The following is a 115,343-nucleotide window of genomic DNA, read 5'->3' on the forward strand; positions in this document are numbered from 1 at the left end:
TATCCAACATTAAACCGTTTATAAATGACAGGATATACCTCGCAATAGAATGGGTAGATTGTAGAAGTCTAAATTCTCCCTTACGCATACCTTCATTTAATACTTCTTCTATAGCTTCAGTAGTTCGATTGTAGCGTTCAGAAATGTAAGGGAAATTATCTTTATTATTTGTGTATTTATATGATAAAAAGAACTCCGCCTTTGCATAGACCAATGTTTGGTCAATTGCCTCAATATAAATTTGCTGTTCTTCAATCCAGTTTTTTAATTGTGGCCAAAGTGGGCCTTCCTCACATGGCACAAAATATTGAATGTCTTTTTGGTCATCATGTTTTAAAACTTCGATAAAAACATGATTAATATTATTGAAATAACTATATAATGCACCTCTGGATATTCCAGCTTTGTCCATAATATCTTGCATAGATGTACGAACAAAACCCTTCTCGATAAACACCTTCTTGGCTGCTTCTATCAGCTCCCTTTCTCTCTCTTTTTTATATTCTTCACTAACTTTTGGTACCATAAGCCACCTCCTTAATGAGTGACAAAATGCAAATAAAAAAATATACACTATCGTCGTTTATATTTCATATTATACCGACATCAGTGTATAGTTTCAACCTTTTATATTAAAATAACATGTTCAACAGTCATAAAATTTACATTGTTCTGTAAAAGAATGTGGTTAATCAGCACATTTTGGATGGATGTTATGGTTATAGAGGGTCTAATTGTTGTGATTATTTTAGTGCCTCATTATTATTAAGCAGGCAATTTTCAAATATATTCCCATTCACTAATGTATGAAAATATTCATCTAGTTGCTCTACGCTTACTCGATTCGGATTTTTACGCACCCATTCGCTTAAAGCAACCATTGTAGCCACATGAAATTCAGCTAACAAATCATGCGGAATATCAATGGTTTTAGAATTTTGTATAAATTTTAATGAGTCCTTTTTCAGTAATCGCATAGAGTAAGTTGTCATACAGTCAAAGAAAAGCTCATCACCTCGTTGCGCATGAACTAGCTTATCGGATTTGGAGTCTTCAAAGAATTCACTGGACCAAAAAAATGGCTGTAATATTCTTTTTTCCAATGGAATATCCCAATAGCCCTCCATAATTTCATTTAATCCGTACTCTAACAATCTAAATTTGTCATCGAAATGTTTATAAAACGTAGAACGATGAACCATTGCCTTTTCGCAGATTTGATCGACTGTCAATTTAGAAAACAATATCTTCTTTTCTGTCATGAGGTCAAACATTGCTTTCCATAGCAATTGCATGGAGCGACGTTTTCTTAAATCCATCCGCATTCACCTTCCTTTTAATCAATTTCTCCAACATTTATTCAATTTTGTCTCCTAACTACCCAAAGTAGAAAAATTGACTATATTTCACTATGAAATATACTTCTATAATTGAAAACGCAACAACAACATTTGTATGAGAGGAAGGAACACTACATGAACTTACATTTGCAAAATGTAAAACGAACACCCATCATGGTTGCTCTAATGACGGGAGCATTCGTAGCAACATTAAACGAAACATTACTAGGAAATGCCTTGCCTGTGCTAATGAATGAATTCCAGGTCGGGGCAACTACAATACAATGGCTAACTGCAGCTTACCTGCTCGTTGTTGGCGCACTTATTCCTGTAACAGCTTTAATTCAACAATGGTTTACTACGAGACAACTTTTTTTTATGTCAATGATTACCTTTTTAATCGGTACAATTATCGCTGCATTGGCACCTACTTTTATCCTGCTTCTAGTTGGCCGTATAGTTCAAGCCATTGGTACGGGATTAATCATCCCGCTACTGATGAATACGTTGTTAATGATTTACCCTGCTGAAAAACGAGGTTCCATTATGGGTGTGCTATTTTTAATATTTACATTTGCCCCTGCTATCGGACCTACCCTTTCAGGCGTTATTGTTGAGGCATTGGATTGGCGCTGGCTATTCTATATCGTTATTCCAATTACGCTGCTCTCCATTATTATTGGGTATTATTATCTTGTCAATGTAACAGAACTCACAAAACCCAAAGTTGATCTTCTTTCCATTATTTTATCAACATTAGGTTTTGGCGGTGTAGTGTATGGTTTTAGTGCTTCAGGTGATGGTGGTTGGTCTGACCCGCAAGTTTATTGGCCAATTATTATTGGAAGTCTGGCACTGATTATATTCGTAGTTCGCCAACTACGTATTTCAAACCCAATTTTGGAATTACGTACATTCAAATTTCCGATGTTCTCACTCTCGATTATGCTTTTAATTGTTGTAATGATGTCGATGTTCGCAACGACTACCTTACTACCAATGTTTATGCAGAGTGTGTTACTTGTGACAGCTTTTCAGTCGGGTCTCACTATGTTGCCTGGAAGTGTCGTCAACGGTTTAATGTCACCTATTACAGGAAAACTATTTGATAGATTTGGCGCTAGAATCATTATTATTCCTGGTCTACTAATTGTCAGTATTGCGATGTATCTCTTTACAAAATTCACACTTGAATCGACAACCTTGCAAATAACCTTAACTCATTGCTTGTTAATGCTGGGAGTGGCGCTCGTTCTTGTTCCCGTCCAAACATATGGTCTGAATCAAATTACGTCGGAATACTATCCGCATGGATCTGCCATTTTTAGTACGTTACAGCAAGTTGCTGGAGCGATTGGTACATCCTTGTTTATCGCTACGATGTCTGCACGCTCCCGTAGTCATCTAGAGCAGTCTGCTGATCAAAATGATGTAGCCCAACAATTAATAGCATCTGTTGCAGGGTATAGCGACACGTTCATGTTAGGCTTTGTAATTTCTATGATTGCCGTAGTATTATCTCTATTCCTTAGAAAAAATAAAAAAGTAAAACAAGTGAATTGAACTCTAAATTTCAAGGACTGCTTTGATAAATTATCAAAGCAGTCTTTAAAAATAGAGGTTAAGCTCTGTCCCCTAAAAAACCATACTATTTTACTATGTCAAATCTTGTCGTAGTAAAAAATAGTGTTTTTAAATGTAAAAGGACAACTTCACTCACAGGCAAAGTTGTCCTAATTAGTGTTGTAATACGAAAAGCTTGGTTTAAGGAATCTATTGCACAACCAAATATGCTATTTCTTGTCCTGCTTCACTTTATAATGCATCTGTACGAACTGACCATACCGTTTAGTATCAATTAAAATTAAATCGATTTGGGGATTTTTTTCTTTAAACAACGGAATACCAGAGCCAAGTATATGAGGTGTAACAGTAATAATATACTCGTCAATTAAATTTTCCTTTATAAAAGCATCAAGTATACCCGCTCCACCAACCATCCATATTTTAGAACCCTGTTGTTCCTTTAACTTTCTCGTAAACTCTACAACATCTTCCTTGACAAATTCCACATATTCATTTGAACCTTTTTCAGAATTACTGAAGACATAGCATTTTTTTTCAGGATACGGAAATGATTCTGAGTTTTTCATCACATAATCATATGTCTTTTTCCCCATGATTGTTGTATCAATTGATTGATACATATCTTCATATCCTGCATCACCCTCTCCTTCTGTCTCAGTTAACCATTGTAAGTCATTGTCTTCCTTTGCAATAAATCCATCTAAGCTTGTAGCAATGTATAAAACTACTTCACGTGACATATGATAATCTCTCCTTTTATATTATATACTTTCCTTATTATCAAGGAACAAAACTATATTAACTATAAAACATGACAAGTAATGGCATGTTTAAATAAAAAAGAGGAAATTTTTTATAAGATTACATTATCATTTTAATTTTTTAGTACTTCTATTTCATAAGTAAGAATAGCTTCAATATAATCAGATATGATTTCTTTCACAAAATTCCACCACTGTATCTTTAGTAATTCTTCTATTTTCTCTTTAGAAAATCGTTTTTATATTTCTTTAGAAGGGTTTCCCCAACAATATGAAGGGCTCATCTTTTGCTACAAGAGAATTTGCTGCAAAAATTGCTCCGCCCCCAATAGTTACATCAGGCATAATGGTTACATCTTTTCCTATCCACACATCATTCCCAATAATTGTATCGCCCTTGAGTGGGAGCATATCCAATGCTGGAGTATGTTTTTCGCAACCATTCCCGAAACCAGCATATTTAGATAAAGAAAATCGTTATAGATATTATGCAACCTCTCAATTAGAAGATGTTCTATTTATCCAAAGACTTAAAGAATATGATTTCTCATTAAATGAGATTAAAGCAATTATCGCTGATAGCCAGTTCCTTAAACCATTGATTGAGATGGAAATTTATGAAACTACCCAATTAATGCAAAAATACTCCTATTTGCTAACTCGGATGAAGACAGATGTAAATAACTTAACTAAGGGAGGAAATTTAATGTTGAATGCAAGGAATTTTGTCGTAGAGATTGTAGATAATCAGAAAATGAATATTTTTTATATCAGAAAGAAAATGAATGTTAAGGATTATGGGAATGTTCTTGGTGAGTTATTCATACAAATTAGAGCAAAAAAACTTACTCCAGTGGGCCCACCAATGACATTTTTTCATAGCGAAGACTATATCCCAGAAAATTATGATATGGAAATTGCAGTTCCTGTTTTAGAAAGCAACGAGGGTTCCAGAATTTGCGAACCCCATAAATGTGCAAAAGTAAATTATATTGGCTTATATGATGAAGTGCCAAAAGTATATGTACAACTACAAAATGGATTGATGAACATAATTTTAAATTAGCGGGTGTTCCATTCGATATATACATGACAGATCCGAATACCACTTCACCAGAAAAAAACGAAGTTGCAGTATTTTTCCCAATAGAGAGCAAATAGTACAGATAAAACTTATTCTAAACAGATAACTAACACAGTCGTCTGTTTTTTTTTACAAAAAAGCCCACTATCTATGAAGATAACAGGCTTACACTTATTTATACCTTATTTTGTTAATACAAATTTCTTCTCTTTGCCGTATACATACTTTTCAATATTCGACTGTTCAAAACCTAGGTTCTTTAATACTTCTTCAAATTTACTATCAAAACAAAGACACTCAGAAAATGAGTGTTAGAATTAAAACATTGTTTGGATTAAAGTTTTATAAAATTTTTCATTAATTTCAACTAAGGATTTTTTCCCGTCAGTAAACTCAATTACTATAACATGTAAACCCTTAATTTTCGCTAAAGCTTGCACAATTTGGAATGGGTTATCTATATCTCATTTAACAGTAAAAGGAATGTAGTTGGTCTTTCAATCACTCAATATCGTTAAGTCAAGTTGCTCAAGGCGAGTAGCGTTTGAGATCAAGTCTACCTCGGCAATTTTCTCATCTTTTATTGTGAATTGAATCACGTAAATTAACTTCCCGTTTGGAGCTGCAATCGCCCCGATACATCCATCCACAAGGGCCACCTGCGCAGCTTTAGCGCGCCCTGCTACCTTCTTGGCTAGGGTCATGGCTCCTCGCGTTTCAGTTCGAGTGCCTGTTTCACGATCATCTCGAAGCACTACATCCGGATCTAGCACCGCTACCAGCGAATCGAAATCTCCAGCGTATGCCGCAGCAAGGAAAGCATCAACAAGTATACGCTGACGATCCAAATCGGCCTGTGAACTCATCTCTTTTCCTCTTACCTTTTGACGCGCACGGCTCGCAAGCTTTCTAGTTGCAAGTTCAGATTTCCCCACAACGGGTGCAATTTCGTTGAATGGCATGGCAAAGATATCATGTAGCACGAAGGCAATTCGTTCCGCTGGATTTAGTTTGTCAATTACAACAAGTAGTGCAAGTCCAACTGATTCAGCCAACAGTGCTTCTTGTTCTGGATTGTATCGGTCTTCAGAGTTAGCAAAAACTTTGGGCAAAGCTTCGTTCATGAATTCCTCATGCTTGGCTTTTCTTGAACGTAACATGTCGAGACAAATCCGCGATAAGACTGTGGTCAACCATCCTCCTAAATTCTCAATCTCACTTCTTTCTGAACGATGAAGACGTAACCAAGTTTCTTGCACCGCATCCTCCGCTTCTGTCAAAGACCCAAGCATTCGGTAAGCCAATGCCTGCAAATGATTTCGGTACGATTCGAATTGTTCTTCCATAAGACTGAATTCTCCTTCATTATCTTTTATCATTAATAATATTTTACATCATATTGACGATTGAAGTTCAGCCAATGTGACAAAAAGCCAATCATCTGTGTCGGTCACACTCTCTCCATTTGACACGTCATTATAGTGAGAGGCCAATTTAAGGGTTTCTATTATATCTACAAAGGAGTGTTTACTATGCAATCAAGAATGAGAAATCCAGTTATGCTTTTGCCTGAAGTGGGCCAATCCTTGCAAGCGTTGGGCAATGCTTTATTTGCGTCAGCCGAGAAAAACGGTGTGCCAGTTGGTACCCTTTACCTTACCTATCTTCGTACCAGTCAAATCAACGGTGATAGTGTCTGTGTGGATCTTCATTCCCGTATCGCAATGGCTGCTGGCGAATCAGTCGAGCGACTTCTAGCCGTATCTGCTTGGCATCAAACATCAAATTTCACAGACGCGGAACGTGCTGCTCTAGCGCTCAGTGAATCGATAACTCGACTATATAACCAGACCGATTCGATACCAGACAAAGTGTATATGGAAGCATCTCTTCACTATGATGAAGCTGCACTGGCTACGCTCATTACTGGTATCTCCACAGCTAATCTTTACAACAGGCTTAACGTCTCAACACGCCAAATAGTGGACGTTTTGTCCCGCAAATAAATCGGCAGTCACTACTTGTAGAAACAGGAGGTTTTTTTATTATGTCAACAGTACTTTATATCACAGCTCATCCACGCGATGAGCAATCTTATTCCATGGCGGTAGGCAAAGAATTTATGCAAGCTTACCGTTCAGCTCATCCGCAAGATGAGGTGATCCATCTCGATTTGTATAAAATGAATATCCCCCATCTGGACTCTGATGTTTTAAACGGGTGGGACAAGCTTAAAAGTGGAATTCTTTTCGAGGAATTAACGCATGCGGAGCAAACGAAAATCGGTCGTATTAATGAGCTTGCCAATCAATTTGTGGCCGCAGATAAATATATCTTTGTAACTCCTATATGGAATTATTCCTATCCTCCAGTGATGAAAGCATATATTGACTCTTTCTGTATTGTAGGTAAGACATTCAAATATCTTCCTGATGTTGGTAGGGTTGGTTTGCTCGGTGATAAAAAAGCGCTCCTTATTCAAGCTAGCGGAAGTGTTTTATCACCTGGCTCAAATATGCCCGCCGAAAGTTTTGAAATGGGGCACCGTCACCTAAAAGTCATTATGGAGTTTGTTGGAATAACTAACTTTAAAGGCATCTTTGTTGAAGGGATGGCCGAGTATCCTGAACAAGCCTCACAGTTAAAAGAAAAGGCCATCCGACAAGCCCACAAAATAGCGGAAAACTTCTAAGCGAAGGAATTCTTAAGATTTGGGAAGCTGAAAGGCTTCCTTTTTCTTTTTTATCGTCTTTTTTACCCACACCATACCACCTTCATTACTTCATTTATTAAATATTTTGCAAGAAATATAATCTAAGAAAAAATACCTTAATTAGTATAATTCGAATTACATACTTTAATAGATTGTGGAAGGCTCTCGCACTCAATCTTTAGAATTAAATAGTAAAACATACACTAAGACTAGTAGTACAAACCAAGGCCATGATTTGTACTACTAGTCTTAGTATGTTTAATCATCCATATTCTGTTCTTTCTTTTTTTGAATCTCATCTACGAAAAGTCATTGAAACTATCTCCTAACATTTAACTATCTTTCACAAGCCCATCCATCTTTATCACGATCATGCTTCGAATCATAAGCTGGATGACCAGGCACTCATTTAAAATAGGTCCTGGTCATTTCATTATTTCGTTTAATAAAACTCATGCTACTAGTACTCGAGACAATTACTTTGCTTATGTATCAATGCTTCAAACGTACTTCCCAACTGTATTTAGCATACCACACAATGTAACACCATAAAAAATTAAGACCACACAGGAATGGTTTTTTTGAGATATTTAGCTAGAGAAAATACAAAATTCTATTGGTTTTCGTCTTTTTAATTATTTTGATTATCATTTTGATTTTGATCTTCTTGTTGTTCAGAAGGCTCTTCAGTTGGATCTGGCTCTTGTTCATCATTAGGTGTACCACATCCAAACAATATCCAAATTATTTCTCGCATACGATATTTTTTAAGTAACAGAAAAGTTACATTTACACCCTTAAACTTCTATTCAAAAGTGTCATTGTAAACATGGAGTATTTTGTGAGTCTAAATAAGACTTACAATGTAAATACTTAATTATGTATTTCCAATCGTTATGAAATTCCCTAATCGAACTTTCACAAGTCTCCCGTACGATTGGTCCTTTTTAATTTATGTAATAACCTATAGACCAAAACAATATTTGTTCAGGTCTATAGAAGAAGAATTGGACTTATACCTTATTGTTTTGATGAATTACCAGTTAAATTATTTGCTACAGCTTGTAATGGTTGAGTCATTTGTTGTGACGATTGATTTGTTTGATGTTGTGGTTGCTTCGTCTGTTGTGAAGATTGGTTAATCTGTTGCAAAGGCTGAGTTATTTGCTGCAATGGTTGTGCCATTTGTTGTAATGGCTGCATCATTTGTTGAGCATTCTGCAGATTTAATTTATTCGAAATATTTTTTGTGAACTGTTGAAGATTACCATTTTGCAATCCTCTAGCTACACCTAAAATAACAGCTCCAATTACACCCCATGTAAGAAATCTCATTAACAAAAGCCTCCTTATGCTAAATATTTTTGAAACAAGTTTAGTATTTGGAATCAGGCTAATACTATACTGAACATTTTTTGGGTTATTATTGTGGATCTCGATACTATAACCAATTATAGAAAGGCACTGGACATTTTTTATTAGGGGTTTCTTCTATATGTGATGATTTACTAGGCTTCATATTTAAACCCTCTACAGCCTTGCTATTTGCCCCTACAAATACAACTCTTTTGATATTTCTAGCAAATTTAATTTTGGAGATAGTACAAAGTTGATAATGATACTCCTATATATTAGTTTTAAAACAATAAAAAACTTGACCTTCACACTGTGTGAAGCTTTATAATACTACTAAGTTAGTCCTAGTTTTTTAAGTTAAATTCCCTAAAAAAATGCTAAAGCAAAAAGATTTAAGGAATAGGGGTAATAATAGAGTAATAAACTAGAATTCAGCCATGGGGCATAAGTGGTAATAATTAATAAATCGTTATAAAGGATAATAATGTAAATTGAAAGGGGATTAATATGGAATATCAAGTTGAAGTCTTACTAGAAAATCACGATAACTTTACTACATTTTTAAATACCAAGATAAAAGAGTACAATAATGAACATTCATCATATCATAAAGAAAGTAGACAAAAAGGTTCTATTCGTCCGTTAAACCTAATTGTCACAGATTCTCATCAACAATGGATTGGTGGCATCACAGCTGATGTTTATTGGGGATGGGTAGAAATCAACAAGTTTTGGTTTAGTAAAGAATACCGTGGAAAAGGTATCGGTGGACAACTATTGACGAAAGCTGAAGAAACAGCCAAGCAGATGGGGGCTACGAAGGTATTGTTAACTACATATGACTTCCAAGCACGTACATTTTATGAAGCAAAGGGCTATCAAGTTGTTGGGGAAATAAAAGATTATCCTCCTGGAAGCAGCTATTACACAATGGTAAAACATCTAGTTTAAATTTAGTGGGGCTGTCGCAATATTTCTTTTCGACAGCCTTTTGTCATAAATTAATTTATATATTTGAATAACACTAATACAAGGCTTGAAGTAATTAAATAGACAAGCTCTACAAATTATTATATTACTTCTACGTTGCTGAATCGTAATATCCAACCCCATCAAGCGATTAGTCGTCATTTTTCCATTCTGTAAATCCTTTAAGTGTGGAGTATTAAGTTGTCCATCAATAATGTTGAAACATTATGTAGAATGATTTGGTAAGAAAAAAGCTCAAGCTCAAAATTAAATTACCTGGGCTCTTCTGGTATAATATTAAATTGTTTTAGCCATTGTTATATTCGTAATTTCATAACCCATTTTTTCATATAAGCCACGTGCAATTTTGTTATGACCAAAAACGTTTAAACCAATTTTATTTATACCTAACTCTTTAGCAATAGTTTCAATTTCTTTCATTGCTTTCTTAGCATAACCCTGTCCTTGATATTGTTCAAAAATCAGAAAATCATAAATAAAACCTTCATTAGGTTTTGTAGGACCTTTTTGTGCAATCCAAATCATTCCAACTAAAATATCATTGTTAAAGATAGAGAATAAATGATTATTCTCGGTTTTCTCATCTTTTGGTAGCAGTTGATCAAATGATTTCTTCGACAAATCAATTGCTTCATCTTCACTCCAGTTTCCAGAAGCGATTTTGTCTTTTGCATAATCTTCTACTGCGAAACTGATATATTGTTTGAACTCTTCTTGGTTCATATTTTTTAATGTAATCAATTTATTTTCCTCCCACTCTATTTTTCAATCTTAGCATTTTTTAAAATTTCTTAATAATAATTGCTCTCACTTCATTTATTTACTACTTCATTGTTGAATTGTAATATACAGACCAATTAAACGATCAGTGGTCATTGTACCATTCTGTAAATCTTTTAAATGTTATTCCTGAATAATGCCGTCTTTAACATACTCCTCTATATGTGGTTGATACATTCCAGTTGGCATCCATAAAAATAGACGCTGTTGTTTTACAGCAGTTAAAGAGTTATCGAACAGCTGTTAAAGCACTGTTACTGTCGCATGGTCGGAAATTACAAGACGATATTTCGAAAGATAGTTCTTTTATTTTTATATCGCCAAACACTGCAGAACCTTTTGTTTCTACAGGATGAAATGCCATTTTCAACCGTATTGTAGCAGCAGCTGGATTGCCAGCTACCACTATACACGGATTAAGGCACACACACGCTACAATTTTGATGAATAATGATATTCCTGTGAAAGCCATTGCCGAACGATTAGGGAATACACCTGAAATAATCCATACAACATACGGGCATGTATTGAGAGAAAAGGAAGATAAAATTATCGATATATTTGACCGTGTGATTGAAAATGGGGCTAAAAGTGGGGCTAGTTCATAACTAACCCCTACTTAAACCGCTATATATAGGCATTATCAAAGACATTATTATTCGAATGGTTCTAGAATAGCTTCAATTTCTGCGCGTTTTTCTTCTAAAAATGGTGGAAGATCAAGCTCCTTGCCAAGATCCTCTACTGCTGAATCAACTGTAAATCCTGGACCGTCTGTAGCCATTTCAAATAAAATACCATTGCGATCTCTAAAGTAAAGACTTTGGAAATAATAACGATCCACAACACCCGTACTATCAAAGCCTCGCTCCTTAATTTTGACATCCCATTCCTGTAATTCTTCGACTGTCTCCACACGTAATGCAAGGTGATGAATGCTACCTCGTCCTGGTTTTTCACTTGGTCCTTCTAATTCCTTGACAATAATTTCGCCTAGTACTTCACCTGCAATGGATTGCAGCACTACCTCTTTTTCATCTTCTGTAATAACTGTATAACCAAATAAATTCTTTAATAAATCCACCGTTCTTTGTAAGTAACGAACTGTTATTTCCACTGTGCCCATTCCTAGAATACGATGCTCTTCAGGAATTTCAGTGCCATCCCAAGTCTGCCAATGGGCTGGTGTTTCGTGACCATGATGGTTTAAAAGCACCATCCGTAAGCCTTCATGATCTTCAAAAAACAATGCATCTTTTCCTGCATAGGTTGCAATATCACTGTGTTTGACCTCTAACTGTTGAAAACGTTCTTGCCAATATTGCAAACTAGCATAGCTTGGCACAAGTAGGCCAATGCGAGTAATGGCATTTGTGCCTCGAACTGTACGTCCTGCGACAGGCATCTCAAAAAATGTTAATTCAGTACCTGCTGCTCCTGTTAAATCTCCATAAAATAAGTGATACATCGATGGCGAATCCTGATTCACTGTCTTTTTCACTCGACGTAAACCTAGAATTTTTGTATAGAAATTATTATTGCTTTTGCCATTTTTCGTTAGCATGGATATATGGTGGTGTCCACTTAATTTGTTCATGATTCATTTCCTCCTCGTTTTCACTTGACTAAGCAAGTGATAATCTAAAAAAAATCACAGCGGCGGTAATTTTTTTTCACGACTATACTTTTCAAGCTTAGACATAAGTGTATATAAAGATTTCATTTCTTCTTCTGTTAATACCTCTTCAAAAAATGAGGATTGAAAGTGTAGCTGACTTGGTGTCGCAGCATCAATCAATTGCTCGCCTTTTGCAGTTAATGAAATTGTTTTCGTTTTCCAATTTTGCTTGCGTTCAATAAGTCCTTCTTTTTCAAGTCTCGCAAGCATTCGAGACATCCCGCCTTGCGTGACGGTTACTTTCTCTGCCAATTGTGATTGTGTAATCGGTGCATAAGTCTTGATTTGAATAAGAACATCGAACTGAGCAGTTGTTAAATCAAATCTCTTTAAAAATTCATTAGATAGCTGATTACTTTGTGTTGTAAAGCGCATCATTCTAATCCAAGTCAGTGACCCAAGTGTATGTTTTCGCATCGCTTCATCCTCCTTTCAATCATCACTTTACCACGCAAGTGATAAACAAGCAAGAAAAATATCTCGAATTCAAGATAAAATTCAGTGTGAAGCTCACACTATATAATGCCATGTGTGGTAATCGGATATAAATTACCTTTAAAAGCAAATGAAATCCTTCCCGTTTCTTCAGATACCACCATAATTAATGCATCACTTACTTCACTTAATCCTAATGCTGCTCGATGCCTTGTTCCTAATTTCTTCTCCCCCATATAACGTTCTGATAGTGGTAAGACATTTGCCGCCGATTCAATTAGATTTTGGTTTACTAAAACAGCGCCATCATGTAGAGGGTTTCCTGGAAAGAAAATAGTTTCTAATAAAGAATGGGTTAACTCGGCCCCTATATGAACCCCGGGCTGTATAAGTGATTTTAAGGAGTCTTCTCGTTCAATAACAATTAATCCTCCATGTCTTCGCATAGACATATTCTGAACACAATGTGAAAGCTCCGGATATTTTTCAGTAAACGGAGAAAGATAGCAATTTAAATAAAACGTTGCTGCTTTCATTTCAATCGTAATAAATTTCTCTTTAATCTTTTCAAAATTCCCAAGCAGACAATTTGTATCTATATCCATGGCTTCTACACTTTGCTGTAATGTAACGATGACCTGCAAAAGCTCATCTTTTAACGTTTGTTTCATTGGTGAAAGATCACAATTTATTGGATTCATATAAACATACCTCACTTTCAAATATCTTTTTTAGTTTCTCTAGATAGGTTGTTTTTATTCGCTAATAACAAAGAAAAGGCAGTTTCTTGTTAAACAAAAAACTACCTTGATTCAGCTTAAAAAGCTATCAGTCGATCACTAGTATTTGCTAGTAATCCATAGCCTGGTGCAAAAAACTGGTCAAAGGATGTTTCAACTACATTTTCAAACATTCCTTCTGGGGTCGTGAGCGAGTAATGAATGGCACGTACATATCCTTGATCTTGAGCCGTTCCGCTTAAGCGAGTAATGATTGCCCCTTCCTTTAAAGGCTTTGTAAAAGAGTATTTGACACCATCCATTTCAAAATTAAAGGCTTGGTCAGTTTCCTGGTACGTAATGTAGTAATAATCCTCAGCCTTAAAGTAATAATCGGCTGTTCTTTTGTAGACTCTTTTTCCTGCAATATTCTGATATTCTAGCTTTTGTAGCCTATCATTTGGTAAAAAGGACGTAATCACTGGAGATTCATTTGGCATTTTTATAGCTAGCACATTTTTAGGAACGGTATACATTTTTCCATTAACCGCGATTAATGCGATATATTCATTTTCTGTATAGAACGATACTTCATCAAATCGTTTCAGCTCTACCTGTTGAGAATGATCTATACCTTTAGCAATAACACCGTAGCGGATATAACGTTTGCCTTGATTATTCACAGGCTTCAATAGATTTGCTGGCATATAGCCTCTTTCCCCTGTCATGAATTGTACCCTAAGGTAACCGTTGACCTCTATCCCTAAAGATTGAATAGCAGAACCCTTTGGATAAGCAAACATTTTATTCAGGGAATTAACATCATTTAATGTAGACGGTGGATTCCATTCGATTGTTCTAGCTCCATTCATTGGACCCATTAGCAATTGTGTATCTGTTGTTACTGCATAATAGCCTTTATCTCTTGTCGTTGTTTCTACAATTCTAATATCAGTACCATCAACATTACCACTAACTATATTTCCTTCTTCCAAACTATAAACATAATTTAATTTCCCCTTGTCAAAATAAACCTCTGCAGAATAATTTCCTGGTACATGCTCGCTCAATAAATGCTGCCCATATGCTAAATCTATCATTGGGTATTTTTCTTCAAAATAGGCTTTTGTTCCTTGACGATTACTCACAATATAAGCGGGATTGTTATAAAAGGAAGAGCGAATTTCTGTAGGCACTTCCTTAAAAATGACTAAATCTGTAGCTTGTACGCGGTAGCCTGAGCTCATCCAATAAAACGTTTTTTGGTCATATTTCTCTATATTATAGACGCGGAAAAAATTATTTCGTTTAACTGTCATAGAGGTGTATGTACCATTAGAATTTTTCTTATAGACTTTAACATCCTTTGAAAATGTCATTTTTCCTGTTTGTCCCTTTACGATTTCTGCTCCATCCCAGTTAACTTGCGCATTGGATTTGGGTGGGATAATAAAGAAGACAACAAGAATGAGCAGCGCTAGACTATATTTTTTCATTTGACCTCCACCAATAATATTCTAAGTTTTTTCATTTACTAGTATAGCAAATGAAAAATCACGTGTCGTTCGCCAATTAAACGATGACACGTGATTGCATTTACATATGTCCAGCACGAATTTTCTTTACAATACTAAAGGTTGTGTAGGCTGCAGCAGGTGCAAGTACTACAATAAAAATAAGCCAAACTGTTAAATTATCCGTAGTTTTTAATGTTTCATAATTTGTAATAACAAAAATGATAAGGCCAATTAGTAATAAATAGCTCAGCACATTTGGAAAAATAACGATTAATCGTAAAAGTGCTGGTGGCATTTTTTGCTGATTCATATAAACCACTCCCCTTTCACTCCATTATACGAAAATCATCTATTAACTTCACTATATTTCTTATTTAAACCAATTGTTTGTCAGCTATTTTAAACCTTATATCTTCCTGCTGAATGTTGTAGATTCTCTGCTGTTGTATTTAGCATATCAATAATTGTTGTCATTTCATTCATGCTCGTAGTTTGAACTTTTGCCTTTTGAGCAACTGCATCAACACTTTCAGAAGTCTGTTTTGCAAGTAATGAAACATCTTCCATCGTAGCCGTCACTTCCTCTGTACTTGCTGCAATTTCCTCAGTAGAACTAGACACTAAATCTACCTGTTCCGCTAATACTTGTACATCATTCGTAATGCCCTCAAAAGAATGCTGTACTTCATGGACAATGTCACGACCAGCCTGTAAAACCTCTGCAGTTGAATGGATAACAGATACAATATTTGCTGTCTCCCTTTGAACATTTATCACGACTTCAGATATTCGATCAGCCGCTACTTTTGAATCCTCAGCCAATTTGCGTACCTCTTCTGCCACTACCGCAAATCCTTTACCTGCATCTCCAGCACGTGCCGCCTCAATAGATGCATTTAGTGCCAATAAGTTTGTTTGGTCTGAAATGCCAGTAATAACATTTGTAAATTCACCAATCATGCCTGATAATTTTTCTAATTCATGCGTACTCTCAACGGAAAGATTTGTTTTATCATGAATTTGAACTAATTGATTTTGGAGATTATTCATTATTTGCAAGCCGTTACTCGCATTTTCTTCCGTATTACGGGAAATCGTAGATATTTCAGTGATTGATTCTGAAATATGCTGAATACTACGTGCCAATTCCTCCATAGAGTGGGCACTATCTTCCGTATTTTTTTGCTGATGAAACGAGGCTTGAGCAACCTGACTAGATTCTTCCTGTATCGTTTCAGATGAATTAAGTGTCTGATAAGCATTCTCTTGAATTATGTATGTAGCCTCTTTAATTTGGCTAGCCTCCTGCTTTAAGTCACTCATAATCAGTTGGAAATTTTCCATCATACCGTTACACGATGCTACTAACTGACCTATCTCATCTTTAGCTTTGACGTTGATACGTTTGGTTAAATCGGCCTCACCCTTGCTAATTTCTTCTAATGAGTTACGAACACTTAAAATTCGAGTAACCTGCCTTGAAATTGATATACCTGTTGTTAAGAAAATAACACATACAACGATAAGTGAAGCAACAATTGTCCCCATTAAAATATGTGAAAGTACTACATTAGAAACAACAACAGCTAGATAAGTGCCATTTGAAAGAGGCTTCACATATTGTGTAACACGAGTACCATCATATTTGCCTGAAAATTCAGCTGCATCTGATGATGAAAATTGTGCGGGTGAAAAGCCAATGGATTCAAGATTTTTATCTGCCGTGGCTGTTATTGTCTCACCTTTGTCATTCACGATAGCTGCAAATAGAACAGTTGAGGATAAATATTTATTTAGCTGGTTTATATAATACTCACTTCCAATACTAGCCTCTAAATCTAATAATTGCTGTCCATGCCGTGCAACTTGCACAATCTGTGGAGTTGCTGGATTCCAACTACTTACACCAACAAATTTAAAAAATTCATCGTCCACATCACGAACTTGCGCCTTTTGTACAATTTCATTTGCACGACCATCTAAAAGCTGCATGTATTCTGCTGCCTGTCCGTTTGGATCAGAGCCGAAGTTAAAGTCAACTGTTGGTGCTACAGAAGTAACAGTTGTGTTTCCTTTATCATCCGTACTCCATATTTCATCAATACCTCCACGCTCAGCAATAGCCTTTAAATCCTCATATGTAGCGCCCTGATCAATAATATAAGAGGCCATGACTGACTCAGCAATCATTTCCTTTTCCATGATTTCTTCTGCCTTTTCTCTTGATTGAATAGCACCCTCAATTCCCATAACGATAGAGCTTGCAAGCGCCTCCCCATTGTTTTTTACACTTTTGTATGTTGCCTGATAAATATAAATAGAAAAAGCACCAATTATTACTACAACAATACCCATAATTTCTAGTAGCATTTTCCATTTCATAGATTTCCGCATATCCATAAATCCCCCCAAAAACATACGATTATTTCCATTTCATCATACAATATCAATTCAAGCGGTTTCATTAATTTTTTATTAAATCTAGAATAATAATTTTCTAGGGAAAATAAATTGTCACAATTTTGTAATAAATAGTCCAATTTTTCAGCCATGAAAAAATCTAAATAGTTTGGGCTATTTTATAAACAAAGCTAAGTAATATTAAAGTGATAAATTCTATCAGATTGTTATTTCTGAGCTTTTGGAAGTAATTTAACAAAGATATTAGGTATGAATTTTTACCTATATTTGAAACTATGTATATTAAAAAGCACCTTTAAATGAAACTTCATTCAAAAGGTGCTTGTCATTTTTATATTATATTAAAATAATTTATTGTTATACCAGGTAAACACTTCCTGATCAGATGTAAGAGCAGTTTGAGGAAAAATTTCCTGTGCTTCTGCTAAAAAAATTGGTAAATCATGCAGCATAAAACGTGCACTTAAATGGTTTAATAGTAAAAATTTTGCAGTTGCCTGTTGTGCGACCATTGCTGCCTCAACATTTGTAGAATGTCCATAGCTGGCTGCTAGACCCGATGTAGTGCCATCAAACGTAGCTTCATGAATAATAATATCGGCTTTATTTGCTAATAACACTGACTCCTGACAGTATTTTGTATCGCCTAAAATAGTCAGTGTAAAGCCTTTTTTGGGTGGTGAAACAACATCCTTCGCATGAATAATTGTGCCATCGTCAAGCTCTACATCTTTTCCACCTTTTAATTGTCCTAGTAAAGGACCTTTGGGAACACCAAAAGCCTGCACTTTATCCATTAACAGTTCACCCGGCAAATCTTTTTGCTCAATCCGATAGCCAAAGCATGGAACAACATGTTGAAGTTCTCCTGCAATTACCTTAAAATGTGCATCCTCATAAATTACACCCTCATGAACTTCAATAAACTGTATGGCATACGTTAAATGAGTTTTTGATAAGGCAAAGGTTTGCTCAACCCATTGCTGTAAACCTTTTGGTCCAAATATTGTTAATGGCTCATCCCCGCCCTGAAATGATCGAGAGCTTAGAAAACCTGGTAAACCGAAAATATGATCACCATGTAAATGTGTAATAAAAATTTTCGTAACTTTACGTGGTTTTAGAGGAGTATGCAAAATTTGATGCTGGGTCGCCTCCCCACAATCAAACAGCCACATTTCTCCTATCTCATCCAAAAGTTTAACCATCAGGGCGCTTGTATTTCGTTCCTTTGAAGGCATTCCTGCGCCTGTTCCTAAAAAATGTAGTTGCACATATGCCACCTCACTTCTATGTCTATCACTTTATTGTACATTATTGTGAACAATAAGAAAAACCTTTGGTAACAAGCTTTCCAAAGGTTTGATAATTATTTCGGCTCCCATGATACAAGTGCCGCATGAAAATCATGGCGATAATAATAACGTCCGTTCTTCTCCTCAATAAAGGGCTTGAGCGATTCCTCAACATGTGCTCTATTAAACGTAGTATTTAATATTTTTTTACTTTGAGTTGTGACAAGCTGCTCATAGCTTTCATATTCATAAACACGCTCTAATGGGATGATGTTACACTCAGCATATATATCCATTTCATAAAGTAAATTTAAAAATTCTATATAATCTCTTCGTGGAAACTTAATTTCATAGCCAAATTTTTCATGCAAAATATCATAATGCGGTTGAATTGGCCCTGTTGTCATTCCAATAATTGCTCTCTTTTTAGCGAGACGATTCATATGATGAAGTGCCGATTTAATTTCATACATTCGATAAAAACAATTGACGCCAATCACAATATCGTGAGCCTCTACCTCATCTTCCGCAAGACTTTCCCATTTTGTATGGATATAAGAAACGTGCTGTTTGTCCTGCATACAATTCTGAAGATAGCGAAGAATACTGGCTGAGCTATCAACACACGTTACCCTTTGCACATAATCAGCAATTGGAAATGTATAATTGCCCCAGCCGGGACCAATTTCTAATACAGAGTTCTCTGGTTGAATACGCTTTTTTATTTCTTGAAAAATCTTTGCAGCATAGGGATCTGTCTTTCCTATTTTTTTACGTGCAATGGACTGTACCCAGAATTGCTCTTCCAGCTGATCATCGACCATTCTTTCAGGCATTTGTCCATGCCAATCCTTCATACCTTCCTGCCATAATGCCTCATAATCAATGGCTAACGGTCCTTTTCTTGTCATACAGATACCTCTATATTCATGATTTCGTATATTTTATTTATATCGAGATTCGCACGAACATGCTTAGCGAGCATATTATAGGCATCTTCCCGACGCTCTGCATCACTTTTAACATCACTTGCTAAAGCAGGTAGCCCTTTTTTTATACGCAAATCATTGATAAGCTGTCGTGTAAAGTGACGGTTATGGAATAGGCCGTGAAAATACGTACCTATTACTTGCTCATCAGCACTTACTGCACCATCTACCCGCCCATCAGCTAATTGTAAAAATGGTGACACTTCATCACGTAAAATCCTTGTTCGTCCAAGATGAATCTCATAGCCAGAAAATGTATCCTGACCTCTTGTTCCGGTCATTTGCACCGTTTTTTTATCTCCAACGAAAACTGTTTCCATTGGCAATAATGCTAGCCCCAGCGCTGAATCTCCGCTTCCTTCTACAGCCTCTGGATCTAATAATGTTTCGCCAAGCATTTGAAAGCCACCACATATGCCAATAATTTTTGTTCCTTGCTGGCGTAAGTTAGCGATTGCTTGGTCGAAGCCCTGTTCCTTTAACCAAACTAAATCATCCATCGTATTTTTTGTTCCAGGTAGTATCAGTAAATCAGGCGTACCTAGCTCTTGAACGTTACCAATTAAACGAACACCGACCTCTGGCTCATCAAAAAATGGATCTACATCTGTAAAATTTGAAATACGCGGCAAACGAATCATGGCTACATCAATGGCGAACTCTCCAGGTTTAGGCTTTTTAAAGCGCAGAGCAGATAATGCGAGTGAATCCTCCGCTTCAATATTGACATCGACATATGGCACAACACCCAATACAGGAATGCCTGTTTCACGTTCTACCCATTCAATACCATCATCGAGTAATTCTCGCAAGCCTCTAAATTTATTAATGATGAGCCCCTTCACACGTGCGCGCTCTGACTCATCAAGCAATGCGAGTGTCCCTACAATAGAGGCAAAGACGCCACCTCGATCAATATCTGCAACTAGCACAACTGCTGCATCTGCTAAATGGGCCATTCGCATATTTGCAATATCACGATCTTTTAAATTGATTTCTGCAGGACTGCCCGCTCCTTCAAGTACAATGACATCATATGTATTTTGCAAAGTTCGTACAGATTTTTCTACAATGGGCATTGCTTCCTGAACAAATTGATTGCGGTAGCTTTTGGCGTCCATATTTAAAAAATGCTTACCATGCACAATGACTTCAGATACCATATCCTGCTTCGGTTTTAGCAGTATAGGATTCATATCAGTCGTAGCCACAACACGTGCAGCCTCCGCCTGTACTCCTTGTGCACGACCAATTTCGCCGCCCTCTTGCGTCACAAATGAATTAAGCGCCATATTTTGTGATTTAAACGGTACTACCTTTAGACCATCATCTGAGAAAATACGGCATAGCGCAGTACAAATCATACTTTTTCCTACATCTGAAGCTGTTCCTTGAATCATGATTGATTTTGCTGGCATCATCTTTTCCTCCATCTTAATAATTGAAGCTGGTTTTTACACAGATTTCTGCTGCTTTCTATATGCTTAAAATTCAAGACCTTTGACAGCTGGAATTCCCTCATCATAATAATGTTTTGTCGCCTCAATTGTTGACACCAAATCTGCCATGGCAATAAGTGCTGGATTTGCACTGCGTCCTGTTACGACTAAATGCATGGTAGAAGGACGCTGTTGTATGGCTTCAATAACTTCTGCTAAGGGTAGCACATCATCAATTGGAAACTTTGTGATTGCCAGCGCATTGTTCAGTTCATCTAAAACGAGTAAATCAATCATGTCGTCTTGCAGAGCTGCTTTTGTTTTTTTCCAAGCCTTTGCTAATGCAGCGCGATGCTCTTCTGGCGTTTTGGTCCAAGTAAAGCCAATTCCCATCTGCTCCATTTCCACGCCAAGCTTTCTTAGTGCAATTTGCTCTCCATATGTACGCTCTGGTGATTTAATAAATTGCATATAACGAACATTCAGGCCTCTTCCAACTGCGCGTAATGTGACGCCAAGTGAGGCAGTTGTTTTGCCCTTCCCCTCACCTGTATAAACTAAAAACAAGCCTTTTCTAGCCATTTTTTAAGCCTCCCTTAAAGCCATGTTGTTTTTTCTTCAAACGGGGTACGCTTCTTGTCTTTAAGCTCCTGCTCCTCTGGATAGCCTATAAAAATAGTACCTACTACTTTTTGCGATTGACTTGCTCCAATAAAGGTATGCATTCTTTCATCATGAACTAGCCCTACGCCACGTGTACGCCATACAAAGCCAAGCCCTAGCTCCTCTGCTGCAAGCCACATGGACATAATCGCACTACAAACAGCAAAGACGTTATCTTCTGTTGCATCAGCATCATCTTCCACAATATCTGCTGTTACCACAATGGCTACAGGTGTCGTTTGCACAACTTTCAATGAACTTTCTACCAAATTAGGCTTAGTTGGAAAACGTTCCTGTAAATAAGCATTTGCCATTTCCTCATAACGTTTCATTGCCTCATCTTGGATGATATAAAAATGCCAGGGCTCACGCATACGGTCATTTGGTGCATAAGTAGCCGCTTGTAAAATTTGCTCAATTTTCTCTTTCTCAACAGGCTCTGTTGTATAATTACGAATCGCTCGGCGATTTTTTAATGCCTCTATTACAGTCATGCTGTTCCCTCCATTTGAATCTTTTACGAAAAAGCAAGTCCCTGCTCTTCAAACCATTGAATTTTTTCTCGAACATTGACGACATCACCAACAATAATCATAGAAGGGTTATGATAGCCCTCTCGTTCAATAATGCTAGCAATTTCATCTAGCTTGCCTGTAATGGTACGCTGCTGATCTGTTGTGCCCCATTCAATCACAGCAACTGGGGTAGATGCCTTACGACCATGCTCAATTAACTTTCTAGAAATATAGGCAATATGGCCAACACTCATATAAAAGGCAACTGTATCAATGCCTGTTGCCAGTGCAGACCAGTTTAAAAAGTCTTGCCCCTTTTCTTCACGACCATGACCTGTTACGAGCGCAAAGCTTGTTGCAAAGTCTCGATGTGTAACAGGAATACCTGCATATGCTGGAGCAGCAATTCCAGCAGTTATTCCAGGTACGATTTCATAGGCAATCCCATGATTTTTTAATATCTCGGCTTCCTCAGCACCACGACCAAAAACAAATGGATCTCCTCCCTTTAATCGTGTGACAATTTTGCCCTCCTGCGCTTTTTCAACTAGTAATGCATGAATCTCGTCTTGAATAAGGTGATGCTTGCCAGGTAATTTACCACAGTACACAAGCTCTACATCCTTTTTTGCAAATTCTAGCAATTTAGGATTCACAAGACGATCATAGGCAATAACATCTGCCTTCTGAATACATTCAAGCCCATACACTGTAATAAGCTTGGGGTCTCCTGGTCCAGCTCCCACTAAATAAACCATTCCATCCTTCATTGCACTTCTCCCATCAATAATTGTTGTAAGTAGGCTTCACGTCTATCAATCTCACCTCGACGTGTCCATTCAAGTAAGTTTGGTTCTAGTAATGCTTGTAACGCGGCACGTCTTTGCTGACCTTTTTCAAACTTTGCAGCAATCATCAATCGTGCCTGTTGTAAAAAGCATACGTAGTCATCATATATCTCATCAAATTGTTCTTCGAGATCGGCTTTGATTTTTCTTGCTAATGCTGGACTAGCACCTGACGTTGATACTGTAAGCACTAAGGGACCACGACGTACAGTTGCCGGTGTGATAAAATCACTCTCAGCTTGCGCATCCGCACGATTGATAAGCTGCCAATGCTGAGCAGCTTCTTGTACGGCCTCATTTACTGATGTATCATTTGTCGCAGCAATAATCAGTGATGCATTATCTAAATCACGAGGTTCAAATTCTTTTTCACGCCATGTAATTTGCCCTGCTTCCACCAGTGGCAGCAATGAGTCGTCTAGAGTTGGACTAACTACAACGATATTTGCTTTAGCTGGAAGCAATGATGCTACCTTCTGCGTTGCCACATGCCCGCCTCCAACAATCACTACAGTTTTGTATTCAATATTAATATGGATTGGAAAATAATTAGTCATGATTTTTCACCTTCTTACAAGCTGATAGCCAGTTGTCAACAAGCTTTGGGTTTGATACAAAATGAAAATGTGTATAGCCAGCTACTAGATTTCCTTCTTGATAGCCCTCTTGCTTTTTCCCAAAACGCCCTTTTGTTTGATAGGCAGGCGTATTATGTGAGCCGCTATACGTTGAATAGTGGAATTCATGTCCTTTAGCCTCTTCATCTGTACCTATTAAGAAATTATTTTGAGTGCCAAAAATTTCACGGTAGCCAAGAGCTGCTAGCTTTGTTTGCATCGCAACTTCACCAGGAATAACACCTGCCATATCAAAACGCATACCATCTTTATTTGAAATGGCCTCTGTCAGATACATAAAGCCCCCACACTCCGCTAATGTTGGTAAGCCTTTGGCAATTGCTTCACGAATAGAATTTTTGGCCTCTACATTGTTAGCTAGTGCTTCCGCAAATTCCTCTGGGAAGCCCCCACCAATATAAAGCCCGTCAGCCTCAGCAGGCACAGCTTCATTGGCAAGCGGTGAGAAAAATTGTAGTGTTGCTCCCTTTGCACGTAGTAGCGCTAAGTTTTCTTCATAATAAAAGTTAAATGCTGCATCCTTTGCAACAGCAATACAAATATTTTGCGATGGTTCTTCCGCAAATAGCTGCCCTGCTTCTTGTAAAACAGGAGCCTTTGTTAAGTTCATTAATTGGTCTAGATCTATTGTCTCTGCCATTAATGAACCTAGCTTCTCATAAAATGAATCCAGTTCTCCACGCTCAATTGCAGGCACTAGTCCTAAATGGCGACTAGGGATATCAATTCCTTTCTCACGCTTTAAGTATCCAATAACAGGGATACCACATTCCTGTTCAATCGCAGCCTTCGCAATTTCATAATGACCGACACTGCCAACCTGATTCGCAATCACACCAACTATATTCGGCTTATCAGATAGCAATTGGAAGCCCTTTACAACTGCTGCAACACTTCGAGCCATGCTTGCACAATTAACAATTAAAATGACAGGACTTTCTGTGACAACACTGATGTCTGCAGCAGAGCCTTCATCAGATAAAGGACTTTTACCATCATAGAAGCCCATAACGCCTTCAATAATGGCAACATCTGCATCCATGCTTGCACGCGCAACAATATCTCGTACAGCCTCCTGTGAAAACATCCAGCTATCAATATTTCGTGATACTCTCCCCGTTACAGCTGTGTGGTAGGTTGGATCTATATAATCAGGACCACATTTAAAGCCCTGCACAACTTTTCCCTTATTTTGTAGAGCCTTCATCAGTCCAATAGTGAAAGTTGTTTTACCTACGCCACTGCCTGTACCAGCCAGTACAAAACGATTTGTTTGCATGGACTTCCTCCTTAAAATAGTAATCTAGCAACAGAAATTGTAGCATTGCCTGATTTTTTCTTTTCTAAAATAAGCGAATCTACCTTAGCATAACGCATAGCAGCTGGTTCACTGACACCATAAGCTCCTGTATATTTAAAAACTGTTTCTGAGGGTGATGGGAAATCTATTTCATTTAATTCAGCTGGTGAATAGGTTATAAATTCCCAATCATATTTCTTGGTAATGTCCAAAAAGCATAGCTCATCTTTCTTTAAATCGATTGTGCATAATGCCTTCACACTTTTTTTCGAAAGCTTTAGCTCCGCCAGCGTTTCATCAATGACTTGCTCAATTTCTTCTAGAGATGTCCCGCGATTACAGCCCATACCTAGCACTACCGATTGTGGTCGATAAATCACACCATTTTCAAGCAGTACTTCTTCTTCAGGCTCTATCATACGATCTGTAATTAACAAAGTCGCATGTGGCTTAGCCTTTATTGCTGCCTGTGTGGATGGATAAATTTTAATTTGCTCTGGCATTGGTGTATCACGCATCCACCAATCACGTTCACCCGCTTCCTGAACAATAGCGACATGCTCCTCATTCACAACGGAAGCACTAACAGGTGTCAATTTATCTGCACTATCCCATACCCAGCCAAAACGGGCACCAAATAAATCAACAGGAATCGTTTTTTGTACATCGGAAGCTGTTGTAATTATTGGATTGGCGCCCAGTGCTGCAGCTACTTCATGTGTCAGTTCATTGGCACCACCTAAATGTCCAGATAACACACTAATCACATTTTCACCACGATCATCAATGACAACAACACCTGGGTCCGTTTTTTTATCTTTTAATATTGGGGCAATCATGCGTACAACTGCACCAAGTGAAATGATTAAAATTAAACCTTTATATTGCTTAAAAAGAGTTGGCAATAGTAAGCGCACAGTACCTGTAAACAGTTGAATATGCTTTTCTGCTTCATCACCTTGCTCAAATTTACTCATATAATATAAATCACTTGCCGCGAAAGTATGCTGCAAACGGCGTCCGATTTGAACACCATGCTTTGTGATGGCTACAACAGCATAAGGATTGCGTTGATCAACCTCTGGTAAAACGCCCTCTTGTAATTCAATCACTTGTCTTCACACCTTTTCTAAAACCATGCGTAAAGGTAGCATCATATAATTTCGAACGATATTGATCCTTATCATGAATAGTTGGGTCTAAAGCCCAGCCAGCTAAAATCATCGCATGTTTACGAATACCATTTACACGCATCGCTTCATCTAATTCAACTAATGTTGTACGGACAATTTTTTGGTCTGGCCAAGATGCACGTTGAATAACAGCTACTGGCGTATCATCTGCCCAGCCTGCACTTTGGAGCTCTTTGACAATCTTTTTCGTTAATGTTGCACTAAGGAAGAGAGCAATTGTACAATGATGACTCGCTAAATCACGTAGCTTTTCAAATTCTGGTACAGGTGTACGCCCTTCAGCACGTGTTAAAATAAGTGTTTGCGTTAAATCTGGAATTGTTAATTCTGCACCAATTGCTGCCGCAGAAGCAAAGACAGAGCTCACACCAGGAATCACCTCATAGCCAATGCCTTCCTTCTTTAATAGAGCTACCTGCTCCATAATAGCACCGTACATTGCAGGATCTCCTGTATGCATACGAGCTACTACCTTCCCCGCATTAACACGATCCACCATGACCGCTACCATTTCCTCTAAATGCATACCAGCCGTACGAATTACCTCGGCATCTGGCTTAGCTTTTGCAATTAGCTCCTCATTGACTAATGAATCTGTATACATCACCACGTCTGCTGTTTGTAGCATATGTAAGCCCTTCACTGTAATTAAATCTGGATCACCAGGCCCAGCACCGACAATATAGATTTTCTTCATTATTTACGCACCACCATTAATGTTAAATATTCTAACTCGACACCGTCTAGCTCACGCACATCCCAAATAACTTCCTCGTCAGATGTTACCTTTGTTACAACTGATGCCTTATCAAGTAAATCTAAATCTCGTAGCACCTGTAGCATTAGATCAATAACCTTCGCCACTTTAATAAACACAACTGCATCATGACTTTCAATGGCCTCACGCATTGCATTATAGTCATCATGGGCAGGTATAATGGCAACTTTGTCATCTCCATCCGCTAGTGCAATTCCTAAGCGTGATGCAGAACCATTAAATGAAGAAATACCTGGAACTGTACGAATTTCAACCTCTGGGTGCTTGTCCTGCATCAGCTTCATCATATGAATAAACGTACTATATAATAGAGGATCTCCCTCTGTAACAAATGCGACGTCTTTGCCTTCTTTCAATTTTTCATAAACAAGCTCAACAGATTTTGTCCATTCATGCTCTAATACAGCCTCATCCTTCGTCATTGGAAATACTAGGCCAAGCATATCCTTTTCTTCTGGATTAATATAAACATCCACGATTCGATGTGCATAGCTTTTACTGCCTCTTAACTTTTTTGGATAGGCAATGACTGGTGATTCCTGAATAACACGAAATGCCTTCACTGTAATTAATTCTGGGTCGCCAGGACCTACGCCCAAGCCATATAAAATTCCAAGATTACTCATGATTTTCTTCCTTTCGATATGCAGAAATAATGTAAATAGGATTTAATGGAACAAAGCGTGTCATATCTAAGATTGGTTTACTGCGTGCAAGCTGTGCCTGTAAAATGTCTACAGCATAACCACATGCCTTAAATGCTTCCACTGCCTTATATAAATTTTCGATGGTTGCAGCATTCAGGACAATACGTCCATTTTGCTTTAAGCGTGTGCAGCACAATTGTAAAAGCTCCACCATTTCTCCTCCTGTACCGCCGATAAAAATGGCATCCGGATCAGGAAAGTCTTCAAGTCCTGCTGGCGCTTTACTATGAATAGCTGTAATATCAACACGGAACTTTTGCTGATTTTGCAGGCAATTTTCTAAATCTGGAGCATTTTTCTCCACCGCAAACACTTGACCTTCTGGCGCAAGCTTGCCAGCCTCAATCGCCATTGAACCTGTACAAGTTCCAACATCCCAGATGATACTATCCTTTTGAAGCTGCATTGCCTGCAAGCTTAATACTCTAATTTCCTTTTTTGTAATTAGCCCTTTATCTGGCTTACGCTGTGAGAATTCTTCATCATCAATGCCAAGTGCATAACGCTTTGGCTCTGAAATTTGCTGAAGAATAACGACATTTAAAGGAGAAAAATCAGCTTCTTCTAATTCATCAAGCGAATACCAGCCGAATCTTTCATTTGTACCTTGTAAATTTTCGGCAACAAATGCTCGGTATTCTGTCATGCCAAAATGCTTTAAATAACTTGCTAGTACATTCGGATTGTTTTCCGCATCTGTTAGAAGTGCAACTTTCTTTTTGCCATCAATACGCTGTGCTAAGCCCTTCATGGAGCGCCCATGAATACTTGTGACATAGGCATCCTGCCAGCTTTCCCCCATCTTTGCAAAGGCAAGCTGTACTGAGCTCATATACGGATAAACCTCAATATCTAGCTTTTTAGCTAAGTAACTGCCGATTCCATAAAATAATGGATCACCAGATGCTAGGATTATCGTATTTCTTGTTTCTTCAGATAATTTAGTAACAAGTGCAGAAAGGCCGCCTTTAATCATTATTTTTTCGCCTTTAAAGGTCGGGAAAAATTCCAGAACACGCTCTCCGCCAATAAGTACCTCACAGTTTTCAATCCACTGTAGATATTGCGGCAACAAGCTTTCTTGTCCGTTATCCCCGATCCCAATCAATTTCATTGATTGATGCAATGTCATCAGCCCTTCCTAATAATTGTCCCTGCATCGAATAAATCGATGTGGAAAGCGTTAAACCGCCTTTAATATGGTGTAGTGAGGAATAGCAGCAGGCCTCACATAAATGATGAAAAAATGCATCATAGCCCTTTTCTGCCATAATTTCGCCTACCTGTGAAGCAGTATTGGCCTCCTGTACCGCAGCTATTGTTTCCTCGTCTGCCCCAATATCCTTAGCCAATTGTGCTAAAAAATTAAAATCTATCGGAGCACTTTTGGAATGCACCATCATCACACCTTGCGCGACCTTCGAAAATTTCCCCATCATGCCAACAAGAGAAACTTGCTTAATGCCAAGGCGTTTACAGTGCTTTAAGGTAAAACCAACAAAATCGCCCATTTCAATAAATGCTTCCTCCGATAAATCAGGGTACTGCGCCATTCCGTACTTTTCACTGCGTCCCCCTGTTGTGATGACTAAATGTTCACAGCCAGCTGCCTTAGCAACGCTGATTGCTTGCACTATACTTGCCATATAAGCGGAACTCGAAAAAGGCACGACAGTTCCCCTTGTGCCTAAAATGGAAATACCACCTATAATCCCCAGACGACCATTCAAGGTCTTTTTCGCAATTTCTTCACCTTCTGGGACAGAAATAATAACGTTGACGCCGCGTTTTATTTGAAAATCGTCAAGAACACCCTGTACGGTACTATGAATCATTTTACGAGGTACGGGATTAATAGCTGCTTCTCCAACTGGTACTGGTAAGCCGGGCTTCGTTACGCGCCCGACACCAATTCCTCCATCAAGATGAATGCCGGGTGTATCTGCCCAGCTCACTGTGCCAATAATAAGTGCTTTATGTGTAGCATCTGGATCATCCCCAGCATCCTTAATGGTTTCACAGCTTACCGCATTGTTTTCAAACATACAATTTTCGATTGTAAAGGTTGCATCTCGCCCAATTGGCAAATGAATTGTACTTGTTTCCTGCTCTTCATTTGTAATTAGGGCAAGCAATGCTGCCTTTGCCACTGCAGTTGCACAGGCTCCCGTTGTATAACCGTGACGCATGTCTTTGGGATCCTTTTTTGGCTTCCGCTCCATTATTTTTTCGCCTGTTCATCCGCTAAAAGTGAGATTGCATTCAAAGCGGCAACCGTCACTGTACTACCGCCTTTACGGCCAACATTCGTAATATACGGAATACCTTCTAGTTTTAATAATTCCTCTTTTGACTCAGCTGCAGATACAAAGCCAACTGGCATACCGATAATTAGATCTGGCTTTGCTAAGCCCTCTTTAATTAAACGGATTAACTCTAGCAATGCCGTTGGTGCATTACCAATGGCATAAATACCACCTTCATGTAATTTAGAAGCTTTTTGCATGGAGATAATAGCACGTGTTGTGTTTTGTTTTTTGGCTTCTACTGATACGTCTTCATCTGCGATATAGCAGTGTAGATCCCCACCATGCTTTTGAAAGCGTTTTTTGCCTGAGCCACTTTCAATCATTTGCACATCAGCTATCACATGGCGACCTGCAAGAATTGACTTGATACCTGCCTCAATTGCCTCTGGAGTAATAATAACGCTACGACCAAGCTCAAAATCAGCAGATGCATGAATGATACGACGAACGACCTTCCACTCATCCTCTGAGAAATCATGCTCTCCCATTTCTTCTGCAATAATTGAAAAACTGTAATCGTAAATTTTATCTGGGTCTACTGTTAATGGTTTGAAATCTGTTTTAAAATCCATCTGAATTGCCTCCTAAAGTGTGAGTTGTACAGCCTGTAGTACTTCCGTAAATGTAGAATACTGCTGGCCATACTTTATATTTGGTCTTGCAATTAATATTGTTTCAATGCCACATGCAAGTGCTGCCTCTAGCTTTTCATCCACTGAGCCAACCTTGCCACTCTCCTTCGTAATCATCAATGTCACATCATATTGACGAAAAAGCGCTTCGTTTAATTCCTTTGAAAAAGGTCCCTGTATAGCGACTATATCTCTTTGCGCCACACCAAGTGCCTCACATTTTTCCATGTTATCGAGTCTAGGTAGCATACGTGCAATCACCCTTGTATTCTCTAAGCCTTGTAAAATCTTAGTAAATGTCGCAAGCGTTTTACTGCCTGTCGTTAGCATAATGACACCACGTTTTTCTGCCGCTAAGTGAGCAGCCTCCTCATAATCTTTTACTATTGTAATAAGGGGATGAGAATAATGTTCATGTGCTCGTTCATAGCGAATATATGGTATATTTGCTTGCTCCGCTGCTGCCATGGCATTTTTGGAAGCTTCCTCAGCAAATGGGTGAGAGGCATCTACAACTAAACGATACCCTTGTTCTGTCAAAATTGTCGTCATTTCCTCAGCTGTTAATCGTCCAACTAAATGAGGTAGACCCACCTCAGCAAGGCTAGAGGCTGCTGATTCAGTAACGACTGTTGCCGTTACATCATATCCTGCTGACTGTATTTCAAGAGCTAAGTTTCTGGCATCACTCGTTCCTGCTAACATGAAAATCATTTCACAGACTCCTCTTCATGGTGGTGGTCATGTTCGTGATGGTCGTGATCATGATCGTGGTCATGATGGTGATGATGATGCGCATGACCATGTACCGCCGCATAAGCTCGATAATTTTCTAAATCCTGCATACCTGTTGATGTCCCATTTACAGCCTGCTCAATACGCTCTAGTAGCACATTTTGCAAACGTTCATGATACCCAAAATAGTCAGCAATTTGAATATCACAATCTGGATATTTGTCGTTAAATTGTTTACACATACCATTCATGCGCTCCATCAGGATGCCCGTGAATAAAAAGTATGGAAGCATAATGATTTTTTTAGCACCTAGCTTAACACAGCGCTCAATTCCCTCTTCGACACGAGGGTCCGTTACTCCCATAAAGGCACTTTCAACATATTTGACAGGCAATTTTTCCCATAACAGACGTGTGATTTTATAAAAATCACCATTTGCAGCTGGATCACTGCCGCCTCGTGCAATTAATAAAATAGCTGTATCCTGTTGTTCCTCTGTAGCATTGAAGCCGATTTCAGCTAAACGATCCTCTAAAATAGCAAATATCTCTTCATGGACACCTATCGTTTGACCATATGTGAATGTAATATGTGGATAATGCTCACGCGCATGTTCGATTTCTGCTGGAATATGTAGCTTTGAATGCCCAGCATGAAGAAGAATAATTGGAATCACATGCACCTCTGTTGCACCCTTCTTCACACAGTTTGTTATACCCTCTTCAATGTTTGGAGAAGCAAACTCCAAGAAACACGTTTCTACTAAGAAGCTATCATCAATACGAGGTGTCATTTGCTCGATAAATGTACGCACCTCATCATTTCCTGCTGCTAAACGGCTCCCATGGCCGACAAATAAAATTGCTTTCATCTCATAACTCCTCACTAGTCACCGCATGGAGCGGGCTCTACTTTTATTTTTGAAGACATATCCTGATACGTGAAGTGCAGAATCTTTTTCACACGCTTAAAATACTTAAACAGACGTTCATTTGGATGGGCATTTGCTTTATACTCCTCAATGATGTCCGTAATGAGCGGAATAAGTTGTTCAGGCTCTAGGCCCTCTACAACTGGCTGTGCAGCATGTGCTGTACGACCTACTGGCTTTGCCCCAATAAAAACATCGAACTTGCTTTTACGATAAACAATACCAATATCATCAAATACTGCTCGATAGCACGCCATACCGCAGCCATTAAAGCCAATATTCAAGGTTTTTGGTAAAGACATTCCACCAAGCTTCTCCTGAATCTCCTCCGCATATGGAATCGAATCAACCTTTTCTCCGTAACAGAAGTCACAAGCCTTTAATGATAGTACATCTCCAATCGGCGCCAGTAAAAAACCAACCTCACGAAGCTTTGCTGTAATTTCTTCTGGGTCCGTTGTTGGGATTTTTAAATGGATTTGATGGTCAGGTGTGTATTCCATCGTTCCATCCTCTCCAACAACCTCTGCTAGCGTCATCATCTGTTGCGGAGTGAAAAATTTATTGGCTACTCCTGGGCTTACAGCTAATTCAAAGATAGATTCGATTTTTTGTTGCACAAGCTTTGGTGTTATCTTTACCTCACTTGTTCCCTTGACCATAGCTAACGCTGCTGTCGCCATCTCAAGTGAAGTTTTTTTTTGCTTAGTATTAGGTGTGATGGCTAAACTGGGCTCAATACGATTGGCGTTGGGATCTGCTGCAAAGTCATTGCGTGCCTCTCCAGTTTCTTGATTCATTGCCCATGGTTCATTTTCTTCCCTTAAACGTTGATGTGGACGTAATGGCTGCTTTTCCTCACCAAGTGTGTATTTGCGCTGATAGCCGCGTGGTGTAATCATTTTATTATCATAGAAAAACGTCGATGAATTTCCGATAATAACTGTTGTCAGCATTCCAATATCATGCTCTAGCATTTCTGCTAAAGTTGTCATTGTAACTTCCTGACGATCACGATAAGCGCTTTTGACAAGTCCCACTGGTGTATCAGGTGAACGATATTCTAATAAAATGCGTTGGGCCTCCACAATTTGTCTTGTACGTCGACCACTTTTTGGGTTATACAGAGCAATCACAAAATCCGCCATTGCTGCTGCCTCCACACGCTTCGCAATTAAATTCCAAGGTGTTAGGTGATCACTTAAACTGATCGTACAAGCGTCATGCATAATTGGCGCACCTAGTAAACTTGCACATGAATTGATAGCAGAAATACCTGGAACAATTTCTACCTCTACACCAGTTGCTTCCGTCCAACCAAGCTCGATTAATACCTCATACACTAATCCTGCCATGCCATAAACACCAGAATCACCGCTGGAAATAACAGATACGATATTCCCTGCCTCCGCTTGGCGTACCGCTTCCTGTGCACGAGATACTTCCTCCGTCATACCTGTACTAACAATGGATTTTGCATTAACTAAGTCTTGAATAAGCTCTACATATGTTTTATAGCCTATGATCATATCACTCTGTTGCAATGCCTCCACTGCCCGATGCGTAATATGATTAAAATCACCAGGCCCAAAGCCAACTACGAAAATCTTCCCTTTTTGCGCCATTTTGTTACCCCTCTTTCACCTTTTCGATGCCTTTAATGGCTGTTGTTTGTGCTGTCCGCTGCAATGTACCCTCCCGAAGTGTAAAAACATGTTCATGATGCAGTGACTCATGATGTAAATCCTGCACAAGTGCCCTCGCATGCTCAGTTGTTGGCACACGGTACCAATTTCCTTGCGGATAAGCAATGACAACACAGGCATCCTTACATCTGCCGTTACAGCGTGTCCGTGTTGTATGTATTTTTTTATCAAGTGCCTGCAACTGTATTTCATCACGAATTGCTTGTGTAATTTCCTCCGCTTCTTTTTTCATACAGCTGCTGCCATTGCAAATAAAAAGATGGGTTTGCATCCCTTCTAAATTCCAAGTAGTCATCGTTGTTCTCCCCCTCAATACTTTTAGGAACAAAGAAAAACCTTTACTCTAATCGAAGAGTAAAGGTTTAGTAGAAGCCAAATAAAGTCGAATAAATTACAGGTACTCGCCTTTGCTTCAACTTCTCCCTCCGAAAAGTTTGCATGCATTATTACATAAGCAGGTTTCCTGACTTAAGCTTCCATTTACTTTCGCGCCTTCCCAAGTTTGCACTAGTGGCATTTGCGATTTCATCAGCTATTACAGTAGCGGGGGCTGTATCGGATTTTCACCAATTTCCCTATTATCTTGAAAATATTCAAGCACTTATGTATGTTTATATATCAAATTTGTATGTTTTACATGAATTGAAAACTGTCTCTATCATATCTTATAATTTTAAAATTTCAATATTTCTCACTAAAATCATGACAATTTTATTAAAATTTCATCAAAAATTTCATAGAATAAAGAAAAATTCTCTTTTATTTTATCAGAATTTTCTACATTGCACCTCAATTAAAAAAATTTTTTTCTTAAAAAAGATAGCCTCATGATGGAAAATCATGTTACACTTTGTCGTGAAATCTCACAACTTCATCTTTTTTCGGTGCGAAGTGCTTATCATTTTGCTTAAAAGGGAAGCCGGTTCAAGTCCGGCGCGGTCCCGCCACTGTACTAGGGAGTTTTATAGAGAATGCCACTGTCCAACGGATGGGAAGGCCTATAAAACGAGGAACTAAAGCCAGGAGACCTGCCGAAAAGAATGTGAACGTTTCAACCTACGAGGATAGGTGTGCGGCTTAGTAGAATCGAATTCTATTTGTTTTTTAGCTATGCACTTTTCCAATATGGAGAAGTGTTTTTTTATTTTCGCACGCTTTTTCAAAAACTATAAGTGAGGAGGAGAAATTTTGAAATTCTCAGGCTGGAAACTTAGTTATTTCTTATTGGCATTTTTATTTGTGCCAAATCGTGCATTTGCCATGCATATAATGGAGGGCTTTTTGCCAATTGAATGGGCCATTTTTTGGTGGGTTGTATCCATTCCATTTATTATTTTAGGATTACGTTCAATTCGCAAAACCATTGATGCAAACCCTGAAACAAAAATGATATTAGGGCTATCAGGCGCTTTTGCTTTTGTGCTATCAGCATTAAAGATACCGTCTGTAACAGGAAGCTGCTCGCATCCAACAGGTGTTGGGCTTGGTACAGTTCTGTTTGGACCATTAGCAATGAGCGTAATTGGAACAATTGTATTACTATTCCAAGCTTTACTTTTAGCACATGGAGGACTTACAACTTTAGGAGCAAACGCTTTTTCCATGGCAGTTGTTGGTCCAATTATTGCTTATTATGTATTTAAAGGCTCGCAAAAAATGGGTCTATCATTTTCTTTAGCTGTGTTCTTAGCTGCTATGCTTGGTGACTTAGGTACATATATTGTCACTTCAGTACAACTAGCTCTTGCTTTCCCTTCTGAGGTTGGTGGCTTTATGGCATCATTCTCAAAATTCGCGGGTATTTTTGCATTAACACAAATCCCTCTAGCTGTTAGTGAAGGAATTTTAACAGTAGTCGTGATGAATTTCTTGAAAAAATACAATGTAAGCGAATTAAAAGCTTTACGTGTTTTCTCAACAAAGGAGGCACATTAGAATGAAAAAAAACTTATTACTGCTTGCAATTGTTGTATTATTAGCCATTGTCCCATTATTCATACAAAAAGGTGCTGAATTCGAAGGAGCAGATGGTGAGGCGGAGGCGGCAATTGGTGAAATAAATGCTGAATACGAACCATGGTTTGAAAGCTTATGGGAACCACCAAGTGGAGAAATTGAAAGCTTATTATTCGCACTACAAGCTGCTATAGGTGCTGGATTTATCGGATACTTTATCGGCTTAATGCGCGGCAAACATAAAGAAGGTTAAGTATGTTGCTCATTGATAAGTATGCATATATGAATAAGCTAGCGTCTGTTCATCCGCTAGAAAAAATGATGTTTTCTTTTGGACTATTATTATTGTCGCTTATCATGAGAGATGAACGAATTTCACTCATTACATTTATTGTAATGAGTGCTTTTATCATTATAAGCGCAAAAATTCCTGTTAAATATTATTTTAAACTATTATTGTTACCTGGATTTTTTTTACTATCTAGCTTATTATCTATTTTAATATCTATAGCCCCGGCGACAAGCATGCTACCTGAACATATCTGGTCATTTTCTATTAATAATTGGACAATTTTTGTAGGCAACGCAAGCATAGTGACAGCACAGCAACTTTTTTTCATCGTTCTTGGAAGTGTCAGTTGTTTATATTTTTTAATCCTAACAACATCTGTACAGTCTATTTGTCATGTGTTGAGACAATGTAGAATTCCTGCTTTGTTTGTTGAGCTGGTAGAATTAACATATCGATTTATTTTTATTTTTTTAGACAGTATGCAAAAAATTCACCTTGCTCAGCAGGCTCGACTTGGTTATCACTCACCTGCCCAGTGGCTACGCTCTGTATCTATGCTTATCGCCGCTTTATTTGCTGAAATGTTCCAACGAAGCCGTGAGCTTAATAATGCCATGCAAGCACGTGGTGGCGAAGCGGTCTATTGGCAGGAGAATGCAACCTATAGCATGAAAAACTGGCTGGGTATTGCCGCTATCTTACTATTCCTCATCGTGTATGGAGGTTTTTTCTAATGACAACAGACTTATACTTTGAACTAAATCAGCTTTCTTACGCCTATGCAGATGGAACGCACGCCCTAACAAATATTAGCCTCCAAATTCCGAAGGGCAAAAAAATCGCCCTACTAGGTCATAACGGAGCAGGAAAATCGACTTTATTTCAGCATCTCAATGGCATTCTCAAGCCAACTTCTGGAAATATAGCCTTTTGTGGCAAGGCTCTTAATTATAGTAGAAAAGCATTAAAAGAATTACGTCAACAGGTTGGCATAGTTTTTCAGGATGCAGACAATCAGTTGTTTTCTGGTACAGTGAAGCAGGATATTGCATTTGGACCTTTGAACCTCGGCTGGACCACTGAAAAAATTGAAGAGAAAATTGCTTGGGCAGTAGCACAAACTGAGGTGGAAGCACTACTCGATAAACCAATACATTTTTTAAGTGTAGGTCAAAAAAAGCGGGTAGCTATGGCAGGCGTACTAGCGATGGAGCCAACTGTTTTATTATTAGACGAGCCTACCGCAGGACTCGATAATTATTATGCTGCACAAGTTTTACAGTATTTAGCTAAATTAGAAAATGGGAATCGTACCATTTTAATGGCGACCCATGACATCCCATTGGCCTATGAATGGGCAGATCAAATAATTGTTATGGAGGGTGGAAAAATCATCTATAACGGGGACCCTGTTGAGATGTTTTATCAAGAGGAGTTACTTCAACGAGCCCATCTGGAACGTCCCTGGGTCTTTGAAATGGCGCTTGCTTTACAGCGAAAAAAATTATTGAATGAAAACATTAAGCTGCCTCGTTCAAAAGATGATTTACAGAAACTGATTGAGCAGATTTGAGTATTTGTATCTGAGCTGTTTTTGAGAGAATCGGAGCTTTTTACTTTCGCACCTGAGCGTTTCTTGAAGGGTACCGAGCTTTTTGTTTTTGAACCCGAGCGTTTCTTGAGGAGACCCGAGCTCTTTGCTTTCATACCCGAGCGTTTCTTGGGGAAACCGAGCTTTTTGCTTTCATACCCGAGCGTTTCTTGAGGAGACCCGAGCTCTTTGCTTTCATACCTGAGCGTTTCTTGAGGAGACCCGAGCTCTTTGCTTTCATACCCGAGCTTTTTGTTTTCTGACCTGAGCGTTTCTTGGGGGAAACCGAGCGTTTCTTGAGGGGACCCGAGCTTTTTGCTTTCGTACCTGAGTGTTTTTTCTTGCACCATATAGGAAATGACCAATTTAACAAGAAAAGCATCTTCGCCCCTATCGACGAGATGCTTTTTTCTTAATCAAAATACTTTACGTAATTACAATATTGATCTTGTTTCATATGAAGATTTTCGTATAGCTTCCGCGCATTAATATTATCGGTGGCAGTTTGAAGTGTGACATAACGAGCAGACTGCTGCTCACAATATTGAAATACCTTTTGCATTAATGCCGTGCCTACCCCTAAGCCCCTCGCATCTTCATTCACATATATATCATTTAAAATATATGCACGCTGTAAAGCAATGGAAGAAAAGGTAGGATATAATTGTGTAAATCCCACTGGCTTGTCATTTTCTACAGCTATAAAAATAATAGATTCCTTCAAAGCCATTCGTAATTGTAAAAATGCCTTTGCACTGCTTCGATCTGATTCAATCCCATAGAATTGGCGGTATTCATCAAAAAGCACTGCTACCTCTTCTAATTCATTCATTGTTGCTTGAAATATGTTCATGCTGCTCTCCCCTTATGTCTACCCATGATTGTCAAAAAATATGAATCTAGCTCTCATTATAAAGGAAATAATCGGATAAAGAAAAGAATTCCCCACAAATTCGAGCAAGTATCACATTAGAGTGGCTTTTCCTGTAAATATTAAGCAACTTTTTTCAATATATGCTTCCAATTTAATTCTGTTCTTGCAAATGCTTGGAGCTGCTCACATGTATCTGCTAATAATTGCTCCTGCTTTGTTACTTGCTGTAATGTTTGCGCTACGCTTTCCCAATCATGCGTTAGGTGAATCGTGCCGAATCATTGATGATACATGTACATAGCACTCCACCAGGAAGGTTAAACTAAATATTTCTGGACGGGAGTTACTACTCTCACACTAGCAAAGGCGAAAGAGCGTGCCACATTTGAAGGTATTACAGGCCTATATCACCTTGTTAACAATCAGAGTAATTCAAAGAACGATCTTTTGCAGCTATTCAATAAACACTTTAAGGACAATCAAGTAACCATCCATCCTTGTCAACTTCCAAACGTCGATAAAACGCTTATCAATACTGGAAACGATTTTTCATTTGTTGTCCCCGACTATAGGGAGATGATCATTGAAATGAAGCATTGGGTAATAGTTCATAAAGATTTACACCCTCACTATTTTAAATAAAGAAAAACTTTGCTAAATCTACTAGCTTTAACAGTTATGTAGATTCTTTTTGTAGAGGCTAATGAATAATTTTTCCTTGCGGTAATCGCTCATCCTTCATCCAATTCTCAACAAAATGATTAAAGAACGCAGGATTTGCCAAAGATACTCCATGCCCCATATTAGATAGCACCACACCTTTACAATTGGGATTACGATTAACTAGCAGTCTAGCAGATTTTTTCATGATCCCCTTTTCCTTTTCACCAACTGTTACCAAAATCTTGCAGCTAGCTTGAGAAAAGTTTTCAGGGATTGCAAAGGACATATTTTCTTGCAGAATATTCGTAAGTGTTTCTACTTTCATTTTTAAACTCTCTTGATAATATTGGTGAAAATATTCTTGATCTATATACAATGCCTTAGCTTGAAGTTTTGCGAACGATTTATTTTTTATTAGAGGAAAAGATAATGTAATGAATGGTCCCATCAGCTTTTTTGTAATTAGAGAAGGTATTACTAAAGCACTATTAACAATTGCATTATCTATCAATTGAGCATTTAAGCTTAGCATTTTTACGATAATTTGAGCACCTAAAGAAAAACCGATTACTGTGACATGTTTACCTTGTGCTTTTTCTTCTATTATTTTTAGGAGCTTCCTTGCACACTCTTCAATTGAAAAATCAATATCATCATCTATTAATTCTGGCACAATACAGTGAAAGTTAGAAAAATGTCGGACTTGTTTATCCCACATCCATCCTCCAACGCCACCACCATGAATAAACATCATAAAAGTATTATGTTCACTACCATATTCTTGATAATCCATGACCCAATCACCCCATTATAAGTACTATTCATGATCATCTAAAAAATCTTTACTAAAGCTCGTTTGTGATTGATAGGTGGAGCGCTTGCCCATATCAACCCCTCGCTTTATAATGCCTTTCCCAAAGCGTGCTTCAATTTCGTCAACAACTTTAATAACAGGCTCATCCTTGACATGCTCTTCATAATTAAAAATAGAAAGCTGCTGCGAAAAATCTTTACGATCCACAACATTTGACACTGTCACTCCTAATAATCTAACAGGAGTCTCATCCCAATGCTTATCAAAAAGTTCACAGGCAACTTGGTAAATTTCTTCAAAACGATAAATAGCATTGGATACCGTTTTTGAGCGTGTATGATTATGCCAATCTGCATTACGAATTTGTATGCTTACTGTTGAACCTGCCAGACGTTTGGCTTCTAATCGTTCTGCAACCTTTTGACAAAGTCCATCAATTGTTTTATGAAGAATTCGAATGTCTACTACATCCTCTGGTAAGGTTGTGGAGTTGCCAACACTTTTTGTATCAAAAATAGCATCTGGATCTACCATTCTTGAATCCTCCCCATTTGCTCTCACTCGGAGACGTACACCATTCTTTCCTAAAATCTGCTTTATTGCATATTCTTCAACTTTAGCCAAATCACCAATTGTAAAAATACTATGTGCATTTAATTTTTTGGCTGTACTAGCACCAATGCCATGCATAGTAACAACCTCACGAGACCAAAGAATTTGCTCAATATCACGAATTCGTAAAACGGTAATGCCCATTGGTTTTTTCATATCAGAGGCTGTTTTCGCCAAAAATTTATTTGGCGCAATACCAATAGAGCAAGGTAAATCAAGCTCTGCCTGTATTCTCTCTTGTATTTCCTGGGCAATATTAAGGGCATGTTGCTCTTTACTTAATTCAGTTACATCCATATACCCTTCATCAATGGAAACGGGTTCCACTAAATCAGTATAACTACGTAGTATGGTAAACATCTGCTTGGATGCTTCACGATACTTTTGAAAATCTGGTGGTAATAACAATAATTCAGGACATTTTCGCATTGCCTCATGAACAGTCATTGTTGTGTAAATCCCCAGAGCCCTTGCCTCATACGAACAGGTTACTAAAATGCCACGACGTTCTTTTGGGTTTCCAGCAATCGCTATTGGCTTGCCCTTCAAGCTTGGATCATGTGCCTGCTCCACTGAAGCATAAAAACTATTCATATCTACATGAAAAATAATACGCCCTTTATGCGTCATCCTATCACCACTTTTCCTTACATAGCCTTATTATAAGTCTTCTTTCCTTTAATCAACAAATGTATAATCTCCATTGCTTTCAAGTAAATCCTTCAAAATAAGTAGTGCCTGTTCAAGTTGATTCTCTGGTGCAGTAATGGCTAATCGAACTGCATTAACTGGCTTTGCATTGCCCACTGCAAAACGCTCCGCAGCATACACCTGAACACCAGCCTTTGCTGCAAGCAATTCAAACTGTACACCTGTAAATTGATCAGGAAGTATAAGCCATCTGAAAATACATGCTTCATCACCTAAAATATTGTAATCACCTAAGTATTGATTAACCAATGCATTTTGTTGCTTTGCATACAGTTTGTGTTTTTCTAATATCGTTTCTGCTACTCCATCATGAATCAATCTTGTGGCAAGCTCTAGCATCATTGGCGATATTGAAATATTAATATTATAAAGCGTCTCCATTATTCTTTTTCGCAGTGCTGGAGGTGTAACAATATAAGATAATCGTAATCCAGGTGAAATGGTTTTAGACAAGCTGGCAATATAAATAACCTTTTCTGGTGCATAGGAAGCTATTGGTGCAAGAGGCTGCTCCTTCAAAAAGCTATAGATGGCATCCTCAATAATAACTAAATTTCTGTCCCTCGCCACTTCGGCAATCATTTTTCTTGTTACTAAAGACATCGTATGGGTAGTAGGATTGTGAAAATCAGGAATCACATAGAGACCTTTAATATGCTCATTTTTACAGGCATATAATAGCCCCTCGTTTGTCATTTCTCCGTTCCTTTGCTGAATTGCTACTAATTGAATACCTAACATATTGGCGGCTGTTTTTATTCCAGCATATGTGATAGGATCTGTGCCAATTCTATCTCCTGCTTGGAACAATGCAGCTAATGTTCCAACAATCGCATTTTGTCCTCCTGCCCCAAGCAAAATTGGCTGATCCGTTTGAAAATTGACTTTTTCTAAAAGCTTCAATGCTGCCTCATTTTGCCAGGCATTTCCTTCAGGTCGTCCGTATTGAAATAATTTATTAAAATTAGAATCACTCATCATCTTTTTCATATAACGAGTAATGTCTTCATTTACATAGTTATCTGGCAGAACAGAGCCCATTTCGATCATATGAGGGGAATGACTAGTGGGCAATAAAATTTTATTGGTTGCAGCATCGGATGACACAAATGTTCCGCTTCCAATCGAAGCATAGATGAGCCCCTTTTGACCACAAAGTTTAAACGCTCTTGTGATTGTACTTAAATTAACATCTAAAAAGTCAGCTAATTCCCGTTGTGGGGGCAGCTTTGTCCCTGGTAAGAGCTTCCCATCCTTTATATCTTGTTCAAGCTGTTCAGCTATGGCTATATATAATGGAGCCGAAATATTGCTGATATTTGGTCTCCAGCTCATTGGATACTCTTCAAATGAATTTACTGGCATTCTCTATGCTCCTTTTCTCGTCACTTTTGCATACAATATTTTAATTGTCTTGCATACAATGATAATATTGTATGCATATGATTTCAATGCTATAATTTTTAAAAAATCAGAAAAAAGGAACGATTAATTATGCAATATTCAGAAAGAATCTTAAAAACACCATCTTCATTCATCCGAAATATCTTGAAAGTAACAGACGCAGAGGACGTTATTTCCTTTGCAGGGGGGCTACCTAACCCAATCTCTTTCCCAATTGATGCGTTAAGAGCATCTGTCGATCATGCCATTACAGAAAATGGTAGCCGACTATTCCAATATTCTTCTACGCAGGGATATGCACCATTACGTGAGTACATTGCTGCGAAATACCAACGTTTACATGGATTAGACGTTCACGCTGATGATGTCTTTATTACAACAGGTTCACAGCAAGCTCTAGAATTAATTGGAAAAGTACTGATTAACAAAGGAGACGGCATCGTTATTGAAGAGCCTGGTTACTTAGGTGCCATTCAAGCCTTTACATTAAGTGAGCCAACATTCCACGGTGTAACACTTGAAAATGATGGTTTGAATTTAGAAGAGTTAGAGAAAGCTCTGCAACAGCCAAATGTAAAATTTATTTATACAGTTCCAAATTTCCAAAATCCAACAGGGCTAACGTATTCTAAAGAAAAGCGTCAGCAGATTTGTGACATCATTGCAAAATATGATGTGGCATTAATTGAGGATGATCCATATGGAGAATTACGCTTCCAAGGCGAGCCACTTCCATACATCGGTGCTGGCAAATTAGAGAACAGCATTTTACTTGGTTCTTTCTCTAAAACGATTACGCCAGGAATGCGTCTAGGCTTCATTATTACGAAGAATAAAGAACTAATGCAGCACATTGAAACAGCAAAGCAAGCGACTGATCTACACACAAATATTTTTGCTCAATATGTAATTTATGACTATCTAGCAAACAATGATTATACTGAGCATGTTCAGAAAATTATAACATTATATAAAAATCAAGCTGAAGCAATGCTTGATGCGATGCAGGAGTTCTTCCCAGCACATGTGGAGTATACCAGACCTGAGGGTGGTATGTTTATTTGGGCTACGATGAACAATGGTGCATCAGCTATAGATGTCTTCCATAAAGCAATGGAACAAAAAGTAGCATTCGTCCCTGGCGACCCATTCTATACAGCAAAAACGGGAGTAAGTACAATGCGTCTTAATTATACAAATGCAACCCCTGAAATTATTCGTGAAGGTATTAAACGATTAGGTAGCATTTTATAATCCACAGACAAAGCAAAACCTTATGAGCTATTTAGTTTCGCTCATAAGGTTTTGTTTATTCAGGATAATAGATTGTCATACTTAACCGTGTTAAAGACTGACCTGCATTGTAATAGGTGTGCGGCCGATCTGCTTTAAATCGAATAGAGTCACCAGCTTTTAAGGTGTATAGCTTGTCATTGATAGTCAACGCTAGTTCACCATCAAAAACAGTGATAATTTCTTCCGTCCCATCTCTATGTGCCTCTGCACTTAACTTTCCTTCCTGGTCAATCTCCACAGTATAAATCTCAAAGCGGCTATCCTCTTGAAAAGGAAAATAAGGATATACCCTATATCGTCCGTTATCCTCCGTTAAAACTTGAACATCCTCTTGTAAAATTACTTCCGTCTCAGATTGAGGTTGATTAATAAGCATAGTAAATGAAACCTTTAGACCATTTGCAATCTTCCAAATGGTTGTAAGCGTTGGACTAGATTCCCCTCGTTCAATTTGCCCTATCATTGTTTTACTCACTCCACAAAGCTGTGAAACTTTCTCTAAGCTTAGTTTTTCCTTCTCTCGAATAGCTTTTAAATTTTTTGCAAACACAAGATGAATTTCTTCCATTCTAATCACCTCAACGTTATGTACAATATAACGTACATTTTGTATAATAAAAAGCACATACGTTATATTGTTTATTTCGAACATTATAACATACCATCAAAAGGAGGAACTACAGTGCCATTATTTTCTTTTTTAACTTTCGTTGTCATTACAAGTTTTACCCCTGGTCCTAATAACTTTATGGCCATGCTATTTGCCAATAAACAAGGTTTTACAAAAACGATTCCCTTTTCTCTAGGTGTCGGGGCAGGCTTTTTTATGCTGATTGGCTTATGTAGCTTTTTTAATATTGCCCTGACTAATATTATGCCCATTATAAAGTTACCCTTGACCCTATTTGGGGTTGGCTATATGTTGTATTTAGCCTTTAAAATAGTAACAAGCAAAGCCATTGATCATAACAAAGAAGGAGACAACAACAGCAATTTATTTTTAACAGGAGTTTTATTACAATTTATAAATCCTAAAGGGATATTGTTTGGTATTACTGTAGTAGCAACCTATATCCTCCCTTATTACTCTTCTTATTTTAGCTATTTTCTTTTTGCTGTGTTGTTGGGAATCGTCGGCATTCTAAGTACAAGTAGCTGGGCTTTGTTTGGTTCAGCTTTTCAAAAAATTCTTCATCAATACCGCCAACCTTTTAATATCATTATGGCTCTTTTATTGGTATACAGTGCGATTTCTATTCTTATTCAATCGTAAACAAAAAACAACCCTTCTCGTACGCTATAGCGTCGAAAAGGGTTGCCACCTTAAATTTATTTTGTATATGTTAATACGGCATTTTTTTTGAATTTAGCCATTGCCTGCGTTGCCTCATTTTTGTTTGTGTATTCAAAAATTCGAACATCCTTTTTATCAAATACTGTAATTACCCACATAGAAAATTCTCCCTTCAAACTTGTTTTTTTGTACTATAACAATCACCGAACTATGTGATGCTTCTTATCAATTTCGCCTTGGCGTAATTGCGTCCGGATTTTGAATTGCCGCTGGAGGCTTTGGGCCAACAGATGTTTTTTGTGCGAAAGCGTAGTGCTAACGCAGCGGCAGCAACATGATGTTGGTCACTCAGTCGTTGCCACAGGACGTGGCGTTCTTAGACTGAGTTCCGCTATTTCAGTAAGTGTTTGGACACTCATTGAAAAGGAACCAAAACCGCATACATCTCACCACCTGTAGAGGTGGGAGTCTCCTACTGAATGTAGATAAACTGTAATATAACATTGCCTTACCTGATTCTTATTTTACGCTGATTTTTGTAAAAATAAAGCCTTATGTGAAGCCCTTCACAAACTGTTCAATTTCAAAACGCTTTCATTGAACATTTTGTGAAAAGCCACGTTTTTTAGGCATAAAGTGTAACTTCAATGTGTAGAAATCTCTTACGTTTCTTCCTCTATTCAACAGTTCCTACTGCCATTTCGTCTCAAATAGAAAAACCATCTGGACGCCTTTTCTATGACAAGATATGAAAACAGAATAAATTACACTCATCACAGAGTGGTCTTCTATGTATTATTCAACTAAAGTTTTGGATGGCTCAATGAATAATTAGCAGTTCTTAAACTCATGTTTGTAGCAATTTTTAATGTATTATTGTCATTATTTTTTTAGATTTGATTCTTCATAGTTAATAACTTCCTTTATCTTATCGTTTCCAATTGCTCCAATATGGAATGTATTAGAATCGCTCCAATAAAGTTGCCTAAATGAAACGCCATTATTAAGTTCAATTTCTAAAAATATACGTGTACCTTCTAGCTTACCTACATCAATTAATGACTGTACATCTTCTAATTTTAATTCATAAAATGTGGCTAGGAACTGATCCTTTGAAGACTGTGAGAAAGTGTGTATTCTTTTTCCATCTTCAGTGCTTTCAATATAGATATTTTTCACCAACTTATCCATTAAATAAAGCTCTCCTACCGTTTTTGCCTTTTTATTTGTGTTGGCAACATATACAGCATCATTTGCAGCAACAATCAAGGAAGTTGGATATCCTTTTATTTCATAAATGATTGTTCCTTCTCTTAAATATGCCGCATCACCATTTTGCATCTTGTGATTACTACATGCACTGTCAGCCATCTTATATGTCACTTTACCAAGTTCTTTACCTTTATCAATCGATATAGGAAAATTTTCATTCGCTGGCTCTGGAAAATGATGCTCATATTTTATATCATCAATCATCAGCATATCCACCCATTCTATTTCTGCATCAGGACACCCTTTAAGAGAACTGAAGTTACTACAAGAAGATAACAACAAAGCAAATACAGAAATAAATATTATATTTTCGAAAGATTTCAACATAACACCTCCTAGTTATTAGACTCCTATCATAAATATAAGTTACATGATTAGAGTGAATATTCTGTATTTTTCACTTATACCTTCTTACATAAATTTATTCCTTTAGCCACTCATGAAGTGCAACAAATCAGTACTTCACCACAGAAAATGAAAGATATTAAGTTCTTTCATGGTAGCTTAATAATACTCATTAAAAATTTATTCGACAAAAATCCTTTCCGAATATCAACCATCCATAAAAAATAGCCCACTTATCAAATAAATAAGAGGGCTAATTTAATTCAAAGTCTATCACTTATCTCCAACTGGCTTTAATAAATTCATCGGAAGCCAATCAGCATTATCTTGTCTTCCTTCTAATTTATCGACTACATATATATAACCATTAATTTCATCATACCATGAATAAACAATACTTCCCTTTTTCATAATTCTTTCAGTTTTAGATTCTTTTAATGGAACACCTTTCCCCTCAGCATCTCCTGTTAGTTCATATCGTACACCTCTTTCTCTCGAAATTGTCTCAGCGATTTTAAGATCTGTACCAGGATACGTATAATTCAGTTGGAAACTACCATCACCGCTATCGCCAAAAGTAATTAGTTGTCCATTTTTTGTATCCGAGAAAGAAATATCCCATTCACCGCTACGGAGGTAAAATCCGTAACTTCCCATACCATAATTACCATCACGATTAATAATAATATATGTTGGATTGTTATAGAAAGATGTACGAATTTCTATTGGTACTTCTTTGAAAACTATCAAATCCGTTGCTTGCACGCGATATTGCCCCATCTGGTAAAATATTTTGCCATCATATTTTTCAATATCATACGTTTTAAAAAAGTTATTTCGCTTTACCACTAACGAATCAAACGTACCATCTGAATTTTTCTTGTATACCTTGATGTCTTTTTTAAAGGTCATTTTTCCTGTTTGCCCTTTTACAACTTCAGCTCCATCATACATCACTTTTGCTTCTGAATTTGTTGTATTTACTACAGTAAATACAAATGCTGCTAGTAACATAATAATAAACTTTTTAATTTTCCTCACCCTACATAGTATTATTTTAGACAATATAATATCTTGACATTATATACTAGTAATCAAACATTTTACCAATAAAAGTATAATAATAAAATAACTCCTACACTTTTCTAGCAAATTTTTTAAAATTACCAGGGCTTTTATAATTTGATTGTGAAAGGCTACCACATTCTTCTAACAAATTGTAAAATGGCAATAGCAGCTCTCTATGAGCTTTGTCAATGGCCTAGTTTCAAACTTATGTTGAACCTAGGCTTCTCCTACCCTCTTAAACAGAACGTTCGTACTATTTTTTTGAACAATCAATAGTTTTTTATCAAGTATAATTTGTTGTAATAAAAAAACAGTTTAAAGTTAAATGTGTACCTAGGAGATAGACTCAACTAAATGCTGTTTTCTTATGCAAACGAACAAACTAACAATTATCCCCGTGACACTTGATCTTATGTTTGCCCAAAATATAAAAAAGCTAACATTTTGTAATCCAAAATGCAGCTTTATCTTAAACATTATCACTTCATATAGGTTTTCAATACATTTTCGATATCCGCATTAAGCCTGTGAATATCGACCGCCGTCACTTTGTTATTTTCAAGCTTAAATTTGCGTTTTAGCTGGATGATTCTGCGGACACTGTCATTAATTCTGTCCTCTGTTATTTCACCATGTTGTACAGCGGACTTCAATGCCTCTATTGCTGATTGTACATTGCTGAAATCATGAGCAATCAAAATGATATCACTGCCTGCCTTCACAGAATCAACAGTGGCTTGCCCGATCGCAAAATGATTCGTGATGGCCTTCATCGTCATATCGTCTGTCATGACAACACCGTCAAATGCTAGCTGATTTCTTAAAATACCCGTAATGATTGCCTTCGACATGGATGAAGGATACTGTGGATCTATCCTTGGCAATAAAATATGGGCGACCATGACCACATCCGCACCGTTTTCAATTGCTGTTTTAAATGGAATGATTTCCAGCTTATTTAATTCGTCTAGACTTTTCGTCACTTTTGGTAGCTCTAAATGTGAATCCACTGATGTATCACCATGCCCAGGAAAATGCTTGATGACAGGAATAACCTGTTTTGACTCTAGCCCTTTCATTGTCTGAATCCCTAATTTACTGACTATGTCGGGATTATTGGAAAACGAGCGATCCCCAATAATAGGATTATTAGGATTGCTGTTCACATCCAAAACAGGTGCAAAGTCAAGGTTGAAGCCAAATGCCTTTAATTCTTCTCCCAGTAATCTGCCCACTTCAAATGAAAACTTTGATTGGTTGATGTCCCCAATTCTTTTGTTTGTTGGGAAACTTTTTAAAGGTCCTGGCAATCTGACTACATTTCCACCCTCTTGATCAGTACCTATAAAAAGTGAAAGTCGATTATTCTTATTTTCAGCCACCAAATCGTTGATGAGTGTTGTCGTTTGCTGAGGTGTTTCAAGATTATTAGCATAAAGAATTAGTCCACCAACCTTAAAATTATGGATTAAATCCTTCGTTTCTTGCTGTAGCGTCGTTCCTGAGACGCCTGCAAACATCATTTGGCCAATTTTTTCATCCAAAGTCATTTGCTCAATCATTTCTGTCACTTGTTGTTCCACCTCCGTATATACCGAAATATGATGAACAACAGGATTTGAATCGTTGTCAGTTGGTTTTGGCAAAACCCACTTTAGCTGATATGTGGAATTAACTTGATAGACAAGAATGATTTGATTTGTCGTTTCATCCTGAAAATAGCGGGCTTCATCAGGTTCCCCCATGATTTTTTTAATATCAGTTAAATGAATATTTTTCAAATTCGCTTTAAAAGAACGGATATCGAAAGCCAGTGAATCCTTAAAGCCCAGTGTCACAGCATGGTCTACATAATCTTCATATTCTCCATTAGCTACCTCAGACACTTGCTGTGGACGCCCCCATTGTTGATGAACCATTTTTTTATCTGTCTTTCCTGCAGTAAATGGCACATCTGTCACTTTTCCATCTTGAGCTAAATTTATAATGTCCTGTATAAACAGCTCAGGATCTTCCTTTTCAATTGTATCATCATGAACAGGGGCTACGGGTGTTCCTGACCTGATTTTCATACCGTAAAAAAAGAGTAGACCCGTGATAATCACCACTAAAATTAGGAGTAATCCAAGTCTTTTTTTATGCATGATAAAAACCTCCTTATTGAACATTCCTCTCAATCTTAGGAAATGAAGATGGTAATCAGATACTTGTTATTGATGAATATGAAGCCGAAAAAGTGCGTCAAATCTTTGAATTGTACGAACAGTATCATTCAATTACCAAAAGGCAAGAAGTTTTAAAAATGGAAGGTTATCAATCTAGGAGATATGGTACTATACGACAAATAAAAGTGCAAGAAAGAGAAAAGAAATCTTATTTAGCAGTTTAATTACTTGTGGATGGAGTGGAGAAAATTACAAGACATATAGTTATTGAGTAAAAGGCAATTATTATGTTAGGACATATTATGACAAGTAGATGAGTTGCTCGAAAAAAACCTAACAAAAACTATTAGTGTAAAAAAGACGTACAAAATTTTAATGTAGCATAAAAAAGATTGACGAAAAAATTCACCGTCTAATTGGCTTATAGAAAAAGAGCTTTGGTAGAAAAGGTGCTAAAAACTATTATTGTAAGGCAATCAGAAATTCTTTTTGAATGGAACCCTTGAGCCATAGTTTTTAGCACCGTCCACGACGTACATGCCCATTAAATTGTAGTAGTAGATATTTATTTCATAAGCATGTACTTAGCAGAATACTTCTTCCTGTTTTTCTGTTAATTCAATTTCAAAGCCTAAATCCTCAAGTATACGATAATCGCTATTTGCCTCTTGACCTGCTGTCGTTAAATAATCTCCGACAAAAATGCTGTTTGCCGCATACATCCCAAGTGGCTGAAGCGACCCAAGATTGACTTCACGACCACCAGAAATACGGATTTCCTTTGTTGGATTAATATAACGGAACAATGCTAAAACCTTTAAACAATACCGTGGATTTAATTCCTTTGTCCCTTCCAGCTTCGTGCCGTCTATAGCATTTAAAAAATTGACTGGGATCGAATCAGCATCTAATTGATGTAGCGCACGCGCAATGTTGACAACATCCTCTTTTGTTTCCCTCATCCCAATTATTGCTCCTGAGCACGGTGAAATCCCATGCTTTTTTGCAATCTCTACTGTATTCACACGATCCTCATAGGTATGTGATGTTGTAATGAATGAGTGATGGCGCTCTGAAGTATTTAAGTTATGATTGTAGCGATCTACCCCCGCCTCTTTTAATTGCTGTGCCTGATCTTCTTTTAATAAGCCAAGACAGGCACATACTTTTAAACCATACTTCTCTTTAATTTCAGTGACCGCTTCACTAACAACATTTACATCCTTCCGCGTTGGTCCGCGTCCGCTGGCCACGATGCAATAGGTACCAATTTTATTGTCAAATGCTCGTTTGGCACCCTCTAAAATTTCCTCCTTCGTAATGAATGGATATTTTTCAATCGGAGCAGATGATTTAGATGACTGTGAACAATAGCCACAATCCTCAGGACAATAACCACTTTTCGCATTCATAATCATATTTAATTTTACTTTTTTTCCATAATAATGCTTACGAATGGCGAATGCACCATCCATTATTTTTAAAAGCTCATCATCATCACTATTTAAAATGGCAAGAGCCTCGTCATTACTAATCACCTTTCCTGCAATAACGCCCTCTGCTAACTGTAACCAATCCACTAAACATTCTCCCTTTCTACTTGCATAATTTTCACTGCTCTAACTGACTGAAATACCTTATATAAGCGTTCGGCTAACAGTGCAGAAGCAACGGCTAAGCAAAAATCGGCAACAATACTATTTAAAAAGCCGACTACAAATATATGAGACCAGCTCGTTTTCATGTGGAGCCAGAAATTCAATGATAAATATAAATAAGGCACTGCAACCGCATATATAATAATAAGCCCCACAATATTTGCACCAATAAAATGTTTTTTCGTTGGCGAATCTACTCTTTCAATAAAGAAACCTATTACGAATGCTGCTAGTGCAAAGCCTATGAGATAGCCAAATGTCGGCTGCAATACATAGGTAATACCTCCACCCTGTGTAAAAACAGGTAATCCAACTAAACCAATCCCTATGTAAACGAGCTGACTTTGAAATCCATTACGACTACCAAGTAAGCTTCCAGCTAAAAAAACAAAGACAATTTGTAGGGTAAAGGGCACTACAGGTAATGGTATTTTAATAAATGCACCAATTGCCGTTAAAGCTGCAAACATTGCAATCATGACCAGTGACAGTGTTGATTGTCGTTTAAACAATTTTTTCCCTCCCACTTCTCAAAAAATTGTACAATCGTTTCTTTTGCTGTATGAATCATAAAGCGCATTTCATCATCAGAAATAATGTAAGGCGGCATAAAATATAATATATTGCCAAGTGGGCGAATCAGTAGGCCCTTTGCTAAAGCACGTTGATAAATTTGATAGCCAATACGCTCCTCACTTGGGAATGGCTCCTTTGTTCGATGATTAGCGACTAGCTCAATCGCACCTACTAATCCTATCTGTCGATACTCTCCAACATTGGGTAATCGCTCAAATGCCTCCAGTGCTAATGCACGCATTCGTTCTCCCTTGTTTCGTATCATATCGATCACCTGCTCCTCTTCAAACATTGTCAATACCTCAAGTGCTACTCGACAAGCAAGTGGATTTCCAGAATAGCTGTGAGAATGTAAAAATGCTTTCATTGTTCCGTAATCATCGTAAAAGGCATTAAAAATATCATCAGTGGTTAATACAACCGACAGCGGTAAATAGCCACCTGTTAAACCTTTTGATAAGCACATAAAATCTGGAGCAATCCCCGCTTGCTCACAGGCAAATATTGTTCCTGTTCGTCCAAATCCAACAGCAATTTCGTCTGCAATTAGGTGAACATCGTATGCTGTACAAAGCTCTCGCAGTCGCTTTAAATAAATCGGTGGATACATTTTCATACCAGCTGCTGCTTGAATTAGCGGCTCAATAATCACAGCTGTAATTTCTTCATGATGCGTGTTAAGCTCTTCTTCAACAAATTGAATACATTGAGCATGACAGCTTTCTGACTTGTCTTGAAAAGGACATCTAAAGCAATCTGGCCCCTGTGCACGTATGGTATCTAATAACAGTGGTTGGTATACTTCGTTATAAAGCCCTACTCCACCAACAGATAAAGCGCCAAGTGTCTCACCATGGTAGGCATCTGTTAAAGCTAAATAGCGTTTTTTTGTCGTTTTTCCTGTTTGCATATGATATTGAAAACTCATCTTTAATGCGACTTCTATTGCGGACGAACCATTGTCTGCAAAAAATACTTTATTCAGACCGTCTGGCGTTAAAGCTGCTAATTTTTCAGCTACTTTAATCGCTGGTTCATGTGTAAAATTTGCAAAGATTGTATGCTCTAATGTAAACGCTTGATCACTCAATACCTGACTTATCCGAGGATTGGCATGTCCAAATAAATTAACCCACCAGGAAGAGACAGCGTCTAAATAGCGTTGATTATTTTCATCATAGAGCCATACACCTAGTCCTTTTTTTATGACGATAGGTGGAAATTGCTCATAATCCTTCATTTGTGAACAAGGATGCCAAACATGCCGTAAATCTCTTGCCTGCAAATCAGTTAACACTTGTTTCATAATTGACCAACCTTTCAAACAATGAAGTGTGTGAAATGGAATAATCAATAAGCTGCGAAATCTCTTGAAATTGCGGAATACTTGCATATGGCAAATCATGAAACTGTAATATGGTTTTCATATTATCTTGTTCAATCAAACTCCCTGAATCTCCATTAAATACAATGCCAAGAATGTCAATATTACGAGTATGTAAAGCCTCAATTGTTAGTAATGTGTGGTTAATTGTTCCAAGTGTTGTTCGAGTAACAAGAACAATTGGAAGCTTACTTTGAACAATGACATCAAGAAGCGTTATTTCACTTTTTAAATCTAAAGGCACAAAAAGTCCGCCAGCTCCCTCACAAATTACCACGTCATTTGATTGCTGTAACAACTGTATTTGCTGTAATAAATAATGCACATTAATTTTCCGCGCCTCCAGTTGAGCAGCAAAATGTGGTGAAGCAGCCTCTTTAAACGAATAACCATTCAACTTTTCTTGCTTCAGCACCTGTAATGAATACTTTTCATATATTGCTGTATCGTAGTAATAGCTATGATCATTTTCATGCACTTCACCAGTTTGTACTGGCTTATAAGGCATGACGCGCAGATTCTGCCGCTGTAATTGACGCATCAGCAGTGTGGTGACCACCGTTTTACCAACATCGGTATCTGTACCAACAACCCAAAAATGTTGCATCGTTAACCTCCCCCTTTTTAAGTTAACCTTTAATATAATTTAAGTTAACACATATGATTTTATTTTGTAAATGCTATTTCAATATTTCTTCCAAAACACTTTATTTTTATGCAGAAAATAGGAACAAAGAAACACTAAAATTTTACCTTTATACGGTAAAAATCTAACGCTCCCCGTATTATTGCCAAATTTTATTAACACAGTTTAATTATTTACGAATACTATTAAAAATTTAGAGGATTTCATTGCTTGTATGTTGTATTAAACTAAACGGGGGTGGCTGTATGTTTGGTCTTTTTAAAGAATCAGAAAAATTGATAGATACATATGAACAAGTAGCTTTTATTTTAAAGTCCTTGCTTACCTATGAACTAAGAGACTTACCTAGCCGGTACGAATTTTGGTATCGTGTGGCGTTACGTTTGGAAGAATATCGAACGTTAAATGCTGAGCATCGTGCAAAGAGATCCATGACTACAGCTGTGGGACGCTTTCACCAAACTCAATATGATGTAACGAAACAAAAACTGGCAAAGCTGGAACGTTTAACAGATATCTATAAATCTTTTTGTCTAGAAGAAGAGCGGGAGATATTAAATCACCGACTTCAATTCCAAAAAGAAGTGATTGCTGAACTTTTTAATCATCTCCAAAATAAAGAGCTATATATGTATTGTAGTACTGTACAGCAGCAATTTTGGGAAGCTGTCAGTGAAGATATACTTCTTGCAATTGCCCATCTTGATTAAAGAGGTGGGCAGTTGCATGCTTCCACCATCAACTGAATCTATTCTTAGTTTGTTTCTATCGCCTATGGCAAAACTATGATTATTTTGGCAGATGAGCAATTTTAGTGTTGGTTTTTAAATATCGGAGACAAGAAAGTACGGCTTACAGGAGCTGCAAAAGGTAAACATGAGATAAAAATGCTTATTCGACATATTATAGCTTTTATCATTGGAACTAGACTTTTGTCTATAATGGCTCTTTATACCGTACCTCTTTCTGATACATATTCCCTACTTCAAACAATGAAAATTTAGGGCATCGTATTAACTATTGATACCATTATAAGTATTTCATATGCGATTTTTCCTAGTCAAAAATAACGATTGTCCTAGAAGTTTTCTTTCCCTTTCTATCAAAAATTGATATATTAGAAGATAGAGAAAGGAGATTCATAGGTGTGGTAAATGAGAAAATCTTAATCGTAGAAGATGATATTGACATAATGGAGGTTCTATCTCTTACTATTGCTAATGCAAATTATTTAGTTTTTAAGGCATCAACCATTTACGAAGGCTGGGAAGCAGCAGTAAAGCAAAAACCTGATTTAATTTTATTGGATGTCAATTTACCTGATGGCAATGGCTTTGAATTAGCGAGAAGAATTCGTGAAGTGTCGGACGCCATTATTATTTTTGTGACTGTCAATCACTTAATTGACCATAAACTGGAAGGCTTTGAAGTAGGCGCAGATGATTATATAACAAAGCCGTTTATTCCAAAAGAATTGCTTGCTCGTATACAAGCAAACTTAAAAAGAAAGACAACGTCCATAAGAAATCCTATATTACATATTGATAACTTAGTCATTCATTTTGATGAAAAAAATGTTTATAAAAACGGTAAACGTTTGAATCTTTTTACGAAAGAAAAGCTATTATTATTTTTTCTGATCGAACATGCTAATAAGGTAATTAGTGTAGACCAACTGATAGATAACGTTTGGGGACAGGATGGTGTGACTGATTCAAAAACGGTATCTGTCCATATTAGTACACTCCGACGAAAAATCGAGGACGTTCCAGCTAAGCCGAAGTGGATTCAAACTGTTCGGGGCTTCGGCTACCAATTTGTTTATAAAAAATAAAGTGCTGAGCAACGTAAAAGCTCAACACTTTATTTTTAAACAGTAATCTTTTCTGTTACCAATGGCAATGTAAAGCTAAATATCGACCCTTCATCCTCTATACTTTCCACATATATTTCCCCGTTATGTTGTTCCACAATTTGCTTACAAATAGCTAGACCAATTCCGTGTGAATCTACTTTATCAACATTGGATGCTCGATAATAACTATCAAATATAAAGGGAATATCGCTCTGTGGGATACCTATACCGCTATCTGAAATTGAACAGATTAAATGTGTGTCCTCCACATACATTAAAAATTGAATACTGCCACTTGAAGTATATTTCATGGCATTTGTCATTAAATTTTCCATCACCTGATTTATTCGAGCACGATCCATTAGCAACCGTGCCTCCTGATGACCATAAAAATCGGCATAATAGTCTAAGCCTAATTGCTTTATCTCCTGTTCAAAGCGAAATCGAAATTGTTGAAATAAATTAATAGCCCTTACTTCTGTAAAGGTGTATTCTGCTCTTCCTGCTTCTAGATTAGCTAAATCAAATAAATCTTGAATTAATAAATTTAACGATAGCAGCCTTTCCTTACTTCGAATTAAATATTTCTCTTGTTCTGATTCCTCTTTAATAACTCCGTCTAATATTAATTCGATATAGCCTAACGTTGAAGTGATAGGTGAGCGTAGTTCGTGTGAAATACTATGCAGTAATTTTTTCCGTTCTAATTCATTCTTCTCTAATCGCTCATTGACCTTTTTCAAATGACTATTTGTCTCATCTAATTCCTTTGTCCGTGAAAGAACACGTTTTTCTAATTCACCATATATTTTTGCATTTTCAATCGATACGGCAATTTGTCCAGAGATCATTTTTAACAAATTCACATGGGTTGGATGAAAGGCATTAGTAATTAATGTGTTTTCCAAATATAAAATGGCTATTATCTCGTCTTTAAGATGAATCGGGACACATAAGATAGACTTAGCCGCTGAGAAAGCACTGAGGTAAACACTCTGTGCTTGTGTATTTTGAATAATCAGTTGTTCTCCGTTTTGTAAAACAAAATAGACTATGGATTGCATGGTTTCACTGAATTCTTCAATCTTTTGATCATGAAACATCGTAAATTTGGTTTCATTGGCCTCAGCTTGTGCTAACACTTGTAATTGCTCATGATGTCTATAGATAAAATACCCGACATCTGCACCAGCATGTTTTAATAAGGAAAATAATATTTTACGAAGCAAATCCTCCATCCGGATTTCTGTTGCTAAGGACTGAGTCGTCTCGAAAACAGTCATCATATCAAATGATACAGTTCCACTACTTTGGCCTTTCGGTATGTGATTGGCATGATATGCCTTTTCCCAATACCTAGCGACCCTATTGGCTCCCCACTCCTGTATTAGCTGTATACCACATAAAATATAATGTCTCGCCGTTTTTTTATTATGGATAGAATGATAGTAGCTAGCAGCTCGCTCATAAGCAATGGCTGCATCTTGAAGAAAATTATTCATTTGTGCAAGCTGGATTGCCCGATCGTAATAAAGTATGGCATTCTCACCCTGTTTTTTCATTCGGTAATTTTCCGCTACTAATAAACAATAGAGATGTTCATAGTTTTCAGGTGAATATTGAGCCCATTTTTTAAACTCACGAATACTTTTACTAATCTCCACCCTATACGCTCTTAATTCTGTTTTCGAGGAATATAGCTTTTGATGAATAAAATGAAACTGCCATAGAGCACGATAAAAATAATAAATAGGCGTGATCGGCAAAGTATACATTTCTTTCTCTATCATCTTCAATATTTCCATAAATTCTTTTCCTTGCTGTTCATCCCCCAATAAAAATGACATTTGCAATCGAACAGAATAATGCATCATTTTAATAACGGGCTGATCTAATATAGCAAAAGGATATGACCAGTCAATAGGATAGTCAGAGTTTTGAAGCACATTCATCCATAACCCCATTTCAGCTAAAAAGTCTATTGATAATGCACTTGCATGAATGGAAAATTCCTGCTGTTGGCGCTGAATTTCCTGCTGTAAATCCTGAATAGGCGTTCCATTAATGAATTGGATAGCTACGATAAAACAAGAGGCGGCAGAGACCAAATGATGCAAGCCAATCTCCTGACTATTTTGTTGAGCTTTTTGAATATATTGAAGACTGGATTCATATGGATTTGTCCAATGATTAATAAATATGCCATAGACAAAATAAATACGGCCCTTGATGTAAATATTATTTTGATTCTCAGCAAAGGCGATGGCCATCTTTCCAAAGCGTGCAGATTCTTGAATATTATTAAAGCCAGCATTTAAAAGCATGGCATAGTTAATATAGACAACACCACTTTTTGTTCCGTTCCCGTATTTAAGCTGTAATCGCAGCCCCCTCATTAATAAAATACCTGTTAAATTAGGATTGAGCAAAAATGTACTTGCCGTCATATTGATAATCAAATGGATTAACGTATCCATTTCTTTATCTTGAATTGGTGGAAGCTTTAAAAGATCTACATCAGTCTTATTGTGCAAAGCTTTTCTTAATAATAGGTATTCCTTAAAAAGCTGAATTTTTGAGGGATGTTCTGCAATATTCATATTCGTAATTTGCAGACCTTCTATGCCAGCCTCAACCCCTACTGAGGGATTATCTGATTCGATATATAGCAAGGTTTTTAAATTATAAATTAATAGCTTTTCTAAAACTGTTTTTGAATGCTGTAATGCTTCCGATAAATGAATTTCTGATACATCATAACGTCCAACTAAATATGCGCACTCTCCTAAGTTAGCATATATTTTTACAGATATTTCACGAAAAGACTTCCAATGATTATCTGGAAGCAGCTCTATACTCGTAGTTAAAAAGTATATGGCACTGTCAAATAGTCCAATTCTTTTCGCCTCAATACCAAGCTTATAATTCCATATTGCTAAATTTTGTTTTTCGTCAGCATTCAATAATTGCTGACCATAGTTAAAATGTTTCACCACTTCACTTAAATGATAGCTATCTACTACATTCGGGATATTTTTCGTTAGTAATTTCCCAATTTGATAATGAAGCTTAGTCCGTTCTTTTTCAGATAAATCTTGATAAGCTACCTGCTGAATACGATCATGTACAAATTGAAACTTCATATGAAATGTATGTAAAATACCTTCATGTTCAAACTTACTAGCCCATTTAAAATGGGCATCCATTGGCACAATAAAGCCATGCTCTACAAGTACACCCAAAAGCTTCAGTAAATCTCGGGCTGAAATGGAAACTAGCTTTAATAGGGAACTAAACTCAAAGCTTTGACCAAAACAAGAGACAATTCTCAAAACCCCTTGGGCGTCTTTATCTAGTGTCGCCATTCTATTTTCGATAAAAGCCAGTAATTCGTTATTAAAAAAGGACTGATTGTATTTATGAATACTAAATTGCCACTCTTTTGTTTCTGTATTGAAAAAGATGGTATTGTTTTGCTGTAAGGAGCGAAAAGCTTCTTTCACAAATAACGGATTCCCTTTTGTTAAACGAAATAATTGTGTAGAAATCAGTTTAATCGTATTTGGCTTAGCATGTAATGATTCCTCAAGCCATAACCGTACATCTTCTTCCTCAAGAAAATCTATCTCAATATGCTGATTTGATGGAAAATTATTCAGAAACTTGTAATTCTTCTTTAAATCTCCCTCCTCATTCGATCGTAATGTAGCTATCCACATTAAATAACCTGCTCGATGTTGCTCATACAGCTGGGTCATCATCTCGATTGTACTAACATTTGCCCATTGTAAATCATCCATTAACCATACGATCGGTTTCTTTTGCATAGCAAAGGCCAATAAAATTTTTTGCAAAGAACTAAATATATACGTATGCAGCTGCATGGCATTTTCACGTACATCTGTCTGAAAACCTGCTTCTTCTTTAAAAAACCATCGAAGCTCCGGTAGTAAATAAACGAGTCGATCTGTCACCATTAACTTTACATCATGAAATAGTTTGCGTAATGCCTGTACAGATTTTTCGCCTTCTACATAAACGAGCTTTAATAAATTTCTTAAAGGTTGTACAACAGGTGTAAAGTCATTTTCTAGTTGTAATTGCTCATACTTCATTTCTACAAAATACCCTTTAGCAGCAGCAATGTCTCCCTTTAATGTATAAACAAGCTTAGATTTTCCAGACCCAGCCTTGCCAGAAATCATTACTATTTTTTTATCACCATTTGCCACTTGATGAAACATAGAGGCAAGTTCTGTGATTTGTTGCTTTCTACCATAAAACTTTGTAGAAAGCACCGCATTTAAATGAATGTCATATTCACCTAACTGGAAGTCATGAAATGGTTCATCTGTTAACAGTTTGTGTTGAATTTGTAATAAATCCTCTCTTAATCCAACAGCACTTTGATAGCGTAATTCTGGATTTTTTGCTAATAATTTTTCTACTATACTCCAAATAATAGGATGGGAATAAGGCTGAAGATTTACCAATGAATACGGCACCTTTGTCAGAATTTCATAGATAAGATCAACAGAATCATTTTTTTGGAAAGGTAATTGACCACTGAGTATTTCGTAAAAAATAATACCGAGCGCATATAGATCAGAACGATGGTCAATTTCTAGATTAACTCTTCCGGTTTGTTCTGGTGCATAGTATGGCAGCTGTTCAAGTCGTTCATAGGGATTTTCAATAATGGCGGGAGATTCTGCACCATATTTTAAACTGAATTCAGAACTCAGTAATTTTACTTTTAATGAATTTGGATTAATTAAAATTTGGCTAGGATTCAAATCTAAATAGAGTAAATCACTTTGCTGCATTTTAATACTGGCATTCACAAGCTCAAGCGCAATTTGTAAAAATTGATGCAAAGAAATATGATTATTTTTAAACTCATGTAAGGGTACTCCATTAAAGTTTTCATAAATGATTGCGTATTGATTGTCAATATAATCTATGGCTATTGGCTTTAACAACCATGGATTTTGTTCATTCGCAAACAATGAAAATTCATATTGCAGCCTAGCTCTCTTTTCAGCTGAATTATGATGAATACTTTTTACTAGTACTAAATTTTTGAATGTATCGATATACATTCTTTGCAAATTCCAATCTTTTTTTGTTTGTAAAAGTATGCAATCATTCACCAGTATGCCTCCCTTATTCATTTATGTAGCGATTAATTTTGTAACCGCTTTATATTTTTGTAATTTATCTTTTAAATTTATATCTTTGTGTGACTCCCCAGCAAAGCTGAAGACAAAGCTCTCTAGCCTCTTTGGGGTGATATGATACTGCACTAATTTCCTAGTAGTCCCATGAAGGTCAAGACATTCATTACTAAATACACAAATTGCAGATGCCTCACAATAATCTGCGATGTTCAACAGCTCCTCCTTACTAGTTGAGATATCTAGTAGAAATGGATAAATTTCTTTTGCGTAAAATAATCCTTCTAATAACAAAATAAAAATATTTGTTCGTAAATCTTGATCAACTATAAAAAGTATAGCATCATTTTTTCTTGTTTCACTTCGTAATTGAAGCAGCATATTATTCAGCAGTTCCTTTAGAGTTTCACGCATATCTTTTAAGCGCATATCCTCCATCACTAGTTGATGTTCAATCACATCAAAAATTTGGTAGATTGGGATATAAATTTTTGTAAAGCACTCATATAACGTATACTGATCCATCAACTGATGATAGTACTTTTCCATCTGATTAATTTCACCATTCATTAAATACTCTGAGAATTTCTGAAATAACTTTTCTGGCGTTTCAACATAATAGGAAATTAACTTGACTACTTTAAGCTGGAAATCAAATGGTAGCCTAAAGACTGTATTAGTATCTAATCTTCTTACAATAGGAAGTAGTGGATACATATTATTGACATTGTCTACTAGAGCATGAGTACCATCTGATAGTAATACAATTGAATTTTCTGGATAAATGCCAATAAAATCGACAAATCTGGCGAGAAGCTTTTCATCAAGAAGATGCTTTTCTTTATAGATAATTGCCATTGCTTCTGCGGCTCCAACCTCGCATTTATATGGTCGATTTAAGGTAATAGCTGAGTATATATCGATTAGCTGTAATATTAATACTTCCCTAGGTATATCAGATTTCTCTAACCCCTCTGGATATCCCGAGCCATCGATTCGCTCATGATGTGACTTAGCAAGATAAGCAATGGATTCAAGCCCTATATCGCACAATAGTTCATAACCAAACTGTGTATGCTTCTGCATGACTTCAAACTCACTTGGTGAAAGTCTCCCCTCTTTTTTTAAAATAGCAAGTGGTATTTTCAGCTTCCCAATATCGTGAAATAAAAATCCAAGGGCATAATGTTCTACATTTTGTATGCCTTCTTTTTTGGCAAATAGAGTACATAATGTAAATACATCAATAGCATGCATATATGTGTATGTGTCATAATTTTTTAACGCTGTAAGCAGTTTTCGATTATGGCTATTTTCCATATAGCGTTGAAATAAATTACGTATAAACAGTATATCGTTCATATTTTTTAATACATGACCATACCGAATCTCCGTGCTCAATTCTCCTAATGCCTGAAGAAAAAGAGAATTATCTGGTTTACTTACAAATGTGCTCTCACGCTGTTTATCGTGAGCTTCCCCTAACAATCCATCCTGTTCAGCTGGTTGATCTGTTTCTACAATGGGTGTCTGAATATAAACATCGTGAACATGGCGATTTTTCAATAATGTTATTATTCTCGCTGTTAATACACTTCCCCTTTTCATCAACAGACGATTTTCGACATGTAAATCTTGCCCAAGAACCAAACCTTCCTGTAAATCAACAATGTTTGTTTTAACTAACTTCAAAAATAACACTCCTCTACTTTTATACATAAATCACTATAAAAGATGAAGGTTAAAATCTGGTTAAATAGTATGTAAATTTTCTAAAAGACATGAGAATATATCCATATAAGGTAAAATACGATGTATATCAATTGAACGTCATAAAAGCATTCATTATGTATAAAGATATTTAGAAAAGGCTGAACGATTTATTATCGTTCAGCCTAGAAACAAAAATTAATTTTTGTAGAACTATGAATTTACACCCATTCCTTGTACAAGAATTGTTTTAAATTCTTGTTTTTGATCTACTTTAATAGCTATTTTGTGATATTTCTTTTTAATACCTAGCAAAAACGTAACCTCTATTGGCTCCTTCAGCTTTAGGATAAACTGAGGATACGCCTCTCCGAAATCACGGGCCACAAAATCAATAGTATCTTTCGATAATTTCCCTTCTAACTCTTGTTTATCTTCAATAAGTTCTTCTATATTATCAAAGCAAATTTCTGCACGTTTCATTAGACCTAATGATAAATATAACTTATCAGATGTAACGTGCACAGGATTTAAACGAACAGCCTGCATATCCGCCAGAAAAAATATAACAGAGTAGATATTTAAAATAAGCAAAAGAATAGAGAGTACTATCGACTTCTCGTGCAGCCACCAATGGATGCCAATTGTTTCAATAACAATTCCATGAATAAGCATAATTTGAAAGGCGATATAACTAGAGCTCTTATGCAAGGTTAAACCTGAGGGCTCTTTTCTCTTCCAGCTTGCGAAAGCATAGTAAAGCATCAAAAAGTCTGTGCACAGCATTTGGATAATCGGATGCTTTGGTGCATATTTCTCAACTGCTTTTGAAAAGGAGAACAAATCTGGTAGATTACTCAATCTTACATCCGCTAGAATTTTAGGCATATAGCGGACAAGTGTTACGACGAGCAAAATTTCTAATAGAATAATCGAACCTTCAATCGCAAACCCAGCCCAAGTAATGGCTACAAATGGCTGAAGGTGATCAATTGGAATCATAAAACGTGCTACGATACAACCAGCAGCGGCTAAAAGAACTGCTTGTTTTACAGAATACTTACCTTTATAGAGCATAAATAAAATTGGCATAACAACGACGAAATCAATTAATGAGCCGATGACTACCCCTTTTGTTTCTGCTGGTAAAATGGATAAACCTAATCCCGTATTATAAAGTGTGTAATTACTGGCAAGAACAACTAATAAAAAAGCTAACCATACATTTTGCTTTTTCTTTAAAGCAATCATACTTTATCACTCCTTTTTTTAGTTACCTGAAATTCATCAATTAATCCTTCCTCTAACACAATTTTACTTAACTTCTGAATAATCTCCTTTAGCTGCACTATTTCATTCAGTTCAAGCTTTGAATAATATTTAGAAATAATAAACCGTTTGATTTCTTCTTCCCTTTCAACATACTCCACACCTGTTGTATCCAATTGTACAATGATTTCTCGGCGATTTTCAGGATTAATGCTTCGAAAAACATAGTGCTGCTCTTCCAATTTACTAACCAATTGCCCCACTGCACTAGAAGTGATATTCATATAGCTAGCAATTTGTCCAATTGTCACAGGGCTATTTTTATTAACAAAATCAATTAAAATCATTTGCTTAGGCGTTAGATCATCGGTCAATAATTCTTGATGTATCTTAATAAAATGACTATCCATTGAATAGACCGCTTCATCTATCTCCTGAACAAGGCGATACAGATGCTCTTCATCTTTTATCATTTTCATTCAATCCTTAAAGTAATATTAATAGTAAAGTCATCTTCACTATTAATATTACCTTATTATTCGTGGTTATAATTGTCAATAGCACCAGCGAAAATGGATGTTTTTACTCTAATATTTTGTCAAAAATTTTTCATATTAATGTATAACTCTTATTTTTTACAAAATCTTTTGCGATAGACATATGGAGAAAACCCTGTATAATCCTTAAATCTCTCAATATAATAACTAACTGTACTAAAACCGGTTGTTGCTGCAATAGTAGTGATGGATTGCTCACTATCTCGTAATAACTGCAAACTTTTACGAAGACGATACTGTAATAAATAGCCAAATGGTGACATACCCACCATTTTTTTAAACAAACGACTGCACTCTGCCCTGCTTAAATAAACATGTGCAGCTAATTGATCCAATACTATTTTCTCTGCATAATTCACATGTAAATAATCTAGCATTTCCTTCACTCGTTCATGCTGGACAATTTTCGCAGGTTCTAGCATTTCCACTGTCAGCATGGATTGGGTTAGCATTGCTTCCCAAATAGTTACAAGCTCTCTCCAAACTTTTAACTCATAAAAATCATCTTGCTTTTGTAATATGGTTGCTATCTTTTTTACCTTTTGCGCTAACTCCCCTGAAAGTCTTACATAAGGGAAGCGATTACTTGTAATATATGGCTTTATATATTTCTCAGCAAATATACTCCCCTCATGCCCTCCAAGCAATATTGGGTCCACATTCACACAGTAAATCCTTGCCAGATCTATTTCATATGGCTTCGCCTCGTGCAGCCCTAAAGCATTGATAAATAGTCCATCTCCCTCCTCAAGTATAAAAACGTCTGCCCCTACTCGATATTCTACACTCCCCTCTTTCACATAAACGAATTGAATTTCTTTATGCCAATGCAATGGCAAAAAATCCAAGCTTTCTAGTCGCATAGTCGTCTCATACAAAGCAACTGGAAATGCCTTCGTTCCATGTGAGGTTAGTTCTTGTAAATCCTTTGCAATTTTTATATGTGTTAAGGCCATTTTTCTGTTCACCTCAATATTTTGATACTTTTAACCATTAAATCGATATTTATTACATTTATAAATCCTTATAATTACTTTATATTGATAGTTTAGGAGATGTCAAAGTGAATCAAACAAAACTTAACAAACGTACTTTTGGTTATATTCTCGTCATTCTGGGGGCAAGCTTTTGGGGTATCGGCGGAACTGTTGCACAAAAGCTTTTTCAGCAGGAAAATATCGAGGTAGGATGGCTCGTTTCAAGTCGCCTTCTTATAGCAGGTCTATTATTAATCGGTATCTATAAAATAACACATTGGAAAAATTCAATTTTTGTTATGTTTCGTACGAAGCACAATGCCTTTAGACAAATATTATTTAGTTTACTTGGCATGCTTGCGGTTCAATATACGTATATGATGTCGATTTCAATCGGTAACTCAGCTGTCGCGACATTACTTCAATACCTAGCACCTCTTTTTATTATGGGCTATTATTTAGTAACGAAGCATAGTCAATTAACAAGACAGGATGGTATCGCTGTCACATTGACGCTGGTCGGTACTTTCTTATTACTTACAAATGGCTCCTTTTCAACTCTCTCTGTTCCAAGCATGGCAGTGTTTTGGGGTATTTTATCTGGTCTTTCTGCAGCTTTTTATACGTTATATGCTGTACCGCTTTTACAGCAGTTTCATTCATTGTTAGTGGTAGGGTGGTCGATGGTTATTGGCGGGATCGTGATGAGCCTTTTTCACCAGCCATGGCAAATTAACATATCTGATTGGGCATTGACAACCATTGTGTATTTTTTGTTTATAGTTATTTTTGGAACGATGCTGGCCTTTTGGTTTTATATTGCTAGCCTGCATTATTTAACGCCAAAAGAAACAAGCCTACTGGGAAGTTTAGAACCTTTAACAGCTGTTATTACGAGTGTATTATGGCTCAAAATTGACTTTGGAGGTTTTCAACTGCTTGGAACAATGCTGATTCTTTGTATGATCCTATATCTCACAGTCTTCCCGAAAAAGCAACAACCATTACAAACTAATGCGGATTTATAGCGATTTCAAGGAACACAAGCTGCATATTGCTTCACTTAGCATGATAGGAGCGTGTTAATGTGGGATAAAATTTAAATTAATACATAAAATTTACATATTTTATATATCTTTTATCCCTATCAGTCAATTATACTGAAACTATCATCATACTAAGGAGGTATTTAAATGGATAAAAAAGTTATATTTTTCGAGGTACGCGGTGGTTCGGATAAGGGGCCTGATGGCTATAGGAAAGATACAATGCCAATGGTGGATGCGTTAAAGCAACGTGGTCAGGATGCGGAGGTTATTTTCTTTGATGTGACAAGAAAAGAAGAAATTTTTAATTACGTTAAAGAAAATGGAATCGCTTATGTATCACGTATCAATCCTGGAAATTTACAGCATGAGGAAGAATATTTTGCGATGTTACGAGACTTATGTAATACGGGTGTCATCGGTATGCCACATCCTGATGCAATGATTGGTTATGGCTCAAAAGATGTCTTATCAAAGTTGGTCTCTACCAATTTAGTGCCTGATGATACATTTGCCTATTATACGATTGAAGCATTTAAAGCCCAATTCCCTACCTCTCTTGCCATTACAGAGCGCGTTTTAAAGCAAAATCGTGGTTCAACAGGAGAAGGTATTTGGCGAGTAAAATTGGTGGAACCTCTTGCAGAAGGAGTCACGGAAGTACCACTTGATGCTCAAATTAAATGTACGGAAGCCAAGGATAATCATGTGGAATATTGGAAGCTTGGTGAATTTATGACGTTTTGTGAGCAGTACATTACAGGTGCAAATGGTATGCTCATAGATATGCGCTTCCTGCCACGTATTACAGAGGGAGAGATTCGCTTATTTATGCTACGTGATAAACCCGTACACGTTGTACATAAAAAACCTGCTGATTCTGAGGATGCCTTTAGCGCTACATTATTTTCTGGTGCGAAGTACCGCTATGATTCTCCAGAGGACTGGGAAGAGCTGGTACAAAACTTCTTAACACAGTTACCTCTTGTAACTAACCTGCTTGGTGGCTATGATTTGCCACTAATATGGACGGCAGATTTTATGTTAGATACAGATGCAGCAGGAGAAGATTGCTATATTTTAGGTGAGATGAATTGCTCTTGTGTAGGCTTTACTTCTGAGCTTACGTTAGCACACCAAGTAGCTGAGGAAATTATCGCTTGTATCAAGGAGCGTACAGAGGTTTCCGCGTAACCCATATTAATTTCTATATAAAAAGTGCGACCCTTGTGAATCGCACTTTTTTTTCATATATAGACCTTAATCGCTTGAATAAATTCATAGATAAAATATCCTGCAAAGCCAATTAGTAAGACACCTGCTGCCATTGTAAGGGTCTTAATGACCTTACGACTCATCGCTTTACGAGTCACTGAAACAATGGCCATTAAGCCAATATCATGCAATAATATACCGCTCAGAACACCCGCTGCAATGACTAAAAAGCTAGTTGACTCACCTTGACCATATGATTTGGCTAGAACCACACCGAAAACATTCACCCAAAATACGAGATTTCCAGGCGAAATGGCTACTAGTAGTCCATTACGATAAGAAGTAAAAAACGATTTCGTTACTTTTTCTCCTGCTAGCGTAATATCATGATCCGCATTTTTTATTGAATCCAGTCCCAAGAAGAATAAAAAGCCTGCGCCTATTATCCACATTGGAATTTGAATAATCGGCATTGCTAAAATCGAGGCTAAACCCATATACAATGCAAATACTAATACTACATCAATCGTCATGCCACCGAGTCCAACTGCCCAGCCATGGATAAAGCCATTCTTTAAACCCTGCTTCGTCATTTCGACGGTGATGGCTCCGACTGGCATGGCAATCGCAAGTCCTACCAATACATATGCTACATATAAACTCAAACAAACACTTCTTTCATGCTATAAAATAAGCTTCTTACGTCCGTTTGTTTGATTATAGCATAAAAATACGACATTGTAAGGGATTATTAATAATTATTCAGCTTTATAGAATAATATTGAAAATGCAAACTATATTTCATATCATTCCCAATAAAGTAATATTTTTATCAATAAAGGTTCCCTCTTCCACCATTAACTAAAACCAATTATTATTGTCCTAAACTAATACAGATAGGTTACTTTTGAAAAGAATGACTAATCACTTACTTAAGAAAAAATTTCGTAAAGAGGAATTCAAGCTAATTTCCTCAGAAAAACTATATGTATGTAGGAGGTAGATTTGAATTGAAAAGAATGCTATTGTTAATGGCCCTAATAGGCTTGAGCAGTTGTTCTCACCCTGAAAAATCTATAAAAGAAGAATATTCATCTGCATCCATTTCTGGCTATGTAACAGCTTTACAGGAAGGAAGATTTTTAGTCGTAGATCATGAGCCACGGTATCAAGAAGACGGTGATGAATATTTCGATGCCATTTGGTTTTCTTCAGAGGAAAGTGAAGGTGTAGAAATTGGAGATTATATGTATGTTTGGTATGGAGCTTCTTTTTTATCGTATCCGGGACGTGCAGGTGCTACTAGGTTTGTTGTAGAAGAACAAGAAAAACCAGAGACGATTTTAACGGAAAAAGAAGTTATTCAGCAAGCTGTAAATGAGCTTGACACAATCACTGGAGAGCATTACTATTCCCCAATTCTAACAAAAATGGAGTATAAAAAACAAACAAATAGCTGGGATGTGAGCTTTGAAAATATGAATTTAAACAAGCCTGAAATATCTATACATATAAAGGATGCTAAGAAGTAATCTGTTTTGGTGTAAAAAAAAGGCATCTCTCCTAGTAAGAGATGCCCATTCCCTTAAAGCATTTGCTTTTTCCATTGAGCCAGAACGTCAGTGGATTTTGCAATGTCCATCTTTAACATTACCTGCTTAGCAGAGCAACGCTTCTTAGCCTTTTCCCATGCCTCCTCTAAAGCAGGTAAATAGCTTAAATTTTTTGTAGTTGCAACAAGCTGGAAAAAAATATTCCCTTGAATATAATGCCAGCGTGGGTTCATGCTATCTAGCTGAATCGCGTCTTCAATGAGACGGAGTGCTAAATATGGACTGCCCTCACTGCGATTCAGAAATTGCGCGAAAGCTCCCCAGTAAAGTGCCTTATTTGGTTGTAGCTTGATTGCTTCGGCATATTGAATCATTGCCTTATCATGCTCTTTCGCCAAAACAAAATATTCAGCCATTGTATAGTAAGCATTTGCCTGTGCCTCGATAGACCCAGCCAGCAATTCATCCACCACTTTACCAAACTGCTCATCATCCTGAGTTCCCGTATAAGCCGAAAGGACATCACGCTCTGGATAGGAGCCATCTGCACGCTCTATACTTTGCTTCACCTTTTCATCAGCAAGAGTTGGCATATTCGCATAGCCATTCGCCTCCAATAACGCAACATGCTGCTGAATCATGGCAAATGCGGCATGCTCTGCAAATGCACTATCAGCTACAACGTTTTTGGCTAATTGATAGCTTTCCTTCACGCTCCCATTCATAAATAGTTCATTAATCTGTTGGACTTGCTCATCAAACTGTTTAATCACTATTAAAATCCTCACCTTCACCAAAAGAAAAGTCTTATTGGTAGTTTACCATCTTTCAAGGGAAAAGGAGCGCTTAAAACTTTTAACATTCTTTTAATTTAAATGACTTTACATGTTGTTCAAGTGTATGTGCCATTTGATTCGTTTCATTTGAGCTATGGGCTACCTCATCAATACTTGCTGTTGTTTGCTGGGCTGCCGCTGTAATCGTATTTAATGTTTCCTCAATCTCTTGAATGGACTGTGTTAATTGTTGAATCATCTGAACAACATGATCTGATTTCTCTGTTTCCAATGTCATAGCATGTGATATTTCAATAATTTCTTCCACAGTATGTGAAACAGCTGTTGAAATATTTCCTAATGATTGAGCAGTTAAACGAACTGTTTTTGTTCCCTTTTCGATATATTTAGTATTATCCTGTGTTGAAGAAGTAACCTGCTGAATATGTCCCATAATTTCTTGAATAAGCTGGTCAACCTTTAATACTTCTTGATTCGATTGCTCAGCAAGTTTTCGAACTTCCTCTGCTACGACTGCAAAGCCCTTGCCATGTTCGCCTGCTCTTGCTGCTTCAATGGAGGCATTCAAAGCCAGTAAGTTGGTTTGTTCAGCAATACCAGCAATGGATGTCGTAATAGCCTGAACGCGCGTTGCTGATGTGACTAAATTGCTAACAGTGTTACTAACCATATCAGAGCCATTACGGATTAAAGTCATATCATTATTTATATCCTTAGCAAGCTGCTCTCCTTCCGCGGCAATTTTCATTGTCCCTCGGGAGGTTTCAACACTTGTGTCTGCTTTCGCTTTTATAGTTTGTAAATCCTCTGCTAGAGATGTAAGTACACCTGTTGCATTCTCCGCATGATGCAGACCTTCAGTTACTGTCGCCGTAACCTCATAGATATTGTGCGCCACGCCTTGAATTGTATTCGACATATCATTTAATGTGTTAGCGGTTTCATCAGCATTCGTGGCTAATGTAATAGAAGTAGCGTGCATCGTCATAATCATATTTTGTAAGTTTACAGTCATACGATCTAATGTGCTTGCTAAATCCCCTACCTCATCATTCCTTTTTACCTTCATTTCTTCTACTGCTAAATTACCATTTGCAATCTGCTTGGCCTGATGAATTAGTAAGGTAATAGGCTTAACCTTACGACGAATTAAAAAGCCTGTAATAATTGAAGCAATTAACATTGGAAAAATACTAATTAAAATACCACTACGCACAACATCCCACGTTCGCTCCTTCACAATAGTAGCATCGAAATCAATGACACTAATCGCGATAATTTCCTTGCTAGTATCATGATCCTTAAAAATAGGTGCATAGCCTGATAATCGCTCCATTCCACCATATGTATAAGGTTCAGAGTAAGTTGGATGCTTTTTCTCAAGTAATAATTGGATTGCCTCTGTGTCCATGTAAAACGTATCTCCAGGTGCAAAGCCTTTCTCTGCCAAATGATCATCTAAGGCTAATAATGTACCATCTAGCGTTAAAATATATTGAGTTTGAAAGATATCTTTGTGTCCTGTTGTCCAGTTTAAATCCTTGCCAATACGCTCTTTTGCCGCTTGCTCCCCACTCAATGCTTGTTCCATATCTTCTGGGCGGATCAAGCCTGTTGTTATATTGGCACATCCATATGCCTCGATTCCCGCAGCATCATATAATTTATTATAAGCAGTTATGTATGTAGCGAACGATGTAATTCCTAGCATCACCACTAAGATACCAGCAATGATCGTTCCAAGTTGAAAAGTTAATGAATTTCGTAATCTCACGATTCATCATCTCTCCTTTCTAGTAAAAATCTAAGAATATTCATCTTTATTTCTTATCATACTATAAAAAGATGTATTTAAAAAGCATCTTTTACTAAATAATAGAATGGAAAAGTGTTGGATAAAGTTCTGAATTATGAGATAATTGATGTACTATATCTTCATCTGTTGAGCATAAAATCTTCATTTAGGAGGGCTTGCTATGAATAGACGTTTTCATGTTGTATCGCTTATTATTGGAAATTTGTTAATACTCGGAGCTATTTTCATTTATGCTATGCAGAGTCATGTGGATGTGGCCCTCAGTACCTATGCCCTCGTAATGGGGTTTTTAAGTACACTGTTATTGATCTTTTTTTATTTATGGGGGGATGAAAAGTCGCAAGTATCAAACCGTTTTTCTAAATAAAATATATTAGCTAAGGGTTGTAGTGAGTTCAAATGCTACCCCCTTTTTTTGATTCTTTGTGACAAAAAATAGTTAAATTTTCTAAAAAAATAGATTAATCTGTAAATTCCACCTTCTTTTTAGTATAATATTGTTTAATGATTTAATGCGGTGAATCATTAAAATTCATTTAATTTTAGATAAAAGGAGCAGAATATGACATCTATTAAATTTTATTCAGGAGAAAGTATTCCACTAGAAATGCATAAGGTTCGTATTGTTCAAAAATTAAATTTACCACCAGTTGAACGTCGTATCGTAGCAATAAAAGAAGCAGGCTACAATACATTTTTGTTGAAAAATGAAGATATTTTTATGGATATGCTAACAGATAGCGGTGTGAATGCGATGAGTGATCGCCAACAAGCAGCTATGTTAGAGGCTGATGATAGTTATGCTGGTTCGGCTACATTTACTAAGCTTGAAAATAAAATCGAAGAAATTTTCGGGACAAAGTATTTTCTGCCAACTCATCAAGGTCGTGCATGTGAGAATATTCTTGCCCAGGTTTATGTAACTCCAGATTCAATTGTACCGATGAACTATCACTTCACTACAACGAAAGCTCATATTTCATTGAATGGTGGACGTGTTGAGGAGATTTTTTTAGAAGAAGCTCTTAATTTAACCAGTGACGTATCTTTTAAAGGGAATGTTGATATTGATAAATTAAAGACATTAATCGCTGAAAATGGAGCAGAGAAAATAGCCTTTGTGCGCATGGAAGCGGGTACGAACTTAATTGGGGGACAACCATTCTCCGTTGCTAACATGCGTGAAGTCCGTGCCGTATGCGACGAACACAATATATTACTAGTTCTTGATGCAAGTCTTTTAGCCGATAACCTATATTTTATTAAGGAACGAGAAGAACAGTATAAATACGCTACTATCCGTGATATTACGCGTGAAATAGCTGATCTGTCAGATATAATTTACTTCTCCGCGCGTAAACTTGGTTTTGCTCGAGGCGGTGGTATTTGTACAAACAATGAAGAAGCATACCTAAAAATGCGCGAATACATTACATTATACGAAGGCTTTTTAACTTATGGGGGAATGTCTGTACGTGAAATGGAAGCCATCACAGTAGGACTCGAAGAAACAATGGATGAACAAATGATTAATCAAGGCCCGCAGTTTATCGCATATATGACAGATGAATTAATCAAACGTGGCGTCCCTGTAGTTACACCAGCTGGCGGCTTAGGATGTCATGTCAATGCAATGGATTTCGTACCACATATTGAACAAAGTGCCTACCCTGCTGGTGCCTTAGCAGCTGCGATCTATATTGTAAGTGGTGTTCGTGGGATGGAGCGTGGTACATTATCTGAACAACGTGACGAAAATGGTATAGAAACACTATCTGCTATGGAACTTGTCCGTCTTGCACTCCCTCGCCGTGTGTTTACGTTATCACAGGTGAAATATGCTGTAGACCGTATCGCATGGTTGTATGATAATCGTGAGTTAATCGATGGCTTAGAATTCGTAGACGAGCCTAAAGTATTACGTTTCTTCTTTGGTAAGCTTGAAACAACATCAGCTTGGCCAGAAAAACTGGCCGCTAAATTCCGTGAAGACTTTGGTGATAGTCTATAAGTTTTATATGATTCCCTATGTGTTTTATAGACACATAGGGAATCATTTTTTATGCAATTTCCTTCTTTTTTAGAGGTATTCACCGCTGAATATGAATGATGATTGTCGAAAAATAAATATTTTTGTAGGAATTTTTAAAACAATGATTGAGTATTAAAACGATTTTCTGTATAATCGGCTTGTTTGACAATACTTTATATGAACTTGGGGGTAGACAATTGGGTAAAGCATTGATTATCGGAGCTGGCGGAGTTGCCAGTGTTGTGGTACACAAGTGTGTTCAAAATTCGGACGTATTTGAGGAAATTTGTATCGCAAGTAGAACTGTTTCAAAATGTGACGCTCTAAAAGAAAAACTAGACGGCGGAAAAACAAAAATTCATACTGCACAGGTAGACGCAGACAATACAGAAGAGGTTATTGAGCTTATTAAAGCTTTCGGACCAGATGTAGTCATTAACGTTGCACTACCTTATCAGGACTTAACGATTATGGATGCTTGCTTAGCGACAGGTGTGCACTATGTGGATACTGCAAACTACGAGCCACCTGAAACGGCAAAATTTGAATATAAATGGCAATGGGCTTATAAAGAGAAGTTTGAAAAAGCTGGCTTAACTGCATTACTTGGTAGCGGTTTTGATCCAGGTGTAACAGGCGTTTTCACAGCTCATGCGCAAAAACATGAGTTTGATGAAATCCACTATATCGATATCGTGGATGCAAATGCGGGAGATCATGGTTATCATTTCGCAACAAACTTCAATCCAGAAATTAACATTCGCGAAATTACAGCGAATGGTCGTTACTGGAAAGAAGGCAAGTGGGTTGAAACAGCACCGCTTGAGAAAAAAGAAGTTTATAACTTACCAGAAATCGGACCAAAAGATATTTACCTTCTATACCATGAAGAGCTTGAATCACTTGCGAAAAATATCAAAGGTTTAAAACAAATCCGCTTCTGGATGACGTTCTCTGAAAAATACTTAACACACTTAAAAGTATTAGAAAACGTTGGCATGACATCAATCGAACCTATCGAATTTGAGGGTCAAATGATTCAACCAATCCACTTCCTTAAAGCGGTATTACCAGATCCAGCTTCTCTTGGACCACGTACAAAAGGTAAAACAAATATCGGTTGTATCATTCGCGGTCTAAAAGATGGCAAAGAAAAAACGTATTATGTATACAACGTATGCGACCACGAAGAATGCTATAACGAAGTTGGTTCACAAGCGATTTCTTACACAACTGGCGTACCAGCTATGATTGGTGCAATGCTTGTGATGAACGGTGAATGGCGCAAACCAGGTGTTTGGAATGTAGAAGATTTCAATCCAGATCCGTTCATGGATGCATTAAATAAATGGGGTCTACCATGGCAAGAAAGCCATAACCCAGAGTTACTTGACCTTGATTTAGATGCAAAGGAATTAAGCCGATGAAACCAATTGATTTTTCAAAAGTTCCATCCCCTTCTTATGTAGTGGATGAGCGATTATTAACAAAAAATCTTGAGCTTTTAAAATCAATTCAAGATCGCACAGGCTGCCGCATTTTACTAGCCCTTAAAGGTTTCTCTATGCATTCAACATTCCCTTTAGTAGGGGAATATTTAGCTGGCATAACAGCCAGCTCACTGCATGAAGCACGTCTTGGCTATGAAAAAATGGGCAAAGAAGTTCATGTTTATGCTCCTGCTTATATTGAGCATGAAATGGACGAGCTGCTTGGCTATGTAGATCACGTCGTGTTTAACTCATTAAACCAATGGGCTCAGTTCAAGGATAAAGTGAAATCTGCTGGTAAAACAATTGAATGTGGTATTCGTGTGAATCCTGAGTACTCGGAAATTGAAACAGCACTTTACGATCCTTGCTATACGAATTCCCGTCTTGGAACAACTTTGGCTAACTTTGATAAATCCCAGCTTGAAGGTATTGATGGCTTACATTTCCATGCGATGTGTGAACAAAATTCAGATACGTTAGAGCGTATTATTGAAGTAGTAGAAGAAAAATTTGGTGATGTTTTACACCAAATGAAATGGTTGAACTTTGGTGGAGGACACCATATTACACGTGAAGATTATGATGTAGAGAAGCTTGTGAACATCATTAATTATGTGCAAGAAAAATATAACCTGCTTGTGTATTTAGAGCCAGGTGAAGCAGTAGCCCTTAATACTGGTTATTTAGTAGCTACCGTGCTTGATATCCAAGAAAATGGGATGGATCTTGCTATTTTAGATACATCAGCAACATGTCATATGCCTGACGTACTTGAAATGCCATACCGTCCAATGATTATTGGTTCTGGTCAAGCTAATGAATTAGCCCACACATATCGCCTAGGTGGACTTACATGTCTTGCTGGTGATGTAATTGGCGATTATTCATTTGAGCAGCCATTAAAACCTGGTGATCGTCTTGTATTTACGGATATGGCCCATTATTCAATGGTGAAAAATCATATGTTTAACGGTGTCAACTTACCTTCAATCGTTTCTTACAATGATGAAGAAGGCATTAAAGTCATTCGTGAATTTACATTTGAAGACTATAGCGGTCGACTTTCTTAATCAAATGGCAAACACCTCCAACTAAGCTGAATGCTTGGGTTGGAGGTGTTTTGTTGTTAACTACTTTGGGTTATAAAAGACTACTTTCCTCCTAACTCAAGAAAAATAGTCTTAGTGTTTTACATCATTCAACTTCGAATAGGTTTTAAGTGTACTTTGCTTTTATTATGGCTGCATATTCATCCAACTATCAACATGATGAATAGCAACCCCTTGATAGCTTGTTTTTTTGGCATAGTGACGTTGAACAAGTGCTAGTTGTTTATTCATATAAGCTTCACCATCATCATAAAAAGTAATATTTTGACCATCATCTAATGCCCCTGTTTCAACACTAATAACAATGGATTTGTTAACTTTCTTAGCATAGGCTACTTCATGTTGCACAACTTTAATAATTTCTTTTGCAGCATTTCGATAAGCCATAATAGAAACATTCTCTACTTGGTTTATCACCCATTCTGCTAGTAATCCTTTTCCAAATTGATTGTTGAATTTAATTTCATCAAACCAAAATGGCATATCGGCCTCCAAAGGTAAATGTAACTGCTTGGTTTCCCTTTTGGCTTTTGTAAGAAGTGCTTGATAGGATTCAATTGTTTGTGTCCGATTGTGACTCCATCCACTATTTAAGTATGGCTCTACATCAAGATGAACACCTGAAAATTGCTCTGTTACTTCAGCATTTCTATTGTATGTATGTAACCAATCAAACAGCTGTTCCTGCATTTTATAGCCTTCTTTGGATACCCAATCTGGCGCTCCATCCAATGCATATATTTTGATGCCCTTTGCTGTTGCGTGACCAATAAAGCGCTTATAATCGGCATTTGCTATATCCATATCAATCTGTAAATAAAGTTTGTTTACTTGTTTATTCTCTAAAAATAAGAGTACTCCTGCCTCATCCTCAATAATTTTTGATGTATCCCATAACCAAGTAGCCTTATCTTCCACAGTCACTGCATCTACCTTCCCAAATGATAGTCCAAACGCACTGGCAATGGTAACAAAAATAACAATAGTTATTGTTAATAGTGAATAACGTTTCATATCTTACAGCTCCATTCTATTCGCCAAGGCTCCTATAACAGATCCTGGCAACATGAAATCATGCACTAGAATAGTGGTTAGACTCATGGTTTTGCGTTCTTCCCTTTCGACAAGTTTGCCTTTTACAGTTGTTTTCTTACTTTTATCATACATTGGAAAAATAAAAATGTCTGTAGGAAAAATGCATAATAATCATAAATATGCTGGAATCAAATAATAAATCTACGGGTTATTTTTACTATAGAAAATAAAAAACGTAGAGCATTCAAGCATCTACGTTTTCTTGTTCATTTTCAAGCATTTTATGCAAGTAATTAATAATTTCACGAATTCCTTCTAGTGAATTGACTAGTATTTTTGGGTCTACATAAGTAATCATACGATTTTCTAGGTTTGCTACTGCTGTAAAATAACGTGTTTTTGAATAGTTGACAAGTCCCATCTGCTGTAAGATAGACGTGTCAAAATCTAGAATTTCACGTGCCTCTGTTACGAGTAATCCATAATTCACAACATCTGTATTTAATACTATAATACGTGCTGTTGCAGCATTTGAAGAACGATTATAAAGAATACGTTCAAAATCAAGCACTGGTACAAGCTCACCACGAATTCTTGTGAAGCCTAGAAGATAATTAGGTAAATGAGGAATTGGTGTTACATGCTCTAATTTTTCAATCGAAATTGCTTGTTCCACAGGCACTGCATATTCCTCAGTCCCACAAGCAAATACTACTGCTTTTACACTCTCCATGCGGTCACATCCTTCAATTTCTGCTGTTATATTTTTGCAGACTCTTTGACAATTTCAACTAGTAAATCTGCTAATTTTTCTAATTCTTCTACTGGAATTTTTTCATTTGTTGTATGAATATCTTCGTAGCCTACAGAAAGGTTGACCGTAGGGATACCAAACCCTGCAATCACATTTGCATCTGAGCCTCCTCCGGAAATACCAAGCGTTGGCGTGCGATCAATGTTACGTGCTGCTGCCATTGCGATTTGAACGACTTTATCTGTTTCAGTTACTCGGAATCCTGGATACATAAGCTTGACTTCTACTTCAGCACGTGCTCCCAGTGATGCAGATATTTGTTCAAATGTCTCCTGCATATGCTTCGTTTGAGCATCGAGCTTCGTTTTATCAATTGAGCGAGCCTCTGCAAGAATATTCACTTCATCACATACAATATTCGTAGCCTGACCACCCTCAAAACGACCAATATTTGCTGTAGTTTCTTCATCTAAGCGACCTAGCTTCATTTGTGCAATACATTTGGCAGCAACTGTAATCGCTGACACTCCTTTTTCTGGAGCCACACCAGCATGGGCAGTTTTGCCAATAATTTTAGCGAAGATTTTTGCTTGATAGGGTGCTGCTGTGACAATTCCACCCACTTTGCCATCACTGTCCACTGCAAAGCCATATTTAGCTTTAATTTTAGATGGATCTAATTCTTTAGCACCAACAAGTCCACTTTCCTCACCTGCAGTGATGATAAATTCAATATCTCCATGCTCAATATTCTGCTCTTTTAAACGCTTCACCATTTCTAGCAATGCCGCTAATCCAGCTTTATCATCAGCACCTAAAATTGTAGTACCATCTGACACAATGTAACCATCCTCACGTAAAGAAGGTTTAATTCCTTTACCTGGTACAACCGTATCCATATGAGAAGTAAAATAAATTGGTTCAACATCTAATGAACCTTTTAAAGTAGCCAATATATTGCCTGCTCCATGTCCATTACGTGTATGGGCATCATCCTGTTCTACAGAAAAACCAAGCGCTGTTAATTTGTCCATTAAAATCGGTGCAATTACATGCTCATATTTTGTTTCTGAATCAATTTGTACGAGCTCGAAAAACTCTTCCACTAAACGACTTGTCATGTTGTAAGACTCCCTTAGTTTACGTGTATTGCCACGTTATAGTATATGTATTATTTTAGCACAACGTTTGAGGAGTTGAAATAATTCGCTAGCAGAACGAGACTAATTTTTGGAAGGAGAAGGAGATCAATTATGCCTCGGCATAATTGCGTCCGGAATCGGCTTTGTGCTTAGACCTGCAGATGTTTTGCGCGAAAACGTAGTGCTAACGCAGCACCAGTAGCATGATGTTGGTCACTCGGTCGTGTGTTGTTGCTGTCGCTTCGCTTTCGCACAGATGATACAAAAAATATTTGCTGAATGAAGATAAAAAGCCTGTGAAAGAAGGGGTTTATCCCTTTCCACAAGCTTCTTATAGTTGAAAGATAGCCTCTTTTTCTCGCTCAAGTGACTGAAGATGTTCAACCGCTTTATGATGCTTATCCTGTAAACGCCAAATTGTATTATGTACATCATCTTGCACACGGGATACTTGCTCCCTAGCAGTTGAAATTTTAGAGTGAACAGACCAAGCTGAGAAAATATCATCAAAGAAATAGTCTGCAAATTTTACAAAACCATCTGTTTCAACATGTAATGATTTCGTTGATAAATCATGGACGTCAAGAAGTTCATTATGAAATCGCTGTAAAGCAATTTGTGCATCGTGAAGATAATTTTCAGACTGATTAAGTGCATCATGCTTTAAATGCGTAGCAATAAGTCCACCTCCCAAAAACGTATCCCATGTTGAAAAACCATTAGCGGAATGTAGGGAAGCTGCTGCTTGCCCAAGCTTTGTTAATGCAGTTTCACCAGCCTCTTCTGCTTCCTTCATTTCCACAATTAATTGCTTCGTTATTATTTCCTCATGCGCTAATCGCTCTAATTTTTTTGCTTGCTCTGGCTCATGTATTTGTAAGTAATTTTTCTTTTTAGCATTCAGCTGGCTTAAAGCTTCTTGTAAATGTTGTTCATTAATTTCAGTAAGCTTTGACTTAGCTTGTGCTAAATCGGTTGTTAAATCTTCTTGCATTTTCTTTGCTTCATTTATTTTTAATTCAAGAACGGCTGCTTTATCAATTTTCTCTGCTCGTAGCTCATCTTGTTGCCCCGTCCACGTACGAATCATATTCATAAACGAAAATCCTTCTAATTTATCAAGTTTCGTTCGAATGTGATTGAGTGCTATAGAGTGTTTGTAAATGTCCTGTTGTGCACGCTCAAGTTGCTTTTCAATTAATAGCTTTTGTTCATTTAATCTACTGATATTTCTTAATTGTGCATGTATTATTTCCTGTTCATTTTGTAACTGTCTCCATTCCATTCATCCCAACTCCTCTTATTTATTTGTACGGATGAAAAGAATAAATGTTTCAATTATCTGTCATCTTTTATCATTTTTCGTCATTTTTTTTGAATCAAAAGGAAAGCCCAGCAACCAAATGGCTACTGGACTTGTACTAATTTTATAGTGGAATGTTTCCGTGCTTTTTCTCTGGACGTGATTCATGCTTATTTGAAAGCATATCTAAGCCTTGAATTAGCTTAATACGTGTATCACGTGGATCAATGACATCATCCACCATACCGCGAGATGCTGCAACATATGGGTTTGCGAATTTTTCTTTGTATTCCTCAATTTTCGCTGCACGTGTTGCTTCTGGATCATCCGATTTTGCAATTTCGCGTGCAAAGATAATATTTGCAGCACCTGCTGCACCCATAACGGCAATTTCAGCGTTTGGCCAAGCAAATACGAGGTCAGCTCCAATTGATTTTGAGTTAAGTGCAACATAAGCACCACCATATGCTTTACGTAAAATAACTGTAATTTTCGGTACAGTTGCTTCAGAGTATGCATAAAGAATTTTTGCTCCATGACGGATAATTCCACCATGTTCTTGTTTAACGCCTGGGAAGAAGCCAGAAACGTCCTCAAATGTGATGATTGGAACATTGTATGCATCACATGTACGGATGAAACGAGCCGCTTTGTCAGAAGAATCGATATCTAGTCCACCAGCAAGTACTTTTGGTTGATTACATACAAGACCAACAGATTCACCCGCAATACGTGCAAAACCTACTACTACGTTTTTCGCAAATTCTGAGTGAACTTCCATAAATGAGCCTTCGTCCACTACTTGCTCAACTACTCTACGTACATCATAAGGACGAGTTGTTTCGATCGGCACAGTATCCACGATTTCAGGGCGGTAGTCATCACCCTCTGGACGTGCCTGACGTGGTGCTTTTTCTTTATTATTTTGTGGAAGATAGCTTAATAGTTTTTTAATTTGATCGATTGCTTCTTCTTCAGATGGTGCACGGAAGTGTGCATTACCACTTACAGCGTTATTTACTTTAGAACCACCTAAATCTTCAGCAGAAATTTTTTCACCTGTAACTGTTTCAATTACTTTAGGTCCTGTAATGAACATTTGAGATGTTTTATCAACCATTAGGATAAAGTCTGTGATGGCTGGAGAATAAACTGCTCCTCCAGCACATGGTCCCATAATTACTGAAATTTGTGGGATTACGCCAGAGTAGATAGCATTACGATAGAAAATATGACCGTATCCATCAAGTGAAAGTACTCCTTCTTGAATACGTGCACCACCAGAATCATTAATACCAATGAATGGTGTACCATTTTTAGCAGCAAGATCCATTACTGTGGCCATTTTTTTCGCATGCATTTCACCAAGCGCTCCACCAAATACAGTGAAATCTTGAGAGAATAAGTAAACAGAACGTCCATTAATTTTACCGAAACCAGTAACTACACCATCACCAGGTCCTTCCATCTTGTCCATACCGAAGTCTACTGTACGGTGTGTAATGAATGGGTTGATTTCGAAAAATGTATCTTCGTCCAGCAATAATTCAATGCGCTCACGAGCAGTTAATTTACCTTTTTCATGTTGCTTGTCGATGCGCTCATAGCCACCACCAAGTTCAATTACCGTCTTACGGTCATATAACTCATTAATTTTGTCGAACATATCCATACTAATCACTTATCCCCTTTTCCACTTTTATCGCATAATTCATATAGTACACCGAAAGATGATTTAGGATGCATGAAGGCTACCTCTGCACCACCAGCACCTGGTCCTGGCTCTTCTGATAAAAGACGCACGCCTTTTTCACGAAGCTCTGCCATACGCTCACGAATCCCTGTCACACCGAAAGCTACATGGTGAATACCTTCTCCACGTTTTTCGATAAATCCATGAATAGCACTTTTTTCACTCATCGGTTCCAATAATTCGATTTTCACGTTGCCAGCATCTATAAATGCAACACGAACCTGTTGAGATTCAACCTCTTCCACTTTTAACAACTTTAAGCCTAAAGTTTCTGTATAATATGTAATGCGTTCATCAAGATCACGCACCGCAATCCCAATATGGTCTACTTTCTCCATGGTGACATCTCCTTCTGTTATGGTACATACTCTATTTTACAGACTTTTTTGTCAAAACTCTACTACTTGAGAAATTTTTCAGATTTGCTAAACTATTTATAAGAAAAGAAGGAGCGAACGAGCATATGAGCAATAAAAAATTTCAAAAAATCGTTGTTTATGCAATGATAGCGATCATGGTAATTTCATCTCTAGCGTTTGGTTTATCCATGTTAGTGTAAAAAGCGTTAGCGTCCGCATTACTGCGGGCGCTCTTTCTTTACCTTTAAACCCTTAAATGACTGTTTAATTTCTAAATATCGATCCATTTCTTCGATAAATTGATAAAGCGCTGCCTGTGCTAAAAATTGCTCATGATTTTGCGGTAGCGGTAACTGAGCAAAATCTCGCCTAACCTGCTCAAGCTTCTCTCTAAAATGACTAGCCGTATTTCCTGAATGAACATGTTCAGCAAGATCTTGAACAAAGTCTGCCACTATCGTTGCCTCTTGTACTATAACAGGTAGGGCTGTTATTTTCGGGAGTACTCTTTCAATAATTTCGAGCTGCTGTTCACGCATATCAAAATAGACATAGTAATCATTTTTTCGTCTCATAAAATGATTTTCAACATCTTTAAAGGCTAATGATTTCGCATTATTTAAAGCTGTAATGGCTTCAATTATTTCTCGCCCATCCCACAATGTATCGCCTTCTCTTAAATAATTTGCAATTTCTAAAAAAATTTTACTATATAGTTCCTCTATTTTAACTCGATAGTAATTTAATTCCTTTTGAATATCTGGCATATACATATTAATCGCTATTCCTGTCCCATAACCAATTGCCATTAAAGCTAATTCATTAGAAACCAATGTCCACGAAAATTTTTCAGCAGCATAAATATGCATAATAATTACAGCACTTGAGACAAAGCCGTCTGCTACCTTCAATGACACTATTGTGGGAATAAAAATAATGAGCATTCCCGCTAGTGTGAGTGGGTGATATGAAAATAGCTCAAAGCTCAAAAAGGCATAAAGCATACCGATAATACTTGCGACAAATCGTGTATAAGCAGCATGAAGGGATTTTTTCTTCGTTGGCTGTACACAAAGTATTGTTAAAATACCAGCAGATGCATAAGAAGCTAATTCAAAATACTGGGCAATGGCTATTGCAATGGCTGCACCAGTTGCCGTTTTTAATGTACGATAGCCGATTGAAAACTTCTTCAAGTCGACTGCCTCCCATCCTTCATTACTCTTCACTTAATCTATTCATTAAAATAATTCAATTTTTTAAGCACATAATTTAGCTAATATTTAAAAAATTCCAAATATACTTCAGCCATCATTACTTAATGAGAACAAATTATCTACTATTAATGACAAGGAACAGCCTCCGCAGCCAGCGTTGTTGCTGCGGAGCGTTCTACTTATCAAATTAATTAATGAATAATATTAAAGTTCATCGCAGTATTCTTCAAAGTTTGCTTGTAAATTTGTCACAACAGACATTGGATCGTGACCTTCAATTTCATAGCGTCCAACTTCAGCTACCACTTGTCCATCCTTTAATAGTACAAAAGATGGAGAGGATGGTAAGTGATCTTCACCGAAGTGATAACGAGCAGCTGCCGTTGCTTCTTTATCTTGACCAGCAAAAACTGTAACAAGATGATTTGGACGTTTATCATAATGAACGCTTTGTGCTGCTGCTGGACGTGCAATACCTCCTGCACAGCCGCAAACTGAATTGACCATAACTAATGTTGTACCTGGACGAGCAAACGCCTCTTCAACAGCCTCTGGTGTGCGTAGCTGCTCATAACCAGCAGCCTCAATTTCTGCACGTGCTGTTTTTAAAATTTCTTGCATAAATAAATCGTAATCCATATTCATATAGCGATAGCTCCTTTCAAGTTCGTGTCACCTTAGACTTTAGACTGACACTAATACATCTCCTATCATAGCAGTTAGTAGCGATTTTGTGCACCTACTTGCTCAGTAATTTCGTCTTGATTTCGATGCTTTCGACACTAACACATTTGCTGAATGAAGATGCAGCAACAGTTTATTGCTGTGATTGATTATCGCTAAATAAACGATCTACACCTTGTGTTACTGTCAGCTGTCCATTTAAAATTTGGTGTTCTAACAGTTGCACTTGCGCCTTACGCTCTGAATTACCGTAAAACGCATCAATTAAATGGTCAGTAATCATTGATTGGAACCAATCCTTGGTTTGATTTTGACGTCTAATTGACCAGTAATTATTTGTTTCAACCGTTTGTCTAAACTCTCCGATTGTATTCCATACTTTGTCGAGGCCGCGTTTTTCCCATGAACTAACTGGCATAGCAGTAGACATCCATCCTGGAGTAGCTGGCTGTAAGAAATGCAAAATTTGTTTATACTCAGATACAGTTTTTTTGGCTAAACGTACGTTATCTCCATCAGCCTTATGCACAACGATGGCATCTGCTAACTCCATAATACCCTTTTTCATGCCTTGTAGCTCGTCACCGGCTCCTGTTAATACTAGCAACAAGAAGAAATCAACCATACCTCGGACATATGTTTCGCTTTGTCCAACACCGACAGTTTCAATTAAAATAACATCATAGCCAGCAGCTTCACAAACTAGCATTGTTTCACGAGTTTTTTTATGGACACCCCCTAGGGTACCAGCTGAAGGAGATGGTCGAACAAATGCATTCGATTTCTTCACAAGCTCCTCCATACGTGTTTTATCGCCTAAAATACTTCCCCCTGATAGAGAGGAACTTGGATCAATCGCTAGGACTGCTACTTTTTTCCCCATCTCACAAAGCATCGTTCCGAAAGCTTCAATAAATGAGCTTTTTCCAGCACCAGGAACCCCTGTAATGCCAATACGAACACTGTTTCCTGTATGTGGTAGAAGCTCCTGTAAAAGCTCTTGAGCCTGCGCTTTATGCACAGCATTTGAGCTTTCAATGAGTGTTATCGCCCTCGATAATTGAGTACGGGAACCTGCCATTACCTCACGAGCAAGCCCCTGTATATCAATTTTATCAGCTTTTTTCTTTCGGAATTTTTTTGGTACACCATACTGCATACCATCGTGAGATGCTGCTACTCCATCCATGACAAATAGTGCACTATCCTGCATCTCTTTGTTTTTGTCCATTACTTAGACACTTCCTCATAACCTAAGCGTTTGTAGATTTCTTCAATAATTTTAATGGCAGATACAGGAATTACTGTACCTGGACCAAAGATTGCTACAGCACCAGCTTCATAAAGGAATTCATAATCCTGTGCTGGAATAACACCGCCAACAATAATGATAATATCTTCACGACCTAGCTTTGTTAGCTCAGATACCAGTGCAGGAACTAATGTTTTGTGACCTGCTGCTAAAGAGGACACACCGATACAATGCACATCATTTTCAACCGCCATTTGCGCTGTTTCTTCTGGTGTCATAAACAGTGGAGAAATATCTACGTCAAAACCTAAGTCAGCATAGCCTGTTGCGATAACTTTGGCACCGCGATCATGACCGTCTTGTCCCATTTTTGCTACTAAAATACGTGGACGGCGACCTTCATTTTCAAGGAATTCGTCTGTCATTCGTTTTACTTCAAGAATCTGCTCTTCATCAGAGAAGTTTGCAGAGTATACACCTGAAATAGAACGGATGATTGCTTTATGTCGGCCAGAGACAACTTCAATTGCATCTGAAATTTCCCCTAAAGACGCACGAGCACGCGCTGCATCTACCGCTACTGCTAATAAGTTTTCTCCGCCTTCTTTTGCAGCTTCTGTTAGTCTAGCAAGATGTTTTTGTACTTCTTCTTCATTACGAGCAGAACGCATTGATTCTAAGCGCTCAATTTGTTTTTGACGCACTAATGTGTTGTCGATGTCAAGAATATCAATAGGCTCTTCTTTTTCTAGACGATATTTATTGACACCAACAATTGTTTCTGATTTAGAGTCAATTTTCGCCTGACGTTTTGCTGCAGCTTCCTCGACCTTCATTTTTGGAAGACCTGTTTCAATCGCTTTCGCCATTCCACCCAGTTCTTCAATTTCTTCAATTAATGCCCACGCAGATTTTGTAATTTCTTCCGTTAATTTCTCCACATAGTATGAACCACCCCATGGATCAATCACTTTTGTCATAGCCGTTTCTTCTTGTAAGAATAACTGTGTATTACGTGCGATACGAGCAGAGAAGTCTGTTGGTAGAGCAATGGCCTCATCCAGCGCATTTGTATGAAGTGATTGTGTATGACCCATTGAGGATGCATTAGCCTCAATTAATGTACGTGTTACGTTATTAAATGGATCTTGCTCCGTTAAAGACCAGCCAGATGTTTGTGAATGTGTACGAAGTGCTAACGTCTTTGAATTTTTCGGGTTGAACGTAGACATCATTTGCGCCCAGATACGGCGAGCAGCACGCATTTTCGCAACTTCCATGTAATAATTCATGCCAATTGCCCAGAAGAATGATAGGCGCGGTGCAAAGGCATCAATATCGATTCCAGCTTTCAATCCCGTACGGACATATTCAAGACCATCTGCCAATGTATAAGCAAGCTCGATGTCATTAGTTGCACCAGCTTCTTGAATATGGTAACCAGAAATCGAAATAGAGTTAAATTTTGGCATAAATTTTGCTGTATATTCGAAAATATCTGCGATAATTTTCATAGACATTGCTGGTGGGTAAATATAAGTATTACGAACCATGTATTCTTTTAAAATATCATTTTGAATCGTACCAGCAAGTTTGTCAGGTGTAACCCCCTGCTCTTCAGCTGCAACGATATAGAATGCCAAGACTGGTAATACCGCACCATTCATTGTCATTGACACGGACATTTGATCTAAAGGAATTTGGTCAAATAGGATTTTCATATCTTCAACAGAGTCAATGGCAACCCCAGCTTTACCAACATCCCCAGTTACACGTGGATGATCGGAGTCATAACCACGGTGCGTTGCTAAGTCAAATGCAACAGAAAGACCTTTTTGCCCCATCGCCAGATTACGTTTGTAGAATGCATTGGATTCTTCAGCTGTAGAGAAACCAGCGTATTGGCGAACAGTCCAAGGACGTGCTACATACATCGTAGGGTATGGACCACGTGTATTTGGTGCTATACCTGCCACATCATTTAAATGTTTCGAATCTTTAATATCTTCTTTTGTATAAATATCTTTAATCTCAATACCTTCATTCGTCATGAATTTTTCTTCTGACGCCAAAGGTGCTTCAGCTGCTAATACTTTTTCAATTTCAATTGCACTAAAATTTGGCTTGCTCATCGTTGGACCTCCTTCATGCTAGCGAACATTGAATTTAATTTTTCAATGATGTTCTGTCCTGCGAAAATAAAGCCGCATAAGCCATCTGCTAACCAAGCTTCTTCTTCGTCTTTAAATTTTCCTGCAACATCAACAAGTACATTAGCAGGCTTACCGGCTAGAATTGCTGGTACTAATTCTTTTGTATCATCATCATTGCCAGCAATCACCACATAGGTTGCTTCTGTAGCTTTTAACCAAGCTACTGCTTCTTCAGCCGTTGTAATTGGTTCGCTTTTTTCTGGTACTAAACCTACTGTATTTAAGAAACCAGATACAAAATCTGCACGTGGTTTCGAGCTTTTTAATGTACCTAATGCTAAGATTCCTGTTTTCACTCTGGCTGCAGTCATTTCTGCTCGTAATTGCTCGAAAGGTATAGCAATTCGCTTAATTTCTGCAAATAGTGGGTTTGTTTCACTTTCAAGCATATCAGCAGGATTCGCATAAATATTTGTACCAATTAGAGATTGCTTACGTGTTTGTGTGGCTTTAATACGAGCTTGATATGATTTTTCCAATTCTTCTGCTAGCTTACCTGAAGCAGTATAAGCATCAATGCCTCCAGCAGCTTCAATATCTAAGAATAATGCCCAAGCTTCTTTCACAAAATCAGCTGTTAATGACTCAATGAAATATGAACCACCAGCTGGGTCAGTTACTTTTAACACATTTGTTTCTTCTTTTAAAACTAAAGATACATTACGTGCGATACGAACTGATTGATCAGTTGGCTTTGCTAATGCATCATGTGGATGAACAGTAAAGACGTCTGCCCCGCCAATTAGGCCAGAAAGCGCTTCATTTGCTGCACGTAATAGATTTACATAAACATCTAGTTTTGAGAAGCTTCTTAATGACGTTTCTGCAAGAGTTGGAATTTTAATATTTTCATCTGCACCATAAGCAGATGAGAACGCTTTCCAAAGCACTTTAAAAGCACGAAGCTTAGCAATCTCTGTAAAGAACTGTGTATCAACAGCAAAGGATACAAAAAATTGCTGTGCAAAGGCTTCAAAGCTTTCTTCTTGCTCTGCATATTTAGCCGCAAACGCAAGTGCATAGGCTAATTCTTGTACAGCGTTTGCTCCTTGATTGTGATAAACCGTAGTATCTGCACCGATTGAGCGCACGTTCGGAAAATCAGTTAAAGTGATAGGGTTTTTTGAAACGATGAAACCTTTGGCAGCTTCTCGTTGTTCAATGGCAATGTTGTCGAATACTGCTAGTAATGGGTCATTTGAATTTTCAACCGTAATTTTAAACGAATATTCTGAGAAATAAGTCGCTAATTTTGCTACTATTTCTTCAGTCCATTCAAAATTAACACGGCTATCAATTGTTACTACTTCATTTCCACGTGCTAAACTATCATCAAGCTGAGCAAATAATGCTTCACCTGTGTCAGCATATACTTGCTGTGCCACTTTAAAGACTTGACTATTTTGCAGGGAACGGATTGTGGCAACTTGTTTATCAAGTTCTTCACCAAGTTTTGCTACTAAACTTTCTTGTGTGTAAAGAGGTTCTAATGTAACACCTTCACTTGTTTTCGTTAAAAGAGACTCGAATGGTTTCCCTTTTAAAGCCTTGATTGCTGCATCTTGCCATTCTGAATAGGATGGCTTTTCAAATTCAATATTTTTCATGTTGTTTGACATGCGGACGCTTAATCAGCTTCCCCCCTTAGTAGTTTCTATTTGTTATTCTACATGACAAATTGCGACTCGAAAAGCAAAAAAAAAATCGGAAACCGTTATACAACAGGTTTCCGAGAAGTCATCAGTAGACTGACGTCGAAGATTTATTTGTATTTTCGAGTATTTCTTTCACTCTATTTAGGAATTTACCGCAAACAAGTCCGTCTAATACACGGTGATCTAATGACAAACATAAATTCACAATATCCCGTGCAGCAAACATTCCACCCGGTAAAATAACTGGTTTTTTTACAATACTTTCCACCTGTAAAATTGCTGCTTGTGGATAATTAATGATGCCCATTGACTGTACAGAGCCAAATGCGCCCGTATTATTGACCGTAAAAGTTCCGCCTTTAATATCATCCATTGACAATTTTCCAGCTCTTACTTTGACAGCGAGCTCATTAATTTCCCTTGCAATCCCTTTGATCGATTTTTCATCAGCGTGTTTTATAACAGGAACAAATAAGGCATCATCTGTTGCGACGGCAATGGAAATATTGATGTCATGCTTCTGAATAATTTTATCCTCTGCCCACATAGAATTCATCATTGGAAACTCTTTTAATGCTTGTGCAACAGCTTTCACAAAGAAGGCAAAATACGTAATGTTAAAGCCTTCTTTGTGTTTAAACTCTGTCTTTATACTGTCTCGATAAGTGACTAAATCAGTTACATCCACTTCCATCATCATCCATGCATGCGGCACTTCATGAACACTTCTTACCATATTATTAGCAATAGCACGACGCACTTTCGTTACAGGTATTTCAATATCCCCTGCTTGCAAAGGCTGTACAGGTGCGGCTGGCTTCATATCGTTCTGTGGTGTTACATTTGCTACAGCTGGTGCTGATTGCTGTACAGAAGTATCAGTAGCAGGTGTTTCAGGCTGTGTAGTTGGCACAGCTCCTGCCTCAATCAAAGTCAGAAGATCTTTTCTTGTAATACGCCCTCCTTCGCCTGTTCCTGTGACTTGATCGAGTGCAATATCATGCTCCTGTGCAAGTCGAAGAACTGCTGGTGAATAGCGAACTTTATCCTGCCTTACTGGCTTTGGTGGTGCTACCGTAGCTGTTGTAGCTTGTTGTGTTTCTTGTTTTCTTTGTACACCGGCATTTAAAATCGCCGTACTAACTGCTGATTTCTTTGCTGGAGGTGGAGGCGGTAACTCGCTGTCACCGGCGATTTCAATAGAGCAGACTATTGCACCAACTGGTAACGTTTGACCTTCCTCTGCAAGCAACTCTGTAATAATACCTTCAAATGATGAAGGGATTTCTGCATTTACTTTATCTGTGACAACTTCTGCTAGTGGATCATATTTTTTTACTGTATCACCAGGCTTTACAAGCCATTTTTCAATTGTTCCTTCAGTTACACTTTCACCGAGCTGTGGCATTGTGATATTTTGAATCGCCATCATCTATTCCTCCCATCCATTTAAGCAAAGCTGTATTTATCTGTGATACACCATTTAAGAATGAACAGCCACTAGGATACTGCTAGAGAACAGTTCTCATAATGGACTATTCGATTGAGGTTTCTCCTTTTACAATAAGCATTTGCAGCACTCATTGATCAAAGATTTTCACTAAATACTTTTCAATTTTGTGAAGAAGTCCCTTCTATTTAGAAGGCAGCTAGTTCACGCATCGCCCGCTCTACTTTATCAGGATTTATCATAAAATACTTTTCCATTGTTGGGGCATAGGGCATTGCCGGAACATCTGGTCCTGCAAGGCGTTGAATCGGTGCATCAAGATCAAATAAACAATGCTCAGCTATGATAGCTGCCACCTCGCTCATGATACTACCTTCTTTATTATCCTCTGTTACCAGTAATACTTTTCCTGTTTTACTTGCTGCCTCAATAATTGCTTCCTTATCTAGTGGATAGACAGTACGAAGATCTAGAATATGTGCCGAAATACCGTCTGCTGCTAGTCGCTCTGCAGCTTGTAATGCAAAATGTACAGCTAAACCATACGTAATGACTGTAACGTCATCTCCCTCACGCTTAACATCTGCTTTACCAATCGGTAATGTGTAATCATCCGTAGGTACTTCCCCTTTAATCAGGCGATACGCACGTTTATGCTCAAAAAACAACACAGGATCTTCATCACGGATAGCTGCTTTCAATAGACCTTTAGCATCATATGGTGTTGACGGAATAACAATTTTCAATCCTGGCGTTCCTGCGAAAAGTGCCTCTACCGATTGTGAATGATAGAGTGCTCCATGTATACCTCCGCCAAATGGGGCACGTATTACCATTGGACAAGACCAGTCATTATTTGAACGATAACGGATTTTTGCTGCCTCAGAAACGATTTGGTTCACAGCAGGCATAATGAAATCAGCGAATTGCATTTCGGCAATTGGACGCATACCGTACATCGCCGCTCCAATACCAACTCCGGCTATAGCACTTTCTGCAAGGGGCGTATCAAGTACACGATATTCACCAAATTGATCGTACAAACCAGTAGTTGCTTTAAATACACCGCCCTTACGACCAACATCCTCTCCTAAAATGAAAACACGCTCATCACGTTCCATTTCTTCTTTCATCGCTAATGTAATCGCATCAATATAAGACATCACTGCCATTACACGTCACCTCCGTCCACTGGTGCATAAACATATTTCATGGCATGCTCTGGTTGTGCATATGGAGCCGCTTCTGCATAATCCGTAGCCTCATTTACTTCAGACATGATGCGTTCCTCGATTTCTGAACGCTGCTTCTCTGACATTACACCCGTATCCATGAGGTACTTTTCAAATAGTAAAATAGGATCCTTTGCCTTCCCTTCCGCTATATCTTCAGCGGTACGATATTGACGATCATCATCATCGGAAGAGTGAGCTGTTAAACGGTATGTCACTGTTTCTATTAAACTTGGACCACCACCATTACGCGCACGGTCAGCTGCCTCTTTCACCACTTTATAGACTTGTAATGGACATTTGCCATCAACCGTAACACCTGGCATACCGTAGCCAATACCACGATCTGATACTTTTGCACAGCCTAACTGACGTTCAACTGGAACAGAAATTGCATATTGATTATTTTCTACCATTATAATAACTGGAAGCTTATGAACACCTGCGAAATTCGCTCCTTCATGGAAATCCCCTTGGTTAGAAGAACCTTCCCCAAGTGTAACGAAAGAAACAAAATCTTCTTTTTGCAGACGTCCCGCAAGCGCAACGCCCACTGCATGTGGAACCTGCGTTGTAACAGGGGATGATCCTGTTAAAATACGATTTTTCTTTTGACCAAAATGACCAGGCATCTGACGACCACCAGAGTTTGGATCTTCCGCTTTTGCAAATGCAGATAACATTAACTCTCTTGGTGTCATACCGAAATGTAGAACAACACCCATATCACGATAATATGGTGCAATATAATCCTTCTCTTTATCGAGTGCAAAGGCCGCTCCCACTTGTGCTGCCTCTTGTCCCTGACAAGAAATAACAAAAGGAATTTTTCCTGAGCGGTTTAATAACCACATACGCTCATCTAATCTTCTTGCCATTAACATCGTTTCGAATATTGCAAGTACATCTTCATTTGATAAACCTAAATCCTCATGCTTGATTTGAACATCTTGCATACGAACACCCCTTTCGTATTGTAAAAAAATAACTAAAGTAAATAATCGTCCTACACTTTAGCTATGAAATGATAAATTTTAAAAGTGAATGGCACGATTATCAACAGCTAATGCTGATTCTACTAGCACCTCATTAAGAGACGGATGTGGGTGAATAGCCTGACTAACTTCCCATGGTGTTGCATCAAGTAATTTAGCAAGTGACGCTTCACCAATTAAATCCGTTACATGCGGCCCTACCATATGAATACCCAAAATATCATTTGTTTCTTCATCTGCTACAATTTTTACAAAGCCGTCTGTCTCCCCATTTACAAGCGCTTTACCAATCGCCTTGAATGGAAACTTTCCTACTTTTAAGGTAAAGCCCTGCTCCTTAGCAGCACTTTCTGTTAAGCCAATGCTTGCAACCTCTGGAAAAGAGTAAACACATTTTGGCACCTTTAGTACATCTAGTGCCTCTGTTTTACCTGTGGCAATATGTTCAATGGCACATAACCCTTCGTGTGAAGCTACATGTGCTAATTGCAGACCGCCAATCACATCCCCTATGGCATACATATGTGATTCCTTTGTTTGATACGAATCATTGACTTTAATAAACCCATTCTCAATTTCAATTTCTGTATTTTCTAAGCCGATATCTCGTGTATTCGCTTCACGCCCTACGCATAGCAATAATTTATCAGCCTCAAATAATTCATCCTGATCATTAACTTTCGCAGAAATGAAAACGTTATCATTTTCAATTTTGAATGTTCCCGTATCTAAACGAGCATTTGTCACAATACGAACACCTCTTTTTTCGAGCTGCTTCGTCACTTCTTTGACAATGTCTGCATCTTCTGCTGGCAAAATCGATGACCCGTATTCAATGACCGTTACGTATACCCCAAAATCACAAAGCATGGATGCCCATTCGATACCAATAACGCCACCACCAACGATTAGCAAAGACTTTGGTAGTTCTTCCATTTGTAATGCATGGTCTGAGTTCATTACAAATTTTCCATCAATTGATAGTCCAGCCATTTCTCTTGGCTTCGAACCTGTTGCAATTACAACATTCGTTGGCACAAGCATTTCATTCTCCTCGCCATTACTCATTTCAACAGAAATAGTACCTGGCATTGGCGAAAAGATGGAAGGACCTAAAATTCTACCTGTTCCCTGATAAACATCTATTTTACCTTTTTTCATCAGTGTATTCACACCCTGGCTCAATTGCTCAACAATCGCTTGTTTTCTAGCCTGCACTTTGTCAAACTGTAGTGTAACTCCTTCTATATCTACACCAAATTCAGCAGCCGTTTTATTGGCCATACGATACACTTCAGCACTTCGAAGTAAGGCTTTACTCGGTATACAGCCTTTATGCAAGCAAGTACCACCAAGTCGTTCACGTTCAACAATGGCTGTTTTCAAACCTAACTGTGCCGCACGAATTGCTGCAACATAGCCTCCTGTACCCCCGCCTAAAATGACAACATCATAATTTTGAGCCATATTGATTCCCCCTTATGAGAAAAGTGCTAAAGCCCTATCCTTTAATCACATTGGATACTATAAGGAAATCTATTTCATCCCTTTATAGAGCTTTAGCTTAATTCTAGTTAAGCTACTAAATTTCTATTTAAAGTTAGAAGAAGTCGACAATGCGACTTCTCTAATGATTAAGCGATTTTTACCGACCGTGTAAAATGTTTTTTTCATTTTTTAAAAATTGACTACGTGATTTAGATACTCGTGCAATTCGCTCTTCTGCTAAACGATTAGCCGCTACATACGTAGGAATGCCATCACGTTTAGAAATGGCAAAGATTTTTTCAATACTGTCATAAATACCATCAACGCGCTTCATCGCACGCTCGCGGTTATAGCCATATAACTCATCAGCAACGTTGATAACCCCACCTGCATTAATAACATAATCAGGCGCATAAACAATTCCTAGTTCATGTAAAAGATCACCATGGCGAGAATCTTGTAATTGGTTATTAGCTGAACCAGCAACAACCTTTGCCTTTAATTGTGGAATCGTCTCATCATTTAAAATTGCTCCTAGTGCACATGGTGAGAAAATATCCACTTCCTGTGAATAGATGTCATCTGGTGCCACAGCAGTTGCGCCAAAATCATGAACAACTCGATCAATTGCTGCTTGATTAATATCTGTCACAACAAGTTTTGCACCCTCATTATGTAAATACTCGCAAAGCTTGTAAGCAACATTTCCTAGCCCTTGTACAGAAATTGTACGTCCCTCTAGTGAATCAGATCCAAATGCTTCTTTTGCTGATGCCTTCATACCACGATAAACACCATACGCAGTTACTGGAGATGGATTACCTGATGAACCAAAGGCTGGAGAAATACCAGTTACATAATTTGTTTCTTCATGGATTAAATCCATATCTGTTACTGTTGTACCAACATCCTCTGCTGTAATATAGCGGCCATTAAGACCTTGGATGAAACGTCCTAGAGCTCTGAACATTTCCTCATTTTTATCTTTAAATGGGTCACCGATAATGACCGTTTTTCCACCGCCAAGGTTTAAACCAGCAGCTGCATTTTTATAGGTCATGCCGCGTGCTAAACGCAATGCATCCTCAATCGCATTTTCTTCTGATGCATATGTCCACATACGTGCCCCGCCTAGTGCTGGTCCAAGTGTTGTGTCATGGATTGCGATAATCGCTTTTAACCCTGATGCTTCATCTTGGCAAAATACCAATTGTTCATAATCATACTTTTCCATATACTTGAAGATTTCCATGAAAACTCGCCCCTTTGCTTTGGAAAGTGCATCCCCAAATGCCCATCCAATCAAGTTTTAAATAACAATAAAAATTGTTTAGTAATGGATAATAATGCTCCATTTAATTTTACAATACTGACAATTTCACAATTTCGCAACTATTATTACATATTCTTGATTAAGTAAGAATTTTCTAAACATTCTGTTACAGTTTCTAGCTTATGTTCTACGTGCTCATGGCTTCAGCAGTCACATAGTGAAATAACGTTTCTTGACATTCCATTAACCACAGGTACAATTAAACTTAGGAATAAGGAGGGACATGCATGGCTCGTTTAGCTGCATTTATTGTAATGCTTATTCCAGGTCTTATGGCTGCAGGTGGCATTAAATTCATGCGTGATACATTATTTGGTAAACTTATTGCACCTTTCCCGTTTTTATGGTTACAGTTCGTTGTGGGCGTCATTCTCTTTGTAATAGGATTTGGCTTTTTCGCAGGCTTTTTACTCCACCGCGATCGAAAAAATGGAAAAGTGGCTCCGCGCTTTCAAAAAAAATAAAAATAGCTATCCATCTAAGTCATATTCGACTTACTGGATAGCTATTTTTATTGACGGTACTGTTTCGCGATTACTTTATCAGGATAATCAGTAATCCAACCAATTACCGAAGGATGAGGGTTTGTCAAAAAAGCCTCATTACCATCAATCGCATAAAACCGACATGCTTTATTACTTGCAACACATGCCTCTAGATATCTTGGTTTATAATACCTTTTATGCATATGCATGCTGTCAATTGCTTTATAATCACTGAGCAAATCCCATTTTAATTTTTTGGTTGCAATAAGTGCTGTTTCAAAATCAGATCTATAATGTTTCACAATTTCTAGTAGCTCATAGTGAAACGATGAAAAATGACTGCCATCAGGCAAAATAAGTCCATGAAGCATTTGAATAAGTGCATGTTTATTATCAAGAATGGTTGATTTTAATTCAATATTAAGGGGTAGCTGCTGGGAATTTGCCCATGCTAAAACGGCATCGAATGTTGGAATTTTGTACGAAGAAAAAAAACGTCTCCAGGGCTTCCCAAGTTTAAAACTAAGAAGCTCTTCTACTGTACATTCATTCACAAGTTTATTGATGCCAGCTAATCTCGATAACTGTGGATCATGATAGACAACCGGAATTCCTTCATTTGATAATTGGATATCCAATTCAATGCCATCTGCACCCAGCTCCAATGCCTTCTCAAAAGCCCTGAAGCTATTTTCAAGTGCATAAGCTGACGCTCCTCGATGTGCAAACACAGGAATGGACGATGGGCTAGACATTTAACTCTCCAAATTCAAGAATAAATTTACCATTGGTCATTTTACTTAATAGGGATGATTTTTTGCCAATCTGAATATATGTGCCTGGATGCGCTTCTTTTGTCACAGTAATTTCCTCTTTACCCGCATGGCGCATTTCATCCATCATTAGTTTCACCTCACGGTCAATTGTCACCGCCTCGGCCTTCAATTTCGTTAAGATCTGTTTCGTTTCCTCAAACGTAGCTACTTGCTCCTTAGTCATTTGATTAAGAATTGGTAATAAGTTTTTAATTTTTCCCTCTTGTATTGAAATATCTGATTGCAATTGTTTTAAGTGTGTTGCCTTCTCTTGCATAAGAGTATAGCTTTCTCTTTTATTGACACTTTCAATAATTAAATCTGTTCGACGTTCTAAACGGTTTCCAGATATAGCCGTGACAATTGTATTTTTAGCCACTGCTCGGCCCCCAATAATCTTACCTTTTCGTTCGTCCACAAAAATAGAATGTGCCGTAAGCTGTGATCCTAATGAATAAAAGCCTATATGAATGCTATCAGCTGCGAATAAATTTGCTTCATTAACGTGCTTGACGAAAATATTGCCACCTGCCTCCACTAAAGTTGAACCAAGACCAAAAATGCCACCGCGAATATAGACATCACCTTCGATGGATTTTATAAGCTTGGCACCACTTACACCTTCGGCACCTTCAATAGAAATATCTCCAGTAGCAATAACCGTATAGCCTGAAGTCACCGTTCCTTTTATGCTTAATGAGCCATTAAATTCAAGATTTCCAGTTTCAACACCAACGTCTCCATGAATAGGCAAATGTCTATTAACACCAATCATGCCCTTGACATCATCTAATACACCAGCAATTTTGGAGCGGATAACAATTTTACCATTCTCCTCCACTTCATAGGCTGATTTTTTATCGTATTTAATGGGGAAATCGCGACCTGGTGCAGCAGCAATCGTATTGCCTAGCACATTTTTCCCTGCTTTACCTAAAGTTGCAGGTATTTTTTCGCCAAGCCATGACCCTTCAGAAATTTCAGAGATAAAGTTCATATCGTAATAATCAGCTTTTCCATCTTCGCGAATTACTGGCTTTCTCTCTGGTTTAGGTAAGTATGTAATTTGTGCATCAGTTCCTGCTACAGGCGGCGTTCCTTGAGCAATTAAAAATGCTTTTCCTGGTTCAATTTTCGAAATATCAAAATCCAAAATTCCATTTACAATTCCTTCATCTTCAAGTGTTTCTAGAATTTGATTTGATAATTTTTCTTTATTTTTTTGAATATAATCATGTGTTTCGTAGATAAATATAGAGGCAGACATTTTATCTCGTGCAATTTCAGCTTCCACATTCGGAAGCCAACGTCCGATTTCAACAGGATTTATACTTTCGGTCGATAATACATTTTTTAATATTGAAAAATTAGACAACTTTAGGCGGGGATGACTGCGTAAAATACTATCAAATTCTTTTAAAGGAAAACCAGCACTGAAAGTTATCATATATACTTTTCCATTTTCTTCTGATATTTCGAAGTTATCATTCCGAACTAGAATCAAGCTACCTCCTCCTTCCCTCTATCTGTAAGTATATACAATCTATTTACATTTGTTTAGAGACAATTGTCACTACTCAGAAAGAAAATACCCCTACTTTATCAGTAAGTCATTCTACCGTATTTTATATTTTTTCTATTAGTTTTAGCCGTTATTTACTACTAAAAGGAAATATTTTACTCACTATATGCTATTCACTTATCATAATTGTATAAAACAACCGTAAATAATCATGCTATTCACTAAATTTTTAATTAATTTATCGTATAGATGCTGTTTTTGTCATAAATTTCACAAAAATGCCTTAGGTCTTCCTAACTAAATAAAAAAATACGCCTCATAAACAGTTTAAAGACTGCTTATATAGGCGCTTTGAATATATAATTTTTATAAATAATGGCTACAGGTCATTCTCCTTTTAAAATATGATTGTAGTGTTTTAGCTCGCCATCATATCAATGCGAATCTTGTCTGCAATCATGGCGATGAATTCACTATTTGTCGGCTTCGATTTTAAGTGATGAACGGTATAGCCAAACATCGTCGAGATCGATTCATAATTACCTCGATTCCACGCTACCTCAATGGCATGGCGAATAGCACGCTCTACTCGTGAAGGAGTTGTATTGAACTTTTTAGCGATTTCTGGGTACAGGATTTTCGTCACAGAACCTAATAACTCGATATCCTCAAACACCATTTGAATAGCTTCTCGTAAATAAGAGTACCCTTTAATATGTGCAGGAACACCAATTTCTTTAATGATGGCTGTGATTGTGCTATCTAATTGATGCTGATTTAATTTTTGTGGCGCTGCAGGTTGTAAAACACTTGTCTTTTTAGGAAGTGTTGCTTTTTGTCCAGCACAATGTAAAATCTTTTGAACCAATTGATCAAATTCAAATGGTTTTAACATGAAATAGGAGGCTCCTAAGTCTACTGCTTGTTTCATGACATCTTCCTGACCAAATGCTGTTAACATAATAACTTGGATAGATGACATTCTTTCATTTTGATACATGGATTCTAAAACCGCTAAACCATCAAGATGAGGCATTATTATATCTAGGAGTAAAATATCTGGTGTAAATTCCTCAAGCATTTGTAAGCAAACTTTTCCATTTGAAGCAGTTGCAATTATTTCTATTTCGGGATGCCCTTGAAAATACTGCTCCATTGTTTTTAATAACTCACGATTATCGTCTGAAATCGCTACCTTTACCTTTGTCATTTCAATTCCTCCTTCTGGACTGTGCTTTGAATCACTTCAAAGCGTAACCTACCCCTTATGCCATTTTTGGCACACTGTGGAATTTTCGACATTTTTGTTTTAAAAACCTTTTCTATTTCCAAAAATGAGTATGTAGTCCGATACTTTCTATTTTTATCGACAAGTTATGATAAATACCTGCAAAATGTCGAATGCTCATCTTCTTTATTTTAGTGAAAAAACTGAGATAAAACTACAGTTTTTTTTTACAATCGCTAATCCCTTCATAAAAGAACAGAATTACTTGATGAATAAAACAATTTTACATGAAAAAATGGAGCCACCCAAAGGCAGCCCCATTTTATGATGACTTTCGTAACATTTCCGATACAGTAATAGCTGCTCCCTTTTTCGGTTCCTCCACAAACATATGTGTAACAGCACCTACAAAACGACCGTTTTGGATGATAGGGCTACCACTCATTCCCTGCAAAATACCACCTGTTTTTTCAATGAGCTTTTCGTCAGATATGATAAATTCAAGGCGCTCATTTTCGATCTTTATAATTTCAATTGAAAAAGTTTCCACCTTACTGCCCTCTATCGCAGTGTAGATTTCAGCTTTTCCTGTTTTTATATCTTTTTCATGCATAATTTCAATTGCTTTTGGCAAACTTTGTGGATAGCTGTCTTCCCAACGACCAAAAATTCCATAAACGGTATTTTTATCGATGCTCCCTAGTCGTTCCTGATGTTTTTCAATGGAGGAAATTTTATAGCCAGGTTGGCCAGGTATACTTTTACGAATTTGTTGAATCGAAGCTAAAAAAATGGAACCAGCTCGAAAAACAGGGGCCTCTTGTAATGTTGAATCGACAATTTGATGGCCTAATGCACCGTAATTTTTTGTCTCTGGATCAATGTACGTCAATGTTCCTACTCCATCTGTTTCATCTTTTAAAAAGGAAATAACATGTGTTGCTTCTTTCTCCTGTAACTCAAGGGTTACTTCTTTTCCTTCACTTTTCATCGTCCATTTCTGCTGCCCTTGCTGAGCAACAGCCTGTTTGGCATCTGCAAGCGTTTTTACAGGTATTTCATTTATTTTTTCAATCACAGCGCCTCCTTTCATCCACTGATTGGAAGCTAATAGCACATCATGTGCTACAAATACATGAGATAGCTGAAGTTGAATTCCAATTGCTTCGCCCATCGGAATTAGCTTTTTTGCGGCAAATACCTGAACTGGCATGAATAATAAAACGATGAGCATAGGCAAAATGACAAATTGACGCCAACGACGATACATACGACACCTCCTTTTCATTTTTGTCTTTTTACTATGTGTTGTTGTGGCATTCTTATAAGCGGTAAATATTTGTGCAAAATGAAAAAACCCAGAAACATCGAAAATGTTTCTGGATAAAAGGTTATTTCATTTGTTTTATTTCATCTGTTTTTTTCGGGCATTCGCCATCTTTAAAAGCTCTGTTGCATGCTGTAAAGTTAAGTCAGTAATTTCTGCACCAGACATCATGCGACTTACTTCTTCAATGCGAGCTTCTGTATCAATTTCAAACAATGATGTAAATGTTCGATCATGCTCCACTTCTTTTTTGATAAAATAATGATGATCTGCCATCGCAGCAACTTGTGGTAAATGTGAAATACATAAAACCTGAGAATTAATAGAGATTGCAGCAATTTTTTCTGCAATTGCCTGTGCAACTCGACCACTTACCCCAGTATCTACCTCATCAAAAATAATAGAGGTGATGCCGTTTGAGGATGAGAAAATAGTCTTTAAAGCCAGCATCATACGTGACAATTCTCCACCAGATGCAATTTTAGGTAATGATTTTGGTGGCTCGCCAACATTCGTGGAAATATAAAAAATAACTTGGTCTTTACCATTAGCATCAAAAAATGATAATTCATCAAAATTAACAATAAATTTTGCTTTTTCCATATGTAATTCACGTAGTTCAGCCATTATGGCCTCACTTAAATCATGTGCAGCATTTTTTCGAATAGCAGATAATTGTACTGCCAGTTCTTGTAGCGCTGATTCCATTTCTAGTACTTTTCGCTCTTTAACCTGTAAAATTTCATCGCGATTTAAGAGCTCATTTAGCTCTGTTTTAATTTTATCGTAATACGCTAAAATCTCTTCTATAGTTGAGCCATATTTACGCTTTAAATTTTGGAATAGGGCTAAACGTTGCTCCACTTCATTTAATCGTGCTGGGTCAAATTCTAATTCATCTAACACATTTTTGACCTGATGAGCAGCATCCTGCAATGCATAGAATGCTGTGGTCACAGCTTCCGAGGCTTCTTTAAACTGATCGTCAACTCTTGCAGCGTCCTCTAAAGCACCCATTGCATTGCCAATCCAATCAAGACCTTTCGAATCACCTTGAATCGCTTCATAGGCTTCATTAGAACGCTCAAAAATCTTATTGAAATTCATCAAACGGCGACGTTCATCGAGAAGCTCATCTTCTTCACCTAGCCTTAATTTGGCATCCTCAAGCTCTTTCATTTGAAACTGGTATAAATCAATACGCTGCGCCATTAACTGCTCATCAATAGAAATAGATGCCAATTCCCTTTTTAGCGAACGATATTCTTCATACTGAGAACTGTATAATTCCTGAATCGGAGCAAGTTGTTCCTCTGCAAAGTGATCCAGCAAATAAATATGCTGTTTTTCGTCCATTAATTCCTGATTTTCATGTTGGCCATGAATATCGATTAGACTAGCGCCAATATCACGGAGTACAGATATTGGCACCAGTTTTCCGTTTACTCGACAAACACTTTTACCAGTATCATGTAAATCACGTCGTAAAATAATGGTATCTTCCTCAATCTCTATGCCTGCTTCTTCAAGCTTTTTATGAACTGGATGCAAAGAACTAGAGATTTGAAATAAACCGCCTAATTCAGCTTTTCTTGCTCCATGACGAATGAATTCGGAATTTCCTCTACCGCCTGCAAGTAAATGGACTGCATCAATGATAATTGATTTTCCAGCACCTGTTTCTCCTGTTAATACAGTTAAACCATTTGAAAAGCTAACTGTCAAATCCTCAATAATGGCAAAGTTTCGAATACTAAGCTCTCTTAACACAAAAATGTCACCTCTGTATCAAATTCCCCTGCTAAATTATAGCATTTCTAATAAGCGATTTTTTGTATTTTCACGCTCATTTTCATCACGACAAATAATTAAAATTGTATCATCACCAGAAATCGTACCTAATATTTCTGGCCAATCTAAAAGGTCAAGCAGCGATGCAATAGCATTGGCATTACCAGGAAGAGCCTTCATCACTAAAAAGTGCGATGCGCCATCAATGCTGACAAATGCATCAGCAAGTGCACGATGTAATTTTTGCATAGGATTGAAACGTTGGTCAGCGGGCAAGCTATATTTATAGCGCCCATCCTGTAATGGAACTTTAACAAGATGAAGTTCCTTTATATCACGTGATACCGTTGCTTGCGTCACATTATAGCCTGCATCCTTTAAAAAATCGACTAAATCATCTTGTGTTTCAATTTCATGATTGGCAATAATATCTCGAATCCGTATATGTCTTTGTCCTTTATTCATAGCGGTCACCTCTTATAAATAATTATATATATGTATATTCACACTACCATTTTCAGCATAAAAGTACAAGAAAAAACACGGCTCAGCTAGTGAGCACGTGTTATTTTAGGGAGTTATGCGCTTCTTCTACCAGTGTATCAAAAGTTGTATAAGCAGGAATTTGTTCATCCGCTACAGGATTCACTAAATGGAATAAAAATTCAATATTTCCTTCGCCCCCTGTAATGGGAGAAAACGAAGCATCCTTAACAACAAAGCCGACCTCTGTTGCCATTGTAGCTGTCTTTTCCAATACCTCTAAATGAACTTTTTTATCTCGGACGATGCCCTTTTTACCAACCTTATCTTTCCCAGCTTCAAACTGGGGCTTCACGAGCGCCATCACATCGCCTCCTGGCATCAACAGGGTTTTTAAGACAGGAAGAATGAGCGCTAATGAAATAAAGCTAACATCGATGGTTGCAAATTCTGGCAAGCCCTCCGTTAAATCTGCTGCTGTCGTATAACGGAAATTTGTTTTTTCCATCACTGTGACACGTTCGTCAGAGCGAATCTTCCAGGCTAGCTGGTTGGAACCCACATCTAGTGCGTAGCAATGCCTTGCACCATTTTGTAATGCGCAGTCTGTAAAGCCTCCTGTAGAGGAGCCAATATCAAGCATTAGCTTCCCCTCTACAGACATATCAAATATTTGTAATGCCTTTTCAAGTTTTAAGCCACCACGGCTAACATATTTTAAATCAGAGCCTTTTACTTGTAATGGAGCATCAACGGCTATTTTTTCCCCCGCCTTATCAATACGGATTTCATTTGAAAAAACTAGGCCTGCCATTATGGAACGCTTTGCTTTTTCACGGGTTTCACATAGCCCACGTTCTACAAGTAAAATATCTACACGTTCTTTCGGTTGTTTTGTCATTATTTATTCAAACCTACTTGCTGTTTTTGTTGAAGTAACACTTGCATACGTGCCACTGTATCCTCAGTTGTCATGTGAATCTCAGCAAGTAGCTGATCTACATTGCCATGCTCAATAAATTGGTCAGGGATTCCCATACGATCGATTAATGCATTTAAATAACCATGGTCATGGGCAAATTCAAGCACGCCACTGCCAAAGCCACCTTGTAATACCGCTTCTTCAATCGTTAAAATAGGCTTCTTGCTTGATAAAATGCGATGTAGCATATCCTCATCCATCGGTTTAATGAAGCGGGCATTTACTACTTCGATATCAACTCCCTGCTGAGCTAGCAAGTCAGCCGCTTCTATTGCCATTGGAATCGTTGTACCAAATGTTAAAATTGTTGCATCTTTTCCCTCTCGCAACACTTCCCAGCTTCCTATAGGTAAAGTCATAAGCTCATCATCCAATGGAACACCAATCCCATTTCCTCGAGGATAACGCAGGGCAATTGGACCACCATCATAATCTATGGCAGTTTTCACCATATGCTGTCCTTCATTTTCATCCTTTGGCATCATAATTGTCATATTTGGTATATGGCGAAGGAAGGCGATATCAAATACACCTTGATGTGTTTCACCATCTGCACCAACTAAACCTGCACGGTCAATCCCTATAAAGACATTTAGATTAGGGCGTGCAATATCATGCAGGACTTGATCATAGGCACGTTGTAGGAACGTCGAGTAAATCGCTAAAAATGGTTTCATTTTCTGTGTCGCTAAACCTGCCGCCATTGTTGCTGCATGCTGTTCAGCAATTCCTACATCAAAGAAACGCTTTGGAAAATCCTTTTGAATACCTTGTAGTTTGGAACCAACAGGCATAGCAGGAGTGATAGTAACAATTCGTTTATCCTCATGTGCAATTTTACGAACAGTCTCAGCAATTAAACTACTCCACGCTGGTCCTTTCGACTCTGACTTCACAAAGGCACCGTTTTCAATTTTGTACGGACCTGTCCCATGCCAATTGCCAATAGTATCATCTTCAGCAGGTTTATAGCCTTTTCCTTTTTTCGTAATAACATGAACAAGTACTGGACCTTTTACTTTTTTAGCATAGGATAATGTCATCTCAAGAGCATCGAAATCATGTCCATCGATAGGTCCCAGATATTTAAAGCCTAGCTCCTCAAAGAATACACCTGACACCACTAAATACTTTAAGCTATCCTTTACGCGCTCAGCCGTTGAAGCAAGCTTCCCGCCTAATACCGGGATTTTGTTGATAAGAGATTCAAGCTCTTCTTTCGCCTTTGAATATTCCCTTGCAGTACGTAAACGCCCAAGTACATTGTGTAAAGCGCCGACGTTTGGGGCAATGGACATTTCATTATCGTTTAAAATAACAATCATATTTGTTTTCGCATGACCAATATGATTCAATGCCTCGAGTGCCATACCGCCTGTTAAAGCACCATCACCAATAATAGGTACGACGAAATTCTTCTCATTTTTAATATCACGTGCTGCAGCCATACCCATAGCTGCTGACAAAGATGTCGAGCTGTGACCAGTTTCCCACTCATCATGTTCACTCTCCACAAGCTTTGGAAAACCACAAAGCCCTTTGAACTGACGCAGTGTGTCAAATTGACTCGCACGACCTGTCAAAATTTTATGCACGTAAGCTTGGTGGCCAACATCCCATAAAAACTTATCCTTTGGACTGTCAAACATTTTATGAAGCATGATTGTTAGCTCCACAACGCCTAGGTTCGGTCCAATATGACCACCTGTGACAGAACACTTTTCAATTAAGAAGGTACGAATTTCTTGCGCAAGATGCTCAAGGTCCTTCTTGTCTAAGTTTTTTAAAAAGGATGGACTAGTTATTTTATTTAAATCCACCTTTCTCACACACCTTTTCCATAAAATATTCACCGTATTTGTGTTTCCACCATTATAACAGTGTTATCAATATGCTAAAAGTACGAACACTTATTGTTTGCACATCGTCAAACGTCCTCAACTATTCTAGCATATTCCTCAGCCTTACCGCCTTGTTTTTCTTTTAGTTTTTACGATGAACAATATAGGCTGCAAACTCACGTAGTAAACCAACATCGACCTGTAATTGATCAAGTGCATGAATGGCAAATTGGTAATGCTCAGCTAACTTATCCTTTGCTCCATCCAATGATAATAGGGCTGGATATGTGCTTTTATCACTCGCTACATCCTTACCTGCTGTTTTGCCCAGCTCCTCTGATGTGCCCTCAATATCTAAAATATCGTCTTGAATTTGGAATGCAAGACCGATATGATGTGCGTATTCCTTTAATGTAGCTCGATCCTCTGGAGACGCATCAGCTAATACCGCTCCTGCTTCAATGCTAAATCGTAATAAGGCTCCTGTTTTATTGATATGAACATGCTCAAGCTCAGCTAAATTTAACTGGCGTTGTTCTCCTTCCATATCAAGTACCTGACCCCCAACCATACCTTCTGCGCCAGCGGCTATACTTAATAGGTTAACCAATTCAATGCGTTTTTCAGCAGATACATTCATGCGTGCTAAAATCCCAAATGCTAGCGTATTTAGCGCATCCCCAGCAAGTGTAGCTAATGCTTCGCCATATACTTTATGATTGGTCGGTTTCCCTCTACGGAAATCATCATTATCCATGCTTGGTAGATCATCATGGATTAATGAATACGTATGGATAATTTCAATAACTGATCCTACAGTTAATCCATCCTTTAAATCCTTGTTAAATAGCTCAAGAACGGCTAACACGAAAAGTGGACGAATTCGTTTTCCTCCAGCTTTTAGCGAATATAGCATTGATTCTTTTAAATCAGCTGGTGCATCAATTTTTTCAACAAGTGCATACATTTCAGCTTCAACTTGCGGTATATTGCTATCAATAAAATGCTTTAATTGCTCATTCATTTCTTAATTCTCTCCCTTTAATGGATCAAATGCAGTCGTTTCACCTGTCTCTTGGACAATAGATATCAGCTGCTCCTCAGCATGTTGCAGTTTACTATGGCAAAATTGCGATAGCTCCATTCCTTGCTTATATAAATCAATTGCGTTTTCCAATGGTACATCACCTTGCTCTAGCTGACGGACAATTTCTTCAAGTGCTGTCATTGCTTCCGCGAAAGTCTGTTGTTTCTCTGCCACAACTATTCCCCCTCATTCTTTGGCAAAATTTTTGTCACTTCAGCGATAACCTTTCCATCATGGAAGGTCAGGGTTAATTGATCCTGCTGTTTGACTTCAGCGGATGATTTAATCATTTGTTGATCTTTATAAGCTACTGTAAAGCCCCTTGTTAGAATTGCAAGTGGATTCAATGCTTCTAAAGTTCGAATGGTTGCCTCAAATTGATGTTTTTGCGTCGTCACATATTGTGCTGAGGCACGTGTTAATTGTTGAATTCGTGTTTCTAGCTCACGTTGATAGAAAGTGAGTGCCTTTTTTGGTGAATGCTGCTCGATAGCACTATGTAGTTGCTGAAGCTGCGCACCTTTTTTCATCAAATCTACCTGCATGGCTTTTTGTAAGTTTGATTCGAGCTGAGCTAGTTTTTCAGTAAACGGACGATATAGTCTTTCTGGCATTGATAAAGGATAAGACTGTTGGAGCTTATTTAGACGTTGTCGCTCAGCCATAAGTTGCGCCCTCACTATTTGATGAAGCTGCGATTTTTGTGTTAGTACACGCTGAAATAAATCCTGTTGATCTGGTACAGCCATTTCAGCAGCAGCGGTTGGTGTAGGTGCACGTAAATCTGCTACAAAATCTGCAATTGTCGTATCTGTTTCATGACCAACAGCACTAATAATCGGTATGCGGCTACTAAAAATAGCACGAGCCACAATCTCCTCATTAAATGCCCATAAATCTTCTATTGATCCCCCACCTCGTCCAACGATGAGAACATCACAATAAGCATCGAGATTGGCTTGTTCAATATTTTGAACGATATTTGGCGCAGCTTGTCCCCCCTGAACCAGCGTTGGATAAATTAATACTTCAGCAAGTGGGTAACGTCGTTTTAACGTCGTACAAATATCTCGAATCGCTGCCCCCGTTGTAGATGTTAAGACACCAATTCTCTCTGGAAATCTTGGAATAGACTGCTTCCATTCTGGTTTAAAAAGACCTTCTTTTTGTAATTGCTCTTTTAATTGGTTAAAGGCAACAAACAAGCTACCAACCCCATCAGGCTGCATCTCCTGTACATATAGCTGATAGGTTCCATAGCCCTCGTAAACGTTTACATCCCCACGGATAAATACTTGCATTCCTTCCTTGGGTTCAAACGCTAATTTAGTAGCTGCCGTTTTAAACATTGTAGCTGCAATTCGTGCACCATCATCCTTTAATGTAAAATAGATATGTCCAGATTGATGAATTTTAACATTTGATAGTTCTCCCTTGACATACACCTCACGTAAATGTGGATCGGCATCAAATTTTCGCTTAATATATTTTGTTAATGCTTTTACCGTTAAATAAGAAGCAGATGACATGTTTTCGGCTCCTTTACTAAAATCAAGTTTTTCACAAAACTACAACTATCATAACATTTTTTAATGTCCTTGACGTGCCAAAATGCAGTTTCACTAGAAAAAATGACTGTCTTTCATCCTATTGAAAAAATTACTATAGCATAACTGTTTATTGGCGAACTATTGATAGCTTATACAAATGATAGATTTTATGAAGAAGTTTGACAAAACACAATACAAAGCCTCCCAACAAATAACTGTTAGAAGGCTTTATATTAATAAAATATTAATAAGAGCGTACCTACAAGAAAACAATAATAAGTAAAATAACTAAGCTTGCCGCTTTTCATAATCCCCATAAACCAACGCATTGCAAAATAAGTCATGAATAATGTAGCGATAAATGTCGCTGCATACGGAATAGCTAATGTACCTTTATTAGGTTCATCTAAAAAATCTGTAATTCCAAGCACAACGCCACCGAGGCTTATTGGGATATAAAGCATAAAGGAAAAGCGTAGGGCTGTATCCTGCTTCATCCCCACAGCAATAGCAGATATAATCGTTGCTCCTGAACGACTGATACCTGGTGTGAGTGCTACAGCTTGACCTAAACCAACAATGACAGCATCTTTTACAGTCAAATCTACATCCTTTTTTGTACCTCGCATATTGCGAATAAGCCAAAGGGCAATACCTGTTACAAACAGCATAAGTGCAATCGTTGTCATACTGACATTGTCCGCAATGACATCACTAAATAAAACCCCTAAAACACCTGCTGGAATCGTGCCAATTACGATATAAATGGCAAAACGAAAATCTGCCTTATAGCGCTTGTCACCGGTTTTAAGAAAGAGGAAAAAGTGTGAAATGAGCCGGACAATATCCTCACGATAGATATACACAATGGCCAGCAATGAAGCGGTATTCGTTAAAATAGCAAAAGTAAAACCTTGCTCACCTAAACCAAGAATTTCACTTGCAATCATGACATGACCACTCGACGACACTGGTATTGGCTCCGTGAAGCCTTGTACAAGTCCAATAATAATATGCTTGATAATTAGTATGAGATCTATGTTTTCCATAAAAACCTCCTTTTTAGTATGTATGCCTCAAACAGTATATTAGACGGTAAAAGCATGGCAAAAGTTCTCAAAGATAAGTATAAATTTATATTTGGCTTATCAGCATAAGTAAAAAACCATCTCAAAAATTTTGAGATGGTTTTCAATAATTAAAAAGTTATTCTTATTGTAGTTTAACTTTATTTGCAAGCTTATTTTCAGCTGCTTGTACTGTGTTGAATAGTAACATTGTAATGGTCATTGGTCCCACACCGCCTGGTACAGGTGTAATATGTGATGCGATACCATCAACTTCATTAAAGTTTACATCCCCGCAAAGCTTGTTATTTTGGTCACGATTAATGCCAACATCAATCACAACAGCGCCTTCTTTTACATGCTCCTTCGTAATAAAGTTGGCACGTCCAACCGCAGCAATTAGAATATCTGCTTGCTTTGTAAATGAAGGTAAATCTGGTGTTTTTGAATGCGTATAAGTAACCGTTGCATCCTTTTGCAGCAGTAGTTGCCCCATCGGTTTACCAACGATATGACTGCGTCCAACGATGACTGCGTGTTTCCCTGCAATTTCGATTCCTGAATACTCAAGAAGCTTCATAACCCCGAATGGTGTGCATGGTAAAAATGTTTCTTGGCCAAGCATCATTTTCCCAACACTTACTGGAGAGAATCCATCAACGTCTTTATCCACAGCAATTGTGGCAATAACAGTATCCTCATCGATATGTTTTGGAAGTGGTAATTGTACTAAAATACCATGAATATCTTCACGAGTATTTAAGCGTTCAATTTGTGCCAATAATTCTTCCTGTGTCGTTTCTTCAGGTAGCTTTATCAGCTCTGAAAACATACCAATTTCTTCACATGATTTTTGCTTATTTCTCACATATGTAGCCGAAGCTTGGTTGTCCCCCACTAAAACAACCGCTAAGCCTGGTGTCGTACCTTGCTCTTTTAAGCTAGCTACACGCTCTGCTACTGATTGACGAATAGCTTGACCAATTTCTTTACCATTAATAATTGCACTTGACATAAACCTTCGTTACTCCTTCCAATTCAACACATTTTATTGTTCTGTAAATTTAGAAAGTACGCCATTGACAAATTTCGATGATCCTTCATCGCCAAATGTTTTGCATAGCTCAATTGCTTCATTCAGTACTACTCTTTTTGGTGTTTCAGGCATGTATAAAAGCTCATATACAGCTAGGCGTAAAACTGTTCTCTCAATTTTGGGCAGACGGGCAAGTGACCACTTTTCAAGATGCTTCTCTAAAGTAGCATCAATTTCCTCCAAATGTTCAGCTGTTCCAGTAACAATTTTTTCGTAGAAAACATTTGTGGGCTGACCTTTAATATGTCCCATTGCTTCTTCGATTGTTACGTCAGTGTTGTCCAGCTGAAACAAAACTTGCAACGCTTTTTCGCGTGCCTCATGTCGTTTCATGTAAAGCTCTCCTTCTTAAGTGGCATTAAGGTTTATAATAGCATAAATTTGTACGAGAAACACGAATTCCAGCAAGTTTTCAATAATCTGAAACCTTTTTCAAGCAACTTTCTGCTTGTTTTAAGTATCTCAACGAACGGTAAAATACATGTCGAAAATGAAATTCTGTATTTCTTGTTTATTTAGTAAGAATGTTATAATAAAGACACTTATATTTCATCTTCGGAGGTGTTAATCATGCATTATGAAGTGAAGTGTACAAGCTGTAAAGTGTTATTCAAATTATACGAAGGTGAGGAACAATACAAACACTTAAAGGAACGCAAATCCCGCTTATTTTATTGCGAGGATTGCAAACATAAAATTCGCTTTGATGCCATTCGAAACTTCTTTAGCTCTTACTAGTGGAGGCAATTCATTTATGAAAGAACATTATTATACAATTGGTGAGGTTGCCAAGCTCTCTAACTTATCTGTACAGACCTTGCGCTACTATGACCAAATTGATTTATTTAAACCTGCTCATATCGATACCCATACTAATTATCGTTATTATAAAGATAATCAAATTTTTTACTTAGATATTATTAAGTCACTTAAATACATCGGAATTTCGCTTGAAGATATAAAAAGGGCACTTGGCTTAACTTCGGAAGAATTGCTCGTTTTTTTAGAACAGCAGGAGCAGCGAATTGAGCAAAAAATCACTCGTTTAAATGAAGTAAAGTACACATTGCTGAAAACAAAAAAACAAATGCAAGAACAAATTGATATTCCGATCTTTGGAGAGGTTTATGTTCAAGTAGAAGAGGAAATGCCCATTCTACAAGTTACGACAACTGAGCTTACACCTACATCTAGCACGAATACGTACTATGCGACACTCACGAAAATAATCGAACGTGAAGGAAGTGTCTTAAATAGTCGCTATGGTTGTATTTTTCCGCTTGCATGCTATTCGGATGTTCATACTATTATTTATGACGCTATCTTTACACCGCTCTTAACGGAACGCACATTTTCTAAGCTCTCTCCTAATATTAAGCAAACAATAAAGCCAGCAGGAAAGTATGTATGTATTGCTTTTATCTATCACCCTGATACTTACTTTTCATTTTATGAAAAACTAAGAGCATATGTAGAGGCACAACAAGTAGCCTATGAATCAACTGTTTATGAGCTATACATGCCTACTACCTTCAGCTTTGAGCATGAGAAGAAATTCATTGTTGAATTAAAGGTCAGACAAAAATATTAATTGTGTTCCCCTATCTAGAAATTTATTGTGTGCCCCTGCATAATAATTCACTCCTCCTGCCACACTTACCTAAAGCAAAGAATCGAAAAAATGTAAACAAATCTTTTGACCCTATAGTTACTATAGGGTTTATTGTATTACTCATGGAAATATTCTAGTAGACTTAGTTCTCATGTATTGTGAAAGTTTAAAGGAGAAAAAATATGGATAAGAAACAAATTTTAACGTTATCAATTTTATTATTGAATCTATTCATTGCCTTTTTAGGCATTGGTTTAGTTATTCCAGTACTACCAACCATTATGAATGAACTACATATTTCTGGCTCAGTTGTTGGTTACATGGTGGCAGCCTTTGCCATTACACAACTTATCGTATCCCCTATCGCTGGTAAACTAGTGGATAAAATAGGTCGGAAAGTAATGATTGTGGCGGGCCTTTTTATTTTTGGTCTTTCCGAGCTATTGTTTGGGGTTGGTCGCACGATAGAAATTCTCTTTATCTCACGTATGCTAGGGGGCGTGAGTGCTGCCTTCATCATGCCGGCAGTAACAGCCTATATCGCTGACATTACTACATTATCACAGCGTTCAAAGGCACTGGGCTATATGAGTGCTGCGATAAGCACGGGCTTTATCATTGGTCCAGGAATTGGTGGATTTTTAGCTGAATTCGGTACACGTATACCGTTTTATGCTGCTGGTATACTTGGCTTTGTAGCGGCTATCCTGTCATTAATATTGTTAAAAGAACCAACACGTGCTTTAGATGATCAAGAGGCTGCACCATCCATTTTAGGTAGTGTAAAACGAGTAATTAGTCCGCTGTATTTCATTCCATTTGTGTTAATCTTCGTGCTTTCCTTTGGTTTAGCCGCATTTGAATCGTTATTTAGTTTATTTGTGGATCATAAATTTGCATTTACACCCTCAGATATCGCAATTATTATTACTGGGAGCGGGATTGTCGGTGCTCTTGCACAGCTATTATTATTCGATTGGCTGACAAAAAAAATGGGTGAAATTAATGTTATTCGTTATTCACTGATCCTCTCTGCTGTTCTAACATTTGCGATGACAGTTGTAAGTCATTATTTTGCAATCTTATTTGTAACATTCTTTATTTTCGTCGGCTTTGATTTAATACGTCCTGCCGCTACCTCTTATTTATCCAAAATTGCCGGAAACGAGCAAGGTTTTGTGGGTGGTATGAACTCCATGTTCACAAGCCTTGGTAATATATTTGGACCAATTTTAGGCGGCATCTTGTTTGATATTAACTTAAACTACCCCTACTATTTTGCAACAATCGTATTAACCCTTGGCG

110 protein-coding genes, 1 pseudogene and 3 riboswitches (2 of these 114 cut by a window edge) are annotated in these 115,343 nt (G+C 37.5%); of the genes and pseudogenes, 27 read left to right on the forward strand and 84 right to left on the reverse strand.

Annotated features, from left to right (window positions below; all coding sequences use genetic code 11):
* Both ACQKIM_RS03395 and ACQKIM_RS03400 read right to left on the reverse strand, forming a co-directional pair.
* Positions 1-526, reverse strand: the 5' portion of a protein-coding gene (locus ACQKIM_RS03395) for a TetR family transcriptional regulator (protein ID WP_427539064.1). The gene continues 98 nt to the left of window position 1, outside the view; only the first 526 of its 624 coding nucleotides appear in the window; the start codon lies at positions 524-526; the stop codon falls past the left edge of the window.
* Positions 527-743: 217 nt separating this feature from the next.
* Complete coding sequence (locus ACQKIM_RS03400) at positions 744-1,319, reverse strand: TetR/AcrR family transcriptional regulator (RefSeq protein WP_427539067.1); 576 nt, start codon at positions 1,317-1,319, stop codon at positions 744-746.
* Positions 1,320-1,475: 156 nt separating this feature from the next.
* Here ACQKIM_RS03400 and ACQKIM_RS03405 point away from each other — a divergent pair, with 156 nt between their 5' ends.
* Positions 1,476-2,903: an MDR family MFS transporter gene (locus ACQKIM_RS03405; RefSeq protein WP_427539070.1), complete on the forward strand. Its 1,428-nt coding sequence runs from the start codon at positions 1,476-1,478 to the stop codon at positions 2,901-2,903.
* A 230-nt stretch (positions 2,904-3,133) separates the two neighbouring features.
* Here the strand turns inward: ACQKIM_RS03405 and ACQKIM_RS03410 are convergent, their stop codons facing one another.
* Positions 3,134-3,667: a dihydrofolate reductase family protein gene (locus tag ACQKIM_RS03410; protein WP_427539073.1), complete on the reverse strand. Its 534-nt coding sequence runs from the start codon at positions 3,665-3,667 to the stop codon at positions 3,134-3,136.
* Between the two features lie 134 nt (positions 3,668-3,801).
* Positions 3,802-4,135: pseudogene (locus tag ACQKIM_RS03415) on the reverse strand (acetyltransferase); the annotation flags it as partial.
* Between ACQKIM_RS03415 and ACQKIM_RS03420 the strand changes: the two are divergent.
* Positions 4,035-4,754 (forward strand): MerR family transcriptional regulator, encoded by a 720-nt coding sequence (locus ACQKIM_RS03420; protein ID WP_427539377.1) that lies wholly within the window; start codon positions 4,035-4,037, stop codon positions 4,752-4,754. The pseudogene ACQKIM_RS03415 and the gene ACQKIM_RS03420 sit on opposite strands and share 101 nt — an antisense overlap.
* Positions 4,755-5,269: 515 nt before the next feature.
* On the opposite strand, the gene ACQKIM_RS03425 is transcribed toward ACQKIM_RS03420, so the two are convergent.
* The gene (locus ACQKIM_RS03425; RefSeq protein ID WP_427539076.1) at positions 5,270-6,118 is read right to left on the reverse strand and encodes a sigma-70 family RNA polymerase sigma factor; all 849 of its coding nucleotides are present in this window, start codon (positions 6,116-6,118) and stop codon (positions 5,270-5,272) included.
* A 186-nt stretch (positions 6,119-6,304) separates the two neighbouring features.
* Here ACQKIM_RS03425 and ACQKIM_RS03430 point away from each other — a divergent pair, with 186 nt between their 5' ends.
* Positions 6,305-6,778: a carboxymuconolactone decarboxylase family protein gene (locus ACQKIM_RS03430; RefSeq protein ID WP_427539079.1), complete on the forward strand. Its 474-nt coding sequence runs from the start codon at positions 6,305-6,307 to the stop codon at positions 6,776-6,778.
* 41 nt (positions 6,779-6,819) lie between these two features.
* Complete coding sequence (locus ACQKIM_RS03435) at positions 6,820-7,464, forward strand: NAD(P)H-dependent oxidoreductase (protein WP_427539082.1); 645 nt, start codon at positions 6,820-6,822, stop codon at positions 7,462-7,464.
* A 357-nt stretch (positions 7,465-7,821) separates the two neighbouring features.
* Here ACQKIM_RS03435 and ACQKIM_RS03440 read toward each other — a convergent pair whose 3' ends face one another.
* The 3 genes from ACQKIM_RS03440 to ACQKIM_RS03450 form a co-directional block, all read right to left on the reverse strand.
* Positions 7,822-7,890 carry an excalibur calcium-binding domain-containing protein gene (locus ACQKIM_RS03440; protein ID WP_427539380.1) on the reverse strand — a complete coding sequence of 23 codons (69 nt, stop codon included), beginning with the start codon at positions 7,888-7,890 and terminating at the stop codon, positions 7,822-7,824.
* A gap of 226 nt (positions 7,891-8,116) precedes the next feature.
* A complete protein-coding gene (locus ACQKIM_RS03445) occupies positions 8,117-8,242 on the reverse strand; it encodes a hypothetical protein (RefSeq protein WP_427539085.1) in 126 nt (41 codons plus the stop codon).
* A gap of 263 nt (positions 8,243-8,505) precedes the next feature.
* Complete coding sequence (locus ACQKIM_RS03450; RefSeq protein ID WP_427539088.1) at positions 8,506-8,820, reverse strand: hypothetical protein; 315 nt, start codon at positions 8,818-8,820, stop codon at positions 8,506-8,508.
* 528 nt (positions 8,821-9,348) lie between these two features.
* Here ACQKIM_RS03450 and ACQKIM_RS03455 point away from each other — a divergent pair.
* Complete coding sequence (locus ACQKIM_RS03455) at positions 9,349-9,792, forward strand: GNAT family N-acetyltransferase (RefSeq protein ID WP_427539091.1); 444 nt, start codon at positions 9,349-9,351, stop codon at positions 9,790-9,792.
* 315 nt (positions 9,793-10,107) lie between these two features.
* Here the strand turns inward: ACQKIM_RS03455 and ACQKIM_RS03460 are convergent, their stop codons facing one another.
* Entirely contained in the window at positions 10,108-10,572 is a 465-nt protein-coding gene (locus ACQKIM_RS03460) for a GNAT family N-acetyltransferase (RefSeq protein WP_427539094.1), read from the reverse strand.
* 221 nt (positions 10,573-10,793) lie between these two features.
* On the opposite strand from ACQKIM_RS03460, the gene ACQKIM_RS03465 reads away from it, so the two are divergent.
* Both ACQKIM_RS03465 and ACQKIM_RS03470 read left to right on the forward strand, forming a co-directional pair.
* The gene (locus ACQKIM_RS03465) at positions 10,794-10,967 is read left to right on the forward strand and encodes a hypothetical protein (protein WP_427539097.1); all 174 of its coding nucleotides are present in this window, start codon (positions 10,794-10,796) and stop codon (positions 10,965-10,967) included.
* A gap of 6 nt (positions 10,968-10,973) precedes the next feature.
* Entirely contained in the window at positions 10,974-11,219 is a 246-nt protein-coding gene (locus ACQKIM_RS03470) for a tyrosine-type recombinase/integrase (protein WP_427539383.1), read from the forward strand.
* Positions 11,220-11,266: 47 nt separating this feature from the next.
* Here the strand turns inward: ACQKIM_RS03470 and ACQKIM_RS03475 are convergent, their stop codons facing one another.
* The 24 genes from ACQKIM_RS03475 to ACQKIM_RS03590 all read right to left on the reverse strand — a co-directional run bounded on the left by ACQKIM_RS03475 (position 11,267) and on the right by ACQKIM_RS03590 (position 34,355).
* Positions 11,267-12,208, reverse strand: coding sequence for a ring-cleaving dioxygenase (locus ACQKIM_RS03475; RefSeq protein ID WP_427539100.1), 942 nt, complete (start codon positions 12,206-12,208; stop codon positions 11,267-11,269).
* A gap of 54 nt (positions 12,209-12,262) precedes the next feature.
* Complete coding sequence (locus ACQKIM_RS03480; protein WP_427539103.1) at positions 12,263-12,706, reverse strand: MarR family winged helix-turn-helix transcriptional regulator; 444 nt, start codon at positions 12,704-12,706, stop codon at positions 12,263-12,265.
* Positions 12,707-12,804: 98 nt separating this feature from the next.
* Positions 12,805-13,425 (reverse strand): sporulation-specific diadenylate cyclase CdaS, encoded by a 621-nt coding sequence (gene cdaS / locus ACQKIM_RS03485; protein WP_427539106.1) that lies wholly within the window; start codon positions 13,423-13,425, stop codon positions 12,805-12,807.
* 116 nt (positions 13,426-13,541) lie between these two features.
* Positions 13,542-14,939, reverse strand: a complete 1,398-nt coding sequence (locus tag ACQKIM_RS03490; RefSeq protein WP_427539109.1) for a hypothetical protein — start codon at positions 14,937-14,939, stop codon at positions 13,542-13,544.
* A gap of 100 nt (positions 14,940-15,039) precedes the next feature.
* On the reverse strand, positions 15,040-15,270 hold the full coding sequence (locus tag ACQKIM_RS03495; RefSeq protein WP_427539112.1) for an acyl-phosphate glycerol 3-phosphate acyltransferase: 231 nt from the start codon (positions 15,268-15,270) through the stop codon (positions 15,040-15,042).
* An 89-nt stretch (positions 15,271-15,359) separates the two neighbouring features.
* A complete protein-coding gene (locus tag ACQKIM_RS03500; protein WP_427539115.1) occupies positions 15,360-17,354 on the reverse strand; it encodes a methyl-accepting chemotaxis protein in 1,995 nt (664 codons plus the stop codon).
* Positions 17,355-17,722: 368 nt separating this feature from the next.
* Positions 17,723-18,655, reverse strand: coding sequence for a ribonuclease Z (gene rnz / locus ACQKIM_RS03505; RefSeq protein WP_427539118.1), 933 nt, complete (start codon positions 18,653-18,655; stop codon positions 17,723-17,725).
* Between the two features lie 95 nt (positions 18,656-18,750).
* Positions 18,751-19,587, reverse strand: coding sequence for a class I SAM-dependent methyltransferase (locus ACQKIM_RS03510; RefSeq protein WP_427539121.1), 837 nt, complete (start codon positions 19,585-19,587; stop codon positions 18,751-18,753).
* Positions 19,584-21,083: a cobyric acid synthase gene (locus ACQKIM_RS03515; RefSeq protein ID WP_427539124.1), complete on the reverse strand. Its 1,500-nt coding sequence runs from the start codon at positions 21,081-21,083 to the stop codon at positions 19,584-19,586. Before ACQKIM_RS03515 ends, ACQKIM_RS03510 begins: the two co-directional genes overlap by 4 nt.
* Before the next feature lie 66 nt (positions 21,084-21,149).
* Positions 21,150-21,686, reverse strand: coding sequence for a cob(I)yrinic acid a,c-diamide adenosyltransferase (locus ACQKIM_RS03520; RefSeq protein WP_427539127.1), 537 nt, complete (start codon positions 21,684-21,686; stop codon positions 21,150-21,152).
* A gap of 14 nt (positions 21,687-21,700) precedes the next feature.
* The gene (locus ACQKIM_RS03525) at positions 21,701-22,261 is read right to left on the reverse strand and encodes a nitroreductase family protein (protein WP_427539130.1); all 561 of its coding nucleotides are present in this window, start codon (positions 22,259-22,261) and stop codon (positions 21,701-21,703) included.
* A 23-nt stretch (positions 22,262-22,284) separates the two neighbouring features.
* Positions 22,285-23,052, reverse strand: a complete 768-nt coding sequence (gene cobA, locus ACQKIM_RS03530; RefSeq protein ID WP_427539133.1) for a uroporphyrinogen-III C-methyltransferase — start codon at positions 23,050-23,052, stop codon at positions 22,285-22,287.
* Positions 23,049-23,687, reverse strand: coding sequence for a precorrin-2 dehydrogenase/sirohydrochlorin ferrochelatase family protein (locus ACQKIM_RS03535; RefSeq protein WP_427539136.1), 639 nt, complete (start codon positions 23,685-23,687; stop codon positions 23,049-23,051). The genes cobA and ACQKIM_RS03535 overlap by 4 nt, the downstream gene beginning before the upstream one ends.
* Complete coding sequence (locus tag ACQKIM_RS03540) at positions 23,680-25,047, reverse strand: cobyrinate a,c-diamide synthase (RefSeq protein ID WP_427539139.1); 1,368 nt, start codon at positions 25,045-25,047, stop codon at positions 23,680-23,682. The genes ACQKIM_RS03535 and ACQKIM_RS03540 overlap by 8 nt, the downstream gene beginning before the upstream one ends.
* An 11-nt stretch (positions 25,048-25,058) precedes the next feature.
* The gene (locus ACQKIM_RS03545) at positions 25,059-26,180 is read right to left on the reverse strand and encodes a cobalt-precorrin 5A hydrolase (RefSeq protein WP_427539142.1); all 1,122 of its coding nucleotides are present in this window, start codon (positions 26,178-26,180) and stop codon (positions 25,059-25,061) included.
* Positions 26,173-26,958 carry a precorrin-4 C(11)-methyltransferase gene (cobM, locus tag ACQKIM_RS03550; RefSeq protein WP_427539145.1) on the reverse strand — a complete coding sequence of 262 codons (786 nt, stop codon included), beginning with the start codon at positions 26,956-26,958 and terminating at the stop codon, positions 26,173-26,175. Before cobM ends, ACQKIM_RS03545 begins: the two co-directional genes overlap by 8 nt.
* The gene (cobI, locus tag ACQKIM_RS03555; RefSeq protein ID WP_427539148.1) at positions 26,958-27,665 is read right to left on the reverse strand and encodes a precorrin-2 C(20)-methyltransferase; all 708 of its coding nucleotides are present in this window, start codon (positions 27,663-27,665) and stop codon (positions 26,958-26,960) included. Before cobI ends, cobM begins: the two co-directional genes overlap by 1 nt.
* The gene (cbiE, locus tag ACQKIM_RS03560) at positions 27,658-28,878 is read right to left on the reverse strand and encodes a precorrin-6y C5,15-methyltransferase (decarboxylating) subunit CbiE (protein ID WP_427539151.1); all 1,221 of its coding nucleotides are present in this window, start codon (positions 28,876-28,878) and stop codon (positions 27,658-27,660) included. Before cbiE ends, cobI begins: the two co-directional genes overlap by 8 nt.
* Entirely contained in the window at positions 28,835-29,968 is a 1,134-nt protein-coding gene (locus ACQKIM_RS03565) for a cobalt-precorrin-5B (C(1))-methyltransferase (RefSeq protein ID WP_427539154.1), read from the reverse strand. Before ACQKIM_RS03565 ends, cbiE begins: the two co-directional genes overlap by 44 nt.
* Positions 29,968-30,627 (reverse strand): precorrin-8X methylmutase, encoded by a 660-nt coding sequence (locus ACQKIM_RS03570; RefSeq protein ID WP_427539157.1) that lies wholly within the window; start codon positions 30,625-30,627, stop codon positions 29,968-29,970. The genes ACQKIM_RS03565 and ACQKIM_RS03570 overlap by 1 nt, the downstream gene beginning before the upstream one ends.
* 12 nt (positions 30,628-30,639) lie before the next feature.
* A complete protein-coding gene (gene cobK / locus ACQKIM_RS03575) occupies positions 30,640-31,401 on the reverse strand; it encodes a precorrin-6A reductase (protein ID WP_427539159.1) in 762 nt (253 codons plus the stop codon).
* The gene (locus ACQKIM_RS03580; protein WP_427539162.1) at positions 31,398-32,294 is read right to left on the reverse strand and encodes a sirohydrochlorin chelatase; all 897 of its coding nucleotides are present in this window, start codon (positions 32,292-32,294) and stop codon (positions 31,398-31,400) included. The genes cobK and ACQKIM_RS03580 overlap by 4 nt, the downstream gene beginning before the upstream one ends.
* A gap of 14 nt (positions 32,295-32,308) precedes the next feature.
* The gene (gene cobJ, locus ACQKIM_RS03585) at positions 32,309-33,979 is read right to left on the reverse strand and encodes a precorrin-3B C(17)-methyltransferase (RefSeq protein WP_427539165.1); all 1,671 of its coding nucleotides are present in this window, start codon (positions 33,977-33,979) and stop codon (positions 32,309-32,311) included.
* Positions 33,980-33,983: 4 nt separating this feature from the next.
* Positions 33,984-34,355: a (2Fe-2S) ferredoxin domain-containing protein gene (locus tag ACQKIM_RS03590; protein ID WP_313373222.1), complete on the reverse strand. Its 372-nt coding sequence runs from the start codon at positions 34,353-34,355 to the stop codon at positions 33,984-33,986.
* A 141-nt stretch (positions 34,356-34,496) separates the two neighbouring features.
* Positions 34,497-34,680: riboswitch (cobalamin riboswitch) on the reverse strand.
* A 245-nt stretch (positions 34,681-34,925) separates the two neighbouring features.
* Positions 34,926-35,110, forward strand: a riboswitch (cobalamin riboswitch).
* 138 nt (positions 35,111-35,248) lie between these two features.
* Here ACQKIM_RS03590 and ACQKIM_RS03595 point away from each other — a divergent pair.
* Genes ACQKIM_RS03595 through ACQKIM_RS03610 form a run of 4 tightly spaced genes read left to right on the forward strand, consistent with a single transcriptional unit; the run spans position 35,249 to position 37,881 of the window.
* Positions 35,249-35,995, forward strand: a complete 747-nt coding sequence (locus tag ACQKIM_RS03595; RefSeq protein ID WP_427539168.1) for an energy-coupling factor ABC transporter permease — start codon at positions 35,249-35,251, stop codon at positions 35,993-35,995.
* Between the two features lies 1 nt (position 35,996).
* On the forward strand, positions 35,997-36,269 hold the full coding sequence (locus tag ACQKIM_RS03600) for an energy-coupling factor ABC transporter substrate-binding protein (protein WP_427539171.1): 273 nt from the start codon (positions 35,997-35,999) through the stop codon (positions 36,267-36,269).
* A 2-nt stretch (positions 36,270-36,271) separates the two neighbouring features.
* The gene (cbiQ, locus tag ACQKIM_RS03605) at positions 36,272-37,042 is read left to right on the forward strand and encodes a cobalt ECF transporter T component CbiQ (RefSeq protein ID WP_427539174.1); all 771 of its coding nucleotides are present in this window, start codon (positions 36,272-36,274) and stop codon (positions 37,040-37,042) included.
* Positions 37,042-37,881 carry an energy-coupling factor ABC transporter ATP-binding protein gene (locus ACQKIM_RS03610; protein ID WP_427539177.1) on the forward strand — a complete coding sequence of 280 codons (840 nt, stop codon included), beginning with the start codon at positions 37,042-37,044 and terminating at the stop codon, positions 37,879-37,881. Before cbiQ ends, ACQKIM_RS03610 begins: the two co-directional genes overlap by 1 nt.
* A 430-nt stretch (positions 37,882-38,311) precedes the next feature.
* Here ACQKIM_RS03610 and ACQKIM_RS03615 read toward each other — a convergent pair whose 3' ends face one another.
* The 4 genes from ACQKIM_RS03615 to ACQKIM_RS03630 form a co-directional block, all read right to left on the reverse strand.
* Positions 38,312-38,752: an N-acetyltransferase family protein gene (locus ACQKIM_RS03615; RefSeq protein ID WP_427539180.1), complete on the reverse strand. Its 441-nt coding sequence runs from the start codon at positions 38,750-38,752 to the stop codon at positions 38,312-38,314.
* Positions 38,753-39,473: 721 nt separating this feature from the next.
* On the reverse strand, positions 39,474-40,229 hold the full coding sequence (locus ACQKIM_RS03620) for an alpha/beta fold hydrolase (protein WP_427539183.1): 756 nt from the start codon (positions 40,227-40,229) through the stop codon (positions 39,474-39,476).
* A 24-nt stretch (positions 40,230-40,253) separates the two neighbouring features.
* A complete protein-coding gene (locus ACQKIM_RS03625) occupies positions 40,254-41,492 on the reverse strand; it encodes a DNA polymerase IV (RefSeq protein WP_427539186.1) in 1,239 nt (412 codons plus the stop codon).
* A 48-nt stretch (positions 41,493-41,540) separates the two neighbouring features.
* Complete coding sequence (locus tag ACQKIM_RS03630; RefSeq protein WP_427539189.1) at positions 41,541-42,938, reverse strand: PLP-dependent aminotransferase family protein; 1,398 nt, start codon at positions 42,936-42,938, stop codon at positions 41,541-41,543.
* Positions 42,939-43,067: 129 nt separating this feature from the next.
* Here ACQKIM_RS03630 and ACQKIM_RS03635 point away from each other — a divergent pair, with 129 nt between their 5' ends.
* Positions 43,068-44,231, forward strand: a complete 1,164-nt coding sequence (locus ACQKIM_RS03635; protein ID WP_427539192.1) for a PLP-dependent aminotransferase family protein — start codon at positions 43,068-43,070, stop codon at positions 44,229-44,231.
* A 55-nt stretch (positions 44,232-44,286) separates the two neighbouring features.
* On the opposite strand, the gene ACQKIM_RS03640 is transcribed toward ACQKIM_RS03635, so the two are convergent.
* Positions 44,287-44,898: a helix-turn-helix domain-containing protein gene (locus ACQKIM_RS03640; RefSeq protein WP_427539386.1), complete on the reverse strand. Its 612-nt coding sequence runs from the start codon at positions 44,896-44,898 to the stop codon at positions 44,287-44,289.
* A gap of 57 nt (positions 44,899-44,955) precedes the next feature.
* Between ACQKIM_RS03640 and ACQKIM_RS03645 the strand changes: the two genes are divergently transcribed.
* Positions 44,956-45,546 carry a LysE family transporter gene (locus tag ACQKIM_RS03645; protein WP_427539195.1) on the forward strand — a complete coding sequence of 197 codons (591 nt, stop codon included), beginning with the start codon at positions 44,956-44,958 and terminating at the stop codon, positions 45,544-45,546.
* 56 nt (positions 45,547-45,602) lie between these two features.
* Here the strand turns inward: ACQKIM_RS03645 and ACQKIM_RS03650 are convergent, their stop codons facing one another.
* The 8 genes from ACQKIM_RS03650 to bioD form a co-directional block, all read right to left on the reverse strand.
* Positions 45,603-45,725 (reverse strand): hypothetical protein, encoded by a 123-nt coding sequence (locus tag ACQKIM_RS03650; protein ID WP_427539198.1) that lies wholly within the window; start codon positions 45,723-45,725, stop codon positions 45,603-45,605.
* A gap of 724 nt (positions 45,726-46,449) precedes the next feature.
* Complete coding sequence (locus ACQKIM_RS03655) at positions 46,450-47,163, reverse strand: hypothetical protein (RefSeq protein WP_427539201.1); 714 nt, start codon at positions 47,161-47,163, stop codon at positions 46,450-46,452.
* A gap of 294 nt (positions 47,164-47,457) precedes the next feature.
* Complete coding sequence (locus ACQKIM_RS03660; RefSeq protein ID WP_427539203.1) at positions 47,458-48,198, reverse strand: hypothetical protein; 741 nt, start codon at positions 48,196-48,198, stop codon at positions 47,458-47,460.
* A gap of 533 nt (positions 48,199-48,731) precedes the next feature.
* A complete protein-coding gene (nagZ, locus tag ACQKIM_RS03665) occupies positions 48,732-50,396 on the reverse strand; it encodes a beta-N-acetylhexosaminidase (protein WP_427539205.1) in 1,665 nt (554 codons plus the stop codon).
* 605 nt (positions 50,397-51,001) lie between these two features.
* Positions 51,002-51,997, reverse strand: coding sequence for a biotin synthase BioB (gene bioB, locus ACQKIM_RS03670; RefSeq protein ID WP_427539207.1), 996 nt, complete (start codon positions 51,995-51,997; stop codon positions 51,002-51,004).
* A complete protein-coding gene (locus ACQKIM_RS03675) occupies positions 51,997-52,587 on the reverse strand; it encodes a biotin transporter BioY (protein WP_427539209.1) in 591 nt (196 codons plus the stop codon). Before ACQKIM_RS03675 ends, bioB begins: the two co-directional genes overlap by 1 nt.
* Entirely contained in the window at positions 52,551-53,957 is a 1,407-nt protein-coding gene (gene bioA, locus ACQKIM_RS03680; RefSeq protein ID WP_427539212.1) for an adenosylmethionine--8-amino-7-oxononanoate transaminase, read from the reverse strand. The genes ACQKIM_RS03675 and bioA overlap by 37 nt, the downstream gene beginning before the upstream one ends.
* Positions 53,938-54,642, reverse strand: coding sequence for a dethiobiotin synthase (gene bioD / locus ACQKIM_RS03685; RefSeq protein WP_427539215.1), 705 nt, complete (start codon positions 54,640-54,642; stop codon positions 53,938-53,940). Before bioD ends, bioA begins: the two co-directional genes overlap by 20 nt.
* Before the next feature lie 284 nt (positions 54,643-54,926).
* Between bioD and ACQKIM_RS03690 the strand changes: the two genes are divergently transcribed.
* Both ACQKIM_RS03690 and ACQKIM_RS03695 read left to right on the forward strand, forming a co-directional pair.
* Positions 54,927-55,391, forward strand: a complete 465-nt coding sequence (locus ACQKIM_RS03690; protein ID WP_427539218.1) for a hypothetical protein — start codon at positions 54,927-54,929, stop codon at positions 55,389-55,391.
* 437 nt (positions 55,392-55,828) lie between these two features.
* Entirely contained in the window at positions 55,829-56,515 is a 687-nt protein-coding gene (locus tag ACQKIM_RS03695; protein WP_427539221.1) for a response regulator transcription factor, read from the forward strand.
* Positions 56,516-56,550: 35 nt separating this feature from the next.
* On the opposite strand, the gene ACQKIM_RS03700 is transcribed toward ACQKIM_RS03695, so the two are convergent.
* The 5 genes from ACQKIM_RS03700 to ACQKIM_RS03720 form a co-directional block, all read right to left on the reverse strand.
* Positions 56,551-61,689: an ATP-binding protein gene (locus ACQKIM_RS03700; RefSeq protein ID WP_427539224.1), complete on the reverse strand. Its 5,139-nt coding sequence runs from the start codon at positions 61,687-61,689 to the stop codon at positions 56,551-56,553.
* 21 nt (positions 61,690-61,710) lie between these two features.
* Positions 61,711-63,405 carry an HD-GYP domain-containing protein gene (locus ACQKIM_RS03705; protein WP_427539227.1) on the reverse strand — a complete coding sequence of 565 codons (1,695 nt, stop codon included), beginning with the start codon at positions 63,403-63,405 and terminating at the stop codon, positions 61,711-61,713.
* A gap of 231 nt (positions 63,406-63,636) precedes the next feature.
* Positions 63,637-64,674, reverse strand: coding sequence for a beta-carotene 15,15'-monooxygenase (locus ACQKIM_RS03710; protein WP_427539230.1), 1,038 nt, complete (start codon positions 64,672-64,674; stop codon positions 63,637-63,639).
* On the reverse strand, positions 64,671-65,165 hold the full coding sequence (locus ACQKIM_RS03715) for a MarR family winged helix-turn-helix transcriptional regulator (RefSeq protein WP_427539233.1): 495 nt from the start codon (positions 65,163-65,165) through the stop codon (positions 64,671-64,673). The genes ACQKIM_RS03710 and ACQKIM_RS03715 overlap by 4 nt, the downstream gene beginning before the upstream one ends.
* Before the next feature lie 155 nt (positions 65,166-65,320).
* Positions 65,321-66,205: an AraC family transcriptional regulator gene (locus tag ACQKIM_RS03720; protein WP_427539236.1), complete on the reverse strand. Its 885-nt coding sequence runs from the start codon at positions 66,203-66,205 to the stop codon at positions 65,321-65,323.
* Positions 66,206-66,312: 107 nt separating this feature from the next.
* On the opposite strand from ACQKIM_RS03720, the gene ACQKIM_RS03725 reads away from it, so the two are divergent.
* Positions 66,313-67,254, forward strand: a complete 942-nt coding sequence (locus ACQKIM_RS03725) for a DMT family transporter (RefSeq protein ID WP_427539239.1) — start codon at positions 66,313-66,315, stop codon at positions 67,252-67,254.
* 165 nt (positions 67,255-67,419) lie between these two features.
* Positions 67,420-68,466 (forward strand): Cj0069 family protein, encoded by a 1,047-nt coding sequence (locus ACQKIM_RS03730; protein ID WP_427539242.1) that lies wholly within the window; start codon positions 67,420-67,422, stop codon positions 68,464-68,466.
* 53 nt (positions 68,467-68,519) lie between these two features.
* Here the strand turns inward: ACQKIM_RS03730 and ACQKIM_RS03735 are convergent, their stop codons facing one another.
* A complete protein-coding gene (locus tag ACQKIM_RS03735; RefSeq protein WP_427539245.1) occupies positions 68,520-69,152 on the reverse strand; it encodes a LysE family transporter in 633 nt (210 codons plus the stop codon).
* 354 nt (positions 69,153-69,506) lie between these two features.
* On the opposite strand from ACQKIM_RS03735, the gene ACQKIM_RS03740 reads away from it, so the two are divergent.
* On the forward strand, positions 69,507-70,019 hold the full coding sequence (locus ACQKIM_RS03740; protein ID WP_427539389.1) for a DUF3221 domain-containing protein: 513 nt from the start codon (positions 69,507-69,509) through the stop codon (positions 70,017-70,019).
* Positions 70,020-70,072: 53 nt separating this feature from the next.
* Here the strand turns inward: ACQKIM_RS03740 and ACQKIM_RS03745 are convergent, their stop codons facing one another.
* Positions 70,073-70,813: a tetratricopeptide repeat protein gene (locus ACQKIM_RS03745; RefSeq protein WP_427539248.1), complete on the reverse strand. Its 741-nt coding sequence runs from the start codon at positions 70,811-70,813 to the stop codon at positions 70,073-70,075.
* Positions 70,814-70,895: 82 nt separating this feature from the next.
* Positions 70,896-72,611 (reverse strand): methyl-accepting chemotaxis protein, encoded by a 1,716-nt coding sequence (locus ACQKIM_RS03750; RefSeq protein WP_427539251.1) that lies wholly within the window; start codon positions 72,609-72,611, stop codon positions 70,896-70,898.
* Positions 72,612-72,813: 202 nt separating this feature from the next.
* On the opposite strand from ACQKIM_RS03750, the gene ACQKIM_RS03755 reads away from it, so the two are divergent.
* The 4 genes from ACQKIM_RS03755 to nspC all read left to right on the forward strand — a co-directional run bounded on the left by ACQKIM_RS03755 (position 72,814) and on the right by nspC (position 77,248).
* A complete protein-coding gene (locus ACQKIM_RS03755; RefSeq protein ID WP_427539254.1) occupies positions 72,814-73,020 on the forward strand; it encodes a hypothetical protein in 207 nt (68 codons plus the stop codon).
* A 195-nt stretch (positions 73,021-73,215) separates the two neighbouring features.
* On the forward strand, positions 73,216-74,664 hold the full coding sequence (locus ACQKIM_RS03760; protein ID WP_427539257.1) for a tryptophanase: 1,449 nt from the start codon (positions 73,216-73,218) through the stop codon (positions 74,662-74,664).
* A 218-nt stretch (positions 74,665-74,882) separates the two neighbouring features.
* Positions 74,883-76,112, forward strand: a complete 1,230-nt coding sequence (locus ACQKIM_RS03765; protein ID WP_283868543.1) for a saccharopine dehydrogenase family protein — start codon at positions 74,883-74,885, stop codon at positions 76,110-76,112.
* Positions 76,109-77,248 carry a carboxynorspermidine decarboxylase gene (gene nspC / locus ACQKIM_RS03770; protein WP_427539261.1) on the forward strand — a complete coding sequence of 380 codons (1,140 nt, stop codon included), beginning with the start codon at positions 76,109-76,111 and terminating at the stop codon, positions 77,246-77,248. The genes ACQKIM_RS03765 and nspC overlap by 4 nt, the downstream gene beginning before the upstream one ends.
* 165 nt (positions 77,249-77,413) lie before the next feature.
* On the opposite strand, the gene ACQKIM_RS03775 is transcribed toward nspC, so the two are convergent.
* The 6 genes from ACQKIM_RS03775 to mce form a co-directional block, all read right to left on the reverse strand.
* A complete protein-coding gene (locus tag ACQKIM_RS03775; protein ID WP_427539264.1) occupies positions 77,414-78,301 on the reverse strand; it encodes an amidase in 888 nt (295 codons plus the stop codon).
* Between the two features lie 43 nt (positions 78,302-78,344).
* Positions 78,345-78,431, reverse strand: a riboswitch (cyclic di-GMP riboswitch).
* Positions 78,432-78,566: 135 nt separating this feature from the next.
* Positions 78,567-79,055, reverse strand: coding sequence for a chemotaxis protein CheW (locus ACQKIM_RS03780; RefSeq protein ID WP_427539267.1), 489 nt, complete (start codon positions 79,053-79,055; stop codon positions 78,567-78,569).
* A gap of 26 nt (positions 79,056-79,081) precedes the next feature.
* Positions 79,082-80,197 carry a M20/M25/M40 family metallo-hydrolase gene (locus ACQKIM_RS03785; RefSeq protein WP_427539270.1) on the reverse strand — a complete coding sequence of 372 codons (1,116 nt, stop codon included), beginning with the start codon at positions 80,195-80,197 and terminating at the stop codon, positions 79,082-79,084.
* Between the two features lie 352 nt (positions 80,198-80,549).
* Entirely contained in the window at positions 80,550-81,503 is a 954-nt protein-coding gene (locus ACQKIM_RS03790) for a hypothetical protein (protein ID WP_427539273.1), read from the reverse strand.
* 142 nt (positions 81,504-81,645) lie between these two features.
* Positions 81,646-83,193: an acyl-CoA carboxylase subunit beta gene (locus ACQKIM_RS03795; protein WP_427539276.1), complete on the reverse strand. Its 1,548-nt coding sequence runs from the start codon at positions 83,191-83,193 to the stop codon at positions 81,646-81,648.
* Between the two features lie 5 nt (positions 83,194-83,198).
* Complete coding sequence (gene mce, locus ACQKIM_RS03800; protein WP_053594596.1) at positions 83,199-83,612, reverse strand: methylmalonyl-CoA epimerase; 414 nt, start codon at positions 83,610-83,612, stop codon at positions 83,199-83,201.
* Positions 83,613-83,737: 125 nt separating this feature from the next.
* On the opposite strand from mce, the gene prli42 reads away from it, so the two are divergent.
* Positions 83,738-83,833, forward strand: coding sequence for a stressosome-associated protein Prli42 (gene prli42 / locus ACQKIM_RS03805; RefSeq protein ID WP_173479009.1), 96 nt, complete (start codon positions 83,738-83,740; stop codon positions 83,831-83,833).
* Positions 83,834-83,851: 18 nt separating this feature from the next.
* On the opposite strand, the gene ACQKIM_RS03810 is transcribed toward prli42, so the two are convergent.
* The 10 genes from ACQKIM_RS03810 to ACQKIM_RS03855 all read right to left on the reverse strand — a co-directional run bounded on the left by ACQKIM_RS03810 (position 83,852) and on the right by ACQKIM_RS03855 (position 97,071).
* Entirely contained in the window at positions 83,852-84,829 is a 978-nt protein-coding gene (locus tag ACQKIM_RS03810) for an aromatic acid exporter family protein (protein WP_427539281.1), read from the reverse strand.
* Positions 84,830-85,054: 225 nt separating this feature from the next.
* The gene (locus tag ACQKIM_RS03815) at positions 85,055-85,495 is read right to left on the reverse strand and encodes a BrxA/BrxB family bacilliredoxin (RefSeq protein ID WP_427539284.1); all 441 of its coding nucleotides are present in this window, start codon (positions 85,493-85,495) and stop codon (positions 85,055-85,057) included.
* A 172-nt stretch (positions 85,496-85,667) separates the two neighbouring features.
* On the reverse strand, positions 85,668-86,765 hold the full coding sequence (gene meaB / locus ACQKIM_RS03820) for a methylmalonyl Co-A mutase-associated GTPase MeaB (RefSeq protein ID WP_427539287.1): 1,098 nt from the start codon (positions 86,763-86,765) through the stop codon (positions 85,668-85,670).
* The gene (gene scpA / locus ACQKIM_RS03825) at positions 86,765-88,918 is read right to left on the reverse strand and encodes a methylmalonyl-CoA mutase (protein WP_427539290.1); all 2,154 of its coding nucleotides are present in this window, start codon (positions 88,916-88,918) and stop codon (positions 86,765-86,767) included. The genes meaB and scpA overlap by 1 nt, the downstream gene beginning before the upstream one ends.
* The gene (locus tag ACQKIM_RS03830) at positions 88,915-90,618 is read right to left on the reverse strand and encodes a methylmalonyl-CoA mutase family protein (RefSeq protein WP_427539293.1); all 1,704 of its coding nucleotides are present in this window, start codon (positions 90,616-90,618) and stop codon (positions 88,915-88,917) included. The genes scpA and ACQKIM_RS03830 overlap by 4 nt, the downstream gene beginning before the upstream one ends.
* Before the next feature lie 121 nt (positions 90,619-90,739).
* Complete coding sequence (locus ACQKIM_RS03835; protein WP_427539296.1) at positions 90,740-92,083, reverse strand: dihydrolipoamide acetyltransferase family protein; 1,344 nt, start codon at positions 92,081-92,083, stop codon at positions 90,740-90,742.
* Positions 92,084-92,292: 209 nt separating this feature from the next.
* Positions 92,293-93,276 carry an alpha-ketoacid dehydrogenase subunit beta gene (locus ACQKIM_RS03840; protein ID WP_427539299.1) on the reverse strand — a complete coding sequence of 328 codons (984 nt, stop codon included), beginning with the start codon at positions 93,274-93,276 and terminating at the stop codon, positions 92,293-92,295.
* The gene (locus tag ACQKIM_RS03845) at positions 93,276-94,292 is read right to left on the reverse strand and encodes a thiamine pyrophosphate-dependent dehydrogenase E1 component subunit alpha (protein ID WP_427539302.1); all 1,017 of its coding nucleotides are present in this window, start codon (positions 94,290-94,292) and stop codon (positions 93,276-93,278) included. Before ACQKIM_RS03845 ends, ACQKIM_RS03840 begins: the two co-directional genes overlap by 1 nt.
* A 78-nt stretch (positions 94,293-94,370) precedes the next feature.
* Complete coding sequence (gene lpdA / locus ACQKIM_RS03850) at positions 94,371-95,798, reverse strand: dihydrolipoyl dehydrogenase (protein ID WP_427539305.1); 1,428 nt, start codon at positions 95,796-95,798, stop codon at positions 94,371-94,373.
* A gap of 178 nt (positions 95,799-95,976) precedes the next feature.
* Positions 95,977-97,071 (reverse strand): Leu/Phe/Val dehydrogenase, encoded by a 1,095-nt coding sequence (locus ACQKIM_RS03855; RefSeq protein WP_427539308.1) that lies wholly within the window; start codon positions 97,069-97,071, stop codon positions 95,977-95,979.
* A gap of 308 nt (positions 97,072-97,379) precedes the next feature.
* Between ACQKIM_RS03855 and ACQKIM_RS03860 the strand changes: the two genes are divergently transcribed.
* Positions 97,380-97,616, forward strand: a complete 237-nt coding sequence (locus tag ACQKIM_RS03860) for a DUF2627 domain-containing protein (protein WP_283868557.1) — start codon at positions 97,380-97,382, stop codon at positions 97,614-97,616.
* Between the two features lie 47 nt (positions 97,617-97,663).
* Here ACQKIM_RS03860 and ACQKIM_RS03865 read toward each other — a convergent pair whose 3' ends face one another.
* The 14 genes from ACQKIM_RS03865 to nusB all read right to left on the reverse strand — a co-directional run bounded on the left by ACQKIM_RS03865 (position 97,664) and on the right by nusB (position 112,759).
* Complete coding sequence (locus ACQKIM_RS03865; RefSeq protein WP_427539312.1) at positions 97,664-98,392, reverse strand: glycerophosphodiester phosphodiesterase; 729 nt, start codon at positions 98,390-98,392, stop codon at positions 97,664-97,666.
* Positions 98,385-99,956 (reverse strand): DUF342 domain-containing protein, encoded by a 1,572-nt coding sequence (locus tag ACQKIM_RS03870; protein ID WP_427539315.1) that lies wholly within the window; start codon positions 99,954-99,956, stop codon positions 98,385-98,387. The genes ACQKIM_RS03865 and ACQKIM_RS03870 overlap by 8 nt, the downstream gene beginning before the upstream one ends.
* A gap of 436 nt (positions 99,957-100,392) precedes the next feature.
* Positions 100,393-101,184: a sporulation transcription factor Spo0A gene (spo0A, locus tag ACQKIM_RS03875; RefSeq protein ID WP_427539318.1), complete on the reverse strand. Its 792-nt coding sequence runs from the start codon at positions 101,182-101,184 to the stop codon at positions 100,393-100,395.
* A 340-nt stretch (positions 101,185-101,524) separates the two neighbouring features.
* Positions 101,525-102,472, reverse strand: a complete 948-nt coding sequence (locus ACQKIM_RS03880; RefSeq protein ID WP_427539320.1) for a SpoIVB peptidase S55 domain-containing protein — start codon at positions 102,470-102,472, stop codon at positions 101,525-101,527.
* 135 nt (positions 102,473-102,607) lie between these two features.
* The gene (recN, locus tag ACQKIM_RS03885; protein WP_427539323.1) at positions 102,608-104,299 is read right to left on the reverse strand and encodes a DNA repair protein RecN; all 1,692 of its coding nucleotides are present in this window, start codon (positions 104,297-104,299) and stop codon (positions 102,608-102,610) included.
* 36 nt (positions 104,300-104,335) lie between these two features.
* Entirely contained in the window at positions 104,336-104,785 is a 450-nt protein-coding gene (ahrC, locus tag ACQKIM_RS03890; RefSeq protein ID WP_427539326.1) for a transcriptional regulator AhrC/ArgR, read from the reverse strand.
* 100 nt (positions 104,786-104,885) lie between these two features.
* Positions 104,886-105,704: a TlyA family RNA methyltransferase gene (locus ACQKIM_RS03895; RefSeq protein WP_427539329.1), complete on the reverse strand. Its 819-nt coding sequence runs from the start codon at positions 105,702-105,704 to the stop codon at positions 104,886-104,888.
* The gene (dxs, locus tag ACQKIM_RS03900; RefSeq protein WP_427539332.1) at positions 105,704-107,605 is read right to left on the reverse strand and encodes a 1-deoxy-D-xylulose-5-phosphate synthase; all 1,902 of its coding nucleotides are present in this window, start codon (positions 107,603-107,605) and stop codon (positions 105,704-105,706) included. The genes ACQKIM_RS03895 and dxs overlap by 1 nt, the downstream gene beginning before the upstream one ends.
* A gap of 163 nt (positions 107,606-107,768) precedes the next feature.
* Positions 107,769-108,650 carry a polyprenyl synthetase family protein gene (locus tag ACQKIM_RS03905; protein ID WP_427539334.1) on the reverse strand — a complete coding sequence of 294 codons (882 nt, stop codon included), beginning with the start codon at positions 108,648-108,650 and terminating at the stop codon, positions 107,769-107,771.
* Positions 108,651-108,653: 3 nt separating this feature from the next.
* A complete protein-coding gene (gene xseB / locus ACQKIM_RS03910) occupies positions 108,654-108,887 on the reverse strand; it encodes an exodeoxyribonuclease VII small subunit (RefSeq protein ID WP_053597070.1) in 234 nt (77 codons plus the stop codon).
* A 2-nt stretch (positions 108,888-108,889) separates the two neighbouring features.
* Positions 108,890-110,242, reverse strand: coding sequence for an exodeoxyribonuclease VII large subunit (gene xseA / locus ACQKIM_RS03915; RefSeq protein ID WP_427539337.1), 1,353 nt, complete (start codon positions 110,240-110,242; stop codon positions 108,890-108,892).
* Between the two features lie 254 nt (positions 110,243-110,496).
* Positions 110,497-111,312: an undecaprenyl-diphosphate phosphatase gene (locus ACQKIM_RS03920; RefSeq protein ID WP_427539340.1), complete on the reverse strand. Its 816-nt coding sequence runs from the start codon at positions 111,310-111,312 to the stop codon at positions 110,497-110,499.
* A gap of 163 nt (positions 111,313-111,475) precedes the next feature.
* Positions 111,476-112,345: a bifunctional methylenetetrahydrofolate dehydrogenase/methenyltetrahydrofolate cyclohydrolase FolD gene (gene folD / locus ACQKIM_RS03925; protein WP_427539343.1), complete on the reverse strand. Its 870-nt coding sequence runs from the start codon at positions 112,343-112,345 to the stop codon at positions 111,476-111,478.
* Between the two features lie 33 nt (positions 112,346-112,378).
* Positions 112,379-112,759 carry a transcription antitermination factor NusB gene (gene nusB, locus ACQKIM_RS03930; RefSeq protein ID WP_427539346.1) on the reverse strand — a complete coding sequence of 127 codons (381 nt, stop codon included), beginning with the start codon at positions 112,757-112,759 and terminating at the stop codon, positions 112,379-112,381.
* A gap of 237 nt (positions 112,760-112,996) precedes the next feature.
* Between nusB and ACQKIM_RS03935 the strand changes: the two genes are divergently transcribed.
* The 3 genes from ACQKIM_RS03935 to ACQKIM_RS03945 form a co-directional block, all read left to right on the forward strand.
* Entirely contained in the window at positions 112,997-113,164 is a 168-nt protein-coding gene (locus tag ACQKIM_RS03935; protein WP_427539349.1) for a DUF2197 domain-containing protein, read from the forward strand.
* 16 nt (positions 113,165-113,180) lie between these two features.
* Positions 113,181-114,017 carry a MerR family transcriptional regulator gene (locus ACQKIM_RS03940; RefSeq protein WP_427539352.1) on the forward strand — a complete coding sequence of 279 codons (837 nt, stop codon included), beginning with the start codon at positions 113,181-113,183 and terminating at the stop codon, positions 114,015-114,017.
* A 203-nt stretch (positions 114,018-114,220) separates the two neighbouring features.
* On the forward strand, positions 114,221-115,343 hold the 5' portion of the coding sequence (locus ACQKIM_RS03945; RefSeq protein WP_427539355.1) for an MFS transporter. The gene runs 47 nt beyond the window's last position; the window shows 1,123 of its 1,170 coding nt (coding positions 1-1,123); its start codon is at positions 114,221-114,223; its stop codon lies beyond the right edge, outside the window.

This window comes from Lysinibacillus sp. NPDC047702 (genome assembly GCF_050272555.1).
Lineage (GTDB): Bacteria > Bacillota > Bacilli > Bacillales_A > Planococcaceae > Lysinibacillus.

What these genes read in the sequence shown, in the direction of transcription:
- nusB (WP_427539346.1), bottom strand. Translation starts at nt 112,759, where the DNA reads ATGAAACGACATGAGGCACGCGAAAAAGCGTTGCAAGTTTTGTTTCAG.
- cobM (WP_427539145.1), bottom strand. Translation starts at nt 26,958, where the DNA reads ATGAAGAAAATCTATATTGTCGGTGCTGGGCCTGGTGATCCAGATTTA.
- ACQKIM_RS03450 (WP_427539088.1), bottom strand. Translation starts at nt 8,820, where the DNA reads ATGAGATTTCTTACATGGGGTGTAATTGGAGCTGTTATTTTAGGTGTA.
- ACQKIM_RS03480 (WP_427539103.1), bottom strand. Translation starts at nt 12,706, where the DNA reads ATGCGAAAACATACACTTGGGTCACTGACTTGGATTAGAATGATGCGC.
- ACQKIM_RS03715 (WP_427539233.1), bottom strand. Translation starts at nt 65,165, where the DNA reads ATGATAAAAGATGAAGAGCATCTGTATCGCCTTGTTCAGGAGATAGAT.
- ACQKIM_RS03720 (WP_427539236.1), bottom strand. Translation starts at nt 66,205, where the DNA reads ATGGCCTTAACACATATAAAAATTGCAAAGGATTTACAAGAACTAACC.
- cobI (WP_427539148.1), bottom strand. Translation starts at nt 27,665, where the DNA reads ATGAGTAATCTTGGAATTTTATATGGCTTGGGCGTAGGTCCTGGCGAC.
- ACQKIM_RS03815 (WP_427539284.1), bottom strand. Translation starts at nt 85,495, where the DNA reads ATGAATATGGATTACGATTTATTTATGCAAGAAATTTTAAAAACAGCA.
- ACQKIM_RS03610 (WP_427539177.1), top strand. Translation starts at nt 37,042, where the DNA reads ATGACAACAGACTTATACTTTGAACTAAATCAGCTTTCTTACGCCTAT.
- cobA (WP_427539133.1), bottom strand. Translation starts at nt 23,052, where the DNA reads ATGAAGGATGGAATGGTTTATTTAGTGGGAGCTGGACCAGGAGACCCC.
- bioD (WP_427539215.1), bottom strand. Translation starts at nt 54,642, where the DNA reads ATGCAACATTTTTGGGTTGTTGGTACAGATACCGATGTTGGTAAAACG.
- cobJ (WP_427539165.1), bottom strand. Translation starts at nt 33,979, where the DNA reads ATGGCGCAAAAAGGGAAGATTTTCGTAGTTGGCTTTGGGCCTGGTGAT.
- xseA (WP_427539337.1), bottom strand. Translation starts at nt 110,242, where the DNA reads ATGTCATCTGCTTCTTATTTAACGGTAAAAGCATTAACAAAATATATT.
- ACQKIM_RS03760 (WP_427539257.1), top strand. Translation starts at nt 73,216, where the DNA reads ATGACATCTATTAAATTTTATTCAGGAGAAAGTATTCCACTAGAAATG.
- ACQKIM_RS03660 (WP_427539203.1), bottom strand. Translation starts at nt 48,198, where the DNA reads ATGTTACTAGCAGCATTTGTATTTACTGTAGTAAATACAACAAATTCA.
- ACQKIM_RS03400 (WP_427539067.1), bottom strand. Translation starts at nt 1,319, where the DNA reads ATGGATTTAAGAAAACGTCGCTCCATGCAATTGCTATGGAAAGCAATG.
- ACQKIM_RS03895 (WP_427539329.1), bottom strand. Translation starts at nt 105,704, where the DNA reads ATGACAAAACAACCGAAAGAACGTGTAGATATTTTACTTGTAGAACGT.
- ACQKIM_RS03710 (WP_427539230.1), bottom strand. Translation starts at nt 64,674, where the DNA reads ATGATTGCTTTAAAGAAAAAGCAAAATGTATGGTTAGCTTTTTTATTA.
- ACQKIM_RS03600 (WP_427539171.1), top strand. Translation starts at nt 35,997, where the DNA reads ATGAAAAAAAACTTATTACTGCTTGCAATTGTTGTATTATTAGCCATT.
- ACQKIM_RS03845 (WP_427539302.1), bottom strand. Translation starts at nt 94,292, where the DNA reads ATGCAAGATGTTCAAATCAAGCATGAGGATTTAGGTTTATCAAATGAA.
- cdaS (WP_427539106.1), bottom strand. Translation starts at nt 13,425, where the DNA reads ATGAATCCAATAAATTGTGATCTTTCACCAATGAAACAAACGTTAAAA.
- ACQKIM_RS03835 (WP_427539296.1), bottom strand. Translation starts at nt 92,083, where the DNA reads ATGGCGATTCAAAATATCACAATGCCACAGCTCGGTGAAAGTGTAACT.
- ACQKIM_RS03855 (WP_427539308.1), bottom strand. Translation starts at nt 97,071, where the DNA reads ATGGAAATCTTCAAGTATATGGAAAAGTATGATTATGAACAATTGGTA.
- ACQKIM_RS03840 (WP_427539299.1), bottom strand. Translation starts at nt 93,276, where the DNA reads ATGGCAGTGATGTCTTATATTGATGCGATTACATTAGCGATGAAAGAA.
- ACQKIM_RS03535 (WP_427539136.1), bottom strand. Translation starts at nt 23,687, where the DNA reads ATGACTAATTATTTTCCAATCCATATTAATATTGAATACAAAACTGTA.
- ACQKIM_RS03540 (WP_427539139.1), bottom strand. Translation starts at nt 25,047, where the DNA reads ATGCAAACAAATCGTTTTGTACTGGCTGGTACAGGCAGTGGCGTAGGT.
- ACQKIM_RS03495 (WP_427539112.1), bottom strand. Translation starts at nt 15,270, where the DNA reads ATGAATCAGCAAAAAATGCCACCAGCACTTTTACGATTAATCGTTATT.
- ACQKIM_RS03475 (WP_427539100.1), bottom strand. Translation starts at nt 12,208, where the DNA reads ATGAACAAATTAAGTGGACACCACCATATATCCATGCTAACGAAAAAT.
- ACQKIM_RS03775 (WP_427539264.1), bottom strand. Translation starts at nt 78,301, where the DNA reads ATGAAACGTTATTCACTATTAACAATAACTATTGTTATTTTTGTTACC.
- ACQKIM_RS03625 (WP_427539186.1), bottom strand. Translation starts at nt 41,492, where the DNA reads ATGACGCATAAAGGGCGTATTATTTTTCATGTAGATATGAATAGTTTT.
- ACQKIM_RS03790 (WP_427539273.1), bottom strand. Translation starts at nt 81,503, where the DNA reads ATGGAATGGAGACAGTTACAAAATGAACAGGAAATAATACATGCACAA.
- ACQKIM_RS03630 (WP_427539189.1), bottom strand. Translation starts at nt 42,938, where the DNA reads ATGCCAGTAAATTCATTTGAAGAGTATCCAATGAGCTGGAGACCAAAT.
- mce (WP_053594596.1), bottom strand. Translation starts at nt 83,612, where the DNA reads ATGGAGAAAGTAGACCATATTGGGATTGCGGTGCGTGATCTTGATGAA.
- cbiE (WP_427539151.1), bottom strand. Translation starts at nt 28,878, where the DNA reads ATGACATTGCATCAATCAATGAAATTGATTGGGATCGGGGATAACGGA.
- ACQKIM_RS03780 (WP_427539267.1), bottom strand. Translation starts at nt 79,055, where the DNA reads ATGGAGAGTGTAAAAGCAGTAGTATTTGCTTGTGGGACTGAGGAATAT.
- ACQKIM_RS03525 (WP_427539130.1), bottom strand. Translation starts at nt 22,261, where the DNA reads ATGACTGTAATAGAGGCATTAAAAAATCGCCGAGCGATTCGTAATTAT.
- ACQKIM_RS03515 (WP_427539124.1), bottom strand. Translation starts at nt 21,083, where the DNA reads ATGCCAGCAAAATCAATCATGATTCAAGGAACAGCTTCAGATGTAGGA.
- prli42 (WP_173479009.1), top strand. Translation starts at nt 83,738, where the DNA reads ATGAGCAATAAAAAATTTCAAAAAATCGTTGTTTATGCAATGATAGCG.
- ACQKIM_RS03730 (WP_427539242.1), top strand. Translation starts at nt 67,420, where the DNA reads ATGGATAAAAAAGTTATATTTTTCGAGGTACGCGGTGGTTCGGATAAG.
- ACQKIM_RS03430 (WP_427539079.1), top strand. Translation starts at nt 6,305, where the DNA reads ATGCAATCAAGAATGAGAAATCCAGTTATGCTTTTGCCTGAAGTGGGC.
- ACQKIM_RS03520 (WP_427539127.1), bottom strand. Translation starts at nt 21,686, where the DNA reads ATGGCTAGAAAAGGCTTGTTTTTAGTTTATACAGGTGAGGGGAAGGGC.
- ACQKIM_RS03410 (WP_427539073.1), bottom strand. Translation starts at nt 3,667, where the DNA reads ATGTCACGTGAAGTAGTTTTATACATTGCTACAAGCTTAGATGGATTT.
- ACQKIM_RS03445 (WP_427539085.1), bottom strand. Translation starts at nt 8,242, where the DNA reads ATGCGAGAAATAATTTGGATATTGTTTGGATGTGGTACACCTAATGAT.
- ACQKIM_RS03690 (WP_427539218.1), top strand. Translation starts at nt 54,927, where the DNA reads ATGTTTGGTCTTTTTAAAGAATCAGAAAAATTGATAGATACATATGAA.
- ACQKIM_RS03755 (WP_427539254.1), top strand. Translation starts at nt 72,814, where the DNA reads ATGAATAGACGTTTTCATGTTGTATCGCTTATTATTGGAAATTTGTTA.
- ACQKIM_RS03570 (WP_427539157.1), bottom strand. Translation starts at nt 30,627, where the DNA reads ATGGATTTTAAAACAGATTTCAAACCATTAACAGTAGACCCAGATAAA.
- ACQKIM_RS03860 (WP_283868557.1), top strand. Translation starts at nt 97,380, where the DNA reads ATGGCTCGTTTAGCTGCATTTATTGTAATGCTTATTCCAGGTCTTATG.
- ACQKIM_RS03935 (WP_427539349.1), top strand. Translation starts at nt 112,997, where the DNA reads ATGCATTATGAAGTGAAGTGTACAAGCTGTAAAGTGTTATTCAAATTA.
- ACQKIM_RS03565 (WP_427539154.1), bottom strand. Translation starts at nt 29,968, where the DNA reads ATGGAGCGGAAGCCAAAAAAGGATCCCAAAGACATGCGTCACGGTTAT.
- ACQKIM_RS03405 (WP_427539070.1), top strand. Translation starts at nt 1,476, where the DNA reads ATGAACTTACATTTGCAAAATGTAAAACGAACACCCATCATGGTTGCT.
- lpdA (WP_427539305.1), bottom strand. Translation starts at nt 95,798, where the DNA reads ATGGCTCAAAATTATGATGTTGTCATTTTAGGCGGGGGTACAGGAGGC.
- ACQKIM_RS03920 (WP_427539340.1), bottom strand. Translation starts at nt 111,312, where the DNA reads ATGGAAAACATAGATCTCATACTAATTATCAAGCATATTATTATTGGA.
- ACQKIM_RS03590 (WP_313373222.1), bottom strand. Translation starts at nt 34,355, where the DNA reads ATGACTACTTGGAATTTAGAAGGGATGCAAACCCATCTTTTTATTTGC.
- ACQKIM_RS03510 (WP_427539121.1), bottom strand. Translation starts at nt 19,587, where the DNA reads ATGACAAGAAAAGGACCGTTAGCCATTGATTATGAGGCATTATGGCAG.
- ahrC (WP_427539326.1), bottom strand. Translation starts at nt 104,785, where the DNA reads ATGAATAAAGGACAAAGACATATACGGATTCGAGATATTATTGCCAAT.
- cobK (WP_427539159.1), bottom strand. Translation starts at nt 31,401, where the DNA reads ATGATTTTCATGTTAGCAGGAACGAGTGATGCCAGAAACTTAGCTCTT.
- ACQKIM_RS03785 (WP_427539270.1), bottom strand. Translation starts at nt 80,197, where the DNA reads ATGACAAGTCGTTTAGTGGAAGAGTTTTTCGAGCTCGTACAAATTGAT.
- ACQKIM_RS03420 (WP_427539377.1), top strand. Translation starts at nt 4,035, where the DNA reads ATGGTTACATCTTTTCCTATCCACACATCATTCCCAATAATTGTATCG.
- ACQKIM_RS03740 (WP_427539389.1), top strand. Translation starts at nt 69,507, where the DNA reads ATGCTATTGTTAATGGCCCTAATAGGCTTGAGCAGTTGTTCTCACCCT.
- folD (WP_427539343.1), bottom strand. Translation starts at nt 112,345, where the DNA reads ATGTCAAGTGCAATTATTAATGGTAAAGAAATTGGTCAAGCTATTCGT.
- ACQKIM_RS03830 (WP_427539293.1), bottom strand. Translation starts at nt 90,618, where the DNA reads ATGTCAAACAACATGAAAAATATTGAATTTGAAAAGCCATCCTATTCA.
- ACQKIM_RS03435 (WP_427539082.1), top strand. Translation starts at nt 6,820, where the DNA reads ATGTCAACAGTACTTTATATCACAGCTCATCCACGCGATGAGCAATCT.
- meaB (WP_427539287.1), bottom strand. Translation starts at nt 86,765, where the DNA reads ATGGACAAAAACAAAGAGATGCAGGATAGTGCACTATTTGTCATGGAT.
- cbiQ (WP_427539174.1), top strand. Translation starts at nt 36,272, where the DNA reads ATGTTGCTCATTGATAAGTATGCATATATGAATAAGCTAGCGTCTGTT.
- ACQKIM_RS03865 (WP_427539312.1), bottom strand. Translation starts at nt 98,392, where the DNA reads ATGTCTAGCCCATCGTCCATTCCTGTGTTTGCACATCGAGGAGCGTCA.
- ACQKIM_RS03500 (WP_427539115.1), bottom strand. Translation starts at nt 17,354, where the DNA reads ATGCGGAAATCTATGAAATGGAAAATGCTACTAGAAATTATGGGTATT.
- ACQKIM_RS03425 (WP_427539076.1), bottom strand. Translation starts at nt 6,118, where the DNA reads ATGGAAGAACAATTCGAATCGTACCGAAATCATTTGCAGGCATTGGCT.
- ACQKIM_RS03635 (WP_427539192.1), top strand. Translation starts at nt 43,068, where the DNA reads ATGCAATATTCAGAAAGAATCTTAAAAACACCATCTTCATTCATCCGA.
- ACQKIM_RS03940 (WP_427539352.1), top strand. Translation starts at nt 113,181, where the DNA reads ATGAAAGAACATTATTATACAATTGGTGAGGTTGCCAAGCTCTCTAAC.
- spo0A (WP_427539318.1), bottom strand. Translation starts at nt 101,184, where the DNA reads ATGACAAAGGTAAAGGTAGCGATTTCAGACGATAATCGTGAGTTATTA.
- bioA (WP_427539212.1), bottom strand. Translation starts at nt 53,957, where the DNA reads ATGAAACAAGTGTTAACTGATTTGCAGGCAAGAGATTTACGGCATGTT.
- ACQKIM_RS03455 (WP_427539091.1), top strand. Translation starts at nt 9,349, where the DNA reads ATGGAATATCAAGTTGAAGTCTTACTAGAAAATCACGATAACTTTACT.
- ACQKIM_RS03615 (WP_427539180.1), bottom strand. Translation starts at nt 38,752, where the DNA reads ATGAACATATTTCAAGCAACAATGAATGAATTAGAAGAGGTAGCAGTG.
- ACQKIM_RS03905 (WP_427539334.1), bottom strand. Translation starts at nt 108,650, where the DNA reads ATGAATGAGCAATTAAAGCATTTTATTGATAGCAATATACCGCAAGTT.
- nspC (WP_427539261.1), top strand. Translation starts at nt 76,109, where the DNA reads ATGAAACCAATTGATTTTTCAAAAGTTCCATCCCCTTCTTATGTAGTG.
- ACQKIM_RS03490 (WP_427539109.1), bottom strand. Translation starts at nt 14,939, where the DNA reads ATGAAAAAATATAGTCTAGCGCTGCTCATTCTTGTTGTCTTCTTTATT.
- ACQKIM_RS03795 (WP_427539276.1), bottom strand. Translation starts at nt 83,193, where the DNA reads ATGGATATGTTCGACAAAATTAATGAGTTATATGACCGTAAGACGGTA.
- ACQKIM_RS03650 (WP_427539198.1), bottom strand. Translation starts at nt 45,725, where the DNA reads ATGTGGGTAATTACAGTATTTGATAAAAAGGATGTTCGAATTTTTGAA.
- ACQKIM_RS03580 (WP_427539162.1), bottom strand. Translation starts at nt 32,294, where the DNA reads ATGAAAGCAATTTTATTTGTCGGCCATGGGAGCCGTTTAGCAGCAGGA.
- nagZ (WP_427539205.1), bottom strand. Translation starts at nt 50,396, where the DNA reads ATGCATAAAAAAAGACTTGGATTACTCCTAATTTTAGTGGTGATTATC.
- ACQKIM_RS03880 (WP_427539320.1), bottom strand. Translation starts at nt 102,472, where the DNA reads ATGTATCGTCGTTGGCGTCAATTTGTCATTTTGCCTATGCTCATCGTT.
- scpA (WP_427539290.1), bottom strand. Translation starts at nt 88,918, where the DNA reads ATGAGCAAGCCAAATTTTAGTGCAATTGAAATTGAAAAAGTATTAGCA.
- ACQKIM_RS03620 (WP_427539183.1), bottom strand. Translation starts at nt 40,229, where the DNA reads ATGGATTATCAAGAATATGGTAGTGAACATAATACTTTTATGATGTTT.